Genomic DNA, 107,409 nt, shown 5'->3' on the forward strand with positions numbered 1-107,409 from the left:
CTGATGTCGGTGGTTCAAGTCCACCTACGACCACCAAATACAAAAACCCACAGTGCGGTAACCCACTGTGGGTTTTTTCTTTCAGGCGAGCCTCAGAACCTGTTCCTGTGCCCATCGAAGCACAGAGCCGCTTGACTTGTCAGAGGGATATGCCACGCTGGCAACCCCTTCTAAAATTGTGCCTTCAGCCCCTGGATGTAAACCATGAACCGCTGCACCACACCCTCTTCCAGCCGCTACCCCGCCCAGCGGGGGCCCCGCTTTTTCCATGCCGCATGGATGGCCGTGGTGACCTGTGCGGCCCTCTGCGCCGTGGCACCGGCCTCGGCTCAAGTCCAGCCAGGCCTGGGCCTCTCACGCCCGTTCCCCGAAGCCGCACTGCGGGGCACGCTGAGCATCAACACCGCATCCGAAGCCACACTCAATGGCAAGACCATCCGCATGGCCCCCGGCATGCGGCTGTTCAGCCCCCAGAACACCTTGGTCATGGCACACACGGTGCTGGGCCAGACCTTCAAGGTCAACTACGTGCTGGAGAACAGCACCGGCATGCTGCATTCCGCATGGATCCTGACCGAAAGCGAGGCCGCACAGCCCCGCAAGGGCAGCGACGCCATCGTCACCAACATCACGACCGGCTCGGGCGCCGCTCTGAAGTAACTCCTTTCCGGTGCGGCCGCACAGCCACCGCGCCGTTGTGACATTCACAGTTTCCGCACCATGCCGGGCGCGGTGTTTGCTTGCTCTTTTGCGAAGTTGCCATGGCCAAAAAAGTCTTTATCAAAACCTTCGGCTGCCAGATGAACGAGTACGACTCGGACAAGATGGCCGACGTGCTGAACGCCGCCCAAGGCTACGAGCCCACCCAGAACGTGGACGAGGCCGACCTCATCCTCTTCAACACCTGCTCGGTACGCGAGAAAGCGCAAGAAAAGGTCTTCAGCGACCTGGGCCGCATCAAGCACCTGAAGGCACGCGGCGTGAAGATTGGTGTGGGCGGGTGCGTGGCCAGCCAGGAGGGCGCCGAGATCATCAAGCGCGCGCCCTACGTGGACGTGGTGTTCGGCCCCCAGACCCTGCACCGCCTGCCCGAGATGCTCAACCAGCGTGAACGGCTGGACAAGCCCCAGGTGGACATCAGCTTTCCCGAAATCGAGAAGTTCGACCACCTGCCACCCGCGCGGGTGGAAGGCGCGTCGGCCTTTGTGTCGATCATGGAAGGCTGCAGCAAATACTGCAGCTACTGCGTGGTGCCCTACACCCGTGGCGAAGAGGTGAGCCGCCCATTCGACGACGTGCTGGTCGAAGTGGCGGGCCTGGCCGACCAGGGCGTGAAGGAAATCACCCTGCTGGGCCAGAACGTGAATGCCTACCTGGGCAAGATGGGGGGCACGGCAGAGATTGCCGACTTTGCGCTGCTGCTCGAATACGTGTCGGATATCCCTGGCATTGAGCGCATCCGCTACACCACCAGCCACCCCAACGAATTCACGCCCCGGCTGATCGAGGCCTATGCCAAGCTGCCCAAGCTGGCCAGCCACCTGCACCTGCCCGTGCAGCACGGCAGCGACCGCATCCTGATGGCCATGAAGCGCGGCTACACCGCCATGGAATACAAGAGCACGGTGCGCAAGCTGCGCGCCATCCGCCCCGACCTGGCCATGAGCAGCGACTTCATCGTAGGCTTCCCCGGCGAAACGGAAGACGACTTCAACAAGATGATGAAGCTCATCGACGATATTCACTTTGACAACAGCTTCAGCTTCATCTTCAGCCCCCGCCCCGGCACGCCCGCAGCAGGCCTGCACGACGACACGCCGCACGACGTGAAGCTGCGCCGCCTGCAGCACCTGCAGGGCGTCATCAACGCCAACATCAAGTCCATCAGCGAAAGCCGCGTGGGCACGGTACAACGGATACTGGTGGAAGGCGCCTCCAAGCGCGACGCCACCGAGCTGATGGGCCGCACCGAGTGCAACCGCGTGGTCAACTTTGTAGGCCAGCCCCGCCTGGTGGGTCAGATGGTGGATGTGACCATCACGGAGGCCAAGGCCTATACCTTGCGCGGCGAGGTGCTGACGCACGAAACCGCCGCCCTGGCCGGCTGACGCGCAGGCACAGACGCCGCGCACGCCGACCCACCTGGCTGCAATGCCCACCCAGAGCCCCCCACCCACGGCACCTCCACCCGCCGAAGGCCTGCTGCATGGCCTCTCCTTCCAGCAACTGTTGCTGCTGGCATTCGTGCTGATTGCAGGCTTGCTTGGAGTCAGCTCACTGAGGGCCTTGCACACGTTGGAGCAGCTCATGGTGCTCAGCCGCCATGGCACGGCCGAGGCCACTGCACTGGCCACGGCCGCACAAGGCCTGAACCAGCGCGGGCAAGCCCTGGAACGTGCGGCGCGGCAGTCCCTGGTGCTGCGCGATGCGCCGCTGCGCCGCAGCTTCGACGACATGGCGGTCGATGCGCTCACCGTAGTGGACCATCTGCAGGCCGCAGGGTTGCCGACCGCGCAGGCGCAAGCGTGGCGCACCCACCTGGAGGCCGTCAAAACCCTGCTGGACGCACCACCAGACCGTGCGCTCGACAATGAACGCCTGGTCGCCGAGGAATTTATGGCCCTGGAAACCCTGCACGGCACCATGGTGCAGTCGGTGCAGGACATCAACACCCAACGCAACCAGGCGCTGCAGGACCAGGTGGAGAGCAGCCGCCGCAACGTGACGCACCAGGTAGTGGGCGCCATTGTGCTGGCGTTGGTGCTGGCACTGTCTCTGGGCATCTGGCTGGCGCGACCGTTCAAGCGTCTCGAAGGCGTCATCCGGCAGCTGGGTGAAAACCAGCTGGACGAGCCGGTGCTGATCTCCGGCCCGGACGACGTCCGCCGGCTGGGGCAGCAACTGGAATGGCTGCGGCTGCGGCTGCTGGAGCTGGATGCCGACAAGGCGCGGTTCCTGCGCCATGTCTCCCACGAACTCAAGACCCCTCTGGCCGCGCTGCGCGAGGGCGTGGCGCTACTGCAGGACGGCGTGACGGGCGAACTCACCGCCGGCCAGCGCGAGGTCGCGCAGATCCTGCACCACAACACGCTGCAGCTGCAGGGCGAGATCGAGGCACTGCTGCGCTTCAACGCCGCCGCCTTCGAGGCACGGCAACTGCAGCGGCGCGACACCGATCTGCTGGCCCTGCTGGAGGCCCAGGTCGAGACACAGCGGCTGCAGTGGCAGGCCAAGGGCCTGACCGTGCGGGTAGAGGGGCCGCCCGTGCGCATGCCCGTCGACGCCGACAAGATCACCTCCGCCGTCAGCAATCTGCTGTCCAACGCCATCCGCTTTTCACCTCCCCAGGGCACGGTGCGGTTGGTGCTCTCGCAACCTCCCGGCCAAGTGCGCCTGGACGTCTTCGACCAGGGGCCCGGCGTGGACCGGGTGGACCGCGACCGCGTGTTTGAACCCTTTTACCGGGGTGTTCGCCAACCGGACGATGCAGTGCGCGGCACCGGCATCGGGTTGTCCATCGTGCAGGAATATGTGCAGGCCCATGGCGGCAGCGTGCGCCTGGTGGACGAAGGCGCACACTCCTTCTTTCGCATCGAACTTCCCCATGCCGCCTAGCACTCCCCCTCTGTCCTCCCACGCGCTGCGATGGCCGCTGCTTGCCTTGGGCACCGTGCTGGCAGGCTGCGTCACCACCGCGCCCCCACCTGCCCCCTCCAAGCCAACTCCGGTGGCCATGATCATTGCCGTGCCTGTAGCCCCGGCGATCGAAGTCGGCGCCACCGAAGCACGCGGTACGGAGACCGATAACAACGCCCCGATTGCCCTGCTACTGGCCCAGACAGACCGTGTGCTCAAGCTGCCACCGGCCGAACTCGCCAGGGAAATTGCCCGACTGAGCGAAGCGGAGGACGCCACTGCCGATACGCCGTTGCTATTGGCCACGGCCCTGGCACAAACGCGCCAGGCCGTGGACACCGCCCGTGCGCTGGGCCTGGTGCAGCGCGTGCTGGGCAACACCGGCGCCGCAGCGCAACCCTTGCACCCGCTGGCCCGGCTGCTGGAGGCCCGGCTGCTGCAACAACGCCGGCTGGAGGACCAGCTCGACCGCCAGGTCCAGCAGTTGCGCGACAGCCAACGCCGCAATGACCAGCTCAGCGAACGCCTGGAGGCCGTGCGCGCCATCGAGCGCAGCCTGAGCACGCGCCCAGCACCGTCACCCTCCGCCCCCGCCGCGCCTGCAGCGAGCAATGGCGCGGCGCCACGGCCCGCCCCCTGACCGACCTACCCGCCATGCCCTCTTCCGCCCCCACCCGCGCCGCCCCACCCGCCCGCATCCTGGTGGTGGACGACGACGCCGACATGCTGCGGCTGCTGTCGCTGCGCCTGAAAGCCGCCGGGCACGACGTGGTGGCCGTGGGCTCGGCTGAAGCGGCACTGGCACAGCTCGATATTGCCCGCCCGCAGCTCGTGCTCAGCGATGTGCGCCTGCCGGGGCGCGACGGCCTGGCCCTGTTTGACGAAGTGCGCGCCCGCCACCCCTCACTGCCCGTGATCCTGCTGACGGCACACGGCACCATTCCCGATGCGGTGGAGGCCACGTCGCGCGGGGTGTTCACCTACCTCACCAAGCCCTACGACGGCAAGGAGCTGCTGGAGAAAATTGCGCAGGCGCTGGCGCTCAGCGCCCCTGCCGTTGCGCAGCCGCATGCCGACGAGGACTGGCGGGCCGAGATCGTGAGCCGGTCGCACCGCATGACGGACCTGTTGTCCGAGGCATACATGGTCGCTCAGTCCGACGCCAGCGTGCTGCTGCGCGGCGACAGCGGCTCGGGCAAGGAGTTGCTGGCGCGCGCCATCCACCGTGCCAGCCCGCGTGCGGCCCGCCCGTTTGTGGCCGTCAACTGTGGCGCCATCCCCGAGGCATTGCTGGAGTCCGAGCTGTTCGGCCACGTCAAAGGCGCCTTCACCGATGCGGTGAGCAACCACAAGGGGCTGTTCCAGGCGGCGGATGGCGGCACCCTGCTGCTGGACGAGATTGGCGACATGCCCCCGGCCCTGCAGGTCAAGCTGCTGCGGGTATTGCAGGAGCGCGCCGTGCGCCCCGTGGGCGCCAGCCAGGCCACGCCCATCGACGTGCGCATCATCTCGGCCACGCACCGGGACCTGGAGGCCGCCATGGCGAGCGCGCAGTTCCGCGAGGACCTGTATTACCGGCTGAACGTGGTGTCGCTGGTGCTGCCCACCCTGGCCGAGCGGCGCGAGGACATTGCGCTGCTGGCCAACCACTTTCTGGACCGGCTGTCCCGCAAATACGACAAGCGCCTGTCCGGCTTTGCGCCTGAGGCGCTCAAGGCACTGACCACCGCCGCCTGGCCGGGCAACGTGCGCCAGCTCTACAACGTGGTTGAGCAGGTGTGCGCCCTGTCCACCACCCCCCTGGTCCCGCTGACACTGGTGCAGCGCGCGCTGCGCACCCCGTCCACCCAGGTGCTGAGCTTTGCCGAGGCTCGCCAGCGTTTCGAGCGCGAGTACCTGGTGGGACTGCTCAAGATGACCGACGGCAATGTGGCCGATGCTGCGCGGCTGGCGCAACGCAACCGCACCGAGTTCTACCGCCTGCTGCAAAAGCACGCGCTGACGCCTGGACAGTTCAAGCAGGATGCAGGCGATGCGGACGATGTCGTGGATGAGCGACACGAGTAAGTCATTGATTTACAGGGTTTTTTTATCAAAGCACCCACCCCTTGTCGCCATCTGGCGACAAAAAGCGGGGGCCGAGTGGCGCTTACAGGCCATTGCACAACTGCTTACACGCAGAGCCCTCTCCAAACCATTGATTTCAAAGCGTTTTTTGTAGCTGGCACAGGGTTTGCCCTATGCCTGCCATGCACGCAGTTTTTCCCTCCTTTTTTCGCCAGATCGGCAGGCGCGCAGGGCCCGCAATAGCCCTGGCCACCGCCCTGCTGGCTGGGGGCGCGCACGCACAGGGCTTTGACTTCGAGAGCGTGACCCGCCTCGCCCGCGACCGCGCCAGCCAACCCTACCGACCCGTGAGCGACAAGCTCCCGGCCGACCTCGCACAGCTCAACTACGACCAGGTGCGCGACATCCGCTGGCGCCCCGATCGCGCCCTGTGGCGAGCCGACAAGCTGCCCTACGAGGCCATGTTCTTCCATCTGGGGCTGTACCAGAAAGAGCCGGTGCTGATCAACGAAGTGACGCCGCAGGGCGTGCGCCACATCCCCTACAGCCGCGCGGACTTTGACTACGGCAAGAACCAGCTGCGGCCCGAGGCCTGGGGCGACCTGGGCTTTGCAGGCTTTCGGCTGCACAACCACCTGAACTCCAGTGCCTACAAGGACGAGCTGGTGGTCTTTCAGGGCGCCAGCTACTTCCGCGCTCTGGGCAAGGGCCAGCAGTACGGCCTGTCGGCGCGCGGGCTGGCCATCGACACCGTGGGCGGCCGGGGCGAGGAGTTCCCCCGCTTCACCGAGTTCTGGCTGGTGCGGCCCGATCCGCTGTCCACCCAGGTCACGGTGTACGCACTGCTCGACTCGCCACGCGCCACGGGCGCCTACCGCTTTGACATCCAGCCCGGCGCGCAGACCACCACCACCGTGCGCAGCCGCATTTTTGTGCGTGCCGCCTCCGGCAACCCATCCATCGCCACGCTGGGCGTTGCGCCGCTGACCAGCATGTTCTTCTTCGGCGAGAACCAGCCACGCAAGGAAGACTTCCGCCCCGAAGTGCATGACTCCGACGGCCTCATGGTCGCCACGGGCGAGGGCGAATGGCTGTGGCGCCCGCTGCAGAACCCCCGGCAGACGCTGGTCACCTCGTTCGCCACCAAGAACCCCAAGGGCTTTGGCCTGATGCAGCGCGACCGTCAGTGGAGCAGCTACGAGGATGTGGAAGCCCGCTACGAGCGCCGCCCGAGCGCCTGGGTCCGTCCCCTGCACGACTGGGGCGCGGGCCGCGTGGAGCTGGTGCAGCTGAACACCCCCGACGAGACGCACGACAACATCGTGGCGTACTGGGTGCCCGCCCAGATGCCAGCCCCCGGCCAGCCGCTGGAATTTGCCTATGAGCTGAGCTGGCAGGGCGATGAGCAGCAGCGCCCACCCAGCGCCTGGGCCACCCAGTCGCGCCGCGGCATGGGCTACACCAAGTTGTCGGCCCAGGAACTGCGCCAGCAGGTGCAGTACTTGGTCGATTTCGAGGGCCCTGCCCTCAAGGCCCTGCCTGCCGAAGCCACCGTGAAGGCCGTAGTGACCAGCGATGCCAACGGCAAGGTGCTGGAAAACATTGCCTACCGCAACCCCGCCACCGGCGGGTGGCGCATGACCGTTCGCATCCAGCGCCTGCAGGCCGACCGGCCGGTCGAGCTGCGCGCTTTTCTCCAACACGACAACCACGCTGTGAGTGAAACATGGACGCACATCAGTCTTCCCGAGTAAGCCCTCATGACCCCCACGGCACCCACGCATCCACGGGCCCTGCCGTGGTCGCGCGGCGTGGTGTGGCCTACCCCCGCCAAGCCCCGAGCCGACGCAGCACACTGCGCGAGGAGCGCCACCCCAATGCGGTGACGGCACCGCCTCTGCACCGCGGCTCCATGGTGCCCCTGCCCTGGCGCGGCTTTTGGAACAGCGTAGGCACCGCCGTGCTGCTGCGCCTGACGGGCCGTACGTCTCCGCAACCCGCATCGACTACGGTGGCACAAGCTCCCGCTGAATCCACCGCCGCTTGGCAAGGCGCAGCGCAGCGCCGCCGCTGGACGTTTGCGCTGCTCACCGTGCTGGCCACCGCACTGGCCAGCACCCTGTTTGCCAGCGTGCAGCCCGACTATGAAAACGCTTGGCTGGGCTACGGCCAGATTGCGTTGTTTGCGCTGCTGTCCGCCTGGGTGGTGACCGGCTTTTTGACCGGGCTCATGGGCTTTTGGGTGATGTTGCGCGGCGACCGGCATGCGTTGTCGGCACACAGCGTGGCAGATCACGCGATGGCTTCCGACGCCCGCACTGCCATCATCATGCCGATCTGCAACGAAGACGTGGCCACCGTGTTTGCCGGGCTGCGCGCCACCTGCGAGTCGGTGGCTGCCACCGGCCACGGCACCACGTTCGATGTGTTTGTGCTCTCCGACAGCAACGACCCTGCCATTGCCCGCGCCGAGCGCGCCGCCTGGGAAGAGCTGCGCAGCGCCCTGGCGCAGCACAGCCAGCAACCCCAGGTGCAGGTGTACTACCGCCTGCGCACACGCCGCACCCACCGCAAGGCGGGCAACGTGGCCGACTTCTGCCGCCGCTGGGGCAAGGACTACCGCTACATTGTGGTGCTGGACGCCGACAGCGTGATGAGCGGCGACTGCATCGTCTCCATGGCCAAGCTGATGGAAGCCAACCCCACGGCCGGCATCATCCAGACCGCTACGCAGGCCATCGGCCATGTGACGCTGCACGCCCGCGCGCAGCAGTTTGCCTCGCGCGTCACGGGTCGTCTGTTCACTCTAGGCATGCAGTACTGGCAGCTGGGCGAATCGCACTACTGGGGCCACAACGCCATCATCCGCGTGGCACCGTTCATGCAGCACTGCGCGCTGGCGCCCATCCCCGGCAAGGGGGGCCTGGCTGGCGGCATCATGTCGCACGACTTTGTGGAAGCCGCCCTCATGCGCCGCGCGGGCTACCACGTGTGGCTGGTAGGCGACCTGATCGGCAGCTATGAGCAACAGCCGCCCGACCTGCTGGCCGAGCTGCAGCGCGACCGCCGCTGGTGCCAGGGCAACCTGCAGAACGCGCGCCTGATGGCCGAGCCCGGCATCCACGCGGTGCACCGGTCCATGTTCGTCACCGGTGCCATGGCCTATCTGTCGGCGCCGCTGTGGCTGGCCTTCATGACTCTCGGCACGGCGCTGTGGCTGTCGGGCGCCAAGCTGGTAACGGACTGGCACATTCTGCCCGCCGAGCTGCTCGCCCTGTGGGTCTGGACCTTGTGTCTGCTGTTCTTGCCGCGCATCCTGGGCGTGGCCGCGGTGTTCATGCGCAGCGAGCAAAAGCAGTACGGCGGCGCTTTCAGCCTGCTCAAGAGCGCCGTGCTGGAGAGCGTGATGGCCATCCTGCAGGCGCCGGTGCGCATGCTGGCGCATTCGCTGTTTGTTCTGATCGCGTTGACCGGCCTGAAGCTGGAGTGGAAGTCGCCCCCGCGCGAAGCCCATGCCGTGCCCTGGCGCCACGCCGTGCGCCAGCTCGCTCCCATGAGCGCGGTGATCGCCCTGCTGGCAGCGGGCGTGGCGCTGATCGACAGCAGCGCGCTGTTGTGGCTGATGCCCGTGGGCCTGCCGCTGGCGCTGGCGATTCCGCTGGCGGTGTGGACCAGCCAGATCGCACTGGGCCGGGCGCTGCGTGCACAGCGACTGCTGCTGATTCCCGAGGAGTCGTGGTCCCCTCCAGTACTGCGCCGTGCCTGGTTGCACGCCAACCGGCTGGCACGGCCCGTGGCGTTGCAGGCAGCCTGAGGCACCGCGCAGAGCCACCATCCACCGACCCATAAAAAAAGCCGACGCATGTCGGCTTTTTTATTCACTCATATTTTCATAGCATTCCAGGCATATGGTTGTAGCGCCTGGTGCCAAAAAGGCTTGAAAACCCTTCAGAAAGGCATCTTGGGCATGCCTCCGCCGCCCATGCCCTTCATGCCGCCCATGCGCTTCATCATCTTCATCAGGCCGCCGCCCTTCATCTTTTTCATCATGCCCTGCATCTGCTCAAACTCCTTGAGCAGGCGGTTGACCTCCTGCACATGCACACCCGCCCCGTTGGCAATGCGCTTCTTGCGCGTAGCCTTGATGAGTTCGGGCTTGCGGCGCTCCAGAGGCGTCATGCTCTGGATGATGCCTTCCTTGCGCTTGATGTCTTTTTCGGCCTTGTCCATGTCCAGCGAACCCGCCTTGGCGGTGAGCTGGGAGGGCAGCTTGTCCATCAGGCTCGACAGCCCCCCCATCTGCTTCATCTGCTGGATCTGAGACAGAAAGTCGTTCAGGTCGAACCCGTCACCGCTCTTGACCTTGGCCGCCAGCTTTTGTGCGGCCTCCATGTCCACCCCGGCCGTCACCTGCTCCACCAGCGCCACGATGTCGCCCATGCCCAGGATGCGACCCGCATGGCGCTCTGCGTCGAACACTTCCAGGCCGTCGATCTTCTCCGAGACACCGGCAAACTTGATCGGAGCCCCCGTGATCTGGCGCACGGACAGCGCGGCACCGCCGCGCGAGTCGCCGTCCAGCTTGGTGAGCACGATGCCGGTGAGGGGCAGCGCCTCCTTGAAGGCCTTGGCGGTGTTGATGGCGTCCTGGCCCTGCATGGCATCGACCACGAACAAGGTTTCGACCGGGTTCAGCGCGGCGTGCAGGTCCTTGATTTCCTTCATCAAGGCTTCGTCGATGGCCAGGCGACCGGCCGTATCGACCAGCAGCACGTCAAAGTAGTGCTTCTTGGCGTAGTCGAGTGCGGCGTGGGCAATGTCAAGCGGCTTCTGGTCGGGCGTGCTGGGAAACCATTCGGCACCGGCCTGCTTGGTCACGGTCTTGAGCTGCTCGATGGCGGCTGGGCGGTACACGTCGCCCGACACGGTCAGCACCTTCTTCTTGCGCTTTTCAATCAGGTGCTTGGCCAGCTTGGCCGTAGTGGTGGTCTTGCCCGCGCCCTGCAGGCCGGCCATCAGGATCACGGCAGGCGGCTGGGCGGCCAGGTTGATGTCGGCCACGCCCTCGCCCATGGTGGCGGCGAGTTCACGGTTGACGATGCTGACCAGCGTCTGCCCGGGCTTGAGCGAACCCAGCACCTCCTGGCCCAGGGCCTTTTCCTTGACGCGGGCGATGAAGTCGCGCACCACGGGCAGGGCCACGTCGGCTTCGAGCAGCGCCATGCGCACTTCGCGCAGCATGTCCGTGACATTGGACTCGGTAATGCGGGCCTGGCCACGCATCTCCTTGACGAGGCGCGTGAGTTTGTCGGTAAGGGCGGAGGCCATAGGGGTGTTTCCGGTATTGGCTGCGCGCCGTCAACAACGGCGTTGTGCGCGCGGCCCCGCCAGGGCGCTGGCGGTGGGCGAAAGGCTAAACTGTGCCCATGATTTTAACGAGTAGCTCCCCCGTCAGTTGGCTGCTGGCCCTGGCCGCTGCCGTGGCCTATGCCGTGCCGGCCGCTGCGGCCTCCCGCCTGGGGGCTGCAGCAGCGCGCAATGCACTGCTGGTCGCGTGGTTGCTGCACGGCGCCGTGCTGGTCTGGGGCCTGTGGGGCGATGCGCCCCGGTTCGGTTTTGCGCCTGCGCTGTCGATGACCGCGTGGCTGGTGCTCACGGTGTATGCCGTGGAGCGGCAGTTGTTTCCGCAAATGCAGTCGCGCTGGGTGCTGGCAGGCCTGGGCGCGGCAGCCATTGTGCTGGCCATGCTGTTCCCTGGGCAGCCCTTGCACGTGACCGCATCCGCCTGGCTGCCTTTGCACCTGGCGCTGGGCATTGCGTGTTATGGCCTGTTTGCAGCAGCGGTGGTGCACGCTTGGCTCATGACACGCGCCGAACGCCACATCCGGCAGGCTGAAGACCCGCACAGCGGCATCCCACTGCTGACACTGGAGCGACTGACCTTCCGGTTCGTGACGGCGGGGTTTGTGCTGCTCACCGCCACCTTGCTGGCCGGGTGGCTGTTTGGCGAGACGCTGTATGGCCGGGCCTGGCGCTGGGACCACAAGGCCGTGTTCTCGATGCTCTCGTGGCTGACCTTCGCCACGTTGCTGCTGGGCCGTGCCCGCTTTGGCTGGCGGGGCCGCAATGCGGTGCGTGTGTTGTATGCAGGCTCGGCCCTGCTGCTGCTGGCCTATGTGGGCTCGCGTTTTGTATTGGAAGTTGTTCTGGGCCGCAGCGCATGAAGTACCTGGTCTTATTGGTCGTCATCGCGGTGGCGGTGGGTATCTGGCGCAGCCGCCGCGCCCCTGATGCGGCGGCGCCCAAAGCGCCCCCTACACCGCCAGCCCTACCGCAGGACATGCTGGCCTGCGCGCACTGCGGCGTGCACATCCCGCAGGCCGAAGCCCTGATGCTGGGCAATCAGGCCTATTGCAGCGCCGAGCACCGGCGCATGGGCCCGGCCTGAGCGACGCCTTCCCGTTGTGACCATGCAAGCAGCGCCCGCAGGCCCACTGCCGCCTTCCGCAGAAGCCCCCTTCGCACGGCTGTGGCTCGGTTTTCTGACGGGCCGCGTGATGGTAGCCCTGGCACTGTTGGTGCTGCAGGGGGCCGGGCAGCTGATCAATCAAGCGGCGGCGCCTTCAGTGCTCGCGGTCTGCGTGGCCTACCTCGTAGCCACCGTGGTACTGCGGGTGTTGTCGCGCAAGGCCCCCCCGTCGCCCAGCGCCGGCCCGCAGTGGCTGCCTTCCATTGGTGTGGACCTGGCGGCAATCACTGCGCTGCAGTTGCTGCATGCGGGCACCATGAACTACACGCCCCTGTTCGGCCTGCCCATCCTGATCGCAGCGGTCATGGGCACGCTGACCCTGGCCCTGGGCACCACCGCCGCAGTCACGCTGCTGCTGCTGGGCTGGGCGTGGTGGGTGGGGCAATACAGCACAGGAGACGAAGGCCAGCGCTACCTGCAAAGTGCACTGACCGGCACAGGCTACTTCATCGTGAGCTATCTGGTGCACCAGCTGGCCACCCGCCTGGCGCGCGAACAGGAAGTGGCACAACAAAGCCAGATCGCAGCGCGCGTGCAAACGCAGGTCAGTGCACTGGTCATCCAGAACCTGACCGACGGGGTGCTGGTGGTGGACGAGACCGACGTGGTGCGCATTGCCAACCCCGCAGGGCTGCAGCTTCTGGGCGGCATGGCACTGACCGAGCTACCGTTTGCCCTGACCTCCACCGCGCCGTGGCACCCCCTGGTGATCCTGGCGCGGCGCACCTTCCGGCACGAACAACCCCAGACGGCCGACGTCGATCTGCTGCACGAAGGCCAGAGCCCCACCGGTCTGCATGTGCGCACCTGGCTCACATCCACCCGCAACGCGGCCTTGCAAACGCGCTCCGAGCGGCTGTGCGTGATGTTCCTGCACGACCTGAGGGAAATGGAAGCGCGGCTGCGCACCGAAAAACTCGCGGCCATGGGCCGCATGTCCGCCGCGGTGGCCCATGAGATCCGCAACCCGCTGGCGGCCATCGTGCAGGCCAATGCCCTGCTGGAAGAAGACCTGCACGACCCCGCACAAAAACGGCTGGCGCACATGGTGCAGCAAAACGCCGACCGCCTGGCGCGCATCGCCGAAGAGGTGCTGGACATTGCCCGCGTACAGCACCAGATCAGCCATGCCCCAGCCTCGACCGTGGCGCTGGACGAGACGGTCGCCCAGATCTGGAACGACTGGCAGGCCCAGGACCCCGCCCGGCGGCGCGCCCTGGTGTCGCTGGACACGGGCGCCATCCAGGTGGAGTTTGACGCCGAGCACCTGCGTCGGGTGCTCGTCAACCTGCTGGACAACGCCCTGCGCTACATGGGCCCGGAGCCCGACTCGTTGTCAGTGACCACGCGCAACACGCCCGCTGGCCAGGTCAGCCTGCAGGTGTGGAGCGACGGTGCCCCGATGGACAAATCCGTGGAGCGGCATTTGTTCGAGCCCTTCTTCTCGTCGGAGAGCCGCTCCAGTGGCCTGGGCCTCTATATTTGCCGGGAGCTGTGCCAGCGCCATGGCGCCTCCATCAGCTACCAGCGCCTGAACCGCCACACCGCACGCGGTGACATCGGAGGCAACGCCTTTACTGTGGGCTTCCGCCGCACGACCCGCCCCGCCGACAATGCCACCTTGTTTGACACCATCGTGGTCTGACTGCCGCCTCCATGAACGCCCCTGCCGCCTCCATCCTTGTCGTTGACGACGAACCCGATCTGCGCACCCTGTACGAGCTCACCCTGCTGCGCGAGGGGTACCGGGTCGAGACCGCGTCGAGCGTCCAGGAGGCGCGTGATCAACTCAAGGCCCACCGCTTTGACGCCGTGATTACCGATATGCGGCTGCCCGACGGGTTTGGCATGGAGCTGCTGCAGGATCTGCGCGACCAGCAACGGCGCGAACGCTGCGTGGTCATGACCGCCTACGGCTCGGCAGAGAACGCGGTCGAGGCGCTGCGCGCAGGGGCCTTCGACTACCTCACCAAGCCCGTGGACCTCAAGCAGTTCCGCTCGGTGGTGGCCTCAGCCATCCAGGGCACGGGCGGGGTTCCACCGCCGCGTGCGGCACGCAACAACGGCTCCAGCCGGTCTACCAATGCAGCGACGGCGACCGGCGAATTCGGCAATGCCAACGCCGCCCTGGACCGCCTCGTGGGCGAGTCCGACGCCATCCGCAACGTCAAGCAGCGCGTGGCCAAGGTATCGCGTGGCATGGCGCCGGTGCTGATCCATGGCGAGTCGGGCACGGGCAAGGAGCTGGTGGCCCAAGCCCTGCATGCCAGCAGCCAGCGTGCTGACGGGCCCCTGGTCGCCGTGAACTGCGGGGCCATCCCCGAGAACCTGCTGGAAGCTGAATTTTTTGGTGCCCGCAAGGGCTCCTACACCGGCGCGTCGCAAGACCGTGACGGCTACTTCCAGGCCGCACGCGGGGGCACATTGTTCCTCGACGAAATCGGCGACCTGCCGCTGGCCATGCAGTCCAAGCTGCTGCGCGCCATCCAGGAGCGCAGCGTGCGGCCACTCGGCTCCACCCAGGAAGAGACGGTGGATGTGCGCATTGTGAGCGCCACCCACCGCGATCTGGCGGCCGATGTGCAGGCCGGCCGGTTCCGCCAGGACCTGTACTACCGGCTCAATGTGATCGAGATCGTCATCCCGCCGCTGCGCGAGCGCCGCGAGGACCTGCCCGCACTGTGCGCAGCGCTGCTCACCCGCATTGCCCACGAGTCGGGCATGCCGGTGCCCCAACTCACCGACCGGGCACTGAACGCCATTGCCGCCCACCCGCTGACCGGCAATGTCCGCGAGCTGGAAAATCTGCTGCACCGCGCAGTGGCATTGAGCGACGGGGACGAGTTGCAGGTGGATGCGCCAAGCGGCGCGTCAGATGTGCAGATGGCACGCCTAGCACCGCCCACGCTTGTGCCCGCGCCAGAGGGATCGGCGGTGTCCGCCGCCTTCTCTGCCGGGCCCCACGCTTCGACGTCTGCAGACACAGGCCAGGGCCCTCAGCCCCTGGCCAACGGCTGCACGGTGCCACTGCCCAGCGACCTGCAGGCCTGGTTGGACCAGCAGGAGCGGGAGATCCTGATCCGCGCGCTGAAAGAAGCCGGGTTCAACCGTACCGCCACAGCCGCACGCCTGGGCATCAGCCTGCGCCAGATTCGCTACCGCATCGCCCGTCTGAACATCGCCGTGCCCAATGACCAGGACCCGCATGACGAACTGGGCTGACAGTGCACCAGCGGCAGACATGGCGCCCTGGGAGGGCGGCTGGTACAGGACCGCTCAGCGGCTCGCATCTCCGAACCACGGGCCGCGCCCGGTACAGACCTCGCAAGTCGATCTGATCGTGGTGCATTCCATCAGCCTGCCGCCGGGCGAATACGGCGGCGGTGCCGTGCAACAGCTGTTCACCAACACCCTGGACTGGGATGCGCACCCCTACTACCAGGGCATCCGCGGATTGCAGGTCTCCGCGCATTTTTTCATCGAGCGCACCGGGGTGCTGTGGCAGTTTGTGGATTGCGACCTGCGCGCCTGGCATGCCGGGCAATCGTTCTACCGGGGGAGGAGCCAGTGCAACGACGATTCCATCGGCATTGAACTGGAAGGCCTGGAGGGCCTGCACTTCGAGTCGCCACAGTACGAAACCCTGGCCAGGGTCTGCCAGGACATTGCGCTGCGCTATCCCATCGAGCACATCGCAGGGCATGAACACATTGCCCCGGGACGTAAGTTGGACCCAGGCCCGGGCTTTGACTGGCCACGACTGCAAGGGGCGTTGGACTGGCCCGCGCAGCGATTCCCGCTGAACACGCGGGCGGACCCCTTGCAGCTTCGCTGACGCCGCACTTTCACTGTCGTACGGGCGCATCAAGACATTTTTTTCTTTGTGCGCTTGCACATATTTTTGCAGCCAAGCGCTGCGCGGCCTGGCGCAGGAAATCCGCCGCCAAGGTACGCCACTGCACGGTTTTGCATCGCCCACATCGCATTCACAAGGGCTCGCCACAGGCACCGGTTGCGTACGCAACGGGGTTGAGAACATGCTGTTTCGGTTTTGGGGACTCATTCCGGCGGTACACTACCGGTAGTGTCTTGAACCGCCTCGACACACCATATATAGTGTGCACCAGACTGAAGTCCGGTGCAGCACCCACACACTGCGGCGGCACTCCAGGCCGCACGCCCACCCCAGACAGCCCACAGAAGAGGACCCCCATGCAAGCTGCTTTGAACACGCCTTCCCCATCGCCCACCGCCTCTACGGATGCCGCCACGCACGCTGCGGCGGCCGCAGCTTCCGGGCACCCGCTCACGCATTACCAGATCATTCGCCGCAACGGCGCGGTGGTGCCGTTCGAGCCCCAAAAAATTGCGGTGGCGATGATGAAGGCGTTTCTGGCAGTGCACGGCACGCAGGGCGCTGCCTCTGCCAGCGTGCGTGAGGTAGTGGACACGCTCACCCAGAACGTGGTCCGCGCCCTCATGCGCTCGCGTCCTGGCGGCGGCACCTTCCACATTGAAGATGTGCAGGACCAGGTCGAGCTGGGCCTGATGCGCGGCGAGCACCATGAAGTCGCCCGTGCCTACGTGCTGTACCGCGAGCGCCGCACGCAGGAGCGCGCTCACCACCTGGAACAGCTAGCACCCGCCACCCCGGTGCTGCACGTGATCGACAACGGCCAACGCGTGCAGCTGGACATCCTGCGCCTGCACGCCTTGATCGAGTCGGCCTGCGCCAACCTGGGCGCCGACATCCAGGCAGCCCCCATCGTCGCAGAGACCATGCGCAACCTGTATGACGGCGTTCCCATGGACGAGGTCTACAAGGCGTCCATTCTGGCGGCCCGCACCCTGATCGAAAAAGATCCTGACTACACCTACGCCACGGCCCGCCTGCTGCTGCACACCATCGTGCGCGAGGTGCTGGGGCGTGACGTAGCCCAGAGCAACATGGGCCAGGCCTACAAGGACTATTTCCCCACCTTCATTCAGAAGGGGGTGGACAACGAGCTGCTGGACGAGCGCCTGCTCAAGCAATACGACCTGAACCGCCTGGGCGCCGCGCTCAAGGCCGAGCGCGACCTGCAGTTCGACTACCTGGGCCTGCAGACGCTGTACGACCGCTACTTCCTGCACGTCAAGAAGACCCGCATCGAGCTGCCCCAAGCCTTCTTCATGCGCGTGGCCATGGGCCTGGCGCTCAACGAAACCGACCGCGAAGCCCGGGCCATCGAGTTCTATGAAGTGCTCTCGTCGTTCGATTTCATGTCGTCCACTCCCACGCTGTTCAACAGCGGCACGCTGCGCTCGCAGCTGTCGAGCTGCTACCTGACCACGGTGCCCGACGACCTCGATGGCATTTACGAGTCGATCAAGGAAAACGCCTTGTTGTCCAAGTTTGCTGGAGGCCTGGGCAACGACTGGACCCGCGTGCGCGCCCTGGGCTCGCACATCAAGGGAACCAACGGCGAATCGCAGGGCGTGGTGCCCTTCCTCAAGGTGGTCAACGACACGGCCGTGGCCGTGAACCAGGGCGGCAAGCGCAAGGGCGCCGTCTGCACCTACCTGGAAACCTGGCACCTGGACATCGAAGAGTTCCTGGAACTGCGCAAGAACACCGGCGACGATCGCCGACGCACACACGACATGAACACGGCCAACTGGATCCCTGACCTGTTCATGCGCCGCGTGATGGAAAAGGGCACCTGGACGCTGTTCTCCCCTTCTAACGTGCCCGACCTGCACGATCTGTTTGGCGCCGACTTTGAAAAGGCCTATGTGGCCTACGAAGAAAAGGCTGCACGCGGCGAGATCAAGCCCGCCAAGACCATCCAGGCCACGGACCTCTGGCGCAAGATTCTCACCATGCTGTTCGAGACTGGCCATCCCTGGATCACGTTCAAGGATGCCTGCAATGTGCGCTCGCCCCAACAGCACGCCGGTGTGGTGCACTCCTCTAATCTGTGCACCGAGATCACGCTCAACACCAGCGACACCGAAACTGCCGTTTGCAACCTCGGCTCGGTGAACCTGCTGCAGCACATCAAGAACGGCCAGATCGACCACGACAAGCTCAAGAAGACCATCACCGTGGCCATGCGCATGCTGGACAACGTGATCGACATCAACTACTACGCAGTCAACAAAGCCCGCGACTCCAACCTGCGCCACCGCCCCGTGGGCCTGGGCGTGATGGCTTTCCAGGACAGCCTGTATGCGCTGCGCATTCCTTACGCTTCGCAAGAGGCGGTGGAATTCGCCGACAAGTCGATGGAAGCCATCTGCTACTACGCCTATTGGGCGTCCACCGAGCTGGCCAAAGAGCGCGGCAAATACTCGAGCTATAAGGGCTCGCTGTGGGATCGCGGCATCCTGCCTTTCGACACGCTGGACATGCTCTCGCAGGCCCGTGGCGGGTATGTGGAAGTGGACCGCTCATCCACGCTGGACTGGGATGCCCTGCGCAAGAAGATTGCACTGGACGGCATGCGCAACTCCAACTGCGTCGCCATTGCCCCCACGGCCACCATCTCGAACATCATTGGCGTCGATGCCTCGATCGAGCCTTCGTTCGGCAACCTGTCGGTCAAGTCCAACCTGTCGGGCGAGTTCACGGTGATCAACGGCGGCCTGGTGCGTGACCTCAAGCGCCTGGGCCTGTGGGATGACGTGATGATCATGGACCTCAAGCACTTCAAGGGTTCGCTGCACCCCATCGACCGCGTGCCCCAGGACATCAAGGCGCTCTACTCCACAGCCTTCGAAGTCGAACCCCAGTGGCTGGTGGAAGCTGCATCACGCCGCCAGAAGTGGATCGATCAGGCGCAGAGCCTCAACATCTACATGGCCGGCGCGTCGGGCAAGAAGCTCGACGACACCTACAAACTGGCGTGGGTGCGCGGCCTCAAGACCACCTACTACCTGCGCACCCAAAGCGCTACGCACGTCGAAATGAGCACCGTGAACACACGCCAGCTCAATGCGGTGTCATCAGGCAATGACAGCGGCGCATCGGCAGCTTCAGCCACCGCAGCGGCCAAGCAAAACCCGCTGGAAACCGCTGCCGCAACGGCCTCTCAGCAGGCTGCAGCCGTGCCAGCCACGGACGTCAAGTTCTGCGCCATCGACGATCCTGGCTGCGAGGCCTGCCAGTAAGCACATTGCCAGCAACGCCTCGGGCGAGCCCGAGGCGTTGCTCCGGTGCTGTGAAGCAACAAAACCTTGCTGCACAACGCTTCAGTGCTTTCCTTTTCGCAGCACTGCTTTCATAATCCGAACACTGGAAAATCTATGTTGACCTGGGACGAAGAAGTCAAGCCCTCATCGCAAAATCAACTGGACGGCGGTCTGCCCAACAACCGCCAGGTGGGACAACCGCCTCTCGCTTTCCAGACGCCTTCGCTGCAGCCTTTGAGCACCTCGGCCCCAGCAGCAAGCGCCACCACCACACCCGTCGCCGCAGCAGCACACCGCCGTGTGAACGCTGCCGACAAGCGCATCATCAACGGCCAGACCGACGTCAACCAGCTGGTGCCTTTCAAGTACAAGTGGGCGTGGGAGAAATACCTCGCCACCTGCGCCAATCACTGGATGCCCCAAGAGGTGAACATGACGCGTGACATCGCGTTGTGGAAGGACCCCAACGGCCTGACCGAAGACGAGCGCCGCATCATCAAGCGCAACCTGGGCTTCTTCGTCACCGCCGATTCGCTGGCCGCCAACAACATCGTGCTGGGCACGTACCGCCACATCACGGCCCCTGAGTGCCGCCAGTTCCTGCTGCGCCAGGCGTTCGAAGAAGCGATCCACACCCACGCGTATCAGTACATCGTCGAATCGCTGGGTCTGGATGAAAGCGAAATCTTCAACGCCTACAACGAAGTCCAGTCGATCCGCGACAAGGACGAATTCCTGATCCCCTTCATCGAAGCGATCATGGATCCGTCTTTCAAAACCGGCACGCCCGAGACCGACCAGACCCTGCTCAAGTCGCTGATCGTTTTCGCGTGTCTGATGGAAGGCCTGTTCTTTTACGTGGGCTTCACGCAGATCTTGGCATTGGGTCGCCAGAACAAGATGACCGGCGCTGCTGAGCAGTACCAATACATCCTGCGCGATGAGTCGATGCACTGCAATTTCGGCATCGACTTGATCAATCAGCTCAAGCTCGAAAACCCCCACCTGTGGACCGCAGAGTTCAAGGCCGAGATCAAGGCGCTGTTCCTCAAGGCCGTGGAGCTGGAATATCGCTACGCCGAAGACACGATGCCCCGTGGCGTGCTGGGCATGAATGCTTCCATGTTCAAGGGCTACCTGCGCTACATCGCCAACCGCCGCGCCACGCAGATCGGGTTGGAGACGCTGTTCCCCAATGAAGAGAACCCGTTCCCGTGGATGAGCGAGATGATCGATCTCAAGAAGGAGCGCAACTTCTTCGAGACCCGGGTTATTGAATACCAGTCCGGTGGTGCGCTGTCCTGGGACTAGCGCCTTTTTTGCAGGCCACACCACCATGGATTTTTACACCACGCCCAGCAACGACAGCGCCGCAGAGCGCTGCCCTGCGGGGCGTTCCCGTGTTCATGGAGATGGAGTTTTCATCCATCTCCATGGATCGCTCTCTGTCCACTGCAGACAGGAAGTGCTCTTTGCAAATTGACCCAAGGAGAACATGATGGCAACTGCGAAAAAACCGGCCGCTAAGAAGGCTGCTCCCGCGAAAAAGGCTGCAACGGCCAAACCCGTAGCCGCCAAGAAGGCTGCACCTGCCAAGAAGGCAGCAGCACCGGCAAAGAAAGCCGCTCCYGCCAAGAAGGCYGTAGCTGCGAAGAAGGCTGCACCCGCCAAGAAGGCAGCAGCACCGGCAAAGAAAGCCGCTCCTGCCAAGAAGGCCGTAGCTGCKAAGAAGGCTGCACCCGCCAAGAAGGCAGCAGCACCAGCAAAGAAAGCCGCTCCCGCCAAGAAGGCCGCAGTAGCCAAGAAGGCCGCGGCACCTGCCAAGGCAGCCCCCGCAAAGAAAGCTGCCCCGGCCAAGAAGGCCCCCAAGGCGCCTGCCCCTGCGGCCGCTGCCCCTGCAGCGCAAACCACGCTGAACCCTCAGGCAGCCTGGCCTTTCCCTACGGGCAACAAGCCCTGATCCTGGCGCGCCACGCGCTCAACCCGGTGCAAACGCACCGGGTTTTTTTTCGTCTGTATGCAGGTCTGGGCACTCTCAAGAGCTACCTGGCAAGCAAGCTGCGTTGTACAGCACTGGGCAGCGCAACGCAGACTACACTGACTCGGAGGATTAACCCAACGGATCGAAATCCAGCGTGTAGTTCTGTGGGCCACGTTGCGCGATCTTGAGAGCGCCAACCCGGTTGCCCAGCTCCGCACAACGCACGAGGGACCAGCCCTTTTCCAGACCAAACAGCAGCGCGCCGCGCCAGGCATCGCCGCAACCCGTGGGGTCCACCACCGCTGCAGGCGCCACAGAGGGTACATGGGTTTTTTCACCATCCACCCAGACCTCGCAGCCCTCTGCGCCCAGCGTCACCACCAGCCCCTGCACCTTGCGGGAGATATCGGCCAAAGACCAGCCGGTGCGGTCGCAGAGCATCTTCCCCTCATAGTCATTGACGGTGACCCAGGTGGCCTGGTCGATGAACTGCGCCAACTCCTGCCCATTGAACATGGGCAAGCCCTGACCTGGATCGAACACAAACGGGATACCCGCCGCCACGAACTGGGCCGCATGCTCCAACATCGCGTCACGCCCGTCCGGCGCGATGATCCCCACGCTGACACTGTTGTCTGCACCAATTCGATTGGCATGGGCCTGCATCATGGCGCCAGGATGGAAAGCCGTGATCTGGTTGTTGTCACGGTCCGTCATGATCATCGCCTGCGCGGTGTAGGTGTCCTGCACCTGCCCGACGTGTCGGGCGCTGATACCCAGCGACTGCAGTCGCTGCAGATAGTCAGCACCGTCACTGCCCAACATGGCCATGGGCAACGGCTCCCCACCGAGCAGCTTGAGGCTGTAAGCAATGTTGCCAGCACACCCCCCGAAGTCGCGGCGCAACGACGGGACAAGGAAGGACACATTCAGGATATGGAGCTGATCCGGCAGGATCTGCTCCGCAAAACGCCCCTCGAAAGTCATGATGGTGTCGAACGCCAGGGAACCACAAATGAGGGCAGCCATAGATAGTGAAACTCGGTAAGTTGTTGGGAGAAAAATCAGGGATAGAACGCAAGCAGCCGGTAGCCCGCCACGCGCGCACCGCCGGTGGTCACGAGCACCGACACCGAGGTGCCCCACTCACCTTTCGCGGGCAGCTCCGCTGGAGCCGCCATGTCGGTAGGCAGCAGAACCCGCCGCAATACGGCCTGATCCTGCGCATCGGTAAGGGTCAGCTCCACCGCAGGCATGGCCAGTGGAATGGTGGCGGTGCTCTTCATCGTCAGCGCTAGCTGGTAACTGTCACCCCGGGCTTTGTTGAAAGAAGAACTGTCGATGACCACATCGGCAATCTGGCGCACAGGGGCAAGTTCGCAGCGCAAGGGCTCGCACAGTTTCACCAACCAGGGCCGGATACGCACATCCAGGGCTGCAATGCGGTCACGCTCCTGCACCGCAATCTGCAAAGCCAGCCCCAGCAAGGAGACGATGAACCCCAGCCACAAAACCATCCGCACGACCGGCTTGCGCCAAAACGCCTTGCGGCGCGCAGCCACCACAAAGCTGACCTCGGGGTCTGACGCCTGGTTGTCGGCCTCATCGTCGTCGTCGTCAACAGCGGGTCTGGGGCGCGCCTGCAGGATGGCGGCATGCGAATCGTCCTTCACCAACTCCATCGCCGGAGCCTCTGGCGCAACATCCTTCGACACAAAGTCCACAGAAGGCAACGCGGGCGCAGGCGGGGTGGGCACAGCAACGGGCGACGCAGGCTCAGATTTCTGAGCATCGCCTAAAAGTCTAGCACCGGTATCGGATGACGGAGCGAGAGCAACAGGCGCTACCGGAGGCTGTGCAAGCTCTGCCGAGTGACTCGCGCGCTCCTCTGTGGCATCCGCATCCATGGTTGCGTTCAGCGCTACCTCGGAATCGCGAAGTTCGGCAAACGGCAGTTCATAGCCTGCCAGGCTGGGGGACGCAGGAACCGGTGGCACAGCTCCACCAAACAAACTGCCGCGTCCATCAGCGACATCCTGCGCCACGTCGGATGGCATCGTGACGGCGGAATGCTCTTGCCTGGCCACATGAACGGCAGGGGAGAGACCATCCAAGCGGAGCGCCGTGTCCGGTATCACCACCGGCTCTGGAGCATCAGCAGGCGCTGTGACGGATGGCGATGCCCCAGCCTCCGCCGCTGTCGCAGTCCGCGATGCACTGTGGGCTCTCCATGCAAACGGCGCGGCGACCTCCTCGCCCAAGACATCCGACGAGACTTCCGTGCGAGCCGCGGCAGTAAGAAAAGCAGGTACCGCAGGACTGGGAATATCGAGCACCGGAGCAGCAGGTAAATCACTGTCCATGCCATACCGAAATGCGTCCATGGCGGCGGTTGCGGCAACCTCGGTGGCGGAGGTTGAAGCACTGCGGATGGCGGGAGTGCCTGCCTTGTCCACATCCTGCGGGGCAGGCGGGGTACCGGTGGGCGACTTGCCTCCACCCCAGGCTCCCAGTGCATCCGGCTTGCGCGCTATGGGCGCAGTGGGTGCGCGCAGGTCCGTGAGCGATACATCGGGCAGCAGCGCAGCCGGTGCCACAGGCAGCAAATGGGCCGAGGCATCGAATACCTCCTTGCATTGGCCGCAGCGCACCCATCCTTCAGAGATGCGCAATTGGTCCGCCACAACCTTGAAGGTGGTGGCGCAGGACGGGCAGCGGGTGATCTGGCTCATCAGCGATGGATTGTAGAGGCCGTGCCACGGCTGCCAGAACGGCGCCCGCGCACCTTCAGCGGCGCGCAGTCATCAAGATCCAGCCGTCCTCGGCATCCGCCACTTCCAGCGGCAGCCAGGGCGCGTAGGCCTCCTTGAGCTCATCCGCCTGGCGCTCCAGAATGCCTGCCAAAACCAGATTCCCACCCACAGCCACATAGCTGCACAGCAGTGGGGCCAATACACGCAACGGAGTGGCCAGGATATTGGCCAGCACGGTCTGGTATTCGCCTTGCGCCTTGTCGGGCAGGCCCGCTTTCAGCGTGACCTGATTGGCCTGGGCATTTTGCACCGTGGACTCCACGGCAGCCGGGTCGATATCCACCGCATCAATGTCCGTGGCACCGAACTTGGCAGCACCGATGGCGAGGATGCCGGAGCCACATCCGTAGTCCAGCACCCGCCCCAGCAGGTTGCCCTGCTCAGGTTGCGTTGCGCCATGGCGCGCAATCCAGCGCAGGCACATGCGCGTGGTGGGGTGGGTGCCCGTGCCAAACGCCAAGCCGGGGTCCAGACGGATACTCCGTACTGCCTGGGCGGGCAACTCATGCCAGGTAGGCACGATCCAGAAATCCGGGGTGATGTCCACCGGCGCAAATTGCGACTGCGTCAGCCGTACCCAGTCCTGCTCGGGCACCTGGGTGACACCCAGCACCTGGCAGCCCACAAAAAAGTCCTGCACCACCAGCAACTGCTGCGCTTCACGGGCCGCCACCTCGGAGGGGAACAAGGCCACCACGCGGCTGCGTTGCCAGCCATCCTTGGGCGGAGGCATGCCAGGCTCGCCAAACAGCGCCTGTTCAGCGTCGGTCTGGGCATCGGCGTCTTCTACCGACACGGACAGCGCGTCCAGCGCGTCCAGCGCATCGCTGACCGCTTCAATCCGGTCCTCGGGGCACATCAGACTCAGCTCAAACATAGGCGTCTCTCAGAAAAAGTGAAATGCTGGCACCCGTTGCCAGGAGCCAGCATGTGAATGACCTGCTGCGTGCCAGCTCAGCGTTTGTGCTGCGACAGCCACTCTTCCAGGTAGTGGATGTTGGTGCCGCCCGCCATGAACTTGGCGTCCACCATCAGCTCGCGGTGCAGCGGCACATTGGTGTTGATGCCTTCGATCACCGTCTCGGACAGGGCAGTGCGCATGCGGGCCAACGCCTGCTCGCGCGTGTCGCCGTGCACGATGATCTTGCCGATCATCGAGTCGTAGTTGGGTGGCACGAAGTAGTTGGTGTAAGCATGCGAGTCCACGCGCACGCCGGGGCCACCTGGTGGATGCCAGGTGGTAATGCGCCCGGGCGAAGGGATGAACTTGTACGGGTCTTCCGCGTTCACCCGGCACTCGATGGCATGGCCACGGATTTCGATCTGGCGCTGGGTGAAAGGCAGCTTCTCGCCCGCCGCCACCATGATCTGCGTTTTCACGATGTCCACGCCCGTGATCCACTCAGTCACGGGGTGTTCCACCTGCACACGGGTGTTCATCTCGATGAAGTAGAACTCGCCGTTCTCGTACAGGAACTCAAACGTGCCCGCGCCCCGGTAGCCGATCTTCTTGCAGGCAGCGACGCAACGCTCGCCGATCTTCTCGATCAGCTTGCGAGGAATGCCTGGTGCTGGCGCCTCTTCGATCACCTTCTGGTGGCGGCGCTGCATGGAGCAGTCGCGCTCGCCCAAATACACCGCATTGCGGTGCTTGTCGGCCAGAATCTGGATTTCGATGTGGCGTGGGTTCTGGAGGAACTTCTCCATGTACACCGCAGGATTGCCAAACGCGGCACCCGCCTCGGCCTTGGTCATCTGCACGGCATTGACCAGTGCGGCCTCGGTGTGGACCACGCGCATGCCACGGCCACCGCCGCCGCCTGCGGCCTTGATGATCACCGGGTAGCCCACTGCCTTGGCGATGCGGCGGATCTGCACCGGATCGTCGGGCAACTCGCCCTCAGAACCCGGCACGCAGGGCACGCCTGCACGGATCATGGCCTGCTTGGCGGACACCTTGTCGCCCATGATGCGGATCGACTCGGGCGTGGGGCCGATGAACTGAAAGCCACTCTTTTCCACGCGCTCGGCAAAGTCGGCGTTCTCGGACAGGAAGCCATAGCCGGGGTGAATGGCCTCGGCGTCGGTCACCTCGGCCGCCGAGATGATGGCGGGCATGTTGAGGTAGGACAGCGGCGAAGGCGCTGGGCCGATGCAAACGGCCTCTTCGGCCAGCTTGACATACTTGGCGTCGCGGTCGGCCTCGGAATAGACCATGACGGCCTTCACGCCCAGCTCATGGCAAGCGCGCTGGATACGGAGAGCAATCTCTCCGCGATTCGCAACAAGAATCTTCTTGAACATGAGCGCCTTATTCGATGACGAACAGCGGCTGTCCGTATTCCACGGCTTGGCCGTTCTCGCCCAGGATGCGGGTGACGGTGCCCGACTTGTCGGCCTCGATCTCGTTGAGGATCTTCATGGCCTCGATGATGCAGATGGTCTCGCCTTCCTTGACCTGGCTGCCCACTTCGACAAAAGCCTTGGCGCCAGGGCTGGACGAGCGGTAGAAGGTGCCCACCATGGGCGACTTGACGATGTGGCCGGTGGGTGCGGCGGCCGCAGGGGGCGCGGGCAATTCCGCCACAGGCGCGGCAGCAGGCGCAGCGGCAGGAGCTGCAACCGGGGCGGGCACATACTGCTGAACCACGGCACCACCGCTCTTGACGATGCGGACTTTGCCCTCGGCCTCGGTAATTTCGAGTTCGGACACGTTCGACTCGGACACGAGATCGATGAGGGTTTTGAGTTTTCGCAGATCCATGGAAGCTCCAACGGCTATAAAACTGAATAGGGCGCGAATTTACTCCAATTTCACCCTATCGCAGTCTTCCACACCCATTTTTCATGAACTTCGGCATGGGAATTGCCATTTCTCAGAGAGAGACGCACCCAGAAGGCCTGAAAGGGGGCTGCTTTTCGACGCGAACCCTCAGCCCATACCTGCCCAAAGCTGCAAGTCCTGGGTGGTCACTTGTCCCATTTTACGATGCAGCACCTTTCCCTCCCCACCAAGGACCACGGTGAAAGGCAGGCCTCCCGTCAGGTTGCCCAGCGACCGGCCCAGATCCGTGCCACCCAGTCCCGCCAGTCCCACAGGGAAATCCAGCGGGATACGCGTCAGAAACTTGCGTACCGCTGACGGCTGGTCAATGGCCAAACCCAGCACTTGCCAACCTTTGGCAGATTGTTCGCGATAGAAGGCGTTGAGCATGGGCAACTCTTCCACACAAGGCGGGCACCAGGTGGCCCAGAAATTGAGCAGCAACGGCTTGCCTGCCAATGACTTCATGGCCAAGGTGCCACCGGCGGGAGTGTCAAATTCAAGCCCCCAGAGCGCCTGCTCGGCCCCTTGCTCCACGGCGTGGGGCTGAAACTTCCACCATGCCAGGCCTGCGCCCCCCAAAGCGGCGGCACCTGCCACCCCGGCATACAAAAAGCGCCTGCGAGCGGCGTTGGGCGCGACGTCGCCAGGAGTCACAGGTTCGGGGGATTCAGCAGGCTGGGTCATGGGGTCGTGTTTTCTTGAAGCAAGCGGCGCACTGCCGTGATGTCACCACGCGGGGTTCGGCCCTTGGTGTCGGGCCGGAGCGCACCCCGCAGGTCGTCAAGGTCGTAAATCAGCAGGTGCACGCCGATCATTTCGTTGAGTTCGGGCGATTTGCTGCCAAGACTCAATGCCTCCACCGATTCACCGTGGAAGCCAGTGACCGTGCGGGGTTCATAGTCCACATGATGATCGATCAGAGCGATCTCTGCCGATTTGGGGTCATCGCAGAACAACTGCAGGTAAATATCCGACAGGCGTGTGGCCGTTCCGTGCCATACCGCACCCGCGAGATGCGGCCGGAAAGCCGCCATGCGCTCCATCCACACCAGGGCCAGCTGGCGCAGTGCCCGCAGCTCGCGCGGCTGGGTGTCAGCACAGAAGAGCTGGATGTACTCGCGCACAGCCTCTTCCACCAGGTCGTTGTCCGGCAGCGGGGTACGGGCCGGCAAACCCATCTGCCGCAGCGCACGGCGCTTGGCGGGGCCCCATTCCAGCCCTTCTTCCACCACCAGGCGGGCCGTGGTGTGGGCGATTTCTTCGCTCAAAGGTGTGTGCATGGCAGACAGAGGCAACTAAGGACCCTGCATTGTGGCGCGAAGCGATGACAGCACGGGTGATGCCCCTCAGACACCCCTGGCAACCCCAACAACCGCCGCCCCGAAAGACTATTGTTTTGAGAGCAACTCAGGCAGATGGAACAGGCGCCAGCTGCCACTTTTGCTCTGAACAGTGCGCGGAACCCCGGCTTTAGAATCAGCGCCCATGCATATACACATACTGGGCATCTGCGGCACTTTCATGGGAGGCTTGGCGGCCCTTGCGCGCGAGGCGGGCCACAAAGTGACAGGCTGCGACGCCGGGGTCTATCCCCCCATGAGCGACCAGCTCCGCGCGTTGGGCATCGACCTGATCGAAGGCTTCGGCGCCGACCAGCTTGCGCTCCGGCCCGACATGTTTGTGGTGGGCAACGTCGTGAGCCGCGCCAGGCTGGCCGATGGCTCCCCCAAGTTTCCGCTGATGGAAGCCATTCTGGACGCCGGACTGCCCTACACCAGCGGGCCCCAATGGCTGGCCGAGCACGTGTTGCAAGGCCGCCATGTGCTGGCCGTGGCTGGAACCCATGGCAAGACCACCACCACATCGATGCTGGCGTGGATTCTGGAGTCTTCCGGGCAGCAACCGGGCTTTCTGATCGGCGGCGTGCCGCTGAACTTTGGCGTGTCCGCACGCCTGGGCGCTGCACAGCGCCCTGCCCCCGCCGCCACGCCGCTCGGGGCCGCGCCGCTGTTCGTGATCGAGGCCGACGAATACGACACCGCCTTTTTCGACAAGCGCAGCAAGTTCGTGCACTACCGGCCCCGTACCGCTGTGTTGAACAATCTGGAGTTCGACCACGCGGACATCTTTGACGACCTGGCGGCCATCGAACGCCAGTTCCACCATCTGGTGCGCACCGTGCCGCCGTCGGGGCGCTTGGTGGTCAATGGGCTGGAAGAAAGCCTGGCACGTGTGCTGCACACCGGCTGCTGGAGCGAAGTGACCAGCTTTGGTGCTGCCGTCAGCGACTTTCACGCCGTGGGTGACCCGCAGGCTTTTGATGTGGTGCACCAAGGGCAAACCGTTGCGCGCGTGAAGTGGACGCTGACCGGCGTGCACAACCAGCTCAATGCGTTGGCAGCCATGGCAGCGGCCCACCATGTGGACGTGGCGCCCGAGCAAGCGGCAGCCGCGTTGGGCAGTTTTCAGAACGTCAAGCGGCGCATGGAGCTACGCGGCACGGTGGCCGGCGTGGCCGTGTACGACGACTTTGCCCACCATCCCACCGCCTTGCGAACCACCCTGGACGGCTTGCGCCGCACCCTGGGCCCGGGTGCCCGCATCCTCGCTGTGTTCGAGCCCCGCAGCAACACCATGAAACTGGGCGCGATGAAAAGCCAATTGCCCTGGGCCCTGGAGCCGGCCGACCTGGCCTTTTGCCACACGGCTGGGCTGGACTGGGATGCCGCGCAGGCTCTGGCACCACTGGGCGTCGGCCCCGGTCAGCGCGCCCAGACGGCCCCGGACATCGATACGCTGGTGGCCCTGGTCACCCAGGCCGCGCGCCCGGGCGACCATGTGGTGTGCATGAGCAATGGCGGTTTTGGCGGCATCCACGCCAAACTGCTGCAAGCACTACAAAAATAATAGCTGCCAGCATATATTCCACTAGCGCTAGCAGCCAATTTCTATCCAATGGCGGTCAAAATGTGACTGCCATGCCCGGCACGTCCACGCGCACGATAGGCTTGGCCAGCACGGCACTGGAGGCGCGAGCAAAGTCGCGAGACCACACTGGGTCCTGCATCAGCGCCGCACCGGCTGCGCGTGCCACGGTCAGCACCTTGTCGGCCAGCAGCACCTTGCCGCTGGCGCGCAAGGGCTCGCAGTCCAGCGCGATAAACTGGTCGTCGAGCCAGCGCCGACCCGCCTCGTGGGCCATGGGCTCGGCACTCTCCAGATCAAAACGGTATTCCTGATTCGCGGCCAGCTTGACCGACACTTCGCTGTGCATGATGGATCGCCTTTCTGTGTTGTTGCTGTGACTGGTGACCGCTGCTGCACGCAGAGTGCGTGCAGCAAGCGCCCCCAGTTTAGACCTTGCAATGGAGCCAGCGATCAGCGGGCGCGGCGTGCCTTGACGGCGTCCGACAGCTCGGCCAGCGCCTGCAGCGAAGCGTCCCAGCCCAGGCAGGCGTCGGTGATGCTCTTGCCGTATTCGAGTGCCGAAGGATCGTCCTTGCCGGGTGTGAACTTCTGGGCGCCTGCCGTCAGGTGGCTTTCGATCATCAGGCCGAACACGCTGCGCGAACCGCCCGCCACCTGGGCCGCCACGTCGCGGGCCACGTCCAGCTGCTTTTCGTGCTGCTTGCTGCTATTGGCATGGCTGCAGTCCACCATCAATGTGGCGGGCAGCTTGGCGGCTTCGAGGTCTTTGCAAGCCGCGGCCACACTGGCAGCGTCGTAGTTGGGCGTCTTGCCGCCGCGCAAAATCACATGGCAGTCCTTGTTGCCCTTGGTGTTCACGATGGCGACCTGACCGTTCTTGTGCACAGACAGGAAGTGGTGTCCCCGGCTGGCCGACTGGATGGCGTCGGTGGCGATGCGGATGTTGCCGTCCGTGCCATTCTTGAAGCCGATGGGGGCCGAGATGCCTGAGGCCAGCTCGCGATGCACCTGGCTTTCGGTGGTGCGCGCGCCAATCGCGCCCCAGCTGATCAGGTCGCCGATGTACTGGGGCGAAATCACGTCCAGGAACTCGCTGCCGGCAGGCATGCCCAGGCGGTTGATCTCGATGAGCAGCTGGCGCGCAATGCGCAGCCCTTCGTCGATGCGGTAGCTTTCGTCCAGGTAAGGGTCATTGATGAGCCCCTTCCAGCCCACGGTGGTGCGTGGCTTTTCGAAGTACACGCGCATCACGATTTCGAGTGTGTCAGCGTACTGGGTGCGCACGGCCATCAGGCGGCGGGCGTACTCGACAGCGGCGGCGGGATCGTGGATAGAGCAAGGGCCAATCACCACCAGCAGGCGGTCGTCCTTGCCCGCCATGATGTTGTGAATGTTCTTGCGGGTTTGGGTGATCAGCGTCTCGACCGGCGTGCCGCCGATCGGGAAGAAGCGGATCAGATGCTCGGGAGGAGGCAACACGGTGATGTCCTTGATACGTTCGTCGTCGGTCTGGCTGGTTTTCTCGACGCTGCGGTACCAGGCATCGCTGGTGGGATTCGTAGTGGCCGTCATGGTTGCTTCCTCGTGGAGTCGGTTGGAGTGGATGGAAAAACGGGAGTGCTGAAAAACAAAAACCGCCGGGCTTTGCAGCGTCGGCGGTTGGTATGGGGAGGTTGTGTGTGCTTGCGCGTTTTCCTCTCATCCGCCGGGGACCGAGATAAAAAACCAAAAATAAAACGCGCTGCGAATTTGCATGGAAAGCAATGTAGCACAGGAGTGCGGCAGTTCAGCACCCTCGGCATGTTGCAAATGCACGACATCCACTCGCCCCAAAAGCGCCAGACCAGAGCGATTCACCGGCGTCCCCCCCGAAACCATGCACGCAAGCGCTGCAACGCCGAGGGCTTGCGCGGCGGCTGCACGTCTTGCAAGTCGCTCGCAGGATTGCTCTGGTGCTCGTACATGTCGATGAGCAGCAGCGCTTCGCCCAGGGTCCGCCAGGCCAGCAGCTCGAACTGGTCAAAGCTTTCGCTTTCTTTGGTGCTGCGCCGCTCCAGCATCAGTTGCCAGTCTGCAATGGCGTTGCGCAGCTCCCGCAGTGCACGCTGGTAGGCGCCAAACTCGTACAGCGCGTGCCACGCTGAGCCCAGGCCAGTCAAAAACAACTGGTGTTCACGCGCGCTGTGCGACAAGGTCACCACACGGCGCGTGATCTCGGTGGTGTCCGAGCTGGTGCGGCGGATGCGAACTGCCTCGTCGATCTGCGAGGACAACGCACCAAGGCTGTCACGCAGCTGGCGCGAGTCCTCGTCGGCAACGCCCTCGCGCAAAAAGCGGCTGATGTCTCCAAACGACTGGAGCGTCAGCAATTGACTGGGGCGCGTGGCAGGCATGGTGTCACCCATTGTGCGCTGGCCAACGCGCTGTACAAGCCCCGAAAAGCGGGTGAAAACGCGAAGTCACGCACCACCCCAGGTCTGCCGGAAGGCTGCCAACGCAACCCTCAGGCCGTACCGCCCACCGTCAGACCTTCGATGCGCAGCGTGGGTTGCCCCACGCCCACCGGCACGCTCTGGCCTTCCTTGCCGCAGGTACCCACGCCGCTGTCGAGGCGCATGTCGTTACCAATCATGGTCACCTTCTTGAGCGACTCAGGGCCGCTGCCGATGATGGTGGCGCCCTTGACGGGGTACTGGATCTTGCCGTTTTCCACCCAGTACGCTTCGCTGGCCGAGAACACGAACTTGCCCGAGGTGATGTCCACCTGCCCGCCGCCGAAGTTGCTTGCGTACAGGCCCTTCTTGATGCTGGCGATGATCTCTTGCGGGTCCTTGTCGCCGCCCAGCATGTAGGTGTTGGTCATGCGCGGCATGGGGATGTGCGCATAGCTTTCGCGGCGGCCGTTGCCGGTGGGAGCCACACCCATCAGGCGTGCGTTCAGCGAGTCCTGGATGTAGCCCTTCAAGATGCCATCCTCGATCAGCACATTGCGCTGGCTGGCATGGCCTTCGTCATCCACGTTCAGCGAACCTCGGCGGTCTGCAATGGTGCCGTCGTCCAGCACAGTGACACCCTTGGCAGCCACGCGCTGGCCAATGCGGCCACTGAACGCGCTGGAGCCCTTGCGGTTGAAGTCGCCTTCCAGCCCGTGGCCGATGGCCTCGTGAAGCAGGATACCGGGCCAGCCTGAGCCCAGCACCACGGTCATCTCGCCCGCCGGGGCGGGGCGCGATTCCAGATTGACCAGGGCCGCGTTCACGGCCTCGTCAACGTACTTACCCATTTGCTCGTCGTCGAAGTAGGCGAGACCAAAACGACCACCGCCGCCAGCAGAGCCCATCTCACGTCGGCCGTTCTGCTCGGCAATCACCGTGACCGACAGCCGCACGAGCGGTCGTACATCGGCCGCCAGAGTGCCATCGGCGCGCGCCACCAACACCACGTCATATTCACTGGCCAGCCCCGCCATCACCTGCGCCACGCGCGGGTCCTTGGCCCGGGCGCGCTGCTCCAGCCGCTCCAGCAGCGCCACCTTGGCCGTGCTGTCCAGCGAGGCAATCGGGTCCACGCCCGGGTACAGGCTGCGGCTGGACGCTACCTTTTTAGGAGCTACCCGCACTTTGCCTGCGTTCGCTATAGACGAAATAGACCGTACGGTGCGCGCTGCGTCCAGCAGCGATGCCTCGGAGATGTCGTCCGAATAGGCAAAGGCCGTCTTTTCGCCACTGACAGCACGCACCCCCACGCCCTGGTCGATGCTGAAGGAGCCTGTCTTGACGATGCCCTCTTCCAGGCTCCAGCCTTCACTGCGGGTGTACTGGAAGTACAGGTCCGCATCGTCCACCTGGTGGGTGCGGATCTCGGCCAGTGCGCGGGCGAGGTGGCCTTCGTCCAGGCCAAAAGGGGTCAGCAGCAGTTCACGGGCAACATCAATGCGCTGGCTGGTGGCCGCACGCTGGGGCGCGGCAGTGGTGGAGCGAAAAGTCATCGAAGCATTTTAGGCGCCTGACCAGCCCCTGCCCGTGTGGAGCCCACATGTCCCTATTTGACCCTGGCGCCCCGTCAGCGCCGCCCCGCCGCCTTACGCGGCGGTCTGGTCATCCAGGCCGGCCTCGGCCGCATGGGCCTGCACCGACTCGATGCCCGCGTCCCGGGCCTTGGCACCGGAGTACATCTGGCTTTGGCCAATCACCTGGCCATTGGCAGCCTTCAACGTGAAATATGGCGCTCCGTTCTTGGCACTGAGCCTGCCAAAACGGCCATCGTTCGGAGCGTTCTTGCGCACCGCCTCGATACCACCCAGCGCGCTGGCTCGAGACTCGTACATCTCGCTGGTCAGGATGACCTGACCGTTGGCGGCCAGCAGGTTGAAGACAAACTTGTCGTTTTTCGACTTCTTGAGCTCGAACTTCGCCGCCATGGGGAAACCCTCCGGATGCTGAGCGGCCAAAACACGGTTGGCCAGCCGGTTTGTACCCCGAGGGCGTGTTCCAGGCAACCAGGCCCACAAGGCCCTACAGTGCTGCAGGAAGAGGATCCTTGGTTTCCTGCTTCTGGGATCGCGCCACCGACATCAGGATGCCCAGTGCCAGCCCCAGCGTCACCATAGCGGTGCCGCCATAGCTGATGAAGGGCAAGGGGACGCCCACCACCGGCAGGATGCCACTCACCATGCCCATGTTCACAAAGGCATAGGTGAAAAAGATCATAGATACCGCGCCCCCCATGAGGCGGCCAAACAAGGTAGTGGCGCCTGCGGCAATGGCCAGGCCGCGCCAGACCAGCAGCAGAAAACTCACCAGCAGGAACAAGTTGCCCGCCAGGCCAAACTCTTCCGAATAGGCGGCAAAAATGAAGTCGGTGGTGCGCTCGGGGATGAACTCCAGGTGGGTCTGAGTACCCGCCATGAAGCCCTTGCCCCACAGGCCGCCCGAGCCGATGGCGATCATGCCCTGGATGATGTGAAAGCCCTTGCCCAGCGGGTCGCGGGTGGGGTCCAGCAAGGTGCAGATGCGCTGCTGCTGGTAGTCGTGCAGCACCACCCATCGCACGCCATCCGCGCACAGCTGGTCGCCCAGCAGCACCAGGGTGGCAATGCCCACACCGCCAATCAGCACCGGGGGCAGGATCAGCTTCCAGGACAGGCCCGCAAAAAAGATCACCGAGAGCCCCGCCGCCAGCACCAGCAGCGAGGTACCTAGGTCGGGCTGCTTCATGACCAGACCCACCGGAACCGCCAGCAGCAGGCCCGCCGCAGCAAAGTCCAACGGACGCAGCGTGCCCTCGCGCTTCTGGAACCACCAAGCCAGCATCAGTGGCATGGCGATCTTGAGGATTTCGCTGGGCTGGATCACGATACCCACGTTGATCCAGCGCGTGGCCCCTTTTTTGGTGATGCCAAACAGCGCCACCGCCACCAGCAGGGCCACCCCGGTCAGGTACAGCGGCACGGCGCAAGCCATGATTTTCTGGGGGGGCACCTGGGCCACCATGAACAGGATGGCTCCTGCAATCAGCATGTTGCGCCCGTGGTCCACAAACCGCGTGCCGTGGTCATAACCCGACGAATACATGGCCAGCAACCCCGCGCTGGCCAGCATCAGCACCAGCAACAGGAGGGGAAGGTCAAAGCCCCGGAACAGGGGTGCCACACGCTGGACGAGCGTGGGTTTTTCAAAAACGACGGCCATTCCCCGATTATCGGGGGATGCCGGGCTTCAGAGCAGCCAACGCCCCGGCAGAGAGATCGCCAACAGCGGCACTACCCTGCCTGCCGGAAGGCCATCACGGCCTGGTTGCGCAGGGTGCGCAGCAGGCCCAGGGCCTTGTCATCCACCACAATGCCCCCCGGTGTGGCCTGATCGGCATAGATGAGGGCAAAGGGCTGCCCCTTGATTTGCAGCGGCAGCAGCAGGAACGACGGTGCATTGACGCCCTTGCGGTACCACTCGGGCAGTCGCGCCTGCATGCGGGGCTCGGTGGCGTCGTTGATCAAGGTGTCTGCACCGCGCAGGCACACGGCGGCAAACAGGTCGCCCTGGGCCTTGAGGGGTACCTTGAGGGCCCGCACGGCCACCTCGCTGCCCTCCCCCAGGCCAAAGCGGCCGGTCAACATGTCGGTGCGGGCCTCGCGCAGGCAAAACACCATGCGCCGGAAACCCAGCGCACGGAACATGGTTTCCAGGATCATGCGCAGTACATCGTTGAGCTGAAAACTCTCGACCATGGCGTTGGTGATGTCCTGAATGCCTGCCGCCAGCACCTCATTGACCTGCGCCACCGACACCGCCCCTCCGGCCTGGGACTCCAGCACGGCAGGCAGGGGCTGGGTTTCGTTCACGCGCAACTCGTGGGCGCCCAGCGCGTCATCGGGGGCCACAGACGCACCCGCAGCCGACGGCAGCTTGAGCAGGCGGGCGGCTGGTGTGTCCGGTGCCACGCGCAGGTCCAGCGCCTCGGCCAGTGCCACCAGCTTGTGGCGCGCACGCAGGGTGGCGTCGGCAATGGCCTCGGCCGACAGCGCCAGCGTGCGTGCGTAGCGCGTGCCCACTTGGCCCAGCTGCCCCTCCAGCTGAGCAGGTTCGCAAAACAGCAAGGCGCTGGCGACCTCGTTGGCCGCCATGGCCGCCCAGCGCAGACGCTCCACGCCCTGCTCGGGCGCGCGCTGCATGGGTGAGCCCAGCGGCTTGCGCATGCAGCGCTGCAGGCTTTCGGGCAGACCCCAGACGCGCGCCACGCCCACCCCCAGATCCTCAAACCCGAGGCCCAGCACCTGTACCGACGCAGCCTCTTCCCCGCCCTCCATGCGCCCCGAGGCCACCAGGCTGCGCACCTGCCGGGCCTCTTCAGGAAAGTAGAACTCGCACAGCATGCGCCCCAGGTTCTGGAACATCGCCCCGATGAAGGCCTCCTCGGCAGCCTGGCTGGTGCTGCACAGCTCGGCCGCGACCGAGCCCGCCATCATGGCGCGCAAAAATTCCTCGCGCATCTGGCTGGCATGGGCCTTGTCCTGCATGTGGTCCAGCAACACCAGGCTCAGCGCCATGTTCCGCACTGCATTGAAGCCCACCAGGCTCACCGCGCGCGACACGGTGCTGATGGTGCCCCGGCTGGCGTGGGCGTAATGCACGCTGTTGACCAGACGCAGCAGCTTGTTGGTGAGCGCTACGTCTTTCAGGATCTCGTGGGTCAGATCGCTGATGCTGTCGTCTTCCGAATTGGCCACCCGCTGGATGCGGGCCACAGAATCCGACAAGGCCGGGAAGTCGCTCTTGTGGCGCATGCGCCGCAGCAAAAAGTCCAGCGTGGCGTTGCTCGCCGCCGATGGCGCACTGGCCGGAGCCGCCCAGGCGCGCAGTGCATCCCGAAAGTCCGCCGCCGTGGCGTAGCGCTGCGCGGGGTCGCGTGCCATGGCCCGCTGCAGGATGGCGCGCAGGCCGTCGTCCACGCCCGGCCCCAGGTCGGCGGGCAGCGCCAGGTTTTCGTTGGCAATGCGGTACAGCGCCTGCCAGGTGTCTTTTTGGTGGATGAGGGGGCGCCTCGTCAGCATCTCGATGAGCACCAACGCGGCGGAATACACGTCCATCCCCGGGGTGGGCGCAGCGCCCGCCGCCGCCTCCGGTGCCATGTAGGCGGGCGTGCCGCTGGCCAACTGGGCGTCCGGCGCGGCCTGCACGGGGGCCGCCATGCCAAAGTCCATCACCCGGGCGTGCCGGTGCGCATCGATCATGATGTTGGACGGCTTGAGATCGCGGTGCACGATGCCCGCCTGGTGGGCGGCATGCAAGCCATCAAGTACATCCACCAAAAGTGCCACGGCGTCATGCGGCGTACAGCGCCCCTGCTGGGCCAGGTGTTCGGCCAGCGTGTGGCCTGGCACGTACTCAAACACGATGTAGGGCTGCAAGCCCTGCACGTCGGCCTCGAACACCGGCACGATGTAGGGGTGGGCCAGGCGCCCCACATGGCGCGCCTCGCGCAGCCACTGCTCCAGCACGGAAGGGTCCTGGTCCTGCATGGGGCGCATGAGTTTGATGGCCACTTCGCGCTGCAGACGGGGGTCCAGCGCCAGCCACACGGTGGCCTGAGCGCCCCGGCCCAGCTGCTTCTTGAGTTCAAACCGCCCCAGCGACGCAGGCGGCTTGTCGCCTGATCCGAGCGCCCATCGTCTGGCAGTGGAAAGCGGGGCAAAATCGGTCATGGTGCGGGTAGCAAAACCAGGCGCCGCACGGTGTGGCGCCCCGGTACGCACATCTTATGCCTGCGCCAGCCCGGTTAAAGCAGTGATTCCCCTGCCCCGATCACTTTCTGTCTCATGACCACCACCCACCTGCTGTACCTGCACGGTTTTCGCTCGTCCCCCTCGTCGTCCAAGGCCCGCCAGACTGCGGCCTACATGGCAGCCCACCACCCATCCATGACCTTCTGGTGCCCCCAGTTGCCGCCATCGCCGCGGGCCGCCATGGCGCTGGTGGCGCAGGGCATTGCCGATTGGCCCCAGCCGTCCATGGCCGTGATCGGCTCTTCGTTGGGCGGCTTCTACGCCAGCTGGGTGGCGCAGCACGCGGGCTGCCCCAGCGTGATGCTCAACCCCGCCGTGGACCCGGCACGCGACCTGGCCCGCTACATCGGCGAGCAAACCACCTGGCACGACCCGAACGAGCGGTTTTATTTTCTGCCGGAGTACATCGACGAGTTGCAGGCCCTGGACATGCGGGGTCGCTCGCCCGCGGCCCCTGAGCTGGCCATCATTGCCAAGGGCGACGAAGTGCTGGACTGGCGCGAGATGGTGGGGCGCTACCCGCAGGCCAAGCAGGTGGTACTGGAGGGAGGCGACCACGCGCTGGGCAACTATGGGGACTACCTGCCCTTGTTGAGCAAGTTTCTGCGGTTGGCCTGAATGCGCGGCGGCCGTCCGCCACGCATTCGGTCAGGGCTTGAGGTGCGACGAAATCCGCCGACCCTGCTCCCGCCACCGCTCATAGTCCGCCGGGTATGCAGCACGGTATCGCTTGAGGTGAAACGCAGCCTCGTCGTCCAGCCCTAGCATCGTGGCGCTTTCGATCAGCGGCTCGATCACCCGGGGTTCGGGCGAGAAGTGCAGCAGCTTGTTGGCCACGGCAAAGACTTGGCCCGCGTTGCTGGGCGAAAGCTCGATGGTGGTCAGCAGCGCAAAATCGACCTGATCGGTGAAGAAAGGGGTGTTACCCACCTTGCGAACGGTGTCCTGGCGCAGGGACGGCGGCCGGTCGGCGAGCGGTTTGTACAGCTGGCCGACGCGATAAAAATCCCAGCCCACGTAGGCCCCTGTTGCCAGCGCGGCCACGATGATACCGGCCGCCCCCCGGCGTGCGCCCAGCGAGCTTGCCCAGCCGGGCAGCTGCCAGCGCCACAGCAACGCGACGGCCAGCACCGTGACCAACTGGAACGGCCCGTACCACAGCGGAAACTCCAGCAGGCTGTGCAGACCCAGCGGCGCCAAGATGCCCCAGGCCAGTTGCCGCGCTGGATCGGTCTCGCGCCAGGGCTTTTCGCGCAGCACCCACACCACCACCGCGGCACAAAAGATCAGCGCCACCGGCACGCCCAGCTCCACCGCAAGGTGCAGGGGCAGGTTGTGGGCATTGTCCAGCAGCGCACAAAACCGCTCGCCCGGGAACACGGTGACGTAGTGCGCGTAGTCCAGCTCCCCCCAGCCCCAGCCCACCCAGGGCTTTTGGGCGATCAGGTGCAGCACATTGGCCCACAGCACGCGGCGGCTGGTGCAACCAGGCTCTTCGTCGAGGATGCGCACAAACAGCCCATCCGATGCGAACCCGGTCCAGTCCAGCAGTAAACGGGGCAGCAGCCAGGCCGCTGCGCCATACAACACGAGGCCAACCAGTCCCAGCCCCAGAACAAGGCGCCCCCAAGACACGCGCCAGCACACCACGAGCCCCAGCAGCAGCAACCACTGCGCAGCCCCGGTGCGCGACGCCGTGGCCGCGCTCGACATCGCCAGCAATGCCAGCCCACAAGCCACCAGCCAACCCGTCAACCAACCGGGCCAAGCTTGCCCTGTCTGAAAGGGGGTGGCAGAGCCTGGCTGTTCCAGACGCCCTTGCCTCTGGACCAGGGTCCACAGCAAGGCCCACACACCCAGGCTCAACAGCGTCGCCTGCTGATTGCGCTGGCGCAGGTTGCCAATGGCCTGCCCCAGCGTGGAGGGCTGCACTCCTGGCAGGCCAGGGTCCCCCAGAAAGTACTGCAGCAGCCCGATGACTGCACTGATCAGTGCCGCTACGAGAAGGCCGGCCGCCAGCATCCGGCTCGACACCAGGGCTGACGCAACCCCGGTCTCTCCTTCCTGATCCCGCACAGGCGAACTGCCGGAGCGAGTCAGGGCCAGCAGCACCAGCACCGCGCCGCAGCCCCAGGACGCCAGCAGGGGCCAGAAGTTGTTGATGGGGGCCTGCGTGAAACAGAACAGGAACGGCAGTGCCAGTGCCAGCAGTGTCAGCGGCGTGGCCATGGTGGCAAGGGGCATGGGATGGCAGGTCGGGCAGAAAGGGCGCGCCGTGGATCATATGCGCGGCTGCCCGGGTACCCGCTGGCGCCCATGGGACAATCGCCGCCATGCACGCATTGTTTGAAGAAGCCGGCAAATTTCTCGCCGGCCGTATCCTGTCCGAAGCCGATACCTCCGCCCAAGTGGAGCTGGACTCGGGCAAACGGGTCAAGGTCAAGGCCGCCCACATCCTCCTGAAGTTCGAAAAACCCGCCCCGGCAGAACTCGTCGCCCAGGCCCAGGCCGTGGCCGAGACCATCGAGCTGGACCTGGCCTGGGAGTTCGCGCCCGAAGACGAGTTCGGCTTTGCCGACCTGGCGCGGGACTATTTCTCCGAGAACGCCACGCTGGCCCAGCAGGCCGGTGCGCTGTTCCGCCTGTACGACGCGCCCCACTACTTCCGCCGCGCGGGCAAGGGCCGCTTCAAGAAGGCCTCGGCCGAGATCCTGCAGCAGGCGCTGGCCGCCATCGAGAAGAAAAAGGCCATCCTGGCGCAGATCGACGAGTGGGCCGCAGCGCTCGGACGCGGCGAATGCCCGCAGCCCATCCGCGACCAGCTCTACAAGATCTTGTTCAAGCCGGACAAGAACGCGCCCGAATACAAGGCCGTGGTCGAGGCCAGCCGCGCCACGCACACCGCACCGCTGGACCTGCTGCAAAAAGCGGGTGCCATCGATTCGGCCTACCAGTTTCACTGGAAGCGCTTTCTGTTCGAGAACTTCCCCAAGGGCACGGGCTTTCCCGCGCTCACGGCGCCGGCCATTGCCGACGAGCTGCCGCTGTCGTCCGCACAGGCGTACTCCATCGACGATTCGCAGACCACCGAAATCGACGATGCGCTGTCGGTACAAGGCCTGGGCACCGGCACGGTGGTGCTGGGCATCCACATCGCCGCGCCGGGCCTGGCGATCCAGCCGGGCAGCGCCATCGACCAGCTCGGACGCGCCCGCCTGTCCACCGTGTACATGCCGGGCTACAAGATCACCATGCTGCCGGATGACGTGGTGCAGACCTACACGCTGGACGAAGGCCGCGCCAACCCGGCCGTGTCTCTATATGTGACCATCGACGAGGCCACACTGGAGTTCAAGGGCTCCGAGACCCGGCTGGAGCGCGTGCATGTGGCCGCCAACCTGCGCCACGACCAGCTCGACGCGGTGGTGACCGAAGAATGGCTGTCCAACCCGGCGTTTGAGCACCAAAACGACCCCAATCGCTTGTCCGAATTGCGCCCGCAGCTATCCTTTTTGCACCGCCTTGCCAAGGACCTCAAGGCCCGTCGCGAAGTGGTGCGTGGCAAGCCCGAGAACTTCAACCGGCCGGACTACAACTTCCGCCTGGTCGGCAACAACGGTGCCGAGCCCACGGGCGATGAACAAGTGCAGATCAGCGTTCGCCAGCGCGGCGCGCCACTCGACCTGATCGTGGCCGAGGCCATGATCGTGGCCAACAGCACCTGGGGTAGCTGGATGGCCGAGCTGGGCGTGCCCGGCATCTACCGCAGCCAGGCCAGCATGGCGCCGGGCGTGAAGGTGCGGATGGGCACCAAGGCGCTGCCGCACGCAGGCATCGGTGTCAAAGCCTATTCGTGGGCCACATCACCCCTGCGCCGCTACACCGATCTGGTCAACCAGTGGCAGATCATTGCCTGCGCCCGCCATGGCAAGACGGCCGCACTGGCCGCGCCCTTCAAGCCCAAGGACGCCGACCTGTTCTCCATCATCAGCAGCTTCGATGCGGCCTACAGCGCCTACAACGGCTACCAGGCTGGCATGGAACGCTTCTGGACGCTCAAATACGTGGAGCAGAACGGCATCACCGAACTGAACGCCACGGTCTTCAAGGAAGGCCCGGGCGGCAGTTTCCTTGTCCGCGCCGACGACATTCCGCTCGTGTTCCCCGTGCTGGGCGCACAAAACCTGCCGCGCGGCGCGCGCCTCAAGGTCAAGCTGGGCGAGGTGGACGAAATCACCCTGGACATCCACGGCACCGTGATCGAGCGCCTGGACGACCCCGCCGACACCAGCGACGATGGCCCGGTGGACGATGCCGACGACGACGACACTGTGGCGGGGCCCATCGCCATTGCCGTGGACGTGAACGAGGCCCCCGCCGACGCCACTGCAGCAGCACCGGCCGCCTAAGCCCCGGACAGCCCCTGATAATTGCCGGCGATGAAACTCCCTGCCATCCTCCGCACATTCAGCACGCTGCAGCTGGCGCTGGGCGTGTCCATCGCCGTACACGCTGCACTCATCTCCGTGCGCTTCATTGACCCCGAGGGCTTCAACCGGGTGTTCCAGGACACGCCGCTCGAAGTCATCCTGGTCAACGCCAAGTCGAACGAGCGGCCCGACAAGGCCCAGGCGATTGCCCAGGCCAACCTGGCAGGCGGTGGCGATGCAGAGAAGGGCCGGGCCACCAGCCCCCTGCCCTATTCGGCCCTGACCACCATCGGTGACGACTACGAAGAAGCCCAGCGCAAGATGGACGCGATGCAAGAGCAGCAGGCCCAGCTGCTGGCCCAGTTGCGCAAGCAGCTGGCCACCATGCCAGCGCCCGATCCGCGCCAGGCCAGCCAGAGCGGAGAACAGGCCAGCGAGCAGGAAAAGCGCCGCCAGCTGGTCAAGCTGCTGGCCGAGATAGAAAAACGCATCAACGAAGAAAACTCGCGCCCCAAGAAGCGCTACATCAGCCCCGCCACCCGCGAGGAAGCCTATGCCGTGTACTACGACGCGCTGCGCCGCAAGGTCGAGGACAAGGGCACCGAAAACTTCCCGGAGCAGGGCGGGCGCAAGCTGTACGGCGAGCTGACGATGATCGTCACCGTCAACCACGACGGCCGCGTGCTGGGCACCGAGATCGTGCAAGGCTCAGGCAACGGCACGCTGGACCGCCGCGCCGAAGCCATTGCCCGCGCCGCAGGGCCGTTTGGCGCCTTTGATGCCGAGATGCGCAAGAAGGCCGACCAGATCGCCATGGTGGCGCGCTTCAAGTTCACCCGCGACCAGACCCTGGAAACCGTTGTGAAGTAACTGCCCGGCGGGTGCGCAGCGAGGCCCTTCTCGCAGGCCGTCAAGGCCTCGACGCCCATCTGTCCGCCCCACAGAACACACAGCACGGCCGCCCGTACCGCCAGCCCCACGCCGCCCTAGCCACCCATGACATCCCCCGCCTCCCCTGCCGACCTGTACTGCGTGATGGGCAACCCGGTCGCCCACAGCCGCTCGCCCGCCATCCACGCCCGTTTTGCCGAGCTGACCGGTGAACACATTGCCTATGAACGCCGCCTGGTGCCCATGGACGGGTTTGCCCAGGGCGTGCGCGCGTTCGCGGCAGAGGGCGGGCGCGGCTGTAACGTCACCGTGCCCTTCAAGACCGACGCGCCGGGCCTGGCGACCGAGTGCAGCGAACGCGTGCGGCTGGCGGGCGCCGCCAACACGCTCACCTTTCGCGCCGACGGCAGCATCTACGCCGACAACACCGACGGCCTGGGCCTGGTGGCAGACATCACGCACAACGCAGGGGTGTCGCTGGCCGGGCGCGACGTACTGCTGGTGGGTGCCGGTGGCGCGGCCGCAGGTGTGCTGGGCCCGCTGCTGCTGGCAGGTGCCCGCCACATCACCGTGGCCAACCGCACCCTGGCCAAGGCGCAAGCGCTGGTGCAGTCGCACAGCGCACTGGCAGCGCTACAAAAAGCAGAACTGTCAGCACAAGATCCACTAGCGCTATCGGCCAATTTCGATGTGATCATCAACGCCACGGCCAGCAGCCTCTCTGGCGGCGGTGTGCCGGTCCCCGCCAGCGTGCTGCGCCAGGGCGCTCTGGCCTACGACATGATGTACGGCCCCGCAGCGCAAGGCTTCCTCGACTGGGCGCGCCAGCACGGTGCGGAGCCCCGTGACGGCCTGGGCATGCTGGTGGAACAGGCAGCTGAAGCCTTCTTGCTGTGGCGCGGTGTGCGCCCGCCTTCGGCCCAGGTGCTGCGCGAAATGCAGCAATCCATGGCGGCCTGAGCCCCGAGGACGCCCCGATGAAAGCCGTGCTGCGCTGGCTGGGACTGCTGGTGATCGCCTTCGTGGCGCTGCAGCTGTTCTTCGTGCTGCGCATTGCCGCCATGGTGGCGATCAACCCCCAATCCACCACCTTCCAGCGCTCTGAAGCCTGGACGCTGCTGGCCAGCAAAGGCCACGTGCCCTGGCGCCAGCAATGGGTGCCGTACGCGGACATCTCCGACCACCTCAAGCGCGCCGTCATCGCCTCGGAAGACGATGGTTTTGTGAACCACGACGGCGTGGACTGGAACGCCATCGAAAAAGCCTGGGAGCGCAACGCCAAGGCCGAAGCCCTGGCCAGCAAGGCGCAGGCCCGTGCCCCCGAGCGCCCGGTGCGTGCGCCCAAGATCCGGGGTGGCTCCACCATCACCCAGCAGCTGGCCAAGAACCTGCTGCTGTCGGGCGAACGCACGCTGCTGCGCAAGGGGCAGGAGTTCGTGCTCACACTGGCGCTGGAGCAGTTGCTCTCCAAGCAGCGCATCCTGGAGATCTACCTCAACAACGTGGAATGGGGCGAAGGCGTGTTCGGCGCCGAGGCGGCCGCGCAGCATTACTTCCGCAAGAGCGCCAGCCGCCTGGGCACTGCCGAAGCCGCGCGCCTGGCCGTGATGCTGCCCGCGCCCAAGCGCTTTGAGAAAACGCCCGGCTCGGCGTATCTGGCAGGACGGACACGCACGATCCTGGGGCGCATGGGCGGCGCGGAGCTGCCCTGAACTTCACCCACAGGTAAGCAGCGCGCCTTATCGCCCCAGCGGCGCATCGCGCCGCTGCAGCCACAGCGCAGACGCCCCCTCCGGCCGCAGTGTCACTTGAAACCGGGGCGCTCCCACGGCGCCCCCCACCGGCAGCCGCACGGTGTAGCGCTGCAGCAGCATCGCCGCCAGCAGCGTCATCTCCAGCATCGCAAAGTGCTGGCCAATGCACACGCGCGGCCCCAGGCCGAACGGAATCCACGCGCCCCGAGGAATGGACGGAGCGCCGTCCAGAAACCGCTCGGGCACAAAACGGTCCGGCTCGGCAAACCAGCGCGCATCGCGGTGCAGCACCCAAGGGGTGATGCGCAGCATGGCGCCCTGGGGGACCGGCACGCCGCCCAGCGTGATGGGCGCGATGGTGCGGCGGCTCATCAGCGCGGCGATGGGGGGGTACAGGCGCAGCGCCTCTTTGAGCGTGGCGCCCAGCCAGGGCAGTTGGGCTAGATGCTCGGGGCCGGGGGTGCCGCCCTGCAGCACGGCATCGACCTCCGCCTGGGCACGCTGCGCGGCCTCGGGGTGTTGGGCCATGAGCAGGGTCCACCACAGCAGCGTGGTGGCGCTGGTTTCGTGCCCGGCCTGGAAGCTGACGATGCACTGGTCAAACACCTCTTGCGCAGACAAGGCCTCACCGGTTTCCTCGTCGCGCAGGGCCAGCAGCATGTGCAGCAGGTCCGTGCGCGCAGGGGCATCGGGCGGTGGCACCTCGGCCTGGCGGGCATGGATGTGGCGCCAGACCAAGCCCTTCAACGACCGGATAGCCCGCCGCTTGGCCGCCTTGCCCGGCAGGGGCAGCCAGTCGGGCAGCGTGAAGGGCATGAACATTTCGCGGAAGGCGGCTTCCGACAACGTCTGCGTGGCCCAGGCGGCTTCGCGCGCATCGGCCTGCGCCGAGGTGCTGAACAGCGTGCGCAGGATCACATCCATGGCCACATCGGTCCAGAGCGCATCCACTGCCACCTGGGCGCCGGACTGGCCCGGGGGCACGGCAGCGTCGAGCGCGCTGCGGGCGGCATCGGTCATCAGTTGTGCGTAGCCTGCCACCCGCTTGGGAGTGAAGGCGGGCATCAGCATGCGGCGCTGGCGCTGCCAGGTGTCGCCTTCGGTCACCAGCACGCTCTGGCCAAACACTTCTTCAAACACCGCAATGCCACGCTCCCAGCGGATGAGCTGGTCGGCATGGGTGACGAGTGCCTCGCGCACGAGGTCGGGGTGCATCAGGTCCCACGCATCTTCATACCCTAGTCGCATGCGGGTGAGGTCGCCATGCTCACGCTGCAGTTGGGTGACAAAGCCCAGGTAGTCGGCCCGCATGGCGCGCAGCAGCGGCAGGCCCCACCAACGGGTTCGCGGGCCGCGTGGCGTTGCAGGCGTGGGGGGATGAGTGGGAGAAGTAACAGAGGACGTGGTGGCTGTGGGCGAGTTCATGCCCCACATGCTGCAGCGCAGCGACGAGTCGGTATTGAACGATTGCGACAACCCCCGTCGCCTACACTCGCGCCCCATGGCAAGCTTGGCCCCCCTTTCCCCCCGGCACCCTGCCGGGTTGATCCCGTCGGGCGAACTGTGGCTGCCGCGCGCCAGCCTCACGGCCTGCCTGCGCGCGGCCATGGCGCGTAGCACGGTGGGCCATGCGCTCAGCGATGCGCAGCGCATCAACCGGTTCCCTGCATCCCCCTTGTGCAGCCTGAGCTGGTGGTTTGAAGGCCGCAGCGAGGCCCTGGTGGCCGAGCGCCCCGACACCATGCCCACGGAACACAGCCCGCGCGAGGCCTACCCCGGCCGCTGGGTGCTGGCAGGCCCGCAGACGCGCCCCACTTCCAGCTACTGCGCAGGGCCCACACACGCCATGATGGTGATGTTCATGCCCGACGCGCTGCACCAGCTCACCGGCGTGGACCCCGGCGCCCTGACCGACCGCATGGTGGACGCGCAATCCCTGTTGCCGCCCGACTGGCTGGCGCTGTGCGAAACGGTGCAAAACCTGCCCGACAACGCGGCCCGCCTGCAGCACCTGGAAGACTTTCTGGAGCCCCGCTGGCAGGCCTGCCGCCCCGCCCAGACATTGCCCACACAGCGCTACGGCGACTGGGCTGCGCACCTGGCGCAGCGCGCCGCCCTGTCTGCCCCCGGCCGCAGCCTGCGCCAGCTGGAGCGGCGCATCAAGCGCTGGGCCGGGCTGCCCCTGCGCGAGCTGCGCGGCTTTGGCAAGGCCGAGCAGGCGTTCTTCGACACCATCGCGGCCGATGCATCCCAAGGCAGCGTCAAATGGGCGGATGTCGCAGCGGGCGCCGGGTTCTCGGACCAGTCGCACCTGTGCCGCGTCACGCGCCGCATCACGGGCTATGCACCGCAGGCGCTGTATGACGGCATCTATGGGGACGAAGCTTTCTGGGCCTATCGCATCTGGGTGTAGCGCTGCCCAGGTCCTTGCCTGGCATGCAGGCCCGGCGCCCGTATCATCCCCGCCATGCTTGCCAAGTTGATGAGTTTCCTTCTGCTGGGGATCGTGCGGTTTCTCACCGGCTCCCAGGCCCGCTGGTATGGCTGCCCGCCCAAGGCCGAGCAGCGTATCTACTTTGCCAACCACCAGAGCCACGCCGACATGGTGCTGATCTGGGCGGCGCTGCCCGAAGAGCTGCGCAGCATCACGCGGCCCATTGCCGCCAAAGACTATTGGACCAAGACGCCGTTCCGGCAGTGGATCACCACCGCCGTGTTCAACGCCGTGTATGTGGACCGCCAGGCCACGCCCGCGCGGCCGGTTGCGCCGGAGGCGGCCGAGCCCACTGGGGCACCAGCCACACCGAGCGATGCAGACACGGCCGCCGCAGGTGGCCCAGACCCATCGCCCGAAGCCCCGCCGCGCGCTCCAACCCCCGAGGAGTTGCGTTCCGCCCTGCCAGAGTCCGACCCGCTGGCCCCGCTGGTGCGCGCGCTCGAGAGCGGCGACTCCATCGTGATCTTCCCGGAAGGCACGCGCGGCCACGGCGACGAGCCCCAGTCGTTCAAATCCGGCCTGTTCAAGCTGGCACAGATGTTTCCGCAGGTGGTGCTGGTGCCCGCATGGATCAACAACGTACAGCGCGTGATGCCCAAGGGCGAGGTGGTGCCTGTGCCCATCCTGTGTTCGGTGACCTTTGGCGCGCCCATCCAGCTCGAAGCGGGTGAAGAGCGCCGCCCGTTCCTCGACCGCGCGCGCCGCGCCGTCATCGCTCTGCGGGAAGTCTGAGCATGACCCGTCCGAAGCCCCTGACCTTGCCGAATGCTGCGCGCCGGAGCGCGCGCTGACATGAACCAATTCTTGCGCAACCTCACCGCCACCCAGCAGATCGGAGCCTTGTTCCTGGTCGTGTTCGGCATCCTGTCCATCGTCACCGTGTGGGCCTTTGTGCGCAATCTGCGCGAGCACGCCAGCGACGACCCCGAAGCCGAAGCCCGGGCCCTGGAAGCCAAGCGCTTCTGGGGGCTGCTCAAGACCTCCTGGGTCATGGCCACGGTGTTCTGGATAGGCTGGGTGCTGGGCGAAACGGTGGCCACGGTGCTGTTTGCCATCGTGGGCTTTTTTGCGCTGCGCGAGTTCATCACCCTGTCGCCCACGCGCCGGGGCGACCACCGCAGCCTGGTGCTGGCGTTCTTCGTAGTGCTGCCCTTGCAGTTCTGGCTGGTGGGCAGCAAGCACTTCGACCTGTTCACCGTGTTCATCCCGGTGTACGTGTTTCTGGCGCTGCCCGTGGTGAGCGCACTGGCCAACGACCCCCAGCGATTTCTGGAGCGCAATGCCAAGCTGCAGTGGGGCATCATGGTCTGCGTGTACGGCATGAGCCACGTGCCCGCGCTGCTGCTGCTCGACTTCCCGGGCTACCGCGACAAGGGCGCGTTTCTGGTGTTCTTTCTGGTGTTTGTGGTGCAGACCTGCATGCTGGTGCAGCACCTGCTCGGGCGGCGCTTTCCGCACAAACCGGTGGCGCCGCAAGTGAGCCAGAGCTTTCAGTGGACCAGCTGGCTGGCAGGCGTGGCCGCCGGGGGCCTGGCAGGCGGTCTGCTGACCTTCATCACCCCCTTCAAACCCGGCCAGGCGCTGGGCATGGCGCTGCTGGCCTGCGTGGCGGGCAGCCTGGGGCACCTGGTGATGAAAGCACTCAAACGCGACCGCGGCATCACCAGCTGGGGCATGCAGGGCATGTCCGTCACCGGTGCCGGGGGCCTGCTCGACCGGGTGGATGCGCTGTGTTTTGCAGCGCCCGTGTTCTTCCATTCGGCACGCTGGTACTTCGGTTTGTAGAAGAATCGGCCGATAGCGCTAGTTCCCATTGCCCCAATAGCTATAAAAAAGAGAGCAAATGCGCATCCTTGGTATTGACCCCGGCCTGCAGACCACCGGCTTCGGCGTGGTGGACATGGACGGCCACAAGCTCAGCTACGTGGCCAGCGGCACGATCCGCACCACCACCCTCGCGCTGGGCGACTTGCCCGGGCGCCTGAAGATCTTGTTCGACGGCATCACCGAGGTCGCAGCCCGCTACCAGCCCGATGTGGCCTCGGTCGAGATCGTGTTCGTCAACGTCAATCCCCAGTCCACGCTGCTGCTGGGACAGGCGCGGGGCGCCGCCATCACCGCCCTGGTGGCCAGCAATCTGCCCGTTGCCGAATACACCGCGCTGCAGATGAAAAAAGCCGTGGTCGGCCACGGCCGCGCCGCCAAAAGCCAGGTGCAGGAAATGGTGCGGCGGCTGTTGCAGCTGCCAGGCCTGCCGGGCACGGACGCAGCCGACGGCCTGGGCATGGCCATCACCCATGCACACGCCGGTTCCGCCATGGGCCGCCTGGGTGAAGCCGCCACGCTGAACCGGCGGCAGCATGCGATGTACAAGGATGGGCGAAGTTACTGAAATCCCGCCATTGCCAAAGTCGAAGTACCTAGGTTTGGAGCATCGCCCATACTGCACCTGACAGACGCACTTGGATCAGTTGCACTGTGAGTAGCCTCGAGGCGATAGGGATGACGTCTCGCGCGCTACGCGCCTGGCCAAAAGGATCGACGACTGAACTGCATCAAAGCTGGCCCCGGTCCCAGGCCAGTAGAGGCCACGCGGACCTGAGCAGAGCGTCAGAATCTGCGGTTTGGTATCAATCTCCGCCCCTTCTCCGCGCTCCACCACCATCTCATAACGGATGGTTGAAGCGGGTTTGCCTCGAAAGGTCTCCAACACGCGAGCGTGATAGATGTGACGCTCCTCGGTCACTACGTCAGCTGCCTCGTGGTGCGCACTTTTATTGTGCAGTGGAGCTATGTCCACGCGGGTGTGAACAACAAGGGCCGAGTAGGGCGTCTGCGCAATCGCTTTTGCCAGAAACTCCCTTTCGGCAGACGCCATGGCTTCGGCAGAGTTCGTTTCTCCTGCGGCTGACATCGTCACCGCAAAGGCACCGTCGGTGTTGAACCAGGAACCCGCGATAAATGTGGCTACCACCACGCTAGCGCGCAAACTCATGACTCACTCCCCGCTTCAGACGATGTCCCCTGAAAAACTGGCAAAGATTTGCCCTGCGCCGATCCGGAGGGAAAGGTGAATGCATCCCAGACGCTCGCGGGATATCGACTGATATTGACTTCGTTACCCTGGTTGCCTCCGAGCATGAAGTAGTGTTTGCCATCACGGCTCTGGCCGACTGCAAACGCCACGTGCCCTCCGCCAGACCTGCTTTTGATACAGATGGCCCCATAAACGGGACTCTTGAGTTCCACGCCGAAGTTAGACCACTCCTTGGCTCTGAACGCGTTTGGAGGAGGCAAGTAGCCGTGCTGGGACATGACCCAAGCCACGAACGATCCACACCAAGCGTCCTTCTTGCCAGAATCATCCTTGGCCCAGTATTTGGCGGCCTTGTGATACTCCATGATGCGCGGATTGGCGCTGGCACCTGCCACTTCTTTCTGACCCAGTTCGCGTTCGGCCGTCGCGATCCAAGGAGCCCCCAAATCAGCGCTGGAGGGCGCGGGGTTGGTCAAGGCAAGCTTCGATTGCACCGTGTTTTCGGCGTCAGCCCGGCACATGAGCTCGGTCATTGTTTTGCTGCCAGGCCGAATCAACCCATCCGGACGCGTTATGCCTATGCTGCGTTGAAAGGCCTGAATCTTGAAAATGGTCCGCGCCCCGGGCGAACCATCTGCCACCAGTTGCTGAACACCCGGCATGTCAATCTCGTTCAGCAACCGCTGAACGATCATGGTGTCGTTCAAGGAATTGCGGCCGCCTTGGCCAACGGTATCCGTGATCATCGGCGTCTCCTATGCGCTCGCTGGATGTTCAAGGCTTTCACGCCAACTGCGTCTTCATCCGCTCCGCCCGCTCCTTCGGCGAGGGGTGGGTGGACAGAAAGTTGCTCGAATCACCGCCCGACATCGCGGCCAGCTTTTCCAGTGCGCTCACGCAGGCGCCAGGCTGGTAGCGCTTGGCTTTCATGAAGCCCATCGCGTAATCGTCGGCCTCGCGTTCGTTGCTTTGGGAGTGCTGGGCGCGCACCACTTTTTCAAACAGATCGCCCAGTTGCGAGTCGGCGATGGCGCCGGCGCGGCTGTTGCTGGACGAAACAGCATTGCGCAGGGCGCTGGTGCGCAGGGCCGCCTGGATGCGGGCCTTGCTGTGGCCCTTTTTGACGTGGCCGATTTCGTGGCCGATGACGTAGCGCACTTCGTCATCGGTGAACTTGTCCATCAGGCCCGAGTACACACGGATGGTGCCGTTGGCCATGGCAAAGGCATTGATGTCGGGGGTGAGGTAGACCTTGAAGTTCATCTTCAGGCCGTCATACGTGCCCAAGCCCGCCGTGAGTTTGTTCAGGCGCGTGGCGTAAGGGTTGCCAGCGGGAGCAATGCGGTTTTGGCGGTCGCTTTCAGCGGCCATCTGGTCAAAGGCAGCCTTGACCTCGTCGTCGGTCAGCGACTCGGATTTGGCCAGGTCCTTGCCCGCGTCGAGCATCTTGCCCAGGTCAAACTGTGCCCAGACGGGCGATACGGCACTCACGCCGGATGCCAGGGTCACAAGCGTCAGTAGTTGGCGGCGGTCCATCGAATTCCCTCTCTCTTCTTTATCGTTGCTTTAGGTATGGATGTTTATTGAGCAACCTTGTGCAAGCAAAGGTTCTCAAGTGCGCCGAAATATAGCGACGCCCCCCCCGATTTCGGGGGCGGGTCCTGTCTGCAGATGTAAGAGCTGTGTGCCGATGCTCGGCGCGGTCAGTGCGCCAAGGCGTCGTTCACGTCCGCTCTAAAAAAGGCATCGCTAGCGACACCTCCACCTTCGCGCTGCGCGACGCGCGCAGCGGCAGAGGATTGCGGCTTCAGAAGGCCGAACGGCTTGGCAAAAAGAATGCCCCCACCCGGGGTGGTGCGGCTCAGCGCCCCAGCCCGCGCTTGAGCTCCTTGAGCAGCAGCAGCACCTGGTTGGATGCGTGGCGGCAGCTGCCGTTGAGCAGCTGCGCTGCCTTGGGCTGGTCGCCCGACTGGAAAGCTGTCACCACGTCGGCCGCCTGCTGGTGAAAGTATTTGTGCCGCGCCACCAGCATGTCGAACGCGGGGTAATGCCCCAGGCGCACCCGGCCCGTGCCGTAGAGCCATCGGCCCAGGTCACAGCGGTCGTCCTGGCAGATGCGTTCGGGCCGCATGACTTCGTCGGAGCGCCCGTTGACCATGTCTTGCAGCTGCAGGCGCCAGCGCTCGTGGCTGGCAATGGCGGCGTCGATGTCGATCTCGGTCATCAGCGTGGCCGCGTACTCGGCATCCAGCACCAGTTCACTGCCGTTGTCTTCCATGGCCCAGGTGGTCTCGGGGCTGGTGGGGTCCTGCTCCCGGATCTTGAACAAGCGGCTGAAAAAACCCATGCGTCATCCCTTTTGCGCGACTGGCCCGCGCAGCGCGAAATGGCAGCCGGCGCGGAAATGTCTTGAAACATTCTGTGGCGCCTCCGCCGTTTTGGCTACCAAAAAATGGCCCCTTCGTAAAAATGTGCGTGGGCAACCCTGCTGCCACTGCCAGCTCTGCGCCCACCGCCTGCACAAAAGCAACGGCAGCCGGACAATGCGTGCATGACTTCCACTCCCCGCCGCCCTGCCCTTTCCATGCTTGATCTGGTGGCCGTCCGCGAAGGCGGCACCGTGGCCGATGCGCTGCAGATTGCGCTGCGCACCGCCCAGCATGCCGAAAAACTGGGCTTTGCCCGCTACTGGCTGGCCGAGCACCACAACATGGCGGGCATTGCCAGCTCCGCCACCGCCGTGCTGGTGGGCCACATTGCCGGTGGCACCTCGCGCATCCGCGTCGGGTCGGGCGGCGTGATGCTGCCCAACCATGCCCCGCTGGTGGTGGCCGAGGCCTTTGGCACGCTGGCCGAGTTGTACCCCGGCCGCATTGACTTGGGCCTGGGCCGCGCGCCGGGCACCGACCCCACCACCATGCGAGCACTGCGCCGCAACCGGGTGGAAACCGAAGAAGACTTTCCGCGCGACGTGGCCGAGTTGCAGCGCCTGCTGGCCCCTGCCGAGCCCGGCCAGCGCCTGATTGCCATGCCAGGTGCGGGCACCAATGTGCCGATCTGGTTGCTGGGCTCCAGCCTGTTTTCGGCCCAGCTGGCAGCCGAGCGCGGTTTGCCGTATGCGTTCGCCTCGCACTTTGCGCCGCGCCTGCTGCACCAGGCCATTGACCTGTACCGCAATCTGTACCGGCCGTCTGCCGCCTGGCCCGAGCCCTATGTGGCCATTGGCGTGCCGCTGATCGCTGCCCCGACGGACGAAGAGGCCGACTTCCTGGCCAGCAGCACCTACCAGCGCGTGCTCGGCATCTTGACGGGCGACCGCCGCCGCCTGCTGCCGCCCATCGAGAACTATGCTGCGCGCCTGCAACCCCAAGAGCGTGCAGCAATTGGCGACTTTTTGGCTGCGGCCGTGATTGGCGGGCCGGACACGGTGCGTGCAGGGCTGGCCAGCCTGAGCGAAGCCACAGGCGCCGACGAGCTGATGCTGGTGAGCGATGTGTACGACCCTGCGCTGCGTTTGCGCTCGCTGGACATTGCCGCCAAGGCCCACGCTACGCTGGGCCAGGCCGCCGTCGCGGCCTGAGCACCTGGGCAGCCGGGGGGCGCCTGGGCGCCGCTCTCATTCTTCAGCGCGCCAGGTAGCCGCCATCCACGGGGTAGTACGCCCCGGTCACAAACGACGCCTTGCTGGACGCGAGCCAGGTCACCAGCTCGGCCACCTCCTCGGGCTGCCCCAGGCGGCCGATGGGGTGGGCGCCAACCAGCATGGCGTTGATGCCGGCGTCCTGCTCCAACCCGCTGATCATGGGCGTGTGGATGAAAGCAGGGCCCACGGCATTGACGCGCACGCCGTGCGCGCTGTATTCGATGGCCGCAGCCTTGGTCAGCCCCACCACGCCGTGCTTGGCCGCCGTATAGGCGGGCGCCGTGGCAAAGCCCACCGAACCCAGGATAGACGCCATGTTGATGATGGCGCCGCCACCGTTCTTCAGCATCGCGGCGATCTGGTACTTCATGCCGTAGAACACGCCCGACAGGTTGATGTTGATGACCTGCGCCCAGCCGTCCAGCGGGTAGTCGGCCGTAGGCGCCTGCGGGCCGCCGATGCCCGCGTTATTACAGGCCACGTCCAGGCGGCCGTAGTGGGCGACGGTGCGCTGCACCAGCGCCTCGCAGTCCTCGGGCTTGCCCACGTCGGCCGCCACAAAGATCGCATCGCCCCCGGCTGCGCGCACCAGCGCGGCGGTTTCCTCGCCCGCCTGCACATTCACATCCGACACCACCACCTTGGCACCTTCACGCGCCCACACCAGCGCAATGGCGCGACCGATGCCCGACGATGCGCCCGTTACCAATGCCACCTTGTTCTTCAGCATGAAAGACCCCTTGTTCGTTCCAAACGCCTGCAACCTGATGCCACAGATCAACTTTCATTCTGCGCGTGCCATGCGTCAGCGCCTTGACCTGTGTCATGCCCCGGGCATGGAAGCAGGGTGGAGGCATTGGGCCTTGGGTAGCGGCTACCATCAGGGGCTGCCGAGCCTGCGGCGGACATCCGTCCGTTGCAGGACTGCCTGATTTCCACGCTGACGCCCCACCACCCACGCCCGCATTTGCATGCCTGCTTTTTCCTTTGAAGCCCTGGACGCCCAGGGCCAGACCCGCAAAGGCCTCCTGGAGGCTGACACCGCCAAGGCCGCACGCAGCCTGCTGCGGGCCCAGGCGCTGGTACCGCTGGCGGTGGAGCTGGTGCAGACGGGCCAGTCGCTGGACGGCCGGTCCGCCAGCCTGGGCCAGCGCCTGTTCACCCGGCCGGTGTTCAGCGCGACGGGGCTGGCCATCTGGACACGGCAGATCGCCGGGCTGGTGTCGTCCGGCCTGCCTCTGGAACGTGCACTCACAGCGCTGTCCGAAGAAGCCGACGATGAACGCCAGCGCCACCTGGTCGCCGCCCTGCGCGCCGAGGTCAATGCGGGCGCCACCTTTGCCCGCGCACTTTCGCAGCACCCGCGCGAGTTCTCTGACATCTACTGCGCCGTCATCGGTGCGGGCGAGCACAGCGGCAACCTGGGCCTGGTGCTGGAGCGCCTGGCCGACGACCTGGAAGAGCGCCAGGCGCTCAAGGCCAAGCTGGTGGGCGCTGCGCTGTACCCGGCCATCGTGACCCTGGTGGCCATCGTGATCGTGTTGTTCCTGGTGGGCTATGTGGTGCCGCAGGTGGCCAGCGTGTTTGCAGGCACCAAGCGGGCGTTGCCGTTCCTGACAGTGGCCATGCTGGGCCTCAGCGCCTTTGTGCGCAGCTATGGCTGGGTGATGTTGATTGCTTTTATTTTGATAGCGATTGGGACAAGATGGGCGCTCACCATCGGCCATATTCGCGAGAAATTTGATGCCGCCTGGCTCAATCTGCCCCTGGTGGGCAAACTGGCGCGCGGCTACAACGCAGCACGGTTTGCCGGCACGCTGGCCATGCTGGCAGGCGCCGGGGTGCCGATCCTGAAGGCCTTGCAGGCGGCTGCTGAAACGCTGAACAACCGCGCGCTGCGGGCCGACGCGCTCGACGCCCTGGTTCTGGTGCGCGAGGGTGCCCCGCTGGCCTCGGCCCTGGCCCAAAAGAAACGCTTTCCGGGCCTGCTGTCGATGTTTGCACGCCTGGGCGAACAGACCGGACAACTGCCCGTGATGCTGCAGCGCGCGGCCCGCCAGCTCTCGGCAGAGGTCCAGCGCCGCGCCATGGCCCTGGCTACGATCCTGGAGCCGCTGCTCATCGTGGGCATGGGCCTAATCGTGATGCTGATCGTGCTGGCCGTGCTGCTGCCGATCATCCAGCTCAACCAGTTTGTAAAGTGACCTTATGGCCGTGACGCTCGACGACAAGCTGGTAGTCGCCATCTCCTCGCGCGCGCTGTTCAATTTTGAGGAAGAGAACCGCGTCTTCGAAAAGGACAACGACCGCGCCTACGTGGACATGCAGCGCCAGCGGCTCGACGTACCTGCTGCGCCGGGCGTGGCGTTTTCACTGGTGCGCAAGCTGCTCGCGTTCAATACCTCCGAGCACCAGCGCGTGGAGGTGGTGCTGCTGTCGCGCAATGACCCGGTGAGCGGCATGCGCGTGTTTCGCTCGTGCCATGCCCATGGGCTGCCCACCATCCAGCGCGGTGTGTTCACGCAAGGGCGCGACCCGTTTCGCTATCTGCGGCCACTGGGTGCGCACCTTTTCCTGTCCGCCAACGAGGCGGACGTGCGCGAGGCCTTGCACCTGGGCTACCCCGCCGCGCGGGTGGTGACGGAGTCGGTGCAGGCGGGCGACTCCAACCCCAACGAGGTGCGGATTGCCTTTGACGGCGACGCCGTGTTGTTCTCCGATGAGGCCGAGCGCGTGTACCAGGCGGAGGGGCTGGCCGCCTTCCAGCAGCACGAGACCGACAAGGCCGCACAGCCCCTGCCCGACGGCCCGTTCAAACCCCTGCTGGCCGCCTTGCACCGCCTGCAGTCTGCGGGCGAGGCCGGTGGCACCGGCATGCGCATCCGCACCGCGCTCGTCACCGCCCGCAGCGCCCCCGCGCACGAGCGCGCCATCCGCACCCTGATGGACTGGAAAATTGCAGTGGACGAAGCCATGTTCCTGGGCGGCCTGCCCAAGGGCGAATTTCTGCGCGAGTTCGAACCCGATTTCTTCTTTGACGACCAGACTGGTCACGTCACATCGGCAGCGCGCCATGTGCCTGCGGGCCATGTGAACAGTGGTATCTCGAATCCGGTGCGGGCCGCAGGGAACTGACCCGCAGGAGCCTCGGCTGCAGGCTGGCGCGCTGTGCCACCCTGCACCCAGCCGTTGGGAAAAGTTCTGCAAAGACTTGCAACGCCCGGTGAAAGCCTGCAAAGCCCCGGTTGCAAACCACCGCCCTCGCCCCCCATGTGCCACCATGGCCGTTGAGACTTCGAAGGAGAACACTTTGCGCATTCGCACATCCCTAGCGTTCATGGGGTTGCAAAGGCCGGTACTGGCGACGGTGGCCCTGTTGGCAGCCTGTGCAGCACTGGCACAAACGCCCCCACCAGCACCGGCCCCTCCAGCGGAGACACACGCCGCCACAGAGCCCGCAGCGGCAGTAAGCCCCGGCGAGCTGAAGGCCCAACGTGAATTCAAGATGCTGGACTTCAACGGGGACGGCAAGCTCAGCCGCTCTGAGGTGAAGCTGTTCCCGCGCCTGGCGGCGGCCTTTGACGAGGCCGACACGGATGGCGATGGCTTTGTGTCATATGCCGAAGTCCGTGCCTTCGCCGCCAAGTACCGCGCCGAGCGTGATCGCCAGCGAGCAGCGGCACAAGCGGCTGCGACGTCGGCGGCACCGGCTGCGCCGCCCCCTGCGCCAGAAACCCGTCCGTGAGGAACGCTGATTGCACTTTGCCAAGCGGCAAAGCCCAAAAAATCAGTCCAATCGACTTGGAGCGCTAGTGCAATATGCGCTACAAGCTATCTATTTGATAGCAAAAAAATACCTGACGCATCGAGACAGTACCCACAGCTTCCGTGCGCACGGCACCGTGCACCCACCGCATGCAGCGCCTGTACGTCACAGTTTGCTGCTGCGCAGTGGCTTCGCTGCACTGCACCGGGCTCGCCAAAGCACGCAATGGGCCGCCTTCAGGGCAGGCAGCCCGGCAGCGCCAGCTGCTCAGACGCCACCGGTGCGCTTGACCTTGGGGTCGGTGTAGGTCAGCGGCTCGTTCTTGGCCTGCTGGGCCAGTCGCTCCTGCAAGGTCATCTTGTTGACGTCCTGCGCTACCTCTACCGCGCTGCCGCTGGCGCGCCACATCGACTGGATGAACTCCAGCAGTTGTTTGTAGATCGGCTCTTTGGGAGGCTCCGGCGGCTCTTCGACAGTGTCTTTCTTTTTTACCGCCGTCCAGTCCCGGTTGGGCGCATCGGGCGCCGAGGGTTTGTCCGGCTCGCGCACGATCGCCCCCTCACCCATCCGGTCCATGGACTCGACAGGGTTGGGAGCGTTGATGGGACGCACCGGAGGCGCACCCGAGGCGCCAGTGGAATACAAATCAGCGCCCTGAGGACGCCAGGACGGCGATCGATCGACAGGTGGCATTTGCATGACATTGGCCCGTAGTTGAACAAAAGGTACAGAGGGTCTTTCGGCCTCTTCGTACATTCATTACGGCAAAAAGAAGGGTGAATTTAGGTCTTTTTCACCGATTGAACGAAATTTAGGGTTTTCCCTAGTAAAAAGCCAGCTTTTTGGGACGGTTCGGCGTCAGGCAAGGACCATGAAGGTGCCAAACAGTGCCCCGAATGGGCCGAATCGGCCGAAGAGCGCGCTGGGCGCACGCCGAATGTCGCAACAGCACCACGCCGTCAGAAGGCGGGGCGCCCGCAGGTCATCACCCGCTGCAGGGGAACAGGCAGAGAAGTAGGCGGCTCGGGCCGTGCGCAAGGAATGCGCAAGAGGCGGGCTCCGCCGGCCCCACATTCCCGACAGAGCATGTTGACGGTCTTGCAGAGGAGCGCAGACAGGCCCCTACGACTGGCAGGACAAGGTCCGAGCCCAGGACGGAGCCGGCTCGACTCCGCCTTACAAGGTCAAAGAAAGCGTTCGAGCAAGCGGCGCGAATGCTTGTCCAGCGCCGTGGTGTCCTTCACACGGAACTGCAAGCCGTCGCCCCCGGCAATCAGCAGCCGGGTGCGCCCGCCCAGGCGGCGGATGTCTTCTTCGGCCTTGAGCACCAGGCGGGCAGGCCCCCGGTCGGTCTCCACATCCCAGGTGCTAGGGGTCGAGAAACTAGAAACAGCGAGGATTTTCTGGATAGTGGGCACAAACTCGCGCACCTCCAGCTCTTCATCAATGAGCTGCCGGGCGGCGCCCGTCACGGCCTCCAGCCGGGGAACCCACAGCAGCTCATGACCGTCGGCGCCCACCAGGGACAGCCCCTCGCCCGGCGCGGCGATGGGAAAAGCACGCACGGGAGTCACGCCCTCATGGGCCGTGTCATCGGCCAGGGTCAGGACGAGGCGGCCGTGCGGGTTGCGCGTGAGCTGGAAAGCGAGGGTGGACGACGATGGGGTCAGGGAAGCATTCATGGCAGGGTCGCTCACAGCGTCTCAGGGGTTGCCGGCGGGGTGGGCCGGGTGCAGCAGGCTGCTGTCGATGATCACGCCCGCCGCCTGCGCGTCTTCTTCGGCGCGGCGGGCCTGGGCTTCGTACAGCCGCCAGTAGGCGCCCTGCTTTTCCATCAATTCATCGTGCGGGCCCACTTCCACCACCTCGCCGCGGTCCATGACCACCAGGCGGTCGGCTTTGCGCAGGGTGGACAGGCGGTGGGCAATGGCGATCGTCGTACGGCCTTGCACTAGGTTATCGAGCGCCTTCTGGATTTCCTTTTCGGTCTCGGTGTCCACCGCCGAGGTGGCCTCGTCCAGGATCAGGATGCGCGGATCGATCAGCAGAGCGCGCGCAATGCTGATGCGCTGACGCTCGCCGCCCGACAGGCCCTGGCCGCGCTCGCCCACCAGCGAGTCGTAGCCGTGCGGCAGGCGCAGGATGAATTCATGCGCATGGGCAGCGCGGGCGGCGGCCACGATTTCCTCGCGCGTCGCTTCGGGCTTGCCGTAGGCGATGTTCTCCGCGATGGTGCCAAAGAACAGGAAAGGCTCCTGCAGCACCAGGCCGATGTGGCGGCGGTAGTCGGCCACCGCAAAGCGTCGGATGTCGATGCCATCGACCTGGATGGACCCGTCGCTCACGTCGTAAAAACGGCTGATCAGGTTGACCAGCGTGCTCTTGCCCGAGCCACTGTGGCCCACCAGACCGATCATCTCGCCGGGGCGGATGTCCAGATCCAGCCCCTTGATGACCGCGCGGCTGCCGTAACGGAAGCCCACGCCCTGCATGCTGATGGCGCCTTGCACCTTGTCCACCTTGACGGGTTGGGCAGGGTCGGGCACGTTGCTCACGTGGTCCAGGATGTCGAAGATGCGCTTGGCGCCTGCGGCGGCCTTCTGGGTGACCGAAACGATGCGGCTCATCGAATCCAGCCGCCCGTAAAACCGCCCGATGTAGGCGATGAAGGCGGTGAGCACACCCACCGTGATCTGGTTGCGCGACACCAGCCAGATACCAAACGCCCAGACCACCAGCAGCCCGATTTCGGTCAGCAGCGACACCGTGGGGGTGAACAGGCTCCAGGTCTTGTTGAGCTTGTCGTTCACCTCCAGGTTGTGCTGGTTGGCATCGCGAAAGCGCTGGGCCTCGCGCTTTTCCTGGGCGAAGGCCTTGACCACGCGGATGCCGGGGATGGTGTCGGCCAGCACATTGGTCACCTCGGACCACACACGGTCGATCTTTTCAAACCCGGTGCGCAGGCGGTCGCGCACGGTATGGATCATCCAGCCAATGAAGGGCAGCGGCACCAGCGTGACCAACGCGAGCCACGGGTTGATGGAGAACAGGATCGCCGCCGTCATCACGATCATCAGTACATCGGTGATGAAGTCGAGCGCGTGCAGCGACAGGAACACGTTGATGCGGTCGGTCTCCGACCCGATGCGCGCCATCAGGTCGCCGGTGCGCTTGCCCCCAAAGTAGTCGAGCGACAGGCGCAGCAGGTGCTCGTACGTGGTGGTGCGCAGGTCGGCGCCGATGCGCTCGGACACCAGCGCCAGGATGTAGGTGCGCGCCCAGCTCAGGCCCCAGGCGGCCAGCGCCGACAGCAGCAGGCCGCTCAGGTACAGCAGCACCAGGCCAGGTTCGATCTGTTTGCCGTTCTGGAACGGAATCAGGATGTCATCCATCAGCGGGATGGTGAGGTAGGGCGGCACCAGGGTCGCTGCGGTGGACGCCAGCGTCAGGGCAAAACCGGCCGCCAGCTGTTTGCGATAGGGCCGCGCAAAACGCCACAGGCGCAGCAGCACCCAGGTGGAGGTCTGGGGTGGCTGGGCACGGGCGCAAGCCGGGCACTCTTCGGTGTCGGGCGGCAGCGGCGTATGGCAGGTGGGGCAAGCGGGCTCGTCGGCTTCGTCCTCGGCACCGCTGTCGCCCCGGGCGCTTTGCTGCTCAAAACGCTGCACCAGGCGCAGCGCCTGCGCATGGTGCGCCAGGGTAAAGCGCCACTGGGCCAGGCGCTCCTGGGGGTTGTGCAGCTCGAGCGAGCCCACTCCGCCATGGTCATGCAGCTTGAGCGTCAGCCCTTCACCCAGGGGCCAGCTGCGCCAGGTCGTGGTACCAGGGTCGCAGGCCAGCAGCCGTTCGGAGGTCACCACCACCCACCCCGCCGCAAAGCGCAGTGTGGCGCTCAGGTCAACCGGCAAAGCCGCCAACACGTTCTCTTTGGAAGCGAGCATGACCCGCAAATCGGCCCCCACAGGGCCAGAAAAGACACCCGAGGCGTCCACAGAATGGTGATGTTGCATTTTTGGTTGGGTTTTCCGCCACCGGCTGCCTGCGGTGGCCGCTCTCGCGAAAGCAAGAATTCTCACCGATACTGCACGCCACGGTGCGACGGCATCCTCCTGTAACGTCTGTGGCGGCCTTTTGGCTGACACTGCGCACAGGCCCTGGACTGGCGCACAATCATCGTCCACAAAATTCCCTTTCGTCCCCCTACCGCACAGCCCTTACCAAGGCCGGAACCACAACCGCTGCAATCCATGGCGAAACTCAACGACATCCAACTGCTTCGCATCAACTACCTGCGGGGCCCCAATATCTGGACCTACCGGCCGGTCCTGGAAGTCTGGCTGGACCTGGGCGAGCTGGAGGACTACCCCTCCAACACCATCCCCGGCTTCAATGACCGCCTCACGGCCTGGCTGCCAGCGCTGATCGAGCACCACTGCGGCGTGGGCGAGCGCGGCGGCTTCCTGCAGCGCCTGCAGGAAGGCACCTGGTGCGGCCATGTGCTGGAGCACATCGTGATCGAGCTGCTCAATCTGGCAGGCATGCCCACCGGCTTCGGCCAGACGCGCAGCACCAGCCAGCGCGGCGTGTACCGCATGGTGTTCCGCGCCCGCGACGAAAGCGTGGCCCGCGTGGCACTGGCCCAGGGCCATGCACTGATCATGGCGGCCATCAACGACCAGCCTTTTGATGTGCAGGCCGCCGTGGCGCGCGTGCGCACCGAGGTGGACGACCAGTACCTCGGCCCCAGCACCGCCTGCATCGTCACCGCCGCCACCGACCGGGGCATTCCCCACATCCGCCTGAATGACGGCAACCTGGTGCAACTGGGCTATGGCGCCCGCCAGCGCCGCATCTGGACCGCTGAGACCGAGTACACCAGCGCGATTGCTGAAGGCATTGCCAGCGACAAGGATCTGACCAAGGGCCTGCTCAAGTCCTGCGGCGTGCCCATCCCCGAAGGCCAGGTCGTCAACAGCCCCGAGGAAGCCTGGGAGGCCGCGCAAGACATCGGCCTGCCCGTGGTGGTCAAGCCCTCCGACGGCAACCACGGCCGGGGCGTGACGCTGGACCTGCGCAAGCAGGAAGACATCGAAGCGGCCTACCACGTGGCCTACCCCGAGGGCAGCGACGTGATGGTGGAGCGCTTCATCCCTGGCGACGAGCACCGCCTGCTGGTGGTGGGCGGCAAGGTGGTTGCCGCAGCACGCGGCGAGCTGGTCACCATCACCGGCAACGGCCGCTCCACCGTCAAGGAACTCATCGACACCCAGCTCAACTCCGACCCGCGCCGGGGTTACGAAGAAGAGTACCCGCTCGAAATCATCGACCTGGCCACCGACACCAAGGTGCAACTGGAACTCAAGCGCCAGGATCTTGAAGCCGACTCGGTGCCCGCCGCTGGCCGCCAAGTGGTGGTGCAGCGCAATGGCAACGTGGCCGTGGACTGCACGGACGACGTGCACCCTGAAGTGGCGTACATCGCCCAGCTTGCCGCCAAGGTGGTGGGCCTGGACATCGCAGGCATCGACATGGTGGCCCGCGATATTTCCAAGCCCCTGCACACTCAGGGCGGCGCGATTGTCGAAGTCAACGCAGGCCCCGGCCTGCTCATGCACCTGAAACCCGCCGTGGGTGCGCCGCGCCCTGTGGGCCAGGCAATTGCCGAGCACCTGTTCCCCTCCGACGCCGATGACGAAGGTCAGGCCGGTCGCATTCCACTGGTGGGCGTGGCCGGCACACGCAGCACATCGACCATCTCGCGCGTGGTGGCCTGGCTGCTGCACCTGAGCGGGCACCACACCGGCCTGGCCTGCCGCGAAGGGCTGTTTCTGGATCGTCGCTGCGTGGAGGCCACCGACTGCGCCCACTGGGAAGCCGCCCACCGCCTGCTGATGAACAAGATGGTGCAGGCCGCCGTGATCGAAAGCGACGCCCGCACCATCCTGCGAGACGGCCTGGCGTATGACCGCTGCCAGGTGGGCGTGGTGACCGACATGGACGGCGTGGAAACGCTGGCCGAATTCGATGTGCACGAACAGGACCAGATGACCAAGGTGATGCGCACCCAGGTGGACGTGGTGCTGGCCGAAGGCGCTGCGGTGCTCAATGCCGCCATCGCCCAGGTGGCCGACCTGGCCCCCCTGTCCGACGGCGACGTGGTGCTGTATGCGCAGGACGGCACGCTGCCCGTCATCGCCGAACACCGCGCCAAGGACAACGGCCGCGCCGTCTTCGTGAAGAACGGCCGCGTGGTGCTGGCCACGGGCAGCGCCGAGCATGTGCTGGGCACCCTGTCTGATCTGACTTTTGGCCGCAATGCCGTGGTGCCAGACACCGACGCCCTGCTGGCCGCCATCGGCACGGCCTGGGCGCTGGACATTGCCCCCGACCTGATCGGCGCAGGCATCAAGACCTTCGAGCCCGAACTGGTCCCCACCGCCGCCCTGCGGTCGTGATGGCCTCTCGTGCATTTGCCTTTGTTTGTTGTTTGACCCCACATCCCACGACCTGAACAGGGCCCCAGCGCTCTGATGGACCACTGAAAGAGACTTCCATGGATGTAACCCGCACCCGGGCCCTGCGCGGCCCCAACCTCTGGAGCCGCCACATGGCCATCGAGGCCGTGGTGACCTGCGCCGAGAACGAGCGCGCCGTGGGCCAGATGGCCGGATTCGAAGCCCGCCTGCGAGCCCTGTTCCCCGCCATCGGCGCACTGCACCCGGAAACCGGTGGCGGCGATGTGTCGCTGGCCCACGTGCTGCAGACCGCAGCACTGGCGCTGCAGGCGCAGGCCGGCTGCCCCGTGACCTTTGCGCGCACCACGGCCACCAGTGATGTCGGTGTGTACCAAGTGGTTGTCGAATACAGCGAAGAAGCCGTGGGCCGCAAGGCGTTTGAAGACGCACAGCAACTCATCCAGGCCGCGCTGGGCAACGGCACCTTCGATGCCGAAAAGGCCGTCGCCGACCTGCGCGAGCTGGACGAAGACGAGCGCCTGGGCCCCAGCACGGGCTCCATCGTCGAGGCCGCCGTAGCCCGGGGCATCCCCTACCGCCGCCTCACGCGCGGCAGCCTGGTGCAGTTTGGCTGGGGTTCCAAGCAGCGCCGCATTCAGGCAGCCGAAGTCGATTCAACCAGCGCCGTGGCCGAATCCATCGGCCAGGACAAGGACCTGACCAAGCGCCTGCTGCACGCCGCTGGCGTGCCTGTCCCGCTGGGCAAGCCGGTGGAGACTGTGGACGAAGCCTGGGAGGTCGCCCTCAAGGTCGGCCTGCCCGTGGTGGTCAAGCCGCAAGACGGCAACCAGGGCAAGGGCGTCACCGTCAACATCACCGACCGCGCACAGCTTGAAGAGGCCTACAAGAACGCCGCCGACTACGGCACCGTGATGGTCGAGCGCTTCTTGCCCGGCCACGATTTCCGCCTGCTGGTGGTGGGCGACCAGCTGGTGGCCGCCGCCCGCCGCGAGCCGCCCCAGGTGCTGGGCGATGGCGAGCACACCGTGCGCCAGCTGGTGGACGTGGTCAACCAGGACCCCCGCCGTGGCGAAGGCCATGCCACCTCGCTGACCAAGATCCGCCTCGATGACATCGCCGTGGCCCGCCTGGCCATGCAGGGCCTGACGCCCGACTCGGTGCCCGAGAAAGGCCAGCGCGTCATCTTGCGCAACAACGCCAACCTGTCCACCGGCGGTACCGCCACCGATGTGACTGACGACGTGCACCCCGAGGTTGCGGCCCGCGCCGTGGCCGCCGCCCAGATGGTGGGCCTGCATATCTGCGGTGTGGACATGGTGGCCGAGACCGTGCTGCGCCCCCTTGAAGAACAAGGTGGCGGCTTTGTGGAAGTGAACGCCGCCCCCGGCCTGCGCATGCATCTGGCCCCCAGCTACGGCAAGCCCCGCAACGTGGGCCAGGCCATGGTGGACAAACTGTTTGCCCATGGCGACGACGGCCGCATCCCTACCGTGGCCGTGACCGGCACCAACGGCAAGACCACCACCGCCCGCCTGATTGCGCACCTGTTCACGGCCCAGGGCCTGCGCGTGGGCATGACCAACACCGACGGCGTGTACGTGAACGGTCGCCAGATCGACAGCGGCGACTGCAGCGGCCCCAAGAGCGCCCGCAACGTGCTGCTGCACCCCGAGGTGGACGCCGCCGTGTTCGAGACCGCCCGTGGCGGCATCTTGCGCGAAGGCCTGGGCTTTGACCGCTGCCAGGTGGCCGTGGTCACCAACATTGGCGCGGGCGACCACCTGGGCCTGAACTACATCACCACGGTGGAAGACCTGGCCGTGCTCAAGCGCGTGATCGTGCAGAACGTGGCCCCCACGGGCTACGCGGTGCTCAACGCCGCTGACCCCATCGTGGCGGCCATGGCTTCGGCCTGCCCCGGCAAGGTGATCTACTTTGCGAGCGACCGCCACCACCCCGTGATGGTCACGCACCGCGCCCAGGGACACCGCACCGTCTACGTGGATGGTGACTCCATCGTCGCCTCCGAAGGCTCGTGGCGCGAAACCATCCACCTGCGCGACGTGCCCATCACGCGCAACGGCAAGATCGGCTTCCAGGTCGAGAACGTCATGGCCTCCGTGGCTGCCGCCTGGGGCGTGGGCATGCCCTGGCAGACCATCCGCCGCGGCCTGTCGGGCTTTGTGAACGACAGCGACAACGCCCCCGGCCGCTTCAACATCATGGACTACCGGGGTGCGACGGTGATCGCCGACTACGGCCACAACCCCGACGCCATGCGCGCCCTGGTGCAGGCCGTGGACGCCCTGCCCGGCAAGCGCCGCAGCGTGGTCATCAGCGGTGCGGGCGACCGGCGCGACGAAGACATCCGCGAGCAGACCGTGATCCTGGGCGCCGCGTTTGACGACGTGATCCTGTACCAGGACGCTGCCCAGCGCGGCCGCGCCGACGGCGAAGTGATGGCCCTGCTGCGCGAAGGCCTGGCTGGCGCGCCGCGCACCACGCATGTGGAAGAGATCCGTGGCGAGTTCATCGCCATTGACACCGCCCTGGAACGCCTGCAACCCGGCGACCTGTGCCTGGTGCTGGTGGACCAGGTCGAAGAAGCGCTGGCCCACCTGGCCCAGCGCTGCACCGAAGGCGAGACCGCGGCATGACCGCTGCGCGCACGTTGGCAACTGCCGCCGTTGTGGCGCTTGCCGCCCTCGCGGGCGGCACAGTGCAGGCCGCATCGGGCGAAAAGATCGGCACCGTGGACACCGCGTTCCAGTGGATCGGCCGCGACCACGACATCATCGTCGAGGCCTATGACGACCCGGGCGTACGGGGCGTCACCTGCTACGTCTCGCGGGCACGCATCGGTGGTGTCAAGGGCACGCTGGGCCTGGCCGAAGACCGCGCCGAGGCCTCCATTGCCTGCCGCCAGGTCGGCCCCATCAGCATTCCCGAGCCACTGAAGAAACAGGAGGAAGTGTTCAGCGAACGCATGTCCATTCTGTTCAAGCGCCTGCGCATCGTGCGCATGGTGGACCCGGCCCGCAACACGCTGGTGTACCTGACCTACTCTGAAAAGCTCATCGACGGCTCCCCCCAGAACAGCGTGACCGCCGTTCCCGTGGACCGCGCCACCGCCATCCCGCTGCGCAAGTGACGGTAGCCCGGTGTGGCCGGGGCATCGCTCAGACATCAAAAAAGGGGCTCCAGGCCCCTTTTTTGATCGTAGATGCCAGTAGCGCTAGTGCAATATACCTGAGCAGCTATCAAATAAATAGCATCTAGCCCTGAGCGGCAATCTGCCGCAGCGCCTGCTCAAACACCTCCACCGGCTGCCCACCCTGGATCAGGTGGCGCTCGTTGACGATGATCGCGGGCACCGAATGGATGCCGTTTTGCAGATAGAACTGCTCGCGCTCGCGCACCTCGTCGGCGTAGCGGTCTGAGGCGAGCAGCGCACGCGCCTCGGCCACATCAAGCCCTACCTCCCCCGCCACGCGCACCAGCACCTCGTGGTTGCTCGGGTCCTGCCCGTCGGTGAAATACGCCGTGAACAGCGCCTTCTTCAGCGCGGGCTGCACGCCCTTCTCTTCGGCCCAGTGCAGCAGCCGGTGCGCATCAAAGGTGTTGTAGATGCGGCTGCGCTTGTCCATGCTGAAGGTAAACCCCAGCGCCGCGCCGCGCGCCGCGATGGCCTCGCGGTTCTTCTGGCTCTGCTCGGGCGTGGCGCCGTATTTTTCTTGCAGGTGCTCGCCAATGTCCTGGCCCGCAGGACCCATCTGCGGGTTCAGCTCGAACGGCTGAAAGTGCAGGTCCAACGCGACCTCGCCCTGCAGCCGGTCCGCCGCCTGCTCCAGCGCCTTGAGGCCGATGATGCACCAGGGGCAGGAGACATCGGAGACGAAATCGATCTTGAGGGTGGTGGTCATGGGAGGGGTGTACTGATGAGAGATGGCGAATAGTAGGACGGGTTTGAAAACCGCGATTGTGATGGGTGTACCGGAAACTCATACTCGCCTGGACGAGCGCGCTCTTGAGTCCTTCAAGGCCTTGTCGGCATAGCTATCGGCAAGCTGTCGCATGAGCTGCTTGACCCAATCTACGCCGAACATCCGGGCTAGATGCCGACAGGAATGCGGTATTGAGGCACGCAGCCCCGCCCGCCACTTTTCGCCACGGGTGCAACCCACGCGTCGATACCTCTACCTACCTATGAAAGTGAGGAGCGCAGGACCTAGCAGAAAGGCTCCAAGCAGCAAGATGACTGGCACGCCAACAGCAAACCAGATCATCAGCCTCGACTCCCTCTTGAAATGATGGTTGACGCTCTTGCTCTTGTCAGAGGAGCTTCCTTCTTCGTTGGAATGATTCGGGTGATTCATGAAGTGCTTTCGCAGTGAATCTTATGACTGCTATCGGCCAAAGCCAATCGGCCCAGCAAGCCGTCACTTGCTCACATACGCCGCAACTCCGTCTTCAACACCTTCCCATAGCTGTTCTTCGGCAACGCCTCCACCCACCGGTATTCCTTCGGCCGCTTGAACCGCGCAATATGCTCCAGGCACAGCGCATCCAGCACGGCATCGGCCACCGCACCGCCCTCCCCCGCGACCAGGAAGGCGACCACCACCTCGCCCCATTCCGTATCGCGCTGGCCGACCACGGCGACCTCGCGCACCTGGGGGTGGAGCAGCAGCACCTCTTCGACCTCGCGCGGGTAGATGTTGCTGCCGCCGGAGATGATCACGTCCTTGGACCGGTCCTTGAGCGTGAGAAAGCCATCGGCATCCAGCGCGCCCATATCGCCGGTGTAGAGCCAGCCATCGCGCAACGTCTGCGCCGTGGCGGTGGGGTTGTTCCAGTAGCCGGGCATCACGGTGTCGCCGCGCACCACCACCTCGCCGGTCTCGCCGGTGGGCACGGGCTCACCCATGGCATCGACCACACGCACTTCCACCAGCGACTGCGCCACGCCCACCGACACCATGCGCTCGGCCCAGCGCGGGTGGTCGCGGTCGGCCAGTTGGGCGCGCGACAGGGCGGTGATGGTCATGGGGCTTTCGCCCTGGCCGTAGATCTGTGCAAAGCGGTTGCCCATCACGGCCAGAGCGTTGCGCAGGTCGTCGGCGTACATGGGGCCGCCGCCGTAGACGATGGTCTTGAAGCCTGAGACGTCGGCACCCGTGGCACGCACATGGTCCACCAGGCGGTGCACCATGGTGGGCGCTGCAAACAGCGTGAGCTGGCCCACGCTGGCCGCGAGCTGCACCAGTTCGGCCGGCTCGAACCCGCCCGACAGCGGCACCACATGCCGCTCGCCGCGCAGCACCTGGGCGTAGTTGTAAAGCCCCGCGCCGTGCGACATGGGTGCGGCATAGACCATGGCGTCGCCGGGCAGGATGTCGTCCACATCGGTGAAGTAGCAGGCCGTCATGGCCAGCAGGTTGCGGTGGGTCTGCATCACACCCTTGGGTCGGCCGGTGGTTCCCGAGGTGTAGAACAGCGAGGCCACGTCATGCGGCGCGCGGTCGCATACGTCCATGGGCGTGTGGGCGACTGCGGCGCGGTATGCGTCGGAGCCAAAGACCAGCACCGCGTCCTGCGGCGCCCCGGCCTCGCGCACGGCGGGTGCCAGCGCTTCAGAGGTCAGCACCACACGCGCGCCAGAGTCGGCCAGCACGTAGGCGAGTTCTTTGGCATGCAGCTTGTAGTTGACCGGCACCGAAACGGCCCCCGCCCACAGGATGGCGTGCAGGGCCTCCAGGTATTCGGGCGCATTGGCGGCGTAGATGGCCACGCGGTCGCCCGGGGCCACGCCACAGCGTGTGCGCAGATGGGCGGCCAGCGCAGCGGCGCGGGCGGCCAGCGTGCCGTAGCTCCACAGCACCTGGTCGCCATGCAGCAGCGCGGGCTGGTGGGCGTGCAGCAAGGCGCTGCGGCGCAGCAGGTGGGCGATGTTCATCGGGCGCGCTCCAGAATGCTCACGTAGTTGGCCACGGCCGAGCCGCCCATGTTGAACACGCCCGCCAGGGTGGCACCCGGCACCTGCAGGTCACCCGCCTCGCCCATGAGCTGCATGGCCGACACCACATGCATCGACACGCCCGTGGCGCCGATCGGGTGGCCCTTGGCCTTGAGCCCGCCCGAGGCGTTGACGGGCAGGCGGCCGTTGCGCAGCACGGTGCCGTCTTCCAGCAGGCGGTGGCCCTGGCCTGCGGGCGCCAGGCCCATGGCCTCGTACGTGAGCAGCTCGGCGATGGTGAAGCAGTCGTGCACCTCGGCCAGCGACAGGTCGTGCACCGCGCACCCTGCCTGCTGCAGCGCCTGCTGCCAGGCGCGCCGGGGCCCTTCAAAGTCCACCACGCGGCGGCGCGCCATGGGCAGGTAGTCGTTGACCTGCACCCGCGCCCGCAGGCGCACGGCGCGGGGAAAGTCGCCCACCGCATCATCGGCCGCCAGGATGATGGCTGCGGCACCGTCGGACACCAGCGAGCAGTCCGTCTTGCGCAGGGGCGCGGCAATCATCGGGTTGCGGTCGGACACGGTGTTGCAGAACTCAAAGCCCAGGTCCTTGCGCATGTGGGCCCAGGGGTTGAGCGCGCCGTTGGCGTGGTTCTTGGCGGCGATGCGTGCCAGGGTGGCCGAATGGTCGCCATGCGCGGCAAAGTAGTCCTGCGCGATGGAGGCAAAAATGCCCGGAAAGCCACCGGGCGGACTGCCCGCCTCGCCGGAGTAGCCGCAGTCGCCCAGGATGCGCGTGGTCTCAGCGCCAGAAACAGCGGTCATCTTTTCAGCGCCGATGACGAGGGCAACCCGGGAGCGGCCGGCTTCGATCGCGTCACACGCGGCATAGAGGGCCGCCGAGCCCGACGCGCAGGCGTTCTCCAGCCGTGTGGCGGGCTTCCACCGCAGGGCGTCGTCGCACTGCAGGGCCAGCGACGAGGCAAACACATCGGGCGTGAAGCCGCCGTTGAGGTTGCCCAGCCACACGCCATCCACCGCTGTGCCGTCGATGCCCGCGTGCTGCAGGGCCTCGCGGCCCGCGCGGGTGATGAGGTCTTCCAGGCCCATGCCGTCCAGCCGTCCAAACGGCAAATGCGCCCAACCCACGATCGCTGCACCCATGTCCATCCTCCGTTGATGTGCGCCAAGACGGCGCGATGGCAAGCACTGTAGGCAAGCGATGGCCCTCCGCACAGTCGCCGAACTACCCAAGGGAAAACCCGAAGTGCTGGCGCCCCGCACAGCCCGCGCCATCAATCCCCCACACGTTGTGGCGTTGAAACCGCATTGCCTAGACTGCACCTGAGAACCTGTTCACAAGCCACCGCACAACACACTGCAAGCAATGTGCAACCCCTCCCACCCCTTTTTTCCGCACGACGACCATGACCCTGGACCAGCAAAAATCCATCCTCACCATCGCCCTTCTGGCAGCGTTTGCCGACGGCAACAAGGACGATGCCGAACGCGAAGAGATCCGCCGCATTGCCCAGTCGCTCGCGGGCGACGGGGGCGTGGCCGACCTGCCGCGCATCTACCAGGACGTACTGCTGCAGCGCACCAGCGTGCAGGCCGCCGTGCAGGGTCTGAGCGAGCCCATGCACCGCCAGCTGGCCTACGAGATGGCTGTGTGCGTGTGCGATGTGGACGGCCGCCAGACCGCAGCGGAGCGCGAGTTTCTGACCCGCCTCAAGGCGGCCCTGCAGCTGGGCGACCCGCAGACGGCAGCGTTTGACCAGCAAGCCGATGCGCTGGTGGACGTGGCCGAAAAGGCCGTGCCGATGGCGGTGCCGGTGGCCACTGCTGCGGCAGCGCCTCTGGCCGTAGCAGTCGGTGCAGGTGCCTCAGACGCAGAGCTGGACAAATCCATACTGAACTATGCGCTGCTCAATGGCGCGCTGGAGCTGCTGCCGCAGTCATGGGCGTCGATGGCCATCATCCCTCTGCAGGTGAAGATGGTCTACGGCATTGGCAAGGCGCACGGGGTGGAGCTGGACCAGGGCCACATCAAGGAGTTCATCGCCGCTGCCGGCGTGGGCATGACGTCGCAGTATCTGGAGCAATTTGGTCGCAAGCTGCTGGGCGGCCTGTTGGGCAAGGTGGCGGGCCGCACCATCGGCGGGCTGGGCGGCGCTGCCACAGGCATGGCGTTTTCGTTTGCCACCACCTACGCGCTGGGGCAGGTGGCCAAGCGCTATTACGCCGGTGGCCGGGTCATGAGCACGGCCATGCTGCGCGAGACCTTTCAGGGCCTGCTCACGCCCGCCAAGCAGCTGCAGACGCAGTACTTGCCACAAATTCAACAGAAGGCAGCGACGCTGGACGCGGGCCAGATCATGGCCCTGGTACGGGGCAAATAGCGAACGCTATTTAATTGATAGCTGCTTGCGCATATTCGACTAGCGCTTGCAGCCGATTTGACTCAAAACCCGTCCCACAGGCACGTAGTGGCCTGCTCGGACGCACCGCAGCGCGCCACCACGCTGCGCGCACCCGTTGCCGCGGCGCAGCACCTTGCGATTCGGCAGGCAACACACCGCCCGGTGCATGACAGAATCCGACCATGCTCGACCACACGGATCCTGTCGCCTCCATCATCCCGGCCATGTCGCTCGATTCGCCGTCCGACAATGCCATGGCGGCCATGTCGCGGCTGGCCCTGGGGCCAGTGAGCACGGACTATTACCTGAAGGTGTTCGAGCGCTTCGACGACACGGGCCGCACGACCACCACCTGGAACTGGGCCGCCTGCCTGTGCACCCTGAACTGGATGCTGTTTCGCCAGCTGTGGGGCGCCGCGCTGGTCTATGTGGCGGCAGCCGAGGGGCTGGCACTGATCGTGTTTGGCGTGGGCCGTTCGTTTTTGCACTGGCCCGTGGGCATCGAACTCGGGGTGCTGGGCGCCTTTGCGGTGCTGGCCTTTGCCGTGCCGGGGCTGTACGGCAACGCCATCCTGTACGCCGACATCCGCAAGCGCATTGCGCGCGCGCTGGCCGCGTCGCGCACCGTGCCGGAAGCCTGCGCGCTGCTCGAAAAGCAGGCCAGCTCGCGCAAGCGGCTGCAGGTGCTGGTGCTGGCAAACGTGGTGCTGGGCCTGGCCGCACTGATCGCCTACCTGGCGCTGTCGCCGTCGGACGTGAAGCCCCTGGCGCTCGAACCCGCCGTCACGGTGGCGCAGGCCACGGCAGCGGCCCATGCGGCATCTGCCACCAAGCCCGTGGGTGCCTTGCCGGTGCCGGAGGCCGAAGGGGCACCCACACCGCCAACGCCAGCCCCTGAAGTGGCAACAGAACCACCGCCAGCGCCCACACCCGCGCCGCAGGCTGCTGCTGCAGCAGCAGCCCCCAAGCCTGCGCTTGCGCCTGCACCTGTGGCGTCGGCACCTTTGGCTGTCGCGCCCGCTCCTGCCGCCACTGCCGTTCAAAAATCGGCCGAGCCCCCAGCTCCAGCACTGTCCGCATCGGCCACGGCCGCCCCCCCAGCCGCCAAAGCGTCCACACCCAAGCCAGCCACGCCAGCCGCATCGACCCGCGCACCGACGCCTGCGGCCAGCGCCACCGCTACCGCCCCTGCACGCCGTGATGCCGCCAGCCGCGCAGCAGCCCCCACCAAGCCCAAGGCACCGGCGGCAGCAGCGTCCTCCACCGCCGACACCGCGCTGCCCACGGTGGGCTCTGCCCCGGGCTACTACATCAACGTGGGCCTGTTCGCCGAAGAAGCCAACGCCCGCAAGACGCAGGCGCGCTTGCTCAACGAAGGCCTGCCCGCGTTTCGCCAGGAGCTGAACAATTCCAAGGGACGCCGCATCCGCGTGCGGGTGGGGCCTTACGCCACCCGCGCCCAGGCCGATGCCGCGGCCGAGGCGATCCGGGCGATGGCGCTGGACGCCGTCGTCTTCAAGCAGTAGCACCCCCTGGACGCGGGGCGTAGCACTGTCCTACGCGCGCGAATGCCCGACGCCGACGCAGGGTCGCCGAGTCTGCAGGTACGCTGAGCCCAGAGCAACTTTGGGCGCATGCACCATGACGCGAAAGACCTCCCCGCACCACAACGCCACCCGCCGGTGGGCCACCCTGGCCGCGGTGGCTGCGGGCGCACTGCTGCTGACGGGCTGTGCCCCTTGGCGCATGTGGACGGCCGCCGACCTGGCCCGCGACGCGCGCCCCTACACCGCTCAGCCCCCGCAGCCGACGCGGCGTGTGCTGGTGGTGGGAGACAGCACCGCCGTGGGCACGGGTGCCAGCACCGCAGCAGACAGCCTGCCGGGGCGCATCGGCCAGGACCATCCCCAATGGCGCATCGACAACCTGGCGGCCAACGGCGCCAAATTTGGCGATGTGGTGCAGCAACTGGAGCGCGCTGGCGGCGACTACGACCTGGTGCTGGTGCTGGCAGGAGGCAACGATGTGATCCGCTTCACGTCTGAAGACACGCTGCGCGACCACGTACAGCAGGCCGTGGCGCTCGCGCGCCGCAAGGGGCAGCAGGTGGTGCTGATGCCTTGTGGCAACGTGGGCCACGCGCCCTTTTTTGTGCCGCCCCTGTCATGGGCCATGTCGCGCCGGTCCGAGGCGCTGCATGCCCTGGCGCGGGAGGCAGCCAGCGCGCAGCAGGTGCACTACGTGCGCTTGCTCAAGCCGCGCGACCAGGACCCGTTCGTGACCCGCAGCCAGGAACTGAACGCCGCCGACGGCCTGCACCCCAGCAGCGCGGGCTATGCGGAGTGGTACCGCGAGCTGGTGGCACACGGTGCGTTAAACAGCCTCACGCCGTAGCCCCCGTTACCCGTCCGTTGACTCGCTACGGGACAGCCACTGCAGCACGGCATCGATGACCCACTTCGGGTCATCCAGCGGCAGGTCGTGTCCCGCCCACGGATGCGACTGCAGCGGCAGCCCCCAGGCCTGCGCAATGGCCTGCGAGCATTGGCGGGACACCAGGTGGTCCTTCTCGCTGCCCAGCAGCAGCACACGGTCCACGGGTGCGGCTGCCGGCGCGCGATACCGCGCGGCCGCCATCAGCTGGCGCAGGGCATTGTGGGCCGACACCGGCCGTTGCCTGCGCACAGCAGTCCACTGCGCCAACACGCCGGTAGCAGCGGATGGCGCGCTGCGGCTGGTGATCTGCCACACCACCTGCTCGGCGGCCTCCGCAGATCGCCACCGCCAGGCCAGCCGCAGCAGCGGTGCGATGTTGTGCAGCTGCAGGCGGTGCCAGAACGGGCTGAACGGCCGTAGGCTGGTGTTGATGAGCACGCACCCCGCCACCTCGTGAGGCGCCACGCGCGCCCATTCGGTGGCCACCATCGCCCCCAGCGACATGGCCAGCAAGTGGTAGGGCGGCGCCACGGCACGCTGCGCCAGCTTTGCACGGCAGGCTTGCACCATGCCTTGTACCGACAAGGGTGATGTCAGATGGTGGAACTGGCCGTTGCCCGGCAGGTCCAGCGCCAGCACGTCGTCGCCCGGCACCGCTTGCGCAAAGCGCTCGCCAAAGGCGCCCCAGTGCGCGGCCTCGCGCGTCAGACCGCGCAGCAAGATCCATTGGCGTGGTGGGCGCACTGGCATCTCAGTACCACGCAGCCAGGGCATCTGCCCGGCGCTGCGCACGCTGATCGGGCGCTGGCACCCAGCGTGCATGGCTGCAGGCCGCGCGCGACAGAAAGTCCAGCAGCGAGAGGTGCCGCCGCAGCACCCGCTGCTGGCGGTGGTTGATGAGCGGATTGAAGATGCCGTTGCGCGAGAACAGCTGGCGCGGGTTCTTCTTGATCCACAGCCAAGAGCCCATCTCCAGCGTGAGCGGCAAGAAGGTGTGTGCGGGCACATCGCGGCAGGCCTGCAGGTACAGGTGGTCCCACAGGTCGCCATGGGCCAGGTACTGCGCGCTTTGCGGCTCGATGATGTACTGGTGGTTGCTGTGCGCCTGCAGAAAGATGTCTTGCAGCGCATGCAGCTCGGCCAGGTGCGGAATGGGCCGGCGGGTGTGGGCAAACGGGAACCACAGCCGGTCCTTGACCCCAAAGCCCGAGTGGCAGTCCAGCGCAATGCTGAAGGGCCGCGCCAGCAGCTGCTGCGCCACCACGTCGCACAGCGCCTGGCTCTCGGCCTCCATGGGCTCGCCCAGCCTGCCCCGGTACCAGGGCAGGCCCGCGCTCACGCGCTGCCCGCCAATGCCCCAGGGCACCGGGTCCACCGCGTCGACGGGCGCATTGCGCATCAGGTCCACCCCGCGCGGATTGGCGCGCGTGGCAGACCACATGCCGCCGGGGTTGACGATGGGCATGAAGACCAGGCGCACACGCTCCAGCTGCTGGTGCAAGGTGGTGTCCCACTGCAGCCGCATGACCACGTTTTGCAGGTAGGCAATGACCACCTCGGCACCAATGCGCTCCAGCCCATGCACGCCGCCAAAGAATCCGACGGCGGGCACGTCCAGCGCCGGGTTGCCCAACCCAATGGCATAGATGGGAAATTGCGTGCCCGATGCCACAGACACCTGCTGGACGACCTGCACCTGCAGATGGGTCGCCCCCAGGTTCAGGATTTTTTCCAGCGCCGCAAGCTCGGGCAGCATGTTCAATGGGTGGGGGTAAGTCGGTGTGTGGAGCACGCCAGAGCGCGTGCCAGGCAGTGAGGATAGCGCCCGGGGCCCAGCACGAACAGCGCTGCGGCCAACCTGTGGGGTTTGCGCGAACCGACGCGAAACCGTCACACAAGGGCGCTACCTTGCCTGCAGTCACCACCCTTTGGAAGAGGCGCAACATGCTCTGGAAATTGTTCGGACTGCAGCGGCTGCTCGATGAGCTGTTCGATGAACGCGGGTGGCTGAGCCTGGACCTGCCCCGCACCACCGGCTGGGACCACGATGATGTACCCGCCATCGCGCAAGACTGAGGCCTACCGCTGGGCCATGGGCTGGGCGATGCTGGCCTGTGCACTGGCCTGGGGCGTGGTGGAGTTCCTGGCCCTGCAGCGCGCGCGCTGGCAGCTGTGGCGCGAGCGGCTGCACACGCCTGCCCATCACTAGCAAGATCGCCATGAGCGACCGGCCGCAGGACCTGCACGAAGAGGTGGCCAACAGTGCGCTGCACGGTGCTGCGCTGGTGGGCGCCTGCCTTGCCGTGCCACAACTGCTGCAATCAGCCCCCGCCGCGCATCCCGCAGCCATAGGGGGTGTGCTGGTGTTTATAGCCACCATGGCGCTGCTGTATGGCGCGTCCACCCTGTACCACGCGCTGCCGCCGGGGCGGGCCAAGCAATGGGCGCTGCGGCTGGACCATGCGGCGATCCACCTGTTCATTGCGGGCAGCTTCACCCCGTTTGCGTTGAGTGCGCCGGGCCACACGCACCATGTCACCGCCCTGGCCCTCGTCTGGCTCGCGGCCCTTGCGGGCTGCTGGCTGCAGCTGCGCACAAGGCGCACGGCGCCCTGGCTGTCCACGGCCTTGTATGTGGCGATGGGCTGGGTGGCGCTGCTGGCGGCCTTGCCCCTGATGGCCCATGTGCCCGCCGTGAGTGCGGCCTGGCTGGTCATCGGCGGGGCCGCGTACACGGCCGGTGTGGTGTTTTTTGTGATGGACGCCGTAGTGCGCTACGCCCACGCCGTGTGGCATGGCTGTGTCATCGCAGGCACAGGCTGTCATGTGATCGCGGTGCTGGGCCTGCAGACGGCAGCTTAGCCACGCAGACAACAAGGGGGCGCAAAGCGCGCTCCTGCACCGACCTCGCTGGCCCTGCGCAAGCAGTTGGCACCGCACCCATGCGACGGCTGCAAACACCTGCGGCACGCAGGCCCTATCGCGTCTGGCGTTATCGCACCTAAAATCACGCAGGTCCTCGCCCGCAGAGGCAGGGCCCATCGTCATTCCAATCAACGAAAAAACATCATGGCAACTGCAAAGAAAACTCCCGCTCCCGCAAAGAAGGTGGCCGTCAAGGCCGCAGCACCCGCCGCCAAGAAGGCAGCACCTGCAGCCAAAAAGGCGGCTCCAGCCGCCAAGAAAGCAGCCGCTCCCGCCGCCAAGCCCGTGGCCGCTGCTGCCGCCCTGAAGCCCATCAAGGCTGCTTTCAACAAGACCACGCTGGTCGCCCATCTGGCCGAACAGTCGGGTGTGGAGCCCAAGGCTGCCAAGGCCGTGCTGGCTGCGCTGGAAGCCGCCATCCTGGGCTCGGTGCACAAGAAGGGCTCTGGCGAGTTCACGCTGCCTGGCGTACTCAAGATCGGCCTGCAGCAAGTGCCTGCCAAGAAAAAGCGTTTTGGCAAGGACCCGTTCACGGGTGAAGAGCGCTGGTTCCCCGCCAAGCCCGCCTCGGTCAAGATCAAGACCCGCGCCCTGAAGAAGCTCAAGGACGCAACCGCCTGATGCACCCAGCGCCGCAAGGCGCCTGCTTCAGCACCAGGGGCCGCGAGGCCCCTTTTTTCTTTTGGGGGAACCCGCAAGGGTGCGCGACGACGCCTCCCCTACACGCCCTGGGCCCCGCGCAATCAGGCCCTGATGACCCCTGGCGCTGCAGGATGGGCATACAAAGCCTGCACCGCCGCCGCGCGGCGTGAGAGCACCGCCCCCTGGTTGATGTAGCCCTTGTCGGTGATCTCCCCGGCGTCTGCATCAGGCGCCATGTCCATCACCATGGCCCGCGTGGGGCATTGCGAAGACCCAGCGCCCGCATCGCGGCGCGCGCGCATCACGGCCTGCAATGCTTGCTCCAGCCGCGCAGCGTCGGCCGCACCGGCCGCAGACGGAAACACCAGCATGCCCACCTGATCGCGGTCATGCCCGGTGAGCACGATGTCCTGGACCAGCGGCGCCAGTTGCGACACCAGCTCCACCCGCAACGTGCCCACCGACACCCAGCTGCCGCTGGACAGCTTGAAATCCTCCGCCACGCGCCCGTTGAAGACCACGCCTTTGTCTGGCTGCTCCGCGTCCACCAGATAGCCCGCATCGCCGATGCGGTAGAACCCCTCGTGATCGAACGCGGCCGCCGTTTCGCGCGGCGCATTGCGGTAGCCTGCAAACACCGACACGCCACGAACCCGCATCTCCAGCTTGCTGCCGTTGGGCACCAGCTTCAGCTCCAGCCCTGGCAAGGGTGCACCAATACAGCCCGCGCCTTCAAGGTGCCAGTGCGCGGTGGTGACGGCCGGCGCTGTCTCTGTGGATCCCCACGATGTCGTGAGCCACAGCGGCTGGGCGGGGCGCACGCGCAGCGCAACGGCCTGCAGGCGCTGCCAGGTCGATGGAGCCAGCGCCGCCGCCGCATAGAAGGCCAGCCGCATGCGCGCCAGCACGTCAGCGGCCAGGCCGTCGTCGGCCTCCAGAAACGGCAGCAGCATGTCAAAGCCCCGGGGCACATTGAACAGCATGGTGGGCTGCACCTCGCGCAGGTTGCGCACCGTCTTGTCGATGAGCCCCGGCACCGGCCGCCCCTCGTCGATGTAGAGCGTGCCGCCGTGGCACAGCACCATGTTGAGGTTGTGGTTGCCGCCAAAGGTATGGCTCCAGGGCAACCAGTCCACCAGCACTGGCTTTTCGTGCTCCAGAAAGCGCCACGCCTGGGCCATCATCTGCTGGTTGGCGCAGAGCATGCGGTGGGTGTTGATGACCACCTTGGGCCGACCGGTGGAGCCGGAGGTGAGCAGGTATTTGGCATGGTCATCGGGCAGCAACGCCTGCATGGCCTGCTGCACCTGGGGCGTTTCCTGCCCAGCGAGCAGATGCTCCCAGGGCAGCGCACCCGGACACGTGGAGGCGTTGCGGCTGAACACACGCACGGCATCGCTGTCCCAGCCTTGCAGGGCTGCCGCATAGACGCTGGCATCGGACGCATAGACCAGGCTGGGCTCCAGCACCGACAGCATGCTGTGCAGGCGGCTGTGGTCCTGGGAGCGCGCATACGCGCTCGACAGCGAACAGGGGGTGATGCCCACATGCATGGCCGCGAGCATGAGGACCGCATGGTCCACCGCGTTGTCGGACAGGATGGCAATGGGCCGCCCGACTGGTAACCGCAGGTCCAGCAGCGACTGCGCCACGGCGCCCACCTGGCGGCGCAGCTGGGCATAGGTCAGGCTGCGCCAGCCTTCTGCGCCATCGCCCCGCTCGGCCAGCGCCAGGGCATCTGGCGTCTCTCGCGCCCAGCGTTCCAGCCATTCCCCCACACAGCGGGCATAGGGTTGCAGCGCCATGGGAGAGCGCAGCGTGAAAGAACCATCGTCAAACTGGGTGCGCACAGCGCGCGCGGGGGCAATCTGGCACTCGTCATCAAGAAAGGCTGGGTACATGGTGGGTTCTCGGGAACGATGGAGGTTCAAAACAGGGGACGCTGTGCCTCAGGTGTGCAGATCGGGATCGGGCTCGCTCAACAGGCCGGACACCTGCTTGGCGCGCAGCAACTCAATGAGCAAGGTATCCCGCGCACGGGCCAGATCGCTGGCTTGGCGCGTGCCTAGTGCTTGTGCGACCCCATCGGTCACCTGGCGCTGCAAGGCTTCGGTCATGGACGGAGTGCCCAAGTCCTGCCACCAGCTTTCGATGGGACCGCCCAGGTGGGCCAGCAGGTGGGCTATGCCACCGTCGCCACCCGACAGGTGCAGGTTCATGAACGGCCCCATCAGCGCCCACCGCAAGCCGGGGCCCTGGGAGATGGCTGTGTCGATGTCTTCCACAGTGGCTACGCCCTGGTCCACCAGATGAAAGGCCTCGCGCCAGAGCGCCGCCTGCAGGCGGTTGGCAATGTGCCCCTTGATCTCACGCCGCACCTGGATGGGGCGCTTGCCAATGCGGGTGTAGAACGCCATGGCATCGGCCATCGCCTGGGGCGTGGTGCGCTCGCCGCCGCCCACTTCGACCAGCGGGATCATGTGCGGCGGATTGAACGGGTGGCCCAGCACCACGCGCCCGGGATGTGCGCAATCCTTCTGCATGTCCGTCACCGCCAGCCCCGAAGAACTGGAGGCCAGCACCACATGCGCCGGGGTCGCTGCATCCATGCGGCGGAACAGGTCCACTTTAAAGTCGAGTCGCTCGGGCCCGTTCTCCTGCACAAAGTCGGCCTGCGCCAGAGCATCTTCCAGCCGCACATGAAAGTGCAGGCGCTCCTGGCTTGCCCCCGAGGCCAGCCCCTGCTGCGACAGCGCCACCCAATGCGCGGCGACGGCGTCCCGCAGTCGCTGCTCGGCCCCTGGCGACGGGTCGGTGGCATGCACGTCCAAACCCCGTGCCAGAAAGTACGCGGCCCAGCTCGCGCCAATGGTGCCGGTGGCCACCACAGCCACGCGCTTCACGGTGTGTGCCATGGGGAACCTTTCAGGACTCTGCCGTGAAGCCGACCTTCTTCACCAGCGGCCCCCAGCGCTCATATTCGGCCTGTTGCGAGGCCAGCATCTCCGCAGGCGTAGAGCCCTTCGCGATGAGCCCCACCACGGCCAGGCTGTCCATGACGGCCTTGTCCTTGATCGCTGCGTTGATGGCGGCGTTGGCGGCAGACACCACGGCTGCTGGCGTGCGGGCCGGGGCGTAAAAGCCAAACCATTCCTCGGTCGTGAGTTCTGGAAAGCCCTGCTCTGCAAACGTGGCGACCTCGGGCGAAAACGGAGAGCGCGCCTGGCCTGAGGTGGCGATCAGCCGCAGCTTGCCCGCCTTGTGGTTGGGAATGAAGTCTCCGCTGGGCGTGACCATCGACGCGATCTGCCCGCCCACCACATCGGTGACGCCCGGGATGGACCCGCGGTACGGCACATGCTTGAGGTCCACGCCGTTGTTCAAGCCCAGCAGCGCTCCGATGAAGTGTGGTGTGGAGCCTGCAGCGGGTGAGCCGTAGTTCGCCTGCCCGGGGTTGGCCTTGGCCCAGGCCAGAAAGTCCTTCACCGTCTTGACGGAGGCAGGCACCAGCGGCCCCACAGCCAGACCATGGTGCATGACGGCGCCGATGGACACCGGCACAAAGTCCTTGGCCGGGTCGTAGCTCAGGCGGCTGTAAATGTGCGGGTAAATGGACGTGCACGAAAACGGCGACAGCGTGAGCACGCTGCCATCGGCGGGCGCCCCCTTGAGCGACTCCAGCGCGATGCGGCCGCCCGCGCCGGGCTTGTTTTCCACCACCGCGGGGTTGCGGGTGTAGGGCGATCCCGCCAGCTTCTCGCCCACCCTGCGCGCCACGCTGTCGCCCGCGCTGCCTGCGGGAAATCCGTAAAAGATCTTGACCTGGTCGATGGTCTGCGCCCAGGCGGCCAGCGGCGACAAGGCCCCCAGCACAGAGGCGCAACCAACGTGGTGCATGAACTGGCGGCGGGTGTGCATCATCATGTGTCTCCTGTGGATGGAGCCGTCATTATTTTTTGACGCCCTTGCACATTCAGTCATCGCGATGACATTTGGACTCAGGGAATACGCGCACGCGCCTGTACAGCACACAGTGGCGCAGGAGACACTCTCACCATGTTGGTCAAACTGGCGCCCCCTACCCTCACCGATCTGCTGCTGCACTCTGCCTGGTTCCCGGCCCTGGACGGCGCCGCCCAGCAGCGGGTGATGGACGATGTGCGCGAGGTCGAAGTGCCCCAGGGCGGCGAGCTGTGCCGGCGCGGCCATACCCCGGTGCACTGGTATGGCGCCATCGAGGGGCTGCTGAAGTGGACTGTGACCTCGGGGGATGGCCGCTCGGTCACGCTCGGCGGACTGTCGGCGGGAAGCTGGTTTGGCGAGGGCACCTTGCTGCGCGGCACGCCCCGCACGGCCGACGTGATCGCACTGCGCCCCAGCCGCGTTGCGCTGGTGCCGATGGAGACTTTTGAATGGCTGCACGCCACGCAGCGCAGCTTTGACCACTTTCTGCTGCGCCAGATCAACGAACGCATGCACTGGTTTCTGGGCAACTTTACGGCCCACCATTTGCTCGATACCGACAGCCAGGTGGCCCGCGCGCTGGCAGGCCTGTTCCACCCCTGGCTGCACCCGGGCAGCGACACGCACCTGCAGGTGTCGCAGGAAGAAATTGCCAATCTCTCGGGCGTATCACGCCAGCGCTGCAACGCGGCGTTGAAGCGGCTGCAGGCCGCTGGGCTGCTGGAGATCGAATACGGCGGCATCACCGTGACCGACCTGGAAGGCCTGCGGCGTCAGGTGGAATAGCCCCTTTTTTTTGGCGTCACTGGGTGCATGGGCTACCGCCCGCTACTGCACCATCTGCCGCTATGTGGGCGAGTGGTGCGCTTGGATGAAGGCGACCGCAGCGGCCATCACCGCACCAGGCTGGTCACGGTGCGGAGAGTGCGCGCAGTCCGGCAATTCCAGCAACCGGGTGCCTGGCACCCGCTGGGCAATGCCCCGGATCTGGGCCAGGGTGCCGTACTCGTCATCACAGCCCTGGATGGCCAGCACGGGGGCGCGGATCAGGGCAACCTCTGGCTCGATGTTCCACGCACGGAAGGCCGGGTCCAGCCAGACGCGGTTCCAGCCCCAGAAGGCCGAATCCCCATCGTCGTGGTAACGCGCCAGCTTGTGGCGCAGATCGGTCTGTTCGTAAGCGTCCCGCGCGCGTTCGATGTTTTGCACCGTCACGTCTTCCACAAAGAGGTGCGGCGCCATCACCACCAGCCCTTGCACGCGCTGCGGCCAGCGTGCAGCCAGCAACAGGGCAATCGATGCGCCATCGCTGTGGCCGAAGAGCCAGGCGGCTTCCTGCACGCCCAGTGCATCGAGGAATGCGGGCACCACCTCGTGCGCCTGCTGGTGCATGAAGTCCACGCCCCACACCTCGTCCGCGCGCCGGGGGGTGGACCGGCCATAAGCAGGACGAGAGAACACCAGCCCCCGAAACCCGCCTGCATCGCACAGCTGGCGCGGGAAGTCCTTCCACATCGCCACGGAGCCCAGGCCCTCGTGCAGGAACACCACCAAGGGGGCAGTGGTGCGCTCGGGGGCTATCCACTGGTACTCGATATGGACCGTGCGGTTGCGCCAGCGCACTGGCACATGCTCAGTGCACCCCACGGGGCTGGGTGCAACGCCATTGGCACTCACGCCCGCTGCTCCCGCTCGCGCAGCCGAAATCGCTGGATCTTGCCGGTGGCCGTCTTGGGCAGCTCGGGCAAGAATTCGATCAGACGCGGGTACTTGTAGGGCGCCAGGCGTTCCTTCACAAAGGCCTTGAGTTCATCCGGTGTGACCGCCTGCCCATCTTTGAGCACGACAAACGCCTTGGTCTTGGTCAGGCCATCAGCATCCTGCGTGCCGACCACGGCTGCCTCCAGCACGGAAGTGTGCTGCATCAACGTGGCCTCCACCTCGAAGGGGGACACGTAAATGCCGCTGACCTTGAGCATGTCGTCGCTGCGCCCGGCGTAGGTGTAGTAACCCTCGGCATCGCGCACATATTTGTCGCCGCTTTTGGTCCACGCGCCCTGGAATGTCTCGCGGGTCTTGGCGCGGTTGTTCCAGTACATCAGCGCAGCGCTGGGGCCCTGGATGTAGAGGTCGCCAATCTCGCCCTGCGCCACCTCGCTGCCGTCTTCGCCGCGCAGGGATATCTCGTACCCGGGCACCGGTTTGCCCGTGGTGCCGTAGCGCACATCGCCAGGGCGGTTGGAAAGGAAGATGTGCAGCATCTCTGTCGAGCCAATGCCATCGATGATGTCGCAACCAAAATGGTCCTTGAAGCGCTGCGCGATCTCGGCCGGCAGCGCCTCGCCGGCAGACGAGCACATGCGCAGCGCCACCGCACTTCGGGAAGGCAGGCGGGGCGAGGCCAGCATGCCGGCAAAACCGGTGGGCGCCCCAAAGAACACCGTGGGCTGGTGGCGCGTCCAACGCTCGAACGTGGCGTCTGGCGTGGGTCGCTCGGCCATCAGCACCACTGTGGCGCCCACTGACAAAGGGAAGGTCAGGCTGTTGCCCAGCCCATACGCAAAGTAGAGCTTGGCAGCCGAAAAGCACACATCCTTGTCGGTCAGACCCAGCACCGCCTTGCCATACAGCTCGGCCGTCCACCACAGGCTGCCCTGCGTGTGCACCGTGCCCTTGGGCTTGCCCGTGGAGCCCGAGGAATAAAGCCAGAACCCGGGCTCGTCCGGGCCGGTGCGGGCGGGCGCAGTCAGCGCGGGGGTGCTGGCGATGGCGGCCTGCATGTCCACCGCCCCCGCACCCAGCGGGCCTTGCGGCTGCGACACCACGCAAGCACGCACCTCATGGTGGGGTGCCAGGGCCAGCGCCTCGTCCAGCACCGGCAGCAATGCACCGGAGACCAGCGCCGCCTGCGCGCGGCAGTGCGTCAGCATGTAGGCGTAGTCGTCGGGCTTGAGCAGGGTGTTGACCGCCACAGGCACCACACCCGCGTACAGGCAACCCAGAAACGCCACCGGCCAGTCGCTGGTGTCCAGCATCAGCAGCAGCACGCGCTCCTCGCGCCGCACGCCAGTGTTGGCCAGCACCGCCGCCAGCCGCCGTGCGCGGTCTTCCAGCGCGCTGTAGCTCAGGGTCCCCCGGTCGTCGATGTAGGCGATGCGGTCACCCCGCGCGCGGTTGAGAGCAAACAGATGCTCTGCAAAATTGAACTGTTCCGGAAGGCTGTTCATGGCGTGTCTCCGTCGCGATGGTGTGGTCGTTGTGGGTGGGGCTGAGGGGTCAGCAGCCCAGCGCAGCAAGCACTTCGGGGCTGGCCTGCACCGCACTGCGCTGGTGGTAGAAGTCCAGCGCCCGCAAGCCACCCAGCTCAGCACCACCACCAGCCCGGCCGGGCCCCCCATGCAGCGACATGGGCATGACATTGCCGTGGCCCGTGTGCGCAGTGGCCACTGCCGGCGTCACCACATGCACACGGCCATTGCTCGCAGCCAGCGCTACGGCGGCCTGGGCCAGGGCCTTGTCGTCGGCGCCATAGAGCGAGGTCACCAGCGAGCCCTGGCCACGCTGCGCAAGGGCCAGCGCATGGGGCAGGTCGTTATAGGGCAGCAAGGTGGCCACCGGTCCAAACACCTCCACGTCATGAACGATGGAGGCCTTGTCGGCATCGCGCGCGCCCAGCAGCACCGGGCCGACGCAGGCGGCCACTGCAGAGTCGGCATCGACCAGCGGCCGCGTTCGGCCGTCATACACAAGGTCGGTATGGGCCCCCAGGGCGGCAATGCCTGCCTGCACTCCATCGAACTGGGCGCGGCTGACCAGCGAGCCCATGCGCACTTCCGGGTTGCGGGGGTTGCCCACCACCACGCGGGCCAGCTGGGCGCTGACAGCCTCCGCCACCGCAGCGTACGACGCAGTGGGGACCAGGATGCGGCGGATCGCGGTGCACTTCTGGCCTGACTTGACGGTCATCTCACGGACGACTTCGCGCACCAGCAGGTCAAAGGCCGAACTGCCCGGCGCCGCGTCGGGCATCAGCAGCGCGGCATTGAGGCTGTCCGCCTCGATGTTGGCGCGCACCGAACGCTGCGCCACCGCCGGATGCGCCCGGACAACGCCCGCCGTCTCGGCAGAGCCGGTGAACGACATCACATCAAAGGGTTGCAGCGCATCCATCAGGCCCGCCGAGCTTCCCGCGATGATCGACAGCGCGCCGGCGGGCAACACCCCCGCGTTCACCACGTCCTGCACCATGCGCTGGGTCAGCCACGCCGTGGATGTGCCGGGCTTGACGATGACCGGCATGCCCGACAACAAGGCGGGCGCGGCTTTTTCCCACAGGCCCCAAGCAGGAAAGTTGAACGCGTTGATGCACAGCGCCACCCCTGGCCTCGGCACCTGCAGGTGCTGCGACTGAAAGACCGGTTCCTTGCCCAGCCTGACGGCATCCCCGTCACGCAGCACGCGCACATCGCCCAGCGCCTCACCCCATTTGGCGTATTGGCCGAGCGTGAAGATGCCGCCGTCGATGTCCACCGCAGAGTCCGTCTTGACGGTGCCGGAATTGGCGGTGGCGATGTCGTAATAGCTGTCGCGGTGCGCCTGCAGCACCTTGGCGACCGCGCCGAGCATGGCGGCCCGCTCACGATAGGTGGCAGCGCGTAGCTCAGCTCCCCCCTGTTCGCGGGCAAACGCAAAGGCCTCGGGCAGATTCAACCCCGTGGCGTCCACCCGCACCAGGGCGGTGCCCAGCACAGGATCGCGCAGCTCAGTGCCGGGCCCTGTTCCGTGTTGCCAGCGGCCGGCAAGGTGGTTGGCGAGCAATTCAGTCATGCAGTCAATCTTTCAGAGCAAGAAAGTCAATAGGGAGCAGCGCTGGCGCCAGCCCTAGCGGGTGAACTGGATCTGCCCCTCGGGCAACAGGTACAAAACCAGCGCCCTGCCGCGCGCCACCGTAGGGTGGTGGGCACTGCCGGGCGGGTAGACGCACCAGCCGGCAGGGTGGCCGTCAAACAACGCATCGCCCTCCAGTGGCATGATCAAATCGATTTCGCCCTGCGGGTGGGTGTGGTGGGGGCCAGCAATGTTTTGCATGTCCACCACGTCCAAAGAAAACCGGTGCAAGGCATCTTCGGGCTTGAACACACGGCCATAGCGGATGCCGCCGCCTTCGCGTTCACACAGCCAGCCTTCACGTGCGCCCTGAATGCACGCCTCCCGCAAGCGCTGGTAGGTCGCACTGGTGGGGCCGTGCGCGGTGTTCAGCCATTGCGCCAGAGCGGCATCCAGGGGTTTGCCAGCGAGCTGGGCGGTCAGATCAACCAGGGCTTGGTGAAATGCAGTTTTGTCGGACATGGGCAGTGGGTGCAGCTAGAGTCGGGGCCCAATCTGCACCGTTTTTGATCCACCGCCTTGCGCGCATCCAAAACATGCAGTATTTTGCCAATTGATGAACCATAGTTACCTCAAAGATCCATGTCAAGCACTATAGTGCATGAATGGCGTTTTCCCTGAGAAGACCAGGGCGCTCCATGAAAAGGATGGGTATGAATGAAACAGAAACGGCGGGGCTACTCGCACCCGCCTCCGCGCAGGAGGGTGCGCAATCATCGGCCGAGGAGCCCAAGAACCCTCTTCTGGTGTCGCTGGGCGAGCGCGTTCGCAATCTGCGTGCACAGCGGGGCCTGACCCGCAAGGCGGTAGCGGTGGCCGCCGACGTCTCGGAGCGCCACCTGGCCAACCTGGAGTACGGTACGGGCAACGCCTCCATCCTGGTGCTGCAGCAGGTGGCCCATGCGCTGCACTGCTCGCTGGCGGAGCTCGTGGGCGATTTCACGACGCAATCGCCCGAATGGCTGCTGATCCGCGAACTGCTGGAACACCGCAGCGAGCCCGAACTGCGGCGTGCCCGCCTGGCGTTGCACGAGCTGCTCAGTGGGGGGCACAACGACACAGCAAGGCACCGCCGCATTGCGCTGGTGGGTCTGCGGGGGGCTGGCAAATCCACCCTGGGGCCGCTGCTGGCGCGCGAGCTGGATGTTCCCTTCATTGAACTGAGCCGCGCCATCGAAGCCCTCGCCGGGTGCAGCGTGCGCGAAATCCACGACCTGTACGGCACCACCGCCTACCGCCGCTACGAGCGCAGGGCGCTGGAGGAAACGATACAGATCCACAGCGAGGTGGTCATTGCCACGCCGGGTGGCATTGTGTCGGACCCCGCCACTTTCAACGAGCTGCTGGCCCACTGCACCACCGTGTGGTTACGGGCCGCGCCCGAGGAACACATGGGGCGGGTGGTGGCACAGGGCGACATGCGCCCGATGGCCGCCAGCAAGGAGGCCATGGACGACCTCAAGCGCATCCTGGACGGGCGCGCTGCTTTCTATTCCAAGGCCGAAATCACGGTGGATACCTCCGGCCAAACCCCCGAGCAGAGCCTGCAGACCTTGAGTGCCAGCGTGCGCAAGGCCATGGCCCGCGTGGCGTAAAAACCTGCACCCGGTCTGAACGGCTGCCGCCCGGACATCGGCGCCGCAGCACCCACGCCCATCCCGGCACAGCGCCCTCCACCACGGCGGCCTCTGCAGCTCGCCCCCTCCCCGATCGCCCCCTGCGCAGCCCTCAGCAGCGCCCAGCAGCGCCCAGCAGCGCTGCCCGTCTACCCGAATGCCATCGGCAAAAAAATGCATTGACACACCGAACAACACGCATGATGATGCACATCAACAGCTGAACACAAGCACTATATTGCATTAATTCTCCACGGAGACCTCATGGCAGACCTCACCCACGTTCCCGAACGCGTTGACTACCGCACTGATCCCACGCAGTACCGCCACTGGACCTTGTCGATCGAGGGTGCCATTGCGCGGCTGTCCCTTGACATAGCGGAGGACGGCGGGATCCGTCCTGGCTACAAGCTCAAGCTCAACAGCTACGACCTGGGGGTGGACATTGAGCTGCATGACGCGCTCAACCGCATCCGCTTCGAGCACCCCAACGTCCGCAGCGTCATCGTCACCAGTGGCAAGGACCGTATCTTTTGCTCGGGCGCCAACATCTTCATGCTGGGTGTGTCCAGCCATGCCTGGAAGGTCAACTTCTGCAAGTTCACCAACGAGACGCGCAACGGCATTGAAGACTCCTCCAAACACTCGGGCCTCAAGTTCATTGCGGCAGTGAATGGCGCCTGCGCGGGCGGTGGCTATGAGTTGGCACTGGCGTGCGATGAAATCATCCTGGTCGATGACCGGTCGTCTGCCGTGTCGCTGCCCGAAGTGCCTTTGCTGGGCGTGTTGCCCGGCACCGGTGGGCTGACACGTGTCACGGACAAGCGCCACGTGCGGCACGATCTGGCCGACATCTTCTGCACCAGCGTGGAGGGTGTGCGTGGCCAGCGCGCGGTGGACTGGCGGCTGGTGGACCGTATCGCCAAGCCCGCGCAATTTGCCGCCACGGTGCAAGAGCGCGCCGCCGCCCATGCACAGACCAGCACCCGCCCCGGCAGCGCACAAGGCATTGCCCTGCCACGCGTGGAGCGGCAGGACCATGCCGACGGCATGCGCTACCAGCACGTGACGGTGGACATCGACCGCGCCCGGCGCACGGCCACGCTGTGCATCCGCGCCCCCGAGGGAGCGCAGCCCGCTGACAGGGCAGCCATTGAAGCAGCGGGCGCCGCCTGGTGGCCGCTGGCACTGGCCCGCGAGCTGGACGACGCCATCCTGAACCTGCGCACCAACGAACTGGACATTGGCACCTGGCTGCTGAAGACCGAAGGGGATGCGCAGGCGGTGCTGGCCAGCGATGCCATCTTGCTCGCGCATCAGGACCACTGGCTGGTGCGCGAGACCATCGGTGCGCTGCGACGCACGTTTGCCCGTCTGGATGTGTCCTCACGCAGCCTCTTCGCGCTGATCGAGACGGGATCGGCTTTTGCCGGCACCCTCGCAGAACTGGCCTTAGCGGCAGACCGCACCTACATGCTGGCCCTGCCCGACGCGCCAGAGCAGGCCCCAACGCTCACCCTGAACGCATTCAACTTTGGCCTGCTGCCCATGGTGAATGACCAAAGCCGCTTGCAGCGCCGCTTCTATGAAGAGGCGGGCCCGCTGGAAGCGGTCCGCGCTGCCGCGGGCCGGCCGCTGGACGCAGACAGCGCACTGGCGCTGGGCCTGGTCACGGCAGCCCCCGACGACATCGACTGGGCCGACGAAATCCGTATCGCCATTGAAGAACGCGCCGCCATGTCGCCCGATGCGCTGACCGGCCTGGAGGCCAACCTGCGCTTTGCCAGCAGGGAGAACATGAACACCCGCATCTTCGGGCGCCTGACCGCGTGGCAGAACTGGATCTTCAACCGCCCCAACGCCGTGGGCGAGAAGGGCGCGCTCAAGGTTTACGGCACCGGCCAGAAGGCCGGGTTTGACCAGACGCGCGTCTGACCCCCTGCCCTGCATTCGATTTCCATCCAGAGGAGCACCCCATGAGCAGCATCAACTACAGCGAGAAGATTCCCAACAACGTGAACCTGGGCGAAGACCGCACGTTGCAGCGCGCGCTAGAAGGCTGGCAGCCCAACTTCATCAACTGGTGGGACGACGTGGGTCCCGAGGGCTCCACCAACCATGAGGTCTATCTGCGTACCGCCGTGAGCGTGGACCCGAACGGCTGGGCCCAGTTCGGCCACGTGAAGATGCGCGACTACCGCTGGGGCATCTTTTTGAACCCAGGCGACAGCAACCGCGAGATCCACTTTGGCGACCACAAGGGCGAAAAAGCCTGGCAGGACGTGCCCGGCGAGCACCGCGCCAATCTGCGCCGCATCATCGTGACCCAGGGCGACACGGAGCCTGCCTCGGTCGAGCAGCAGCGCCACCTGGGCCTGACAGCGCCCAGCATGTACGACCTGCGCAACCTGTTCCAGATCAATGTGGAAGAGGGCCGCCACCTGTGGGCCATGGTGTACCTGCTGCACAAGCACTTCGGCCGCGACGGCCGCGAGGAAGCCGAAGCGCTGCTGCAGCGCCAGTCCGGCGACCAGAACAACCCGCGCATCCTGGGCGCGTTCAATGAAAAGACGCCGGATTGGCTGGCGTTTTTCATGTTCACCTACTTCACTGACCGTGACGGCAAGTTCCAGCTCTCGGCCCTGGCAGAGAGCGCTTTTGACCCGCTGGCGCGCACCACCAAGTTCATGCTGACCGAAGAGGCCCACCACATGTTTGTGGGCGAAAGCGGCATCTCGCGCGTGCTGTCGCGCACCGCACAGGTAATGAACGACCTCAAGACCGACGACCCTGCCAAGGTGCGTGCTGCTGGCGCCATCGACCTGCCCACCATCCAGCGCTACCTCAACTTCCACTACAGCGTGACCATCGACCTGTTCGGCGCCGACCAGTCGAGCAACGCCGCCACGTTCTACAGCTCGGGCCTCAAGGGTCGCTACGAAGAAGGAAAACGCACGGACGATCATGTGCTCAAGGGCCAGACGTACAAGGTGCTGGAGGTCAAGGACGGACAGCTGCTGGAAAAAGAAGTGCCCATGCTCAACGCGCTGAACGAAGTACTGCGCGACGACTTCATCAAGGACTCCATGGCGGGCGTGGGCCGTTGGAACAAGGTGCTGGAGAAGGCGGGCGTCCCCACCCGCCTGGTGGTCCCCCACAAGGCCTTCAATCGCCAGATCGGCGCGCTGGCGGGCATCAAGATGTCGCCCGACGGCCGCGTGGTGAGCGAGGCAGAATGGACCGCGCGCAAGGCCGAATGGCTGCCCACGCCCGAAGACTTCGCGTTTGTGGCGTCGTTGATGGGCCGTGTGGTCGAGCCGGGCAAGTTCGCCGGCTGGATCGCGCCCCCCGTCATGGGCATCAACCGCCAGCCGGTGGATTTTGAGTACGTGCGTTTTAATTGATCGCCGCTGAGTTGCCCGTGCCGCATTCGCCGCCCCTGGCAAGACGGCGCGAGCGGCACGGCGAGTCGGGCTCTGCGTTGTGGCACACCGAATGCTTCCACTGTATGCAAGGTCCCAGCACCGGTAGCCGGATATTGCTCGAAGAATGAATATGGACACCCACACGCTGATCGACAACGGCATCCTGAAGCAGCATCTGATCGACCCGGAGATCTGCATTCGCTGCAACACCTGCGAGGCCACCTGTCCGGTCAACGCGATCACGCACGACGACAACAACTACGTGGTGCGAGCCGATGTGTGCAACGGCTGCATGGCCTGCATCTCGCCCTGCCCCACGGGTTCCATCGACAACTGGCGTGCGGTGCCAGTGGCCCGCGCCTACACCGTTGAGGAACAGTTCAGCTGGGAAGAACTGCCGGGCGAGCTTGCCCCCCATGAACTGGTCGCAGCAGGCGGAGAGCCCGCCACAGAGGTAACGGCGCTGCAGCAAGCCCCCGAAGCGCCTGCTGAGCCGGGCACGCAGGTTTTTCGCTCCGCCCAGTACGGAGCCACGGTACCGCCCTGGTCCGCAGCCCATCCCTACACCAATCTTTTTCCGCCCAAAAACCCGACCACGGCCACCGTGGTCGGGAACTTCAATTGCACCGAGGCGGGTTATGAGAGCGAGACCCACCATGTGGTGCTCGATTTCGGCAGCATGCCGTTCCCCGTGCTGGAAGGGCAATCGATTGGCATCATCCCGCCGGGCGCCGATGCGCTGGGCAAACCCCATCACGCGCGCCAATACTCGGTGGCCAGCCCGCGCAACGGCGAACGCCCCGGCTACAACAACTTGGCGCTGACTGTGAAGCGCGTGACCGTGGACCACGATGGCAACCCTGTGCGAGGCGTTGCCTCCAACTACGTTTGCGATCTGAAGGTAGGCGACAAGGTGCAGGTGGTGGGGCCGTTCGGCAGCAGCTTCCTCATGCCCAACCATCCGCGATCGCACATCGTGATGATCTGCACCGGCACCGGCAGCGCTCCCATGCGCGCCATGACCGAGTGGCGGCGCAGGCTACGCAACAGCGGCAAGTTTGAGGGCGGCAAGCTCTTGCTGTTCTTCGGCGCACGCACGCAGCAGGAACTGCCCTACTTCGGCCCCCTGCAAAGCCTGCCCAAGGATTTCATCGACATCAACCTGGCTTTCTCCCGCACGCCCGGGCAGCCCAAGCGCTATGTGCAAGACCTGATGCGCGAGCGCGCCGCCGACCTGCTGGCCCTGCTGCGCGATGACAACAGCCACTTCTACGTCTGCGGCCTCAAGGGCATGGAAGAAGGCGTGGTGATGGCGCTGCGTGACATCGCCCAGGAGGCGGGGCTGAGCTGGGACGCCCTGGGTGGGACGCTTCAGCGCGAAGGGCGACTGCATCTGGAGACGTACTGAGGCGGGCATGGCATCGGCCTGAGCCAAACTCAAGCCATGGCGCCCCCCCAAAAAGGCCCATTGGCCGGGCCTCGGGGCGCTGCATGGAGCCCTTTCCCTTGTGTAACAGCTGCAACGCCGGAGGCTGACTGGCAGGCTGGTCTATCGTTCCTGCGAAAATAGCGGGCTTTGCCTTCGGGAGGACTCCTTCCCCCGATGCACGCGCCGCCGGACCGTCCCGCTCGGCCGTGCCCACCCAGTGCACAGCCTTCACGGGATGACCCAACACCACCTACTCAACAGCTCACGCCTCGTGGTCCTGCTCCAGCAATGGACGCGGGAAGCCAGCGAGCGGGCCGCGCCTCCGCGACCAGCAGCCAAGCCCCCCGATGTGGCAGAGCAGCTGAGCCTATGGCTGGGAACCGTGGACGCCGTCCAGCTCAGCCGGGCGCTGCACGCGATCGAGAACCTGCCATCGCAGGCGGCGACTGCACAGCACCCGGCAATGGCGCTGAACATGACGGTACTCGCCGGCCTGGTAGCGAAGGTTCGGGCCGACCTCGAAGTGCAGCTGGCCACGAGGCCCACTGCACCCAAGCCACTGCGAGCCCGGGCGGACAACACCCCCGTGGAACTGCCCGACCCGAGGGTGGACACGGATTTCGCCACCCACGCGCCACGCTATCTGGACCTGCAAAAGCAGATGGAGCTGCGGCTGCAGCCCCTGCGGGCACAGTTGCGCCAGGCGATCGCACAAGGCTCCCCCAGATTGCGCCAGGTGGCGGCGCTGGACGCTGTGATGGAGCGCATGTTGGCACCGCGTGAACAACGGCTGTGGGCCTTGCTACCCGCGCACCTAGAGCGCCGTATGGCGCACCGCCACCGGCAACACCAGCACAGGCTGACCACCCAAGGGTTGACCGATGAGCCTGCGCGCTGGCGGCAGGCCGGAGGCTGGCTGTGGGCCTTCGAGCGCGACATGCAGGCCCTACTTGCCGCAGAGCTGCAAACGCGCATGGAACCGATCACGGGACTGCTGGAAGCAGCCCAGAACGACACAACAGGACAACAGGAATGAACAAGAGTGTGATGACAGCCATCTTCGCTGCGGGCCTTGCAGCCGCTGGCTGGGTGGGCTGGGGTTTTGTGGGCCACAGCCCGCTGGCACTGGCAATGACGGTGATGATCGCCGCCACCTACCTGCTGGGAGCTTGGGAGCTGATGCGCTATCGCGCGGCCACCGCCTCGCTGACGCGTGCGCTAGAGGCACATCAAGAGCCCCGTGCCCTGGATGCCTGGCTGGAAAGCCTGGACCCCGCGCTGCGCCACCCGGTTCGCCAACGTATCGAAGGGGAGCGTGTAGCCCTGCCTGGACCTGCACTCACGCCTTACCTGGTGGGGCTGCTGGTCATGCTGGGCATGCTGGGCACCTTCGTGGGCATGGTGGTGACATTCCACGGCGCCGTGTTTGCCCTGGAGGCATCAGGCAACCTGGAATCCATCCGCAATGCACTGGCTGCTCCCATCAAGGGGCTGGGTCTGTCGTTCGGCACGTCCGTCGCGGGGGTCGCCACATCGGCCGCACTGGGCCTGTTGTCCGCCCTGAGCCGCCGAGAGAGGCTGCAGGCGGTGCGCCAGCTGGATGCGCGCATCCCCACGCTGTTCCGTGCCTTCTCGTCCGCCCAACGGCGTGAGGAAACCTTGCTGGCCCTGCAAGCGCAGGCCCAGGCCCTGCCGCTGATTGCCGATCGCCTGCAAGCCATGATGGAAGGACTGGAGCGCCGCCACAGCCAGCTCAACGACCAGCTGCTGGCGCAACAGCAGGGGTTTCATCAAGAGGCCTCTGCCGCGTACACCCAATTGGCGCAGTCCGTGGGTACATCGCTGCAAGACAGCCTGAGCACCAGTGCCCAGCAGGCCACCGCCGCCATACGCCCGGTGGTGGAACAGGCCATGGCGACGCTGGCACAAGAGTCCCAGCGCACCCACGAGCGGCTGCGAGAGCACACAGGCCAGCAGCTGCAAAGCCTCAGTGCGCAATGGGAGGGCACAGCACGCAAGGTGGCCGACACCTGGGCCCAGGCGCTCGACCAGCAGTCGAACACACAGGGCACGCTGATCACCCAGTTTGAGGTTGCAGTGCAAAAGCTCACGCAGACTTTCGACGAACGATCGAAAACGCTGGTGGACTCCCTGCACGTATCGGCTGCACAGCAACAGGCTGCCCAGGCGGAGTCCGACCAGCGGCGACTGCAAGGCTGGGAGCACTCCATGCAGGACATGGCTCGCAACCTGGCCAGCGAATGGCATCAAGCGGGCAACCAGACGCTGGCCCAGCAGCAGGAGGTGGGCCAGGCCTTGGAGCGCACCGCACAGCAGATGGACCGGCAATTGCAAGCCACCACCCAGGCATTTGCACAACAGGCCGAAGCCCTGGTCACCACACTGCAGGCGACGGTAGCCGAAGCCCACGGTGCGCAGCGCGCTGCGGATACGCAGCGGCTCGCCGACTGGACGCAGTCCATGCACCAGATGGCCCAGAAACTCAGCGGCGAATGGCAAAGCGCGGGGGCACAAACTGCCGAACAGCACCAGACAACCGGCGCGGCACTAGCCCAAGCAGCCCAGCAGCTGGAGCATCGCCTGCAGTCAGCCAACAACGCATTTGAAGAACGCTCCGAGGCCTTGCTGGCTGCATTGCAAAGCACCGTCACCGATGCTCAGCAGGCGCAGCGCGACGCCGATGCGCAACGGCTGGCAGGCTGGAGCCAGTCCCTGGAGAGACTGGCCCACACGCTCAGCGCTGAATGGCAGCGCGCAGCCACACAGACCGTGGAACAACAGCGCGCCCTGATGCAGACCCTGGAAGACACCGCCACGCAAGTGAGTCTGCGACTGAACGCCCAGGTGGACCGTACATTGGGCAGCGCCACCGCGCTGATGGAGCAATCCGACGCCCTGCTGCGCACACGCATCGACAACGAAGCGCAATGGGTGCAAGCCCAGGGTCAGCGCATGGATGCGCTGACCCTGGTGTGGCGCGAGGAACTGACCACCCTGCGCGATGCAGAAGCCGCGCGCGGACAGGCGGCAGTGGACCGCCTGGATACTCTGCAAGCCGCCGTGGCAGAGCACCTGGCCACCCTGGGCGCTGCGCTGGAAGCACCCCTCACGCGCCTGCTGCAGACCGCCTCCGACGTGCCGCAAGCGGCGGCCGAAGTCATTACCCAGTTGCGACAGGAAATGACACGCCTGGGCGAACGCGACAACCTCGCGCTGGCCGAGCGCACGGCCATGACACAGCAGCTGGGCAGCCTGCTGCAATCCGTGAACGAAGCCGCTGTGCAGCAGCGCGCGGCCATTGACGCACTGGTGGGTTCCGCCGCCAAGGTGCTCGAACAGGCGGGCCAGCAGTTTGCACAGGCCCTGGGCGCACAGGCGGGCAAGGTGGACGAAGTGGCAGCGCAGGTTGCGGCCAGCGCCATCGAGTTGTCCAGCCTGGGGGAATCCTTCCAGCACGGCGTCGGCCTGTTCAGCGCCAGCAACGAGAAGCTCGTGGAGAGCCTGCAAGGCATGGAGGACGCCCTTCGCGAGTCCATGGGCCGCAGCGACGAACAGCTGGCGTACTACGTGGCGCAGGCCCGCGAGGTGATTGACCTGAGCATCAGCGCACAACAAGGCATCGTGGAAGACCTGCGTCGACTGCATGGCAAGGCCACGGCAGAACAAGGGGTGCCTGCGTGACCGGCCTGGATGACACACTGGATGATGCTACCGACCAGACGGCACCGGTGTGGGCCGTCTTCGGCGATCTGATGGCGGGGCTGCTGGGTGCGTTTGTACTGATCCTCGTGGGAGTGCTGGTGGTGCAGATCGACCTGGTGGCCAGCCTGCAACAGGAAGTGCAAAAGCGCCAGATGGAAGAGCAGCGGCGCGTGGCGCTTGAGAAGGCCCTGGCCATTCCGCTGGCCAGCGGGCGCGTGACGGTGAACAACGGGCGCATTGGTATCAGCGGCAGCGTGCTGTTTGCCACCGGTTCAGACGAACTGCGTGCCGAGGGACGGCAACTGCTCAAGAGTCTGGTTCAGCCGTTGGGGGTTTACTTGCGGGAGCGCGACGAAATGCTGATGGTCAGCGGCTTCACCGACAACACCGCGCTGCTACGCGGCAGCCAGAAGCGTTTTGCGGACAACCTGGAGCTGTCAGCCCAGCGTGCACTCACCGTGACCCGGGCTCTGATTGACGAGGGCATGCCATCGTCCCAGGTGTTCGCCGCAGCCTTTGGCGCCGAACAACCCGTGGCTGACAACAGCGAGGAAAAAGGCCGTGCACAAAACCGCCGGGTGGAGATGGCCCCAGTCCCCAAGGCCGCCAACACCCGGTCCACCGAGTCTCCCCGCGCACCATGACAGATCCCCGTCTGGAGGCATTGCGTGCAGTGGGCGCGCACCACAACGACCCCGTGCGTTTTCACTACCTGGAGATCCTGGCGCGCCGCCTGCCTGGCCAATCAGCGGCCGTGCAGCGGCTGTTGGCGCACAAGCTCGATACGGCGCTGGCGGGCTACCCCGAAAACCCGCTCCACACAACTCCATCACAGGGCAACCAACGCCCCGCCCCTGCAGCATCTGCGCTGGCACAACTGAACCAAACCCTGGGAACCCCTCGGCGCAGCATCGCCAGGGACGACCCCTTTGCGATGGACAGCGCTCCATTGCCCGCGCTCAAAAGCGTGCGCCATTTCAGCGAGGTCTGGTCGCACATCGCCGCCGAGCAGCAGGTGGTGCAGGCCCTGCACAGGGGGCCTGAGAACGCCGGGCCACTCAACGCCCACAAGCTGATGCTGCGCTCACTCAACCTGATGCGCTCCCTGTCCCCCGACTATCTGCGCCATTTCATGGCGCAAATGGACACCTTATTGTGGCTGGATCAGGCAAGCACCCGAGCCACAAGCCCCGCTCCGCGTTCGGTGCGCAAGACACGCAACAAGCCATAGACCGATAGATCCGCAGGCCTGCAGCCAGGGCACAAACCACTGCTGTGTAGTCCCCGGCCCAACACCCGGGGCGATGGAAAATGACGCTTCGGCGCCTCCAACCACTGACGCGAAACGTCACAGTACGTGGCCCAGCCATTGTTTTCAAAACTGGAACAGTTAGTTTGCGACTGGGTGGTTTTTCCCTGAACACCATCGGCGTACAGTTCATCCCATCGATGAGCCGAACCCGCAAGGCGACTCACCGAACCCGGTTCAGGGTTTTTCCCTGAACACCATCGGCGTACAGTTCATCCCATCGATGAGCCGAACCCGCAAGGCGACTCACCGAACCCGGTTCAGGAATGGTTTTTGACCCGGCTTTTTTGAGACGCTTTTTAAGTTTTTTTAAGGATTTTCATCATGAACAAGACCGCCCGTTTCCTCTCCGTCGCCGCTGTTGCCGCTTTCGCCGCTTTTGGTGCCCATGCCGATGAAGCCGATGGCTCGCAATTTGCCCTGAAGTTCGACACCAACCGCACCCGCGCTGAAGTGCAAGCCGAAGCTGTAGTGGAAGCCAAGACCCACAACATGGAACCCGCAGGCTCGCGTGTGGTGACCTACAAGTCCACCGCTGACCGCGCTGCCGTGCGTGCCCAGGCTGCTGAAGCCGTGCGCACCGGCCAGATCCCTTCGGGCGAATTCAGCGCCATGTAATTTGGCAGACCAACTGCTTGGGTTGGATTGAAGCAGTTGCGGGACTTCCCAKGGYGGTGGCACTTCGCGCGGTGCGGGTGCTGCTGCCATGGGGAGTGTTAACTGAACCGCAGGGGCGGGCAGGCAGATCGGGCTCCCTTTGGGGAGCCCTTTCTGTTTGTGGGCAGNCCGTGCGCACCGGCCAGATCCCTTCGGGCGAATTCAGCGCCATGTAATTTGGCAGACCAACTGCTTGGGTTGGATTGAAGCAGTTGCGGGACTTCCCATGGCGGTGGCACTTCGCGCGGTGCGGGTGCTGTTGCCATGGGGGGTGTTTTAGACAAGCACTCACTCCCGCACTGATCAAGCAAACGGGGCTCCCATTGGGAGCCCTTTTTGTTGCGTGCGAACACAAGCAAAACGTCGAACGCCTGTTGCATCTCCAAGCCGAAAGCCTTCGCGTTATCGCGAAAAACGAGCGTTCGCTACGCGCTCCCGGCCTTCAATGCCGCGCGTCGTTCAGCAAACTGCGCAGCCCACTCGGATACCGGCATAAAGCTGGGGTCCGAACGCACCACACGCTCCGTCTGGGCCCAGATGGCTTCGTCATCCTGATCCAGGTCCAAAGGATCACCGTGGGGCTGGCTCACGTACCAAGGAGTGTCCAGATAAACCTCCACAGTGTTGTCTTCCGGGTCCATGCAGTAAATGGATATCGCATTCCCGTGGTTAAGCCCACGCATCTTCGACGCGCCCAGTGCCAACGCGCGGCGACGCGCCTCGCGCAGATGATCAATGGTCTGGACCTTGAACGACAGCTGCATCACGGTGCTCGGTGCATCTTCACCCCGCCCTCCAGCCAGCACCAACTGGTGGTGCTGATCACCACGCCCGCTCAGAAACACGATCTCGAAGCGAAAGGTCACGCCCTCGCCACGATCCGTCTCCTGCATGTCGAACACTTCGGTATAGAAAGCCTTCATCACCTCCAGGTCACGGCAAAAAATGCCACAGTGAGCGAGATTGGCGGTATAGGGTGGATTCACGTTGCAAGACTCCATGGGTTCAGGGAATGAGGACCAGCTTGCCCAGCGTGCCGCCGGTGTCCAACAGCTCATGGGCCTGACGAACCTCTGCCAGTGGCATGCGCATGGCACGCGGTGCACGCACCTGGCCACTCGCCATGAGCGCAATGGCTTGCTCCATCAAGCCGCGGCGCTGAGCCACATCGGCATCCACCGCATGAATGGAGAAGGTGCGTATCGCCAGACTCTTGGCGAGCAGTTTGCGAAGCTCATCGAACACATCACTCGATGGTGGGCCTGCAAGGATGTTGTACGACACCGCCATGCCTGAGGGGGCCAGCGACCGCAGACACGCGATAAACAGCGCCGCACCCACATGATCAAAAGCGAGGTCGACGCCACGTCCCCCAGTGAGCTCCATGACGCGTTGCGGCAGGGCCTGCACGTCGCCATCAACAAGATCGCTAACTCCGTTCTCCAAGGCGAACTGGCGTTTTTCCGGGGTTGATGCAGTACCGATGACGCGCAGGCCTCGCGAGCGCGCCACCTGTGCCAGCGCGGTGGCAACCCCACCTGCTGCACCGGGAATCAGGATCGCTTTAGCGGGTAGATTGCCGTTGCTGGCCAGTAGCGCCAGTGCGAGCTGGAAGTTACCGAGACTCACCGCGTCCTCGAACGCAATGCTCTCAGGCAACACAAATGGCACAACTTCGGGCACGCAGATCGCCTGCACGTAGCAGCCCCCGCGCTGTGGCAACTCTCGTGCACTGACCAGCACGCGGTCACCCACAGACAGGCGGGTGACGCCCTCACCGATGGCATCGATGACCCCGGACAGCTCATTGCCGGGCACCGCGGGCAGTGGGGGCATCCATTTGTAAGTACCGTTGCGAATCAGAACGTCCGGCCCACCTGCGCCTATGGCATGAGCCCGGACGCGTACCTCGCCCGGTCCGGGATGAGGTACAGGGATGTCCACCAAAGACAGAACCTCCGGACCACCCGTGACCTGGAGCTGCACAGCCTTCATCGTGCCAGTGGAAGAAGTCGCCATGTCTAACCTCAGCGCTGGCCGTCGTGTACGGACACCTGCTCGCGCGTCAGGCCGCCCAGGCGCGAGTGGACGCGTCCGCCATCGGCCATCACCAGTGCGAAAAGGATTTCGTCGGGGCGGGGCGCGTCCTGAATCCCCACCTCGGCACTGTTGAAATGGCTGCGGACATAGGCCGCATGGATGTAATGCAGTGGCACCATCAAGCGGTAGCCCGTAGCGGCCACGGCCTTCGCCGACGGCACGATGGCTTTGGGTTCACCCAGCACTTGGCGCATTGCCCAGCCCCCCGCTTCATGCCAGACGGCGCCATGCTCCAACTCGCCATTCACGCCGACGATGGCTGCCTTGCTATAGGCCTGTACTTTTTCCTTGCCCAGCGTAGCCACCAGCTCTTCAGCGAGCATCGTACCGAGGGTGCGCAGCTCGGCCATGAAGGGCAGCAGATCTGGCTCATAGCGGCCAGCGTAAGGATTGCGAATCACAGCGCAAGCAGAGGCGATGCGCAGCGGCGTGTCTACCGGTGGCCCGCCCTCGTGGTACACCGTTTCAATGGTCAGGCTGCGTTTGCGGATAGCGATCAAGTTCATTCAAAAGTCCTTCGACAAGGTGATTGGAGTCATTGTTTGGGAATCTTGGCATCAGCCACTACCTGCTGCCATTTTTCGATCTCGTGGCTCACCATGACCTTCATTTCCTCGGGCGTGCTGCCACGCGCTTCGCCGCCCATGTCCTCCAAACGCTGCCGTACTGCAGGCGCCTGTAGCGCACGAAGCACCTCCGCATTGAGGCGATCAACGATCGGTCGGGGTGTTCCTGCGGGCGCCAGAAGGCCGGCCCACGAGCGCACGTCATAGCCCGTCACACCTTGCTCCACGACGGTGGGAACGTTTGGCAGGCCTGCCCACCGTTGGGGGCCGGTGGTTGCGATGGCGCGCAGCTTCCCCGCCTGGATGTTGGTCAATACCGCGGTCGGCGGAGCGATGATGAACGGCACATCGCCTGCCAGCAGCGCCGTGATCGATGCAGCATCGCCCCGATAAGGAACGTGCAAAAGATTGACTCGAGCCATCTTGGCCAGCAGCTCGCCCGCCAGATGGTGGGTTGAGCCCACGCCCGCAGTCCCGTAGCCAACCGATCCCGGTGTGGCCTGCGCGTTTGCGATGACTTCACGCAGGCTCTGGACTTTCGAATTGGCGTTGACAACCACCAGGAACGGAAAGAAGGTGATCGTGGAAACCATCTCGAAGTCCGCAACTGACTTGTAGGGGAGCGTGTTGTAGAGAGCGCCCGCCACCGCATGCCCCCCGGTGGCGAGCAGCAACGTGTATCCGTCGGGCTTTGCCCGCGCTACCGTGGTGGCGGCGATGGTGCCGCCAGCTCCAGACTGTGCCTCCACCACCACGGCCTGGCCCAAGGCTTTGGCCATCTCTGCGCCCACAGCGCGGGCGATGGCGTCCGCATTTCCACCAGGAGCGAACCCCTGATAGAGCTTGATCGCTCGCTCGGGATAGGCTTGGGCCAGGGCCGGCAGCGCCGACCATCCAAGAGCGGCCGCGCTGCAGGCGGCCAGGACGTGTCTTCTTTGCATGGTGTTTGTCTCCGTGGGCGGCGGCCGCGTGGGGCCTTGCTCTACCCTTGCAGGGTCTGGATGGAAGATCGAACGGGTAAATGACGCCAGACGATGGTCAGCCCTGCGCAACCACTGGATTGCGCAGCACGCCGATGGCTTCAATCTCCACTTCCACGACGTCGCCAGGTTTCATGAACTGCGGCGGCTTCTTACTCCAGCCCACGCCGGCAGGAGTGCCAGTGATGATCACGTCACCGGGGACCAACGTAAAAATGGTTGAGGCATACGCAATCAGGCGGGGGATCGAAAAAATCATGTGCCCTGTATGGCTGGACTGCACCACAACGCCGTTCAGACGCGTCTCCAGCTTGAGTTCGCGACCAGGCGCGATCTCGTCTGCAGTCACCATCCAGGGACCGAAAGCACCAGTGGATTCGAAGTTTTTGCCGGAGGCGATCTGCTTGGCATGGAACTGCCACTCTCGCACACTGGCATCGTTGTAGCAGCTATAGCCTGCAATGTGCGCCCAGGCGTCCGCCTCGCTGATGTCACGACCTTCCTTGCCAATCACTACGGCCAGCTCGCCTTCCCAATCCAGCGACTCCGAAACATGGGGGCGGACGATCGGCCCTTGATGTGGCGTCTGTGAACGCCACACGCGCAAGAAGATCGGCGGCTGCTCGGACAGCTCGCGCTGCATGCCAGCAGCGAGCACCTCCTGGTGGTGATCCATGTAGTTGCGCACCGCGCAGACAATTTTCTCGGGGCGAGGAATCACCGGCAGGAACGTCACTTCGGCCAACTTTGCGTCGGCCTTGAGATCTGCCACCAACGCATCCCGGCGCGCGAAGTCCGGGCTTGCGATAAAGCCAGCCAGCGTGGCATGGCCGGTTCGGATCGCCAGTTCGGCAACACCTTCACCGAGGACGGCACCCCAGGTTTCACGGCCGGCGATTGAGTAGGACATCAGTTTCATGGGTTTCCTAGAAAAGGGATGAAAGAGGAATCTGAGAAGGCACAACGATCAGAACTTGAACTTCTGAACCTTCGAATCTAGTGCATGAATGTATTTTTATGCACAAAATATAAATTATGCGTAGTGGTTTACACCGAGCGATTTGAGGGAACTTGCTGGGCCACTTGCGCAAGAAGAGGCACTTGCAGACAACGGAAATGGGGAACTCAGAAGCGAAAAAGCCCACATGCGCGATGCATGCGGGCTATGCACCACGCGAGTCGGGTGCAACCAGGAATGAGGAGGGGCAGGGCTGCCAAGGAACCGGTGAAATGCCTGTACCTAGACCATGCCCGGGCTCGCAATGGCAGTGGAGGGTCAGCCTCCCTGGCTGTGCTCCAGCTTGCTCAGAACCGAGAGCACATTGCGCTCGGTACTCAAGATGTGCTCTTGCAAGAGTGCACAGGCGGTGTCTGCATCGCGCCGCAGCGTAGCGTCCATGAGCTTACGGTGCTCACTAGATTTGTGCTTAAAGGTCTTGCGAAAGCGCGCTGAAAACCGCCGGTAACGCTCCGCCTGGTCGAAGAGGCTTGCACTCCAAGTCCGCAGGCGCTCTGATGGACTGGCTGAAATCAGTGCCATGTGAAAGGCAGTGTGCACTTCCGTCCACCCTTGGTCCAAAACGACCGGACCATCGCTAAGTCGGCCTTCTACCTTCTCCAAGCGGTGAAATGCCCCCACTACTTGCGCCTCCCACACGTCATCACCGTGGGCAATCGATTCGCGCAGCGCCTGAACGTCAAGCATCACACGCATGCGCGTGATGTCGCCCAAGTCCTCTGCAGAAATCGCCGTTACACGAAACCCTCGCCGTTCATCTGCCCGGATCAACCCCTCCTGGGCCAGACGACTCAGCGCCTCCCGCAACGGACTGCTGGAAAAGCCGTAGGCAGCTTGCAGTTCATCGAGCTTGAGCTTGGCGCCTGGACCGTAGGTGCCATTCAACACATCCCTGCGCAATTGCGCGAAGGCCTGATCCACCAGGGGCGGGGTGCGAGGGGATGTGTCTGTTTTGTACATGTTTTGAATTTTATGCATAAACTTAAGGCATTGAAAGAACGAAAGAATCTCAATGAACACCAACCAGATGACACGTCCTATCCGCCTCCTCGCCATCTCCGGAAGCCTCCGCCGCGCGTCGCACAGCACTGCCGTGCTGCGAAGCCTCCAGCCGCTGCTACCTTCTGGAACCACACTGGAGTTGTTCCCTCTCGACGAGATCCCCATGTACAACGCAGATCTGGATGGGGAGCAACCACCGCCTCCAGTCGTCCAGCTCAAGAACGCCATTGAACATGCGGATGGCCTGGTACTGTGTTCTCCTGAGTACAACTACGGCATACCCGGGGTACTCAAGAACGCGATTGACTGGGCTTCACGGCCGGGATTTGCATCTCCTCTCAAGGGCAAGCCCGCGCTCATCATGACGGCGTCGCCAGGCACGGCAGGGGGAGTGCGGGCACAGGCCCAAATTCGTGATGCATTGGCAGCCACACTGGCTCGCCCCTTGGTGCGGCAGCACATCGCCATTGCTGGAGTCGCCGCGCGCATACAAGATGGTCACTTAGTAGACAAGCCTACTCTGGATATCATCCAAACAGGATTGCAAGAGCTGGTCGAGGAGATCCGGTGGATCGCCGCGCGCAGCCAAAAAGTCTGAGACAGTAGTCGCTAATAAGGCCGGGTTTTAGCGGCCAGTGCCGATAGGGCTGGACTCGGCACCCAATCTTTGAATATGTGCCGGGTCACCCGAATGGAGTTCGCTCATGAAGATCACCGTCTCAACTGTGGTTGCCGCACCGTTGAAAGAAGTCTGGCGGGCATACACAACACCCGAAGACATCAAACAATGGAATACAGCGTCCCCAGACTGGCACACGACCACCTCGTCGGTGGATCTGCGGCCAGGTGGCAAGTTCTCCTCTCGCATGGAGGCGAAGGACGGCTCATTCGGGTTTGACTTTGCAGGTGAATACACCAAGGTTGTGCCGTGCCAGCTCATCGAATACGCCTTCGGAGATCGAGCAGGACTCGTTGAGTTCAACGAGGGCACGGACGGAGTCAAAGTTACGGTCACATTCGACGGGGAGCAAACGCACCCCGAAGAGCAGCAGCGAGCCGGCTGGCAGGCTATCCTGGACAACTTTTCTCGCCACGTGGTCGCAAAGCAGGCGCCCCAATAGCGGCCAGCTCGCAGAGCCTCTTGCCCGTACATGCGACCTGCCCGAGGCCCGCATGCGCGCCGCACTGCAGTCAGTGACCGTGTTCGACCACCCCGACCGCAGCCAGCGCGGTCGCACCATCACGCATGCACACTACTTTGACCTGGGCGATGCGCCCTTCCCAGTGGTGCAGGCGGACGATGATGCGGCGCTGGTGCAGTGGACCCCCATCGACCAGCTGGCGGGCCTGGAAGAGGAATTCTTCGAAGACCACTTCCACATGCTGGACCACTTTCTGGGGCTGACGAAGCTGGACTGATCCGCTCCACCCGCTTTTTGCATCCAAACTGGTGCAAGCGCTACGGAATCATGTATTTGCCGCTATATTTTGTATAGCATTAGGTACCAGCCCGCTCCAGCATAGCGTGCAGCAGCACGTTGCACCCGGCCTCGATGTGCTCGGGTTTCGCATCCTCGATCTCGTTGTGGCTGATGCCGTCCTTGCACGGGATGAAGATCATGCCG

At 65.2% G+C, this 107,409-nt stretch carries 94 protein-coding genes, 1 tRNA gene and 2 pseudogenes (1 of these 97 running past the window's edge); 53 read left to right on the forward strand and 44 right to left on the reverse strand.

Translation table 11 applies throughout. The annotated features are described in order from the left end of the window. From ASC83_RS19070 to mdoH, 8 genes are all read left to right on the forward strand, one after another. Positions 1-36, forward strand: a tRNA-Met gene (locus tag ASC83_RS19070) (it extends 41 nt beyond the left edge of the window). Between the two features lie 168 nt (positions 37-204). Then, a complete protein-coding gene (locus ASC83_RS19075) occupies positions 205-660 on the forward strand; it encodes a hypothetical protein (protein WP_056066296.1) in 456 nt (151 codons plus the stop codon). Between the two features lie 101 nt (positions 661-761). Next, on the forward strand, positions 762-2,108 hold the full coding sequence (miaB, locus tag ASC83_RS19080; protein ID WP_056066299.1) for a tRNA (N6-isopentenyl adenosine(37)-C2)-methylthiotransferase MiaB: 1,347 nt from the start codon (positions 762-764) through the stop codon (positions 2,106-2,108). A gap of 43 nt (positions 2,109-2,151) precedes the next feature. Then, on the forward strand, positions 2,152-3,615 hold the full coding sequence (locus tag ASC83_RS19085) for an ATP-binding protein (RefSeq protein WP_056066302.1): 1,464 nt from the start codon (positions 2,152-2,154) through the stop codon (positions 3,613-3,615). Next, positions 3,605-4,276: a hypothetical protein gene (locus tag ASC83_RS19090; protein WP_235509419.1), complete on the forward strand. Its 672-nt coding sequence runs from the start codon at positions 3,605-3,607 to the stop codon at positions 4,274-4,276. Before ASC83_RS19085 ends, ASC83_RS19090 begins: the two co-directional genes overlap by 11 nt. 14 nt (positions 4,277-4,290) lie before the next feature. Further along, entirely contained in the window at positions 4,291-5,703 is a 1,413-nt protein-coding gene (locus ASC83_RS19095) for a sigma 54-interacting transcriptional regulator (protein WP_056066305.1), read from the forward strand. 182 nt (positions 5,704-5,885) lie between these two features. Next, the gene (locus ASC83_RS19100; RefSeq protein WP_235509420.1) at positions 5,886-7,457 is read left to right on the forward strand and encodes a glucan biosynthesis protein G; all 1,572 of its coding nucleotides are present in this window, start codon (positions 5,886-5,888) and stop codon (positions 7,455-7,457) included. Next, complete coding sequence (gene mdoH / locus ASC83_RS19105; protein WP_056066308.1) at positions 7,430-9,517, forward strand: glucans biosynthesis glucosyltransferase MdoH; 2,088 nt, start codon at positions 7,430-7,432, stop codon at positions 9,515-9,517. Before ASC83_RS19100 ends, mdoH begins: the two co-directional genes overlap by 28 nt. Before the next feature lie 134 nt (positions 9,518-9,651). Here the strand turns inward: mdoH and ffh are convergent, their stop codons facing one another. Beyond that, complete coding sequence (gene ffh / locus ASC83_RS19110) at positions 9,652-11,031, reverse strand: signal recognition particle protein (RefSeq protein WP_056066312.1); 1,380 nt, start codon at positions 11,029-11,031, stop codon at positions 9,652-9,654. A gap of 98 nt (positions 11,032-11,129) precedes the next feature. Between ffh and ASC83_RS19115 the strand changes: the two genes are divergently transcribed. The 8 genes from ASC83_RS19115 (at position 11,130) to ASC83_RS19150 (ending at position 21,365) form a co-directional block, all read left to right on the forward strand. After that, positions 11,130-11,927: an inner membrane protein YpjD gene (locus ASC83_RS19115; RefSeq protein ID WP_015015617.1), complete on the forward strand. Its 798-nt coding sequence runs from the start codon at positions 11,130-11,132 to the stop codon at positions 11,925-11,927. Further along, the gene (locus ASC83_RS19120; RefSeq protein ID WP_056066315.1) at positions 11,924-12,151 is read left to right on the forward strand and encodes a PP0621 family protein; all 228 of its coding nucleotides are present in this window, start codon (positions 11,924-11,926) and stop codon (positions 12,149-12,151) included. Before ASC83_RS19115 ends, ASC83_RS19120 begins: the two co-directional genes overlap by 4 nt. A gap of 22 nt (positions 12,152-12,173) precedes the next feature. Further along, entirely contained in the window at positions 12,174-13,877 is a 1,704-nt protein-coding gene (locus tag ASC83_RS19125) for a nitrogen regulation protein NR(II) (RefSeq protein WP_056066318.1), read from the forward strand. Positions 13,878-13,888: 11 nt separating this feature from the next. Further along, a complete protein-coding gene (locus tag ASC83_RS19130) occupies positions 13,889-15,454 on the forward strand; it encodes a sigma-54 dependent transcriptional regulator (protein ID WP_056066321.1) in 1,566 nt (521 codons plus the stop codon). Then, entirely contained in the window at positions 15,438-16,067 is a 630-nt protein-coding gene (gene ampD / locus ASC83_RS19135; protein ID WP_056066324.1) for a 1,6-anhydro-N-acetylmuramyl-L-alanine amidase AmpD, read from the forward strand. Before ASC83_RS19130 ends, ampD begins: the two co-directional genes overlap by 17 nt. Positions 16,068-16,444: 377 nt before the next feature. After that, positions 16,445-19,384 carry a ribonucleoside-diphosphate reductase subunit alpha gene (locus ASC83_RS19140; RefSeq protein ID WP_056066327.1) on the forward strand — a complete coding sequence of 980 codons (2,940 nt, stop codon included), beginning with the start codon at positions 16,445-16,447 and terminating at the stop codon, positions 19,382-19,384. 135 nt (positions 19,385-19,519) lie between these two features. After that, positions 19,520-20,716, forward strand: a complete 1,197-nt coding sequence (locus ASC83_RS19145) for a ribonucleotide-diphosphate reductase subunit beta (RefSeq protein ID WP_056066330.1) — start codon at positions 19,520-19,522, stop codon at positions 20,714-20,716. Positions 20,717-20,900: 184 nt separating this feature from the next. Then, the gene (locus tag ASC83_RS19150; RefSeq protein WP_369817000.1) at positions 20,901-21,365 is read left to right on the forward strand and encodes a histone; all 465 of its coding nucleotides are present in this window, start codon (positions 20,901-20,903) and stop codon (positions 21,363-21,365) included. A 150-nt stretch (positions 21,366-21,515) separates the two neighbouring features. Here the strand turns inward: ASC83_RS19150 and ASC83_RS19155 are convergent, their stop codons facing one another. The 8 genes and pseudogenes from ASC83_RS19155 to ASC83_RS19190 form a co-directional block, all read right to left on the reverse strand. After that, positions 21,516-22,415: a carbohydrate kinase family protein gene (locus ASC83_RS19155; RefSeq protein ID WP_056066336.1), complete on the reverse strand. Its 900-nt coding sequence runs from the start codon at positions 22,413-22,415 to the stop codon at positions 21,516-21,518. Between the two features lie 35 nt (positions 22,416-22,450). After that, positions 22,451-23,143 carry a DUF3426 domain-containing protein gene (locus ASC83_RS24370; protein ID WP_235509424.1) on the reverse strand — a complete coding sequence of 231 codons (693 nt, stop codon included), beginning with the start codon at positions 23,141-23,143 and terminating at the stop codon, positions 22,451-22,453. 909 nt (positions 23,144-24,052) lie between these two features. Further along, positions 24,053-24,118 (reverse strand): annotated as a pseudogene (locus tag ASC83_RS24560) (zinc-ribbon domain-containing protein); the annotation flags it as partial. A gap of 55 nt (positions 24,119-24,173) precedes the next feature. Further along, positions 24,174-25,076, reverse strand: coding sequence for a 50S ribosomal protein L11 methyltransferase (prmA, locus tag ASC83_RS19170; RefSeq protein ID WP_056066342.1), 903 nt, complete (start codon positions 25,074-25,076; stop codon positions 24,174-24,176). A gap of 77 nt (positions 25,077-25,153) precedes the next feature. Then, positions 25,154-26,503 (reverse strand): acetyl-CoA carboxylase biotin carboxylase subunit, encoded by a 1,350-nt coding sequence (gene accC, locus ASC83_RS19175; protein WP_056066345.1) that lies wholly within the window; start codon positions 26,501-26,503, stop codon positions 25,154-25,156. Positions 26,504-26,510: 7 nt separating this feature from the next. Beyond that, positions 26,511-26,963, reverse strand: coding sequence for an acetyl-CoA carboxylase biotin carboxyl carrier protein (gene accB / locus ASC83_RS19180; protein WP_056066347.1), 453 nt, complete (start codon positions 26,961-26,963; stop codon positions 26,511-26,513). A 168-nt stretch (positions 26,964-27,131) separates the two neighbouring features. Then, entirely contained in the window at positions 27,132-27,710 is a 579-nt protein-coding gene (locus ASC83_RS19185) for a TlpA disulfide reductase family protein (RefSeq protein ID WP_056066350.1), read from the reverse strand. Further along, positions 27,707-28,306, reverse strand: a complete 600-nt coding sequence (locus ASC83_RS19190) for a hypothetical protein (RefSeq protein WP_056066353.1) — start codon at positions 28,304-28,306, stop codon at positions 27,707-27,709. The genes ASC83_RS19185 and ASC83_RS19190 overlap by 4 nt, the downstream gene beginning before the upstream one ends. A gap of 205 nt (positions 28,307-28,511) precedes the next feature. Here ASC83_RS19190 and mpl point away from each other — a divergent pair, with 205 nt between their 5' ends. Further along, positions 28,512-29,933, forward strand: coding sequence for a UDP-N-acetylmuramate:L-alanyl-gamma-D-glutamyl-meso-diaminopimelate ligase (gene mpl, locus ASC83_RS19195; protein WP_056066355.1), 1,422 nt, complete (start codon positions 28,512-28,514; stop codon positions 29,931-29,933). A 55-nt stretch (positions 29,934-29,988) separates the two neighbouring features. On the opposite strand, the gene ASC83_RS19200 is transcribed toward mpl, so the two are convergent. The 7 genes from ASC83_RS19200 to ASC83_RS19230 all read right to left on the reverse strand — a co-directional run bounded on the left by ASC83_RS19200 (position 29,989) and on the right by ASC83_RS19230 (position 38,154). Beyond that, on the reverse strand, positions 29,989-30,300 hold the full coding sequence (locus tag ASC83_RS19200) for a hypothetical protein (RefSeq protein WP_056066360.1): 312 nt from the start codon (positions 30,298-30,300) through the stop codon (positions 29,989-29,991). A gap of 104 nt (positions 30,301-30,404) precedes the next feature. Continuing rightward, positions 30,405-31,526, reverse strand: a complete 1,122-nt coding sequence (locus tag ASC83_RS19205) for a 3-deoxy-7-phosphoheptulonate synthase (RefSeq protein WP_056066363.1) — start codon at positions 31,524-31,526, stop codon at positions 30,405-30,407. 281 nt (positions 31,527-31,807) lie between these two features. Beyond that, complete coding sequence (locus ASC83_RS19210; protein ID WP_056066577.1) at positions 31,808-32,347, reverse strand: hypothetical protein; 540 nt, start codon at positions 32,345-32,347, stop codon at positions 31,808-31,810. Between the two features lie 110 nt (positions 32,348-32,457). Then, a complete protein-coding gene (gene tldD / locus ASC83_RS19215; protein ID WP_056066366.1) occupies positions 32,458-33,942 on the reverse strand; it encodes a metalloprotease TldD in 1,485 nt (494 codons plus the stop codon). 93 nt (positions 33,943-34,035) lie between these two features. After that, positions 34,036-34,374, reverse strand: coding sequence for a YegP family protein (locus ASC83_RS19220; RefSeq protein WP_056066369.1), 339 nt, complete (start codon positions 34,372-34,374; stop codon positions 34,036-34,038). 94 nt (positions 34,375-34,468) lie between these two features. Next, on the reverse strand, positions 34,469-35,644 hold the full coding sequence (gene rodA / locus ASC83_RS19225) for a rod shape-determining protein RodA (protein ID WP_056066372.1): 1,176 nt from the start codon (positions 35,642-35,644) through the stop codon (positions 34,469-34,471). 71 nt (positions 35,645-35,715) lie between these two features. After that, positions 35,716-38,154 (reverse strand): serine/threonine protein kinase, encoded by a 2,439-nt coding sequence (locus tag ASC83_RS19230; RefSeq protein ID WP_056066375.1) that lies wholly within the window; start codon positions 38,152-38,154, stop codon positions 35,716-35,718. 114 nt (positions 38,155-38,268) lie between these two features. Between ASC83_RS19230 and ASC83_RS19235 the strand changes: the two genes are divergently transcribed. Beyond that, positions 38,269-38,853, forward strand: coding sequence for a YqiA/YcfP family alpha/beta fold hydrolase (locus ASC83_RS19235; RefSeq protein WP_056066378.1), 585 nt, complete (start codon positions 38,269-38,271; stop codon positions 38,851-38,853). A 30-nt stretch (positions 38,854-38,883) separates the two neighbouring features. Here the strand turns inward: ASC83_RS19235 and ASC83_RS19240 are convergent, their stop codons facing one another. Continuing rightward, positions 38,884-40,479 carry a Wzy polymerase domain-containing protein gene (locus ASC83_RS19240; protein WP_056066381.1) on the reverse strand — a complete coding sequence of 532 codons (1,596 nt, stop codon included), beginning with the start codon at positions 40,477-40,479 and terminating at the stop codon, positions 38,884-38,886. Positions 40,480-40,568: 89 nt separating this feature from the next. Here ASC83_RS19240 and ASC83_RS19245 point away from each other — a divergent pair, with 89 nt between their 5' ends. The 4 genes from ASC83_RS19245 to mtgA all read left to right on the forward strand — a co-directional run bounded on the left by ASC83_RS19245 (position 40,569) and on the right by mtgA (position 45,268). Then, on the forward strand, positions 40,569-42,644 hold the full coding sequence (locus tag ASC83_RS19245) for a ribonuclease catalytic domain-containing protein (protein ID WP_056066384.1): 2,076 nt from the start codon (positions 40,569-40,571) through the stop codon (positions 42,642-42,644). 30 nt (positions 42,645-42,674) lie between these two features. Then, positions 42,675-43,535, forward strand: coding sequence for an energy transducer TonB (locus ASC83_RS19250; RefSeq protein WP_056066387.1), 861 nt, complete (start codon positions 42,675-42,677; stop codon positions 43,533-43,535). A gap of 126 nt (positions 43,536-43,661) precedes the next feature. After that, positions 43,662-44,516, forward strand: a complete 855-nt coding sequence (gene aroE, locus ASC83_RS19255; protein ID WP_056066390.1) for a shikimate dehydrogenase — start codon at positions 43,662-43,664, stop codon at positions 44,514-44,516. Between the two features lie 17 nt (positions 44,517-44,533). Next, entirely contained in the window at positions 44,534-45,268 is a 735-nt protein-coding gene (mtgA, locus tag ASC83_RS19260; RefSeq protein ID WP_056066393.1) for a monofunctional biosynthetic peptidoglycan transglycosylase, read from the forward strand. Positions 45,269-45,295: 27 nt separating this feature from the next. Here mtgA and ASC83_RS19265 read toward each other — a convergent pair whose 3' ends face one another. Continuing rightward, on the reverse strand, positions 45,296-46,735 hold the full coding sequence (locus ASC83_RS19265; RefSeq protein ID WP_235509421.1) for a cytochrome P450: 1,440 nt from the start codon (positions 46,733-46,735) through the stop codon (positions 45,296-45,298). A 76-nt stretch (positions 46,736-46,811) separates the two neighbouring features. Here ASC83_RS19265 and ASC83_RS19270 point away from each other — a divergent pair, with 76 nt between their 5' ends. Genes ASC83_RS19270 through ruvC form a run of 4 tightly spaced genes read left to right on the forward strand, consistent with a single transcriptional unit; the run spans position 46,812 to position 50,199 of the window. Next, positions 46,812-47,723, forward strand: a complete 912-nt coding sequence (locus ASC83_RS19270) for a helix-turn-helix domain-containing protein (protein ID WP_233193679.1) — start codon at positions 46,812-46,814, stop codon at positions 47,721-47,723. A 54-nt stretch (positions 47,724-47,777) separates the two neighbouring features. Further along, positions 47,778-48,539: a 1-acyl-sn-glycerol-3-phosphate acyltransferase gene (locus ASC83_RS19275; protein WP_056066398.1), complete on the forward strand. Its 762-nt coding sequence runs from the start codon at positions 47,778-47,780 to the stop codon at positions 48,537-48,539. Positions 48,540-48,599: 60 nt separating this feature from the next. Further along, positions 48,600-49,592 (forward strand): phosphatidate cytidylyltransferase, encoded by a 993-nt coding sequence (locus tag ASC83_RS19280; RefSeq protein WP_056066583.1) that lies wholly within the window; start codon positions 48,600-48,602, stop codon positions 49,590-49,592. A gap of 58 nt (positions 49,593-49,650) precedes the next feature. Further along, positions 49,651-50,199 (forward strand): crossover junction endodeoxyribonuclease RuvC, encoded by a 549-nt coding sequence (gene ruvC / locus ASC83_RS19285; protein ID WP_056066401.1) that lies wholly within the window; start codon positions 49,651-49,653, stop codon positions 50,197-50,199. 75 nt (positions 50,200-50,274) lie between these two features. On the opposite strand, the gene ASC83_RS19290 is transcribed toward ruvC, so the two are convergent. The 4 genes from ASC83_RS19290 to ASC83_RS19305 all read right to left on the reverse strand — a co-directional run bounded on the left by ASC83_RS19290 (position 50,275) and on the right by ASC83_RS19305 (position 53,191). Continuing rightward, positions 50,275-50,802, reverse strand: coding sequence for a hypothetical protein (locus ASC83_RS19290; RefSeq protein ID WP_056066404.1), 528 nt, complete (start codon positions 50,800-50,802; stop codon positions 50,275-50,277). Continuing rightward, positions 50,799-51,590, reverse strand: a complete 792-nt coding sequence (locus tag ASC83_RS19295) for a TIGR02594 family protein (RefSeq protein ID WP_056066407.1) — start codon at positions 51,588-51,590, stop codon at positions 50,799-50,801. Before ASC83_RS19295 ends, ASC83_RS19290 begins: the two co-directional genes overlap by 4 nt. Positions 51,591-51,627: 37 nt before the next feature. Further along, positions 51,628-52,380: a M48 family metallopeptidase gene (locus tag ASC83_RS19300; RefSeq protein ID WP_056066410.1), complete on the reverse strand. Its 753-nt coding sequence runs from the start codon at positions 52,378-52,380 to the stop codon at positions 51,628-51,630. A gap of 325 nt (positions 52,381-52,705) precedes the next feature. Next, positions 52,706-53,191 carry a CZB domain-containing protein gene (locus tag ASC83_RS19305; protein WP_015015652.1) on the reverse strand — a complete coding sequence of 162 codons (486 nt, stop codon included), beginning with the start codon at positions 53,189-53,191 and terminating at the stop codon, positions 52,706-52,708. A gap of 204 nt (positions 53,192-53,395) precedes the next feature. Between ASC83_RS19305 and ASC83_RS19310 the strand changes: the two genes are divergently transcribed. Continuing rightward, positions 53,396-54,424 (forward strand): LLM class flavin-dependent oxidoreductase, encoded by a 1,029-nt coding sequence (locus ASC83_RS19310; RefSeq protein WP_056066413.1) that lies wholly within the window; start codon positions 53,396-53,398, stop codon positions 54,422-54,424. A 43-nt stretch (positions 54,425-54,467) separates the two neighbouring features. Here the strand turns inward: ASC83_RS19310 and ASC83_RS19315 are convergent, their stop codons facing one another. Beyond that, positions 54,468-55,217 (reverse strand): SDR family NAD(P)-dependent oxidoreductase, encoded by a 750-nt coding sequence (locus tag ASC83_RS19315; RefSeq protein ID WP_056066587.1) that lies wholly within the window; start codon positions 55,215-55,217, stop codon positions 54,468-54,470. A gap of 241 nt (positions 55,218-55,458) precedes the next feature. On the opposite strand from ASC83_RS19315, the gene gspF reads away from it, so the two are divergent. From gspF to ASC83_RS19330, 3 genes are all read left to right on the forward strand, one after another. Continuing rightward, positions 55,459-56,691, forward strand: coding sequence for a type II secretion system inner membrane protein GspF (gspF, locus tag ASC83_RS19320; RefSeq protein ID WP_056066415.1), 1,233 nt, complete (start codon positions 55,459-55,461; stop codon positions 56,689-56,691). Between the two features lie 4 nt (positions 56,692-56,695). Then, positions 56,696-57,622: a 5'-nucleotidase gene (locus tag ASC83_RS19325; protein WP_056066418.1), complete on the forward strand. Its 927-nt coding sequence runs from the start codon at positions 56,696-56,698 to the stop codon at positions 57,620-57,622. 202 nt (positions 57,623-57,824) lie between these two features. Further along, entirely contained in the window at positions 57,825-58,232 is a 408-nt protein-coding gene (locus ASC83_RS19330; protein ID WP_056066421.1) for an EF-hand domain-containing protein, read from the forward strand. A 288-nt stretch (positions 58,233-58,520) separates the two neighbouring features. Here ASC83_RS19330 and ASC83_RS19335 read toward each other — a convergent pair whose 3' ends face one another. From ASC83_RS19335 to ASC83_RS19345, 3 genes are all read right to left on the reverse strand, one after another. Then, the gene (locus tag ASC83_RS19335) at positions 58,521-58,952 is read right to left on the reverse strand and encodes a hypothetical protein (RefSeq protein WP_056066424.1); all 432 of its coding nucleotides are present in this window, start codon (positions 58,950-58,952) and stop codon (positions 58,521-58,523) included. 485 nt (positions 58,953-59,437) lie between these two features. Then, on the reverse strand, positions 59,438-59,935 hold the full coding sequence (locus ASC83_RS19340) for a DUF1854 domain-containing protein (protein WP_056066426.1): 498 nt from the start codon (positions 59,933-59,935) through the stop codon (positions 59,438-59,440). 21 nt (positions 59,936-59,956) lie between these two features. Next, positions 59,957-62,263 carry an ABC transporter ATP-binding protein gene (locus ASC83_RS19345; protein ID WP_056066430.1) on the reverse strand — a complete coding sequence of 769 codons (2,307 nt, stop codon included), beginning with the start codon at positions 62,261-62,263 and terminating at the stop codon, positions 59,957-59,959. A 237-nt stretch (positions 62,264-62,500) separates the two neighbouring features. On the opposite strand from ASC83_RS19345, the gene cphA (ASC83_RS19350) reads away from it, so the two are divergent. The 3 genes from cphA (ASC83_RS19350) (at position 62,501) to ASC83_RS19360 (ending at position 67,880) form a co-directional block, all read left to right on the forward strand. Beyond that, complete coding sequence (gene cphA / locus ASC83_RS19350) at positions 62,501-64,708, forward strand: cyanophycin synthetase (RefSeq protein WP_056066434.1); 2,208 nt, start codon at positions 62,501-62,503, stop codon at positions 64,706-64,708. Positions 64,709-64,806: 98 nt separating this feature from the next. After that, positions 64,807-67,386, forward strand: coding sequence for a cyanophycin synthetase (gene cphA, locus ASC83_RS19355; RefSeq protein WP_056066437.1), 2,580 nt, complete (start codon positions 64,807-64,809; stop codon positions 67,384-67,386). Then, a complete protein-coding gene (locus tag ASC83_RS19360) occupies positions 67,383-67,880 on the forward strand; it encodes a CreA family protein (protein WP_056066440.1) in 498 nt (165 codons plus the stop codon). Before cphA (ASC83_RS19355) ends, ASC83_RS19360 begins: the two co-directional genes overlap by 4 nt. Positions 67,881-68,004: 124 nt before the next feature. Here the strand turns inward: ASC83_RS19360 and ASC83_RS19365 are convergent, their stop codons facing one another. The 3 genes from ASC83_RS19365 to ASC83_RS19375 all read right to left on the reverse strand — a co-directional run bounded on the left by ASC83_RS19365 (position 68,005) and on the right by ASC83_RS19375 (position 71,848). Then, positions 68,005-68,652, reverse strand: coding sequence for a DsbA family oxidoreductase (locus ASC83_RS19365; RefSeq protein ID WP_056066442.1), 648 nt, complete (start codon positions 68,650-68,652; stop codon positions 68,005-68,007). 524 nt (positions 68,653-69,176) lie between these two features. Beyond that, positions 69,177-70,685, reverse strand: a complete 1,509-nt coding sequence (locus tag ASC83_RS19370; protein WP_056066445.1) for an AMP-binding protein — start codon at positions 70,683-70,685, stop codon at positions 69,177-69,179. Then, on the reverse strand, positions 70,682-71,848 hold the full coding sequence (locus ASC83_RS19375; RefSeq protein WP_056066590.1) for an acetyl-CoA acetyltransferase: 1,167 nt from the start codon (positions 71,846-71,848) through the stop codon (positions 70,682-70,684). Before ASC83_RS19375 ends, ASC83_RS19370 begins: the two co-directional genes overlap by 4 nt. Positions 71,849-72,111: 263 nt before the next feature. On the opposite strand from ASC83_RS19375, the gene ASC83_RS19380 reads away from it, so the two are divergent. The 3 genes from ASC83_RS19380 to ASC83_RS19390 all read left to right on the forward strand — a co-directional run bounded on the left by ASC83_RS19380 (position 72,112) and on the right by ASC83_RS19390 (position 75,501). Then, positions 72,112-73,086, forward strand: coding sequence for a YcjF family protein (locus ASC83_RS19380; RefSeq protein WP_056066450.1), 975 nt, complete (start codon positions 72,112-72,114; stop codon positions 73,084-73,086). Between the two features lie 203 nt (positions 73,087-73,289). Further along, positions 73,290-74,633, forward strand: coding sequence for an SPOR domain-containing protein (locus ASC83_RS19385; protein WP_056066452.1), 1,344 nt, complete (start codon positions 73,290-73,292; stop codon positions 74,631-74,633). A gap of 115 nt (positions 74,634-74,748) precedes the next feature. Further along, positions 74,749-75,501: an SGNH/GDSL hydrolase family protein gene (locus ASC83_RS19390; RefSeq protein WP_056066454.1), complete on the forward strand. Its 753-nt coding sequence runs from the start codon at positions 74,749-74,751 to the stop codon at positions 75,499-75,501. Between the two features lie 6 nt (positions 75,502-75,507). Here the strand turns inward: ASC83_RS19390 and ASC83_RS19395 are convergent, their stop codons facing one another. Both ASC83_RS19395 and ASC83_RS19400 read right to left on the reverse strand, forming a co-directional pair. Continuing rightward, on the reverse strand, positions 75,508-76,293 hold the full coding sequence (locus ASC83_RS19395) for an alpha/beta fold hydrolase (protein WP_056066592.1): 786 nt from the start codon (positions 76,291-76,293) through the stop codon (positions 75,508-75,510). 1 nt (position 76,294) lies between these two features. Then, a complete protein-coding gene (locus tag ASC83_RS19400) occupies positions 76,295-77,299 on the reverse strand; it encodes a M14 family zinc carboxypeptidase (protein WP_056066459.1) in 1,005 nt (334 codons plus the stop codon). Between the two features lie 188 nt (positions 77,300-77,487). Here ASC83_RS19400 and ASC83_RS24460 point away from each other — a divergent pair, with 188 nt between their 5' ends. The 4 genes from ASC83_RS24460 to ASC83_RS19410 all read left to right on the forward strand — a co-directional run bounded on the left by ASC83_RS24460 (position 77,488) and on the right by ASC83_RS19410 (position 79,088). After that, the gene (locus ASC83_RS24460) at positions 77,488-77,619 is read left to right on the forward strand and encodes a hypothetical protein (protein WP_255342784.1); all 132 of its coding nucleotides are present in this window, start codon (positions 77,488-77,490) and stop codon (positions 77,617-77,619) included. Continuing rightward, positions 77,594-77,752: a hypothetical protein gene (locus ASC83_RS24185; protein ID WP_172727655.1), complete on the forward strand. Its 159-nt coding sequence runs from the start codon at positions 77,594-77,596 to the stop codon at positions 77,750-77,752. The genes ASC83_RS24460 and ASC83_RS24185 overlap by 26 nt, the downstream gene beginning before the upstream one ends. Before the next feature lie 10 nt (positions 77,753-77,762). Then, complete coding sequence (locus ASC83_RS19405; protein ID WP_056066462.1) at positions 77,763-78,404, forward strand: hemolysin III family protein; 642 nt, start codon at positions 77,763-77,765, stop codon at positions 78,402-78,404. A 207-nt stretch (positions 78,405-78,611) separates the two neighbouring features. Further along, positions 78,612-79,088, forward strand: a complete 477-nt coding sequence (locus ASC83_RS19410; protein ID WP_056066465.1) for an HU family DNA-binding protein — start codon at positions 78,612-78,614, stop codon at positions 79,086-79,088. Between the two features lie 122 nt (positions 79,089-79,210). On the opposite strand, the gene ASC83_RS19415 is transcribed toward ASC83_RS19410, so the two are convergent. From ASC83_RS19415 to ASC83_RS19425, 3 genes are read right to left on the reverse strand one after another with little or no spacing between them, the layout of a single operon-like run. Next, positions 79,211-81,010, reverse strand: a complete 1,800-nt coding sequence (locus tag ASC83_RS19415) for a feruloyl-CoA synthase (protein WP_056066468.1) — start codon at positions 81,008-81,010, stop codon at positions 79,211-79,213. Positions 81,011-81,058: 48 nt separating this feature from the next. After that, entirely contained in the window at positions 81,059-82,024 is a 966-nt protein-coding gene (locus ASC83_RS19420; RefSeq protein ID WP_056066471.1) for a 3-hydroxyacyl-CoA dehydrogenase NAD-binding domain-containing protein, read from the reverse strand. A gap of 10 nt (positions 82,025-82,034) precedes the next feature. Continuing rightward, positions 82,035-83,027 carry a Bug family tripartite tricarboxylate transporter substrate binding protein gene (locus ASC83_RS19425; protein WP_056066596.1) on the reverse strand — a complete coding sequence of 331 codons (993 nt, stop codon included), beginning with the start codon at positions 83,025-83,027 and terminating at the stop codon, positions 82,035-82,037. A gap of 138 nt (positions 83,028-83,165) precedes the next feature. On the opposite strand from ASC83_RS19425, the gene ASC83_RS19430 reads away from it, so the two are divergent. Continuing rightward, entirely contained in the window at positions 83,166-83,858 is a 693-nt protein-coding gene (locus ASC83_RS19430; RefSeq protein ID WP_056066474.1) for a Crp/Fnr family transcriptional regulator, read from the forward strand. 60 nt (positions 83,859-83,918) lie between these two features. Here ASC83_RS19430 and ASC83_RS19435 read toward each other — a convergent pair whose 3' ends face one another. Genes ASC83_RS19435 through ASC83_RS19450 form a run of 4 tightly spaced genes read right to left on the reverse strand, consistent with a single transcriptional unit; the run spans position 83,919 to position 88,421 of the window. Beyond that, complete coding sequence (locus tag ASC83_RS19435) at positions 83,919-84,749, reverse strand: alpha/beta fold hydrolase (RefSeq protein WP_056066477.1); 831 nt, start codon at positions 84,747-84,749, stop codon at positions 83,919-83,921. Then, positions 84,746-86,299, reverse strand: coding sequence for a benzoate-CoA ligase family protein (locus ASC83_RS19440; RefSeq protein ID WP_056066482.1), 1,554 nt, complete (start codon positions 86,297-86,299; stop codon positions 84,746-84,748). The genes ASC83_RS19435 and ASC83_RS19440 overlap by 4 nt, the downstream gene beginning before the upstream one ends. A 49-nt stretch (positions 86,300-86,348) precedes the next feature. Further along, complete coding sequence (locus tag ASC83_RS19445) at positions 86,349-87,899, reverse strand: 3,4-dehydroadipyl-CoA semialdehyde dehydrogenase (protein ID WP_056066485.1); 1,551 nt, start codon at positions 87,897-87,899, stop codon at positions 86,349-86,351. Between the two features lie 54 nt (positions 87,900-87,953). Continuing rightward, positions 87,954-88,421, reverse strand: a complete 468-nt coding sequence (locus ASC83_RS19450; RefSeq protein ID WP_056066488.1) for a DUF4863 family protein — start codon at positions 88,419-88,421, stop codon at positions 87,954-87,956. 191 nt (positions 88,422-88,612) lie between these two features. Here ASC83_RS19450 and ASC83_RS19455 point away from each other — a divergent pair, with 191 nt between their 5' ends. From ASC83_RS19455 to ASC83_RS19495, 9 genes are all read left to right on the forward strand, one after another. Continuing rightward, complete coding sequence (locus ASC83_RS19455) at positions 88,613-89,554, forward strand: helix-turn-helix transcriptional regulator (protein ID WP_056066493.1); 942 nt, start codon at positions 88,613-88,615, stop codon at positions 89,552-89,554. Positions 89,555-89,839: 285 nt separating this feature from the next. Continuing rightward, entirely contained in the window at positions 89,840-91,510 is a 1,671-nt protein-coding gene (boxC, locus tag ASC83_RS19460) for a 2,3-epoxybenzoyl-CoA dihydrolase (protein WP_056066496.1), read from the forward strand. Between the two features lie 41 nt (positions 91,511-91,551). Beyond that, positions 91,552-92,979, forward strand: coding sequence for a benzoyl-CoA 2,3-epoxidase subunit BoxB (gene boxB / locus ASC83_RS19465; RefSeq protein WP_056066499.1), 1,428 nt, complete (start codon positions 91,552-91,554; stop codon positions 92,977-92,979). A 151-nt stretch (positions 92,980-93,130) separates the two neighbouring features. After that, entirely contained in the window at positions 93,131-94,408 is a 1,278-nt protein-coding gene (gene boxA, locus ASC83_RS19470) for a benzoyl-CoA 2,3-epoxidase subunit BoxA (RefSeq protein WP_056066502.1), read from the forward strand. 256 nt (positions 94,409-94,664) lie between these two features. Next, positions 94,665-95,465, forward strand: coding sequence for a DUF3348 family protein (locus ASC83_RS19475; protein ID WP_056066504.1), 801 nt, complete (start codon positions 94,665-94,667; stop codon positions 95,463-95,465). Positions 95,466-95,476: 11 nt separating this feature from the next. Beyond that, complete coding sequence (locus tag ASC83_RS19480; protein WP_235509422.1) at positions 95,477-98,131, forward strand: DUF802 domain-containing protein; 2,655 nt, start codon at positions 95,477-95,479, stop codon at positions 98,129-98,131. Next, the gene (locus ASC83_RS19485; RefSeq protein WP_056066511.1) at positions 98,128-98,796 is read left to right on the forward strand and encodes an OmpA family protein; all 669 of its coding nucleotides are present in this window, start codon (positions 98,128-98,130) and stop codon (positions 98,794-98,796) included. The genes ASC83_RS19480 and ASC83_RS19485 overlap by 4 nt, the downstream gene beginning before the upstream one ends. Next, positions 98,793-99,383: a DUF2894 domain-containing protein gene (locus ASC83_RS19490; RefSeq protein WP_056066515.1), complete on the forward strand. Its 591-nt coding sequence runs from the start codon at positions 98,793-98,795 to the stop codon at positions 99,381-99,383. The genes ASC83_RS19485 and ASC83_RS19490 overlap by 4 nt, the downstream gene beginning before the upstream one ends. Positions 99,384-99,785: 402 nt before the next feature. After that, on the forward strand, positions 99,786-100,079 hold the full coding sequence (locus ASC83_RS19495) for a DUF4148 domain-containing protein (RefSeq protein ID WP_015013846.1): 294 nt from the start codon (positions 99,786-99,788) through the stop codon (positions 100,077-100,079). A gap of 464 nt (positions 100,080-100,543) precedes the next feature. Here ASC83_RS19495 and ASC83_RS19500 read toward each other — a convergent pair whose 3' ends face one another. The 6 genes from ASC83_RS19500 to ASC83_RS19525 form a co-directional block, all read right to left on the reverse strand. Further along, positions 100,544-101,104, reverse strand: a complete 561-nt coding sequence (locus ASC83_RS19500) for a VOC family protein (RefSeq protein WP_082522532.1) — start codon at positions 101,102-101,104, stop codon at positions 100,544-100,546. A gap of 19 nt (positions 101,105-101,123) precedes the next feature. Next, complete coding sequence (locus tag ASC83_RS19505) at positions 101,124-102,137, reverse strand: zinc-dependent alcohol dehydrogenase family protein (RefSeq protein ID WP_056066521.1); 1,014 nt, start codon at positions 102,135-102,137, stop codon at positions 101,124-101,126. A gap of 8 nt (positions 102,138-102,145) precedes the next feature. After that, entirely contained in the window at positions 102,146-102,724 is a 579-nt protein-coding gene (locus tag ASC83_RS19510) for an amino acid synthesis family protein (RefSeq protein WP_056066523.1), read from the reverse strand. A gap of 29 nt (positions 102,725-102,753) precedes the next feature. Then, positions 102,754-103,725, reverse strand: coding sequence for a tripartite tricarboxylate transporter substrate binding protein (locus ASC83_RS19515; RefSeq protein ID WP_056066526.1), 972 nt, complete (start codon positions 103,723-103,725; stop codon positions 102,754-102,756). 97 nt (positions 103,726-103,822) lie between these two features. Next, complete coding sequence (locus ASC83_RS19520) at positions 103,823-104,683, reverse strand: fumarylacetoacetate hydrolase family protein (RefSeq protein ID WP_056066529.1); 861 nt, start codon at positions 104,681-104,683, stop codon at positions 103,823-103,825. 357 nt (positions 104,684-105,040) lie between these two features. Continuing rightward, a complete protein-coding gene (locus ASC83_RS19525) occupies positions 105,041-105,760 on the reverse strand; it encodes a GntR family transcriptional regulator (protein ID WP_056066532.1) in 720 nt (239 codons plus the stop codon). Positions 105,761-105,794: 34 nt separating this feature from the next. Between ASC83_RS19525 and ASC83_RS19530 the strand changes: the two genes are divergently transcribed. From ASC83_RS19530 to ASC83_RS19540, 3 genes and pseudogenes are all read left to right on the forward strand, one after another. Further along, a complete protein-coding gene (locus tag ASC83_RS19530; protein WP_056066535.1) occupies positions 105,795-106,382 on the forward strand; it encodes an NADPH-dependent FMN reductase in 588 nt (195 codons plus the stop codon). Positions 106,383-106,488: 106 nt separating this feature from the next. Further along, a complete protein-coding gene (locus ASC83_RS19535; RefSeq protein ID WP_056066538.1) occupies positions 106,489-106,905 on the forward strand; it encodes an SRPBCC family protein in 417 nt (138 codons plus the stop codon). A 31-nt stretch (positions 106,906-106,936) separates the two neighbouring features. Further along, a pseudogene (locus tag ASC83_RS19540) lies at positions 106,937-107,203 on the forward strand (cytidyltransferase); the annotation flags it as partial. Positions 107,204-107,409 lie beyond the last annotated feature (206 nt).

Source organism: Acidovorax sp. Root402, assembly GCF_001425125.1.
In the GTDB taxonomy this organism is placed as follows: Bacteria; Pseudomonadota; Gammaproteobacteria; order Burkholderiales; family Burkholderiaceae_C; genus Acidovorax; species Acidovorax delafieldii.

What these genes read in the sequence shown, in the direction of transcription:
- rodA (WP_056066372.1), bottom strand. Translation starts at nt 35,644, where the DNA reads ATGGCCGTCGTTTTTGAAAAACCCACGCTCGTCCAGCGTGTGGCACCC.
- tldD (WP_056066366.1), bottom strand. Translation starts at nt 33,942, where the DNA reads ATGACTTTTCGCTCCACCACTGCCGCGCCCCAGCGTGCGGCCACCAGC.
- ASC83_RS19305 (WP_015015652.1), bottom strand. Translation starts at nt 53,191, where the DNA reads ATGGGTTTTTTCAGCCGCTTGTTCAAGATCCGGGAGCAGGACCCCACC.
- ASC83_RS19445 (WP_056066485.1), bottom strand. Translation starts at nt 87,899, where the DNA reads ATGACTGAATTGCTCGCCAACCACCTTGCCGGCCGCTGGCAACACGGA.
- ASC83_RS19235 (WP_056066378.1), top strand. Translation starts at nt 38,269, where the DNA reads ATGACCACCACCCACCTGCTGTACCTGCACGGTTTTCGCTCGTCCCCC.
- miaB (WP_056066299.1), top strand. Translation starts at nt 762, where the DNA reads ATGGCCAAAAAAGTCTTTATCAAAACCTTCGGCTGCCAGATGAACGAG.
- ASC83_RS24185 (WP_172727655.1), top strand. Translation starts at nt 77,594, where the DNA reads ATGTACCCGCCATCGCGCAAGACTGAGGCCTACCGCTGGGCCATGGGC.
- ASC83_RS19510 (WP_056066523.1), bottom strand. Translation starts at nt 102,724, where the DNA reads ATGAACTTGATCGCTATCCGCAAACGCAGCCTGACCATTGAAACGGTG.
- ASC83_RS19330 (WP_056066421.1), top strand. Translation starts at nt 57,825, where the DNA reads ATGGGGTTGCAAAGGCCGGTACTGGCGACGGTGGCCCTGTTGGCAGCC.
- ASC83_RS19115 (WP_015015617.1), top strand. Translation starts at nt 11,130, where the DNA reads ATGATTTTAACGAGTAGCTCCCCCGTCAGTTGGCTGCTGGCCCTGGCC.
- ruvC (WP_056066401.1), top strand. Translation starts at nt 49,651, where the DNA reads ATGCGCATCCTTGGTATTGACCCCGGCCTGCAGACCACCGGCTTCGGC.
- ASC83_RS19205 (WP_056066363.1), bottom strand. Translation starts at nt 31,526, where the DNA reads ATGACGGCCACTACGAATCCCACCAGCGATGCCTGGTACCGCAGCGTC.
- ASC83_RS19155 (WP_056066336.1), bottom strand. Translation starts at nt 22,415, where the DNA reads ATGGCTGCCCTCATTTGTGGTTCCCTGGCGTTCGACACCATCATGACT.
- ASC83_RS19440 (WP_056066482.1), bottom strand. Translation starts at nt 86,299, where the DNA reads ATGAACAGCCTTCCGGAACAGTTCAATTTTGCAGAGCATCTGTTTGCT.
- ASC83_RS19515 (WP_056066526.1), bottom strand. Translation starts at nt 103,725, where the DNA reads ATGCAAAGAAGACACGTCCTGGCCGCCTGCAGCGCGGCCGCTCTTGGA.
- ASC83_RS19295 (WP_056066407.1), bottom strand. Translation starts at nt 51,590, where the DNA reads ATGATCACGGATACCGTTGGCCAAGGCGGCCGCAATTCCTTGAACGAC.
- ASC83_RS19270 (WP_233193679.1), top strand. Translation starts at nt 46,812, where the DNA reads ATGGCAAGCTTGGCCCCCCTTTCCCCCCGGCACCCTGCCGGGTTGATC.
- ASC83_RS19360 (WP_056066440.1), top strand. Translation starts at nt 67,383, where the DNA reads ATGACCGCTGCGCGCACGTTGGCAACTGCCGCCGTTGTGGCGCTTGCC.
- boxC (WP_056066496.1), top strand. Translation starts at nt 89,840, where the DNA reads ATGGCAGACCTCACCCACGTTCCCGAACGCGTTGACTACCGCACTGAT.
- aroE (WP_056066390.1), top strand. Translation starts at nt 43,662, where the DNA reads ATGACATCCCCCGCCTCCCCTGCCGACCTGTACTGCGTGATGGGCAAC.
- ASC83_RS19420 (WP_056066471.1), bottom strand. Translation starts at nt 82,024, where the DNA reads ATGGCACACACCGTGAAGCGCGTGGCTGTGGTGGCCACCGGCACCATT.
- ASC83_RS19370 (WP_056066445.1), bottom strand. Translation starts at nt 70,685, where the DNA reads ATGAACATCGCCCACCTGCTGCGCCGCAGCGCCTTGCTGCACGCCCAC.
- ASC83_RS19280 (WP_056066583.1), top strand. Translation starts at nt 48,600, where the DNA reads ATGAACCAATTCTTGCGCAACCTCACCGCCACCCAGCAGATCGGAGCC.
- ASC83_RS19230 (WP_056066375.1), bottom strand. Translation starts at nt 38,154, where the DNA reads ATGACCGATTTTGCCCCGCTTTCCACTGCCAGACGATGGGCGCTCGGA.
- ASC83_RS19315 (WP_056066587.1), bottom strand. Translation starts at nt 55,217, where the DNA reads ATGCTGAAGAACAAGGTGGCATTGGTAACGGGCGCATCGTCGGGCATC.
- ASC83_RS19425 (WP_056066596.1), bottom strand. Translation starts at nt 83,027, where the DNA reads ATGCACACCCGCCGCCAGTTCATGCACCACGTTGGTTGCGCCTCTGTG.
- ASC83_RS19375 (WP_056066590.1), bottom strand. Translation starts at nt 71,848, where the DNA reads ATGGGTGCAGCGATCGTGGGTTGGGCGCATTTGCCGTTTGGACGGCTG.
- ASC83_RS19345 (WP_056066430.1), bottom strand. Translation starts at nt 62,263, where the DNA reads ATGCAACATCACCATTCTGTGGACGCCTCGGGTGTCTTTTCTGGCCCT.
- ASC83_RS19490 (WP_056066515.1), top strand. Translation starts at nt 98,793, where the DNA reads ATGACAGATCCCCGTCTGGAGGCATTGCGTGCAGTGGGCGCGCACCAC.
- ASC83_RS19495 (WP_015013846.1), top strand. Translation starts at nt 99,786, where the DNA reads ATGAACAAGACCGCCCGTTTCCTCTCCGTCGCCGCTGTTGCCGCTTTC.
- ASC83_RS19240 (WP_056066381.1), bottom strand. Translation starts at nt 40,479, where the DNA reads ATGCCCCTTGCCACCATGGCCACGCCGCTGACACTGCTGGCACTGGCA.
- ASC83_RS19380 (WP_056066450.1), top strand. Translation starts at nt 72,112, where the DNA reads ATGACCCTGGACCAGCAAAAATCCATCCTCACCATCGCCCTTCTGGCA.
- ASC83_RS19310 (WP_056066413.1), top strand. Translation starts at nt 53,396, where the DNA reads ATGACTTCCACTCCCCGCCGCCCTGCCCTTTCCATGCTTGATCTGGTG.
- ASC83_RS19520 (WP_056066529.1), bottom strand. Translation starts at nt 104,683, where the DNA reads ATGAAACTGATGTCCTACTCAATCGCCGGCCGTGAAACCTGGGGTGCC.
- ASC83_RS19535 (WP_056066538.1), top strand. Translation starts at nt 106,489, where the DNA reads ATGAAGATCACCGTCTCAACTGTGGTTGCCGCACCGTTGAAAGAAGTC.
- accB (WP_056066347.1), bottom strand. Translation starts at nt 26,963, where the DNA reads ATGGATCTGCGAAAACTCAAAACCCTCATCGATCTCGTGTCCGAGTCG.
- ampD (WP_056066324.1), top strand. Translation starts at nt 15,438, where the DNA reads ATGACGAACTGGGCTGACAGTGCACCAGCGGCAGACATGGCGCCCTGG.
- ASC83_RS19275 (WP_056066398.1), top strand. Translation starts at nt 47,778, where the DNA reads ATGCTTGCCAAGTTGATGAGTTTCCTTCTGCTGGGGATCGTGCGGTTT.
- cphA (WP_056066437.1), top strand. Translation starts at nt 64,807, where the DNA reads ATGGATGTAACCCGCACCCGGGCCCTGCGCGGCCCCAACCTCTGGAGC.
- ASC83_RS19200 (WP_056066360.1), bottom strand. Translation starts at nt 30,300, where the DNA reads ATGCACAGCGAAGTGTCGGTCAAGCTGGCCGCGAATCAGGAATACCGT.
- ASC83_RS19410 (WP_056066465.1), top strand. Translation starts at nt 78,612, where the DNA reads ATGGCAACTGCAAAGAAAACTCCCGCTCCCGCAAAGAAGGTGGCCGTC.
- ASC83_RS19100 (WP_235509420.1), top strand. Translation starts at nt 5,886, where the DNA reads ATGCACGCAGTTTTTCCCTCCTTTTTTCGCCAGATCGGCAGGCGCGCA.
- mdoH (WP_056066308.1), top strand. Translation starts at nt 7,430, where the DNA reads ATGGACGCACATCAGTCTTCCCGAGTAAGCCCTCATGACCCCCACGGC.
- gspF (WP_056066415.1), top strand. Translation starts at nt 55,459, where the DNA reads ATGCCTGCTTTTTCCTTTGAAGCCCTGGACGCCCAGGGCCAGACCCGC.
- ASC83_RS19085 (WP_056066302.1), top strand. Translation starts at nt 2,152, where the DNA reads ATGCCCACCCAGAGCCCCCCACCCACGGCACCTCCACCCGCCGAAGGC.
- ASC83_RS19450 (WP_056066488.1), bottom strand. Translation starts at nt 88,421, where the DNA reads ATGTCCGACAAAACTGCATTTCACCAAGCCCTGGTTGATCTGACCGCC.
- ASC83_RS19245 (WP_056066384.1), top strand. Translation starts at nt 40,569, where the DNA reads ATGCACGCATTGTTTGAAGAAGCCGGCAAATTTCTCGCCGGCCGTATC.
- ASC83_RS19210 (WP_056066577.1), bottom strand. Translation starts at nt 32,347, where the DNA reads ATGCCTGCCACGCGCCCCAGTCAATTGCTGACGCTCCAGTCGTTTGGA.
- ASC83_RS19415 (WP_056066468.1), bottom strand. Translation starts at nt 81,010, where the DNA reads ATGTACCCAGCCTTTCTTGATGACGAGTGCCAGATTGCCCCCGCGCGC.
- ASC83_RS19395 (WP_056066592.1), bottom strand. Translation starts at nt 76,293, where the DNA reads ATGCCAGTGCGCCCACCACGCCAATGGATCTTGCTGCGCGGTCTGACG.
- ASC83_RS19365 (WP_056066442.1), bottom strand. Translation starts at nt 68,652, where the DNA reads ATGACCACCACCCTCAAGATCGATTTCGTCTCCGATGTCTCCTGCCCC.
- ASC83_RS19190 (WP_056066353.1), bottom strand. Translation starts at nt 28,306, where the DNA reads ATGCACACACCTTTGAGCGAAGAAATCGCCCACACCACGGCCCGCCTG.
- ASC83_RS19290 (WP_056066404.1), bottom strand. Translation starts at nt 50,802, where the DNA reads ATGAGTTTGCGCGCTAGCGTGGTGGTAGCCACATTTATCGCGGGTTCC.
- cphA (WP_056066434.1), top strand. Translation starts at nt 62,501, where the DNA reads ATGGCGAAACTCAACGACATCCAACTGCTTCGCATCAACTACCTGCGG.
- ASC83_RS19340 (WP_056066426.1), bottom strand. Translation starts at nt 59,935, where the DNA reads ATGAATGCTTCCCTGACCCCATCGTCGTCCACCCTCGCTTTCCAGCTC.
- ASC83_RS19095 (WP_056066305.1), top strand. Translation starts at nt 4,291, where the DNA reads ATGCCCTCTTCCGCCCCCACCCGCGCCGCCCCACCCGCCCGCATCCTG.
- ffh (WP_056066312.1), bottom strand. Translation starts at nt 11,031, where the DNA reads ATGGCCTCCGCCCTTACCGACAAACTCACGCGCCTCGTCAAGGAGATG.
- ASC83_RS19145 (WP_056066330.1), top strand. Translation starts at nt 19,520, where the DNA reads ATGTTGACCTGGGACGAAGAAGTCAAGCCCTCATCGCAAAATCAACTG.
- ASC83_RS19130 (WP_056066321.1), top strand. Translation starts at nt 13,889, where the DNA reads ATGAACGCCCCTGCCGCCTCCATCCTTGTCGTTGACGACGAACCCGAT.
- ASC83_RS24460 (WP_255342784.1), top strand. Translation starts at nt 77,488, where the DNA reads ATGCTCTGGAAATTGTTCGGACTGCAGCGGCTGCTCGATGAGCTGTTC.
- ASC83_RS19250 (WP_056066387.1), top strand. Translation starts at nt 42,675, where the DNA reads ATGAAACTCCCTGCCATCCTCCGCACATTCAGCACGCTGCAGCTGGCG.
- ASC83_RS19300 (WP_056066410.1), bottom strand. Translation starts at nt 52,380, where the DNA reads ATGGACCGCCGCCAACTACTGACGCTTGTGACCCTGGCATCCGGCGTG.
- ASC83_RS19385 (WP_056066452.1), top strand. Translation starts at nt 73,290, where the DNA reads ATGCTCGACCACACGGATCCTGTCGCCTCCATCATCCCGGCCATGTCG.
- ASC83_RS19475 (WP_056066504.1), top strand. Translation starts at nt 94,665, where the DNA reads ATGACCCAACACCACCTACTCAACAGCTCACGCCTCGTGGTCCTGCTC.
- ASC83_RS19390 (WP_056066454.1), top strand. Translation starts at nt 74,749, where the DNA reads ATGACGCGAAAGACCTCCCCGCACCACAACGCCACCCGCCGGTGGGCC.
- ASC83_RS19480 (WP_235509422.1), top strand. Translation starts at nt 95,477, where the DNA reads ATGACAGCCATCTTCGCTGCGGGCCTTGCAGCCGCTGGCTGGGTGGGC.
- ASC83_RS19400 (WP_056066459.1), bottom strand. Translation starts at nt 77,299, where the DNA reads ATGCTGCCCGAGCTTGCGGCGCTGGAAAAAATCCTGAACCTGGGGGCG.
- mtgA (WP_056066393.1), top strand. Translation starts at nt 44,534, where the DNA reads ATGAAAGCCGTGCTGCGCTGGCTGGGACTGCTGGTGATCGCCTTCGTG.
- ASC83_RS19525 (WP_056066532.1), bottom strand. Translation starts at nt 105,760, where the DNA reads ATGCATAAAATTCAAAACATGTACAAAACAGACACATCCCCTCGCACC.
- mpl (WP_056066355.1), top strand. Translation starts at nt 28,512, where the DNA reads ATGCATATACACATACTGGGCATCTGCGGCACTTTCATGGGAGGCTTG.
- ASC83_RS19265 (WP_235509421.1), bottom strand. Translation starts at nt 46,735, where the DNA reads ATGAACTCGCCCACAGCCACCACGTCCTCTGTTACTTCTCCCACTCAT.
- ASC83_RS19335 (WP_056066424.1), bottom strand. Translation starts at nt 58,952, where the DNA reads ATGCAAATGCCACCTGTCGATCGATCGCCGTCCTGGCGTCCTCAGGGC.
- accC (WP_056066345.1), bottom strand. Translation starts at nt 26,503, where the DNA reads ATGTTCAAGAAGATTCTTGTTGCGAATCGCGGAGAGATTGCTCTCCGT.
- ASC83_RS19455 (WP_056066493.1), top strand. Translation starts at nt 88,613, where the DNA reads ATGAATGAAACAGAAACGGCGGGGCTACTCGCACCCGCCTCCGCGCAG.
- ASC83_RS19090 (WP_235509419.1), top strand. Translation starts at nt 3,605, where the DNA reads ATGCCGCCTAGCACTCCCCCTCTGTCCTCCCACGCGCTGCGATGGCCG.
- ASC83_RS19075 (WP_056066296.1), top strand. Translation starts at nt 205, where the DNA reads ATGAACCGCTGCACCACACCCTCTTCCAGCCGCTACCCCGCCCAGCGG.
- ASC83_RS19220 (WP_056066369.1), bottom strand. Translation starts at nt 34,374, where the DNA reads ATGGCGGCGAAGTTCGAGCTCAAGAAGTCGAAAAACGACAAGTTTGTC.
- ASC83_RS19530 (WP_056066535.1), top strand. Translation starts at nt 105,795, where the DNA reads ATGAACACCAACCAGATGACACGTCCTATCCGCCTCCTCGCCATCTCC.
- boxA (WP_056066502.1), top strand. Translation starts at nt 93,131, where the DNA reads ATGGACACCCACACGCTGATCGACAACGGCATCCTGAAGCAGCATCTG.
- boxB (WP_056066499.1), top strand. Translation starts at nt 91,552, where the DNA reads ATGAGCAGCATCAACTACAGCGAGAAGATTCCCAACAACGTGAACCTG.
- ASC83_RS19405 (WP_056066462.1), top strand. Translation starts at nt 77,763, where the DNA reads ATGAGCGACCGGCCGCAGGACCTGCACGAAGAGGTGGCCAACAGTGCG.
- prmA (WP_056066342.1), bottom strand. Translation starts at nt 25,076, where the DNA reads ATGTTTGAGCTGAGTCTGATGTGCCCCGAGGACCGGATTGAAGCGGTC.
- ASC83_RS19325 (WP_056066418.1), top strand. Translation starts at nt 56,696, where the DNA reads ATGGCCGTGACGCTCGACGACAAGCTGGTAGTCGCCATCTCCTCGCGC.
- ASC83_RS19505 (WP_056066521.1), bottom strand. Translation starts at nt 102,137, where the DNA reads ATGGCGACTTCTTCCACTGGCACGATGAAGGCTGTGCAGCTCCAGGTC.
- ASC83_RS19120 (WP_056066315.1), top strand. Translation starts at nt 11,924, where the DNA reads ATGAAGTACCTGGTCTTATTGGTCGTCATCGCGGTGGCGGTGGGTATC.
- ASC83_RS19430 (WP_056066474.1), top strand. Translation starts at nt 83,166, where the DNA reads ATGTTGGTCAAACTGGCGCCCCCTACCCTCACCGATCTGCTGCTGCAC.
- ASC83_RS19140 (WP_056066327.1), top strand. Translation starts at nt 16,445, where the DNA reads ATGCAAGCTGCTTTGAACACGCCTTCCCCATCGCCCACCGCCTCTACG.
- ASC83_RS19125 (WP_056066318.1), top strand. Translation starts at nt 12,174, where the DNA reads ATGCAAGCAGCGCCCGCAGGCCCACTGCCGCCTTCCGCAGAAGCCCCC.
- ASC83_RS19185 (WP_056066350.1), bottom strand. Translation starts at nt 27,710, where the DNA reads ATGACCCAGCCTGCTGAATCCCCCGAACCTGTGACTCCTGGCGACGTC.